Raw genomic sequence first — 111,919 nt, forward strand, 5'->3', positions numbered from 1 at the left:
TGTTGCGCGCCGCCCTCGGGCTGAAGAAGGGGCGCAAGGCCGACCGCGGCGTGGTCGAGGTCAAATGCCTCGGGGTATGCCCCAAGAATGCGGTCGTGATGATTGATGCGGCCAGGCCCGATCGGTGGATGCTGGTCCCCGCCGGCGCCGACGCTGGCGAGATCGTAACGACGCTGCGCGGGGGTGATGCCGCTCCGCCGTCCCCTTCCCGGGTGGAAGACGGCCTCAAGGCCGCCTAGCTGGCGTAGCGTTCGGCGGTCTCGCGGATCAACGCGATCATGTTCGGGATTCCCTGCGTCCGGTTCGAACTGAGTTGCTTGCCGAGATCGAACGGCGCCAGTTCCGCACCGATGTCGGTCGCGACGATCGCCGCCGGCGGTCGGTCCTGCACTGCTTGCAGGACGAGCGCGATGATACCCTTGGTGATCGCGGCGTTCGAGTCCGCGAGGAAATGGAGCCGGCCGTCGTCGGTCTTCATCGGATAGACCCACACGGATGCCGAGCAGCCGCGAACCAGCGTCGCATCCGTCTTCAGGGCATCGGGCATGGGTTCGAGATCGCGTCCGAGGTCGATCAGCAGGCGGTAGCGGTCGTCGGGTTCGAGGAAGTCATATTCCTCATGGATATCGGCTAGCTTGGGCATGGCGTCGCGGTACTCCCGCGTCATCTCGCCCGCAACCGCTGCGCGTGTCGCGGGACACGATTGCCGCGCTACAGGTCGACCCCGGCGGCGATCGCCTCCAGCTTCTTGATGCGTTCCTTCAGGTCGGCGATCTCGATGCGCGCACCGGTCGACACCGCAACGGGCAGGCCGGTGTCGTGCGCCTGGTCGAGCTCCAAGCGCCTGAGCGACAGCCATCCGCGCCAGCCGGCGAGTCCAGCGGTGACGATCATCGCCAGCGCCACCAAGCTGGTCAGTGCGAGCGTGATATAGACGTTCGGTTCGGTCATGTCCGCCTCCTCCTAGCGGTCGCGGAGCCGCTCGATCTCTCGGTCGAGATCGACGCTCTTGTGGTTGTCGGTGATGACGCGTTCGAGCACCTGGATGCGCTCCTTCATCTGGCGCACCTTGTCGCGCAGTCGCAGCGTGTCGGCGGTATCCGCCGGGGCGGAGAGCAATCCTTGCGCATGGCATCGCGCCCGGAGCACGCGGGAGACCGCCACGATCAAAACGATACAGACGACCATCGTGAAGGGATTCATCGGTCAGCTCCTGAATACGGATTAGTTTAAGGGGCGCTCGTCGCGGAGCAGGTCGATCTCGTCCGCCAGGCCGATCCCGCGGTCGGTGACGATCCGTTCCAGTACCCTCACACGCTGTTCGAGACGTTCATTCTGTGCCGCATATTGTGCGGACTTTTCGGCGACGAGTTGGGCATCGATTTCCATCCGGCGCTGCCGATAGGCGAACCAGGGCTTCACGAAGACGCCACCGAAGATCGCGAGCAGGCCGCAGGATATGCCGAGAATGGGGATGAGCAGGGGGCTGATCATGGCGGCGTCCTCTATCTTGGCTGGAGGCGGAGAGCCTCGATCTCGCGGGCGGTACGCTCCGCGGGATCGGTGGCAATGCGCTCAAGAACGGCGATTCGCTCTTCGAGACGGGAGACCTGGCCAGTCAGGCGCTCGTTTTCGCCGGAAAGCAGTTCCAACTTGCGGGCGTCGTTCGGGTCGACCCGGTGCGTCTTTCCGCTCCACTCATCCTCCAGCGCATAGCCGTGCTTTGCGCGGATCCAGTTGTTGATCACCCATCCCATCGTCGTGATCGCGATGATCGCGACGACGAAACCCGGTCCACCCCAATTCATCGTCATTCTCCCCGTCTACGCCGCGTCTCAGCGCAGGCTGTCGATCTCTGCCGCGAGGCTGCTGCTGCTCCGGCTGGTATAATGCGTCTCGATGTCGGCGAGACGACGGTCGATATCGCGGAACTTGCTGCGGACCTCTGCGGTCGAACGCTTCGGGTTCGAGCGGACGCCCTGCCAGAACTTCGCGTCGTCGGGTGTTTCGTACAGACCGAACGGCTTTGGCTGTCCCATCCACGCGACCAGCCAATAGGCGATCAGCGTCCAGGGAAAGCCCCCGGCCAGCGTCAGCAGGACGACCGAGACGCGGACGATGAGTACATCGATCCCGGTATAGTCGGCGATCCCCGCGCAGACGCCCTTCCATTTGGCATTCTGCTTGTCGAGGTAGAATTGAGTGCGGCTGGCGGACATTTCAGTTCCTCCGATCCATGTTGCGTTCAAAGCGGGTGTCGATCGGGCGGTCAGCCTGGCGATCGGACAGATAGGACGACTGGCTGGTGCCGAGGCCGGGCTTCCAGTCGGGATTGTCGGCGGCGATGATCCGCTCGACCGTCAGCACCCGGTCCTCGAGTCGGCGGGCGAGAAGCTGCATCTCGTCGAGCAGTCGTTCGTCCTCATCGGTGATCTTGGGTGCGGTCTTCCACTTGGTGACATAATGCAGGATCAGCCAAGGCAGCCCGACGAGCGCGCCGAGAATGGCGACGAGTCCTTCGAAATCCATTTCAGTCGTCCTTCTTCAGGCGGGCCTTGAGCGCGGCGAGCTGGGCATCGACCTTGTCGTTGCTGCGCAGCTCGGCGATCTCTTCCTCGAGCGTCTTGACGACGCCGAGCCCCATTGCGTCGGCGCGACCCTCCGCCTCGTCGACGCGGCGGTCGAGAATGTCGAAGCGGCTGAACGCCTCGTGCGTCTTCGGGCCGTTATACATCTCGCGAAGCCGGGTGCGGTTGTTCGCGCTTTCCAGCCGCGTCTGCACCGCATTCTGCTTGGTCCGCGCCTCGCGCAGCTTGGTCTGCAGCTTGGCGATGTCCGCCTCGGAGGCGCTGAGCGCGTCGTCGAGGACGCCGACTTCCGCCTTGAGCTGCTCGGCCATGTCGGATGCCTTCTGGCGCTCGACCAAGGCTGCCTTGGCAAGATCCTCACGGTCCTTGCTCAGCGCGAGCTCGGCCTTCTCGGTCCAGTTTTCCTGGAGCTGTTCCAGCTTCGCGATATGGCGGCGCATCTCCTTCTGGTCCGCGATGGTGCGCGCGGCGGAGGCGCGAACCTCGACCAGCGTTTCCTCCATCTCCAGGATGATCATCCGGATCATCTTGGCCGGATCCTCCGCCTTCTCAATGAGGTCGGCGAAGTTGGCGGCGACGATGTCGCGGGTGCGGGAAAAAATGCCCATGTAAATTCTACTCCAGGGTCTTCGTGCGGCGGACGAACCTTATGCCACGATTGCGGTGTGTCGCGTAGCGGGCGCCTGATGCGCGGGCGCCACGGCCGCGAGAATGAAGGTGGCGCTGACCACGAAGGTGCAGGCGAGCGTGGCGACGGTGCGGACGATGTCGGTCTTGATCATGATGTGTCCCCTTTGAGGCGATGGTTGGTTCCGCCGTTGGGCGGGTTGTCCAAAGCTTTGCATCAGTCGTGCCAGTTTTAGAAAAGCCCGGAAATCATGCGGTTGTGCCGGCTGAGCGTCGAGCGCGCAGATTGTTCCTTGCTATGCGTTGGGAATTTCCGCCACACTTTGGCAATGGAGAGAACAACGCAGGTCATCGGCCAGTCCGGCGCGTTCATGGGAGCGCTGGAACGTGCGTCGCGCGCGGCGGCGCTCGACCGACCGGTGCTCGTGATTGGGGAACGCGGTACGGGCAAGGAACTGGTCGCCGAGCGACTCCACCGGCTGAGCCCGCGCTGGGACCAGCCACTCGTTATCATGAACTGCGCCGCGCTGCCCGAGACGCTGATCGAGGCCGAATTGTTCGGACATGAGGCCGGCGCGTTCACCGGTGCGACCAAGGCACGGGTCGGGCGGTTCGAGGAGGCAGATGGTGGAACCCTGTTCCTTGACGAGCTGGGTACGCTGTCGATGGCGGCGCAGGACCGATTGCTGCGTGCCGTCGAATATGGCGAGATCACCCGGATCGGCTCATCGCGGCCGATGCGCGTTGACGTCCGGATCGTGGCTGCGACGAACGAGCATCTGCCCGACAAGGTGATGCGGCATGAATTTCGCGCCGACCTTCTCGATCGGTTGTCATTCGAGGTCGTCACGCTGCCCCCGCTGCGTGCGCGCGCCGGCGACGTGATGGTGCTGGCGGACCATTTCGGTCGACGGATGGCGTCCGAGCTCGGACGCGAGCGGTGGGAGGGGTTCGGACCCTCCGCACGCGCTGCGCTGGCGGACTATGACTGGCCGGGCAATGTCCGTGAGCTGCGTAACGTCGTCGAACGCGCGGTCTATCGCTGGGAGCATGAGGGGCCGATCGATGCGATCGAGATCGATCCGTTCCAGTCGCCGCACAGGCCAGGCGCTGCGGATCGCAAGCCAATCCAGCCGCCGGCCGCGGTGGCGCCGTCTGCCGGCGGGACTGGTAACGCGGCAGAGGATGACGCCGACGATCCGGTCGTCGCGTGCGAGGACGGGCCGTCGGATTTCAAGTCGCGCGTGTCCCGGTTCGAGCGCGACCTGCTGTCGCGTGCGCTGGCCGAGCATCGGTTCAACCAGCGCGCCACCGCCGAGGCGCTCGGCCTCAGCTATGACCAGCTGCGGCATGCCCTCAAGCGCCACGAGCTGTTGCACGCCGGCGGCTGATCGACGTCCGATCCGCTTGTGTAACGACCGTCCGGGGACCATTTGGGGGCCGCGGGCGTTTGACGTCCGACCCCATTCACCCATTGTCTTTAAGGAGACTCCTGATGGCTTTCGAACTTCCCCCGCTGCCTTACGCCTATGACGCGCTCGAGCCCGTGATCGATCAGGAAACGATGAAGTTTCATCATGACAAGCATCATGCGGCTTACACAGCCAAGCTGAACGAGGGCGTCGAGAAGGACTCCGCGCTTGCGGGCAAGTCGATCGAGGACATTCTCGGCATGATCTCGTCGCAGCCGCCGCTCGTGCGCAACAATGGCGGCGGTTTCTGGAACCACGACTTCTTCTGGAAGACGATGGCAGCCAAGACGGGGCAGGCGCCGTCGGGCAAGCTCGCCGAAGCGATCGATCGCGACTTCGGTAGCCTCGACAAGCTCAAGGACGAGTTCAACACCAAGGGTGCGGGGCAGTTCGGATCGGGCTGGGCATGGCTGATCGCCGATGACAGCGGCAAGCTGAAGGTCACGAGCACGCCGAATCAGGACAACCCGTTGATGGACGATGCCAAGGAGCCCGGTACGCCGCTGCTCGGCAACGACGTCTGGGAGCACGCCTATTACCTGACGTACAAGAATGATCGTCCGGGCTATCTGAAGGCGTGGTGGGATATCGTGAACTGGGACGTCGTCGGCGAGCGCTACGCGAAGGTCGCTGGCTGAGCCGATCCCGTTACCGTCATCCCGGCCTTACCGGGATGACGGTTTATAATTACCCTTCGGGCGGCAGGTCGGTGACGGCCTTGTCGCCCGTTTGCAATCCATGCTTCAGCAGCATCGGAATGTTGGCAAAGGCGAAGATCAACGTCATCGGGATCGCGCCCCAGAGCTTGAAGCCGACCCAGAAATCCCACGTGGTGTTCCGCCAGACGACTTCGTTCAACACTGCCATGAACACGAAGAACACCATCCAGTTGCGCGTGAGCTTGCGCCAGCCCTCGGCGGTCAGTCCTGGATAGGCGGTGCCGAGCAGCGACTGAAGCAGCGGGCGTCCGGTCACCAGCCCGAAGGTCAGGATGGCAGCGAACATCGCGTAGATGATCGTGGGCTTCATCTGGATAAAGCGCTGGTCATGGAAATAGATCGTCAGGCCGCCGAACACGACGATCAGCGCACCCGACATCCACAGCATCGGCGAGATATGTCCCGCCTTTACCTTCGAAACGATCATCGCGACGATCGTCGCGACGATGAACGCGGTCGTCGCGGTGACGACTCGCGCGATCGGTGCGCCGGGGGTGAGGAAGTTCACCGCGAAGAAGATCGCCAGCGGACCATAATCGATCGCCATGCGCAGGCCGGGAGACAGGGGGGGCTTGGTCACTATTGTATCCAGGAATTGCGGTAAGACCAAAGAGCGGGGCGGCGTGTTATTTTCGGACGCTTTCGACGCCCGCGATGATCCGGCTGACCTCGTTTGCGTCGAACGGGCGCAGGTCCGTCATGCCTTCGCCGATACCGATCGCGTGGATCGGCAGGCCGTATTTCTCCGCCGCTGCGACCAGCACGCCGCCGCGCGCGGTGCCGTCGAGCTTGGTCATCACGACCCCGGTCACGCCCGCCACTTCCTTGAAGACCTCGATCTGCTGGAGCGCATTCTGCCCGGTCGTCGCATCGAGGACGAGGACGATGTCGTGCGGGCTCTCGGGATTGATACGGCCGAGCACGCGACGGATCTTGGCGAGCTCGTCCATCAGTTCGCGCTTGTTCTGCAGGCGGCCCGCGGTGTCGACGATCAGCACGTCGATCCCCGTCTCGGTCGCCTTCTTTACCGCATCCCAGACGACGCCTGCTGCGTCGCCGCCTTCCGGTCCGGTGACGATCGGCACGCCAACGCGCTCGGCCCAGGTGCGCAACTGGCCGATCGCAGCGGCGCGGAACGTGTCGCCTGCCGCCAGCATGACGCCGTAATCCTGTTCCATCAGCAGATGCGCGAGCTTGGCGATGGTGGTGGTCTTGCCCGACCCGTTGACGCCAATCACCAGGATAACCTGCGGGCGTGGGAAGGCGTCGATCTCGAGCGGCTTGGCGACCTTGGCGAGGACCTTTTCGACCTCTTCCGCGACAATGACGCGGATGCCGAGCTCTTCCATGTTGCGCTCGAAACTGCCCTCGGCAAGACGATGGCGGATGCGGCCGGCGGTTTCGGGACCGAGGTCCGATGCAATCAGCGCCTCCTCGATCTCGTCGAGCGTCGCATCGTCGAGCCGCGCGCCGCTAAGGCCCGCAAGATTGCCGACGAGCCGGTCAGAGGTACGCTTGAAGCCGCCGATGAGTTTGTCGTGCCAGCTTGGGGTGGTGCTCATAGGGATTCCCGTGTTGCGCTCAGGCGCTCGCCCAGAACGCCGGTGATCGTGATTCGAAGGATGTCGCCTGGTGCCGCAGGCGCGTCCAGCAGGACTTCCGCGAAATTTCCGACATGGCCGCGGTCGCCCGGACGTTCGACCAGCAGGTGCTGCGTCGTCCCAACCAGCTTCTGCAACCATGCCGCGCGAACAGCCTGGCCCGTCTCGCGGAGGATCGCGGCGCGTCGGCGGCGGATCTCGGGCTCGACCTGCGGCATCCGGGCGGCGGGTGTGCCGGCCCGCGGTGAATAGGGGAAGATGTGCGAATGGACGATGTCGCAGTCAGCGATCAGCGCATGCGTGTTCTGGAACATCGCCTCGTCCTCGGTCGGAAACCCGGCGATCAGGTCCGCGCCGATCGCGATGTCGGGACGGGCGGTCTTGAGCCGCTGGACGAGCGCCACGCTCTGGGCGCGCGAATGACGTCGCTTCATCCGCTTCAACACCATGTCGTCGCCCGCCTGGAGCGAGAGGTGGACATGCGGCATGATCCGGGGCTCGGTCGTGAGCAGCGCGAAGAGCCTGTCGTCGATCTCGATGCCGTCGAGCGACGACAGACGGAGCCGCTCGAGCCGCGGCACCGCGTGCAGAATGCGCTCGACAAGCTGGCCGAGCGTGGGGGCGCCGGGAAGATCGGGGCCATAGCTGGTCAGGTCGACGCCGGTCAGAACGATCTCGCGGTGTCCTGCATCGACCAGCCCGGCAATCCGGTCGACGACTGCGCCTGCGGGGACCGAGCGGCTTGGCCCCCGTCCGAACGGGATCGCGCAGAAGGTGCAGCGATGATCGCAGCCGTTCTGGACCTCGACAAAGGCGCGGGCATGCGACGAAAAGCTAGCAACCAGATGCGGCGCGGTTTCGCGAACCTGCATGATGTCGCTGACGACCACCGGTGCGAGCGTGGCCCATGCGGCTGGGGAGAGCTTGTCGGCATTGCCGATCACGCGATCGACCTCGGGCATCGCCGCGAAGGCACCCGGGTCGATCTGCGCTGCGCATCCGGTGACGACGATCTGCGCATCCGGGCGATCGCGCCGGGCCCGGCGGATCGCAACCCGCGTCGCCTTCACTGCCGCATTGGTGACGGCGCAGCTGTTGACCACGACCATGTCCCGCCCGGCGACGAGCGCGCGGATGGTCTCGCTTTCGGCGATGTTGAGACGGCAGCCGAGGCTGACGACCTCTGGCAGCGGGGCAGATGGCATGATGCGCGATCTAGGAGGGGCGGGGGGCAAAGTCCACGGCTTGCAGCGCCGGGCTAGAGTAAGGATGGAGGCTCGGCAGTCGGCACGTCCGTGGTCAGGCTGCGGCGGGGCCGCGGTCAGCCTGCGAGTCGTGGCGCTATGCCGCGGACCGGGGGGAAGTCGCCATCGGGCTGGTGTGCGAGCAGGCGCTGTTCGGCGAGCAGCCGGCGCAGCTGCGCGGCGTTCATGGGGCGGCCGTAGAGATAGCCCTGTCCCTTGGCGCAGCCGAGCGCGCGCAGCCGCTCCTCGACCGCGGCGTCCTCGATGCCCTCGGCGGTGACCGGCAGGTTCAGGCTGTCGCCAAGCCGGACGATCGTGTTGACGATCGCCATGCTCTCCGCATTGTCGAGGATCGACGCGACGAAGCTGTGGTCGATCTTGATACGGTCGAACGGCAGCGCGCGCAGATGCGCAAGGCTGGAAAAGCCGGTGCCGAAATCGTCGAGCGCCAGGCGGATGCCCTGATTCTTCAAGCTGCCGACGATCGACTGGGCAAGCGCCAGATTGTCGAACAGCGCGCTTTCGGTGACCTCGATCTCGAGCCGGCTGGCGGGAAAGCCCGTCTCGACCAGCGTCTTGATGATCTTTTGCGCCAGCCATGCGTCGCGCAGCTGGACCGGGGAAATGTTGATCGACAGCGTCAGCGCCGAATCCCAGTCGCGTGCCGCAGTACAGGCTTGGCGCATGAGCGACAGCGACAGGTCGCCGATGACGCCGATCTCCTCGGCGATCGGGATGAAGACGTCCGGGGGGATCATCCCGCGTGTTGGATGGTCCCAGCGCGCCAGAACCTCGAACCCGGTGGTAAGCCCCGTGGCGAGATCCACCTGCTGTTCGAAATAAGGAATGATGTCCTGCGCGGCGACCGCGAGGCGAAGTCCGGACTCGAGCTCGCCACGCACCTGTAGCGATTGCTCCATCGCGGTGTTGAACCAGACGTGGCGGTTGCGTCCCGCCGTCTTGGCCGCGTGGAGGGCGATGTCCGCGTTGCGCAATAGCGCGTCGATCGAGGCACAGTCCGCGTCAGAGCGCGCGACACCGATCGACACGGTGGCGTGAATGTCGACGCCGTTCGCACGGAAGGGCCGCGCGAAGCCGGTGACGAGACGCTCCGCGATCCGATCTGCCACCCCTTGATGCGCCGGATCGAAGACGAAGGCGCAGGCGAACTCGTCCGCGCCCAGGCGTGCCAGAAGGCTTGTTGTGGGGGCGATGGCCGCGATCGTCTCCGCGACATGGACGAGCACTTGGTCGCCGACGGCATAGCCGTGCATGTCGTTGACGCTCTTGAAGAAGTCGACGTCGATCGTGAGCATCGCCACCACCTTGCCCCGGCGTCTCGCGCTGCCGAACAGGGTCGCCCCATCTTCGGACAGACTGCGGCGATTAAGGAATCCGGTCAGCGAATCCCGCTGTGCCAGAACGCGGGCGCGATGACCCGCATCGGTCGCCTCGTTGAGCTCGGCAGTGAGCGCGCGATAGCGCAGGCAGCCGAACAGCAACAGCGCGACGTTGAGCAGCACGGCGACAACCAGACCTTGGTCGATACCCGAACTGCGTCCCGTTAGACGGGCAAAGATGCCGACCAGAACGGCGCCGCCGGTACCGACGAGCATCAACGCTGCAGCCCCGGTGACGGCGCCGGTGACGAATTCCCGGTTGATGGTGCGGGGCGAACGGGTCGCCGCCGGCGGTGCGGTCATGGGCTGGATCGCCTGTGAGGTCGGGGCGGACACACATATGACATAGCATAAGTGTAGGACCGGTTAAGAGCGTCGATCCGTCCAATATGGCGGGGAGGCGGCAGGGGCTGTGCCACCCTACCTCGTTGCAACATATCGATGGACGGGGTCGCTTGCGTCGGCGGCCCGGGTCGCGTAAGCAGTGCGCCACGTTCCGTTACGGGGCACATGTGACGAGCATACAAGGATGCACGCTGGCCGGCGAGGTTTCGCCCGCCGGCGCTTTTGCGTTGGGCGTCGTCATGTGTCCGGTAATGGTGATTGGGAGTGTCTCGATGTTCGAAAGCTTGAGCGATCGTCTTGGCGGCGTCTTCGACCGCCTTCGCGGCCGGGGTGCGCTGACCGAAGCGGACGTGCGCGCGGCGATGCGCGAGGTGCGCGTTGCGTTGCTCGAAGCCGACGTCGCGCTGCCCGTCGCGCGCGAGTTCGTCGAGAAGGCGACCGAGAAGGCGATCGGCCAGAACGTCCTGCGCTCGGTCACGCCGGGGCAGCAGGTCGTCAAGATCGTCAGCGATGCGCTGGTCGAGATGCTGGGCGCGGATGCGTCTGAGCTCGATCTGGGCGTCACGCCGCCCGCGATCATCATGATGGTTGGGCTTCAGGGCTCGGGTAAGACGACCACCACCGCCAAGATCGCCAAGCGGCTGTCGGCAGGGCCGGGTGGGCGCGATCGCAAGAAGGTGCTGATGGCGTCGCTCGACGTCAATCGCCCGAACGCGCAGGAACAGCTCGCGACGCTCGGCACGCAGATTTCGGTCGCGACACTGCCGATCGTGGCCGGCCAGCAGCCGGTCGATATCGCCCGGCGCGCGATGCAGGCCGCCAAGCTTCAGGGCTTCGACGTCCTGATGCTCGACACCGCGGGTCGACTCCACGTCGATCAGGCGCTGATGGACGAGATGAAGGCGGTCGCCGACGTCGCGAACCCGGCCGAGATCCTTCTCGTCGTCGACTCGCTGACCGGCCAGGACGCGGTCAACGTCGCGCAGAACTTTTCCGACCAGGTGCCGCTGACGGGTATCGTGCTGACCCGGATGGACGGCGATGCGCGCGGCGGCGCTGCGCTGTCGATGCGTGCGGTCACCGGCAAGCCGATCAAGTTTGCGGGTACCGGCGAGAAGCTCGATGCGCTCGAGACGTTCCATCCCGAGCGGGTCGCCGGGCGGATCCTCGGCATGGGCGACGTCGTCAGCCTCGTCGAGCGCGCCGCGGAGTCGATCCAGGCCGAAGACGCCGAGCGGATGGCGGCCAAGATGGCCAAGGGTCAGTTCGACATGAACGACCTGCGTGCTCAGCTGGCGCAGATGCAGCGGATGGGCGGGCTCGGCGCGTTGGCGGGGATGATCCCCGGCATGAAGAAGGCGCAGGGCGCGGTCGCTTCGGTCGGCGGTGAGAAAGTTCTCGTCCACATGGATGCGATGATCGGTTCGATGACGATCAAGGAGCGCGCCAAGCCCGAGCTGATCAACGCCAAGCGCAAGATCCGTATCGCCAAGGGCTCCGGCACCACGGTGCAGGAGGTCAACAAGCTGCTCAAGATGCACCTCGAAATGTCGACCGCCATGAAGAAGATCAAGAAGATGGGCGGCATGAAGGGCATGATGGCGATGCTCGGCAAGGGCGGCATGGGCGGCGGTCTCGGCGGAATCGGTAACGCGATCGGCGGGCCGCAGATGGGCGATATGCTCAACAAGGCCGGCGCAGGTGGGCTCCCTGGGGGCAATTCCGGGGGTGGCCTACCGGGCCTGGGCGGGAAGATGCCGCAGCTGCCTGCGGGCTTCGACGATTTTCTGAAGAAGAAATAACCTCTTACTCAACCCCATTACCCCGGCGTTTGCCGGGCGAAATAATAGAAAACGAAGGAAAATATCATGGCAATCAACATTCGTCTCGCACGTGGCGGCTCCAAGAAGCGTCCTTATTACAAGATCGTCGTTGCCGATGCGCGCAGCCCGCGTGACGGCCGCTTCATCGAGAAGATCGGCAACTACAACCCGCTCCTTGCCAAGGACAACGAGCAGCGCGTGCAGCTCGACGCCGATCGCGCGAAGCATTGGCTGAGCGTCGGCGCACAGCCGACGGACCGCGTCGCCCGCTTCCTCGACGCAGCAGGCGTTCTCGAGCGTTCGGCACGCAACAACCCGAACAAGGGCAAGCCCGGCGAGAAGGCCACCGAGCGCGCTGAAGAGCGTGCGACCAAGGCGGCCGAAGCTGCCGAGGCAGAAGCGGCTGCAAAGGCGGCACCTGCTGCCGACGCGGATGCTCCTGCTGAGACCGAAGAAGCCGCTTCGTAAGATCGTCTTCCCCGTCATCCCAACGAAGGCTGGGATCCAGAGCCAGAGACGACAGCGTCCTTGGCTCTGGATCCTGGGTCTAGCGCAGGATGACGGTTTGGAGTGGGCCACGCCCGCACCCGAATGGCGGTTCATGCGTTCTTTGTCGGTCCATCACCCACAAGGAGCGCATGATGACCCCCGATCCAGATCCCAGAACAGCCCCCGCACCCGAGGACATCGAAGATGCCAGCAATGAAGGCGTCTCCGCCGACGACCCCGCAGAAGGCGCCGACGACACCCCTGGACCCGACACCGGCTCCGCGCAGGGATAAGGTCACGCTCGCCGTCGTGATCGGCGCGCACGGCATCGGCGGCGAGGTGCGGCTGAAGGTCTTTGCCGAGACCATGTCGGGCTATAAGAGTTTCAACGACGGTACGCTGACGCTCAAGTCGGCGCGCCCTGGCAACAACGGCACGATTGCCCGCTTTGCCGAAGTCGCCGATCGGAACGCTGCGGAGGCGATGCGCGGGACCGAATTGACGGTGCCGCGATCGTCGTTGCCGCCGCTCGAGGATGGCGAATATTACCACACCGACCTGATCGGGCTCCCCGTCGTCTCGACAGATGGCGAGGCGATCGGGCGCGTTGTCGCGATCGATAATTTCGGTGCGGGCGACGTTATCGAGATCGAACGGCCGACGGCCAAGCGGTTCATGGTGCCGATGCGCGTCGAGGCGGTTCCAGAGTGGGACGCGGAACGACTCGTAGTCGATGCGTCCTTCGCTACCGAATAGTTCCTTCGAGCTTAGCTCTTTCACGAACGCGGGGGCCACGCCTTCGCGGTGAGGCATCCGAAGTCAGCGCCGGATCGGGCGCTGTTCCGACAGCATGTTGCGGATGGTCGTGGCGGCCACCCCGGCTTCGCCCATCGCGTGGCTGATCTGGTCGAGCCCCTTCACGACATCGCCCGCCGCGAACAGCCCGGGGATCGAGGTGCGCTGATGGTCGTCGACCTCTAGGCAGCCTTCGTCCGTCGCGCGCGCGCCGGCGGCGACGGCGAGTTCCGAGCGGATCACCGAGCCTAACGCCGGATAGACGCTGTCGAACGACAGCCGCCCGTCGACCGTGTCGAGCGAGAACCGGTTGTCTTCGATCGCGTAGTTGCCGCAAGGGCCGCCGACGCGGACGATGCCGGCGTCGTCCAACGCGGCCTCGCACGTCGCGTCGAGATCATGGCCGCCGTCCGGGGCGATCAGCGTCACGTCGGCGGTGTAGCCGCGCAGGAACAGCGCTTCGCGCATGCCGTGGTCGCCGGTGCCGATCACGCCGACGCGCTTGTCGGTGACCTCATAGCCGTCGCAGATCGGGCAATAGCGGAGCAGCCCGGCCTCCAGGGCTTCGTCATGGAGCGCGTCGGGCATGGCGGGGCGGTTGTTGACGACGCCCGTCGCGAGCAGGACGCTCCGCGCGCGGGCGCGGCGATCACCGAGGCGGACGGTGAAGCCGTCGTCGTCCACCTCGATCGCATCGACCCGCGCGGCCTCGCGTACTGCTCCATAGGTCTCCGCCTGTGCAAGCATTCGTGCGAGGAGGTCGGTGCCGCGGATGCCTTCGGGGTAGCCGGCGTGGTTGTGCGTGCAGGGGATCAGCGCGGCGCGGCTGCTGCCGCAGTCGAACAGCCGGATCGAGAGGTGGAACCGCGCGAGATAGATCGCGGCGGTAAGGCCTGCGGGGCCGGCGCCGATGATGATGCAATCGTCCATCCCGCTATAAGCGCGGCGCGGCGAATCCGTTCCGGTCGCGAAACGCTCGATCGCTATCGCAAGCCGGGCGCGGGAGTGATAGCGGCGTGGGGGATGAGCTATTGTCGTTGGTCGGAAGGCGATCTCCACGCCTATGCGTCGCACACCGCGGACGGGGTGCGCCGGTATGTCGCGCAGGTCGCCGAGCCTGCGATCGAACGGTGCGGGGTGGAGGCGGAGTATGTCGAGGACAGCGCCGACGCGTTCCTTGCACGCCTGAAATGGCTGAAAGCGCGGGGGTGTGAATTTCCCGCCGACGTCGTCCCCCAAATCCTCGCCGCGGCGCAGGAGGAGGCGCGGCTGGCGCGGCTGGCGGCGGGCGAGCTGCCCTGGGCGGCGACGATCGTGACGCTGTACCCCGAGATGTTCCCCGGGCCGCTCGGCACGTCGCTAGCCGGGCGGGCGCTGGGGGAGGGGCGGTGGTCATGCGAGCCCGTCCAGCTGCGCGACTTCGCGACCGACAAGCATCGCTCGGTCGACGACACGCCGGCGGGTGGCGGCGCGGGGATGGTGCTGCGCGCGGACGTGGTCGCCGCGGCGATCGACAGCGTCGCGGACGGGCGGCCGGTGCTGGCGATGACGCCGCGCGGCAGGCCGCTGACGCAGGAGCGCGTCCGTGAGCTCGCAGCAGGCCCCGGCGTCACCGTGCTGTGCGGGCGGTTCGAGGGGTTCGACGAGCGCCTGTTCGAGGCACGCGCCATCGAGGAGGTGTCGATCGGCGACTATATCCTGTCGGGCGGCGAGATGGGCGCGCTGGTGCTGCTCGATGCTTGCATTCGGCTGCTGCCCGGCGTAATGGGCGCGGCTTCTAGTGGGGATGACGAGAGCTTCGAAACGGGGCTTCTCGAATATCCGCACTATACCCGACCTCAGATATGGGAAGGGCGCACGATCCCGCAGGTGCTGCGATCGGGGGATCATGCGAAGATCGACGCATGGCGCAAACGCCGCGCGGAGATCGATACACGGTCACGGCGACCGGACCTTTGGGAGCGCCATGAGGGCGCTCGGGTCCAGTCGCCCTCTGGCGCGCGGCGACACGAGGACTGACTATGAACCTGTTGCAGACGATCGAAGCCGAGAACATCGCGAAGTTCCTGGCCAACAAGATGATCCCCGATTTCCGCCCCGGCGATACGCTGAAGGTCGGCGTGAAGGTCGTCGAAGGCGAGCGCACCCGTATTCAGAACTATGAGGGCGTGTGCATCGCGCGCTCGAACAAGGGCATGGGCAGCAACTTCACCGTGCGCAAGATGAGCTTCGGCGAGGGCGTCGAGCGCGTCTTCCCGCTCTACTCGCCGAACGTCGATTCGATCGAAGTCGTCCGCAAGGGCGCCGTGCGTCGCGCCAAGCTGTATTACCTGCGTGGCCGCACCGGCAAGGCAGCGCGTATCGCCGAGCGTCGCGACATGCGCCCCGCCAAGGGCACCGCAGCCGCCGAGTAATCGGGTCCTGCGAGACGCGATCAAGGGCGCGGGGGCGATGGTCCCCGCGCCCTTTTTCGTGCGCGCCGTCCGGCGTCCGGCAGAGGTGGCGGCGGGGGCGGGGGCCGCGAATGTTGCGAATGTTGAGACGATAGCGCGTTTTTTCGCGCGGGGGTGACGACCCCCTGTCGGGCATGACCCGACGGCCGCGGAGGCGGGGGCGCGAGTCGAGGCTGGATCAGACCAGGCCATGCGGGCAGGCTGCGCCTTTTGCGGCATTTTGGCCAGCAGCGTTCCTTACAGCGGGCCGGGCGGTGACGAGCGCCATGGAGGGCAGCTCTCGTGACCCTGGATCCTGACTTTCGTCAGGATGACGGCGTGGGAAGGGCGGCAGCGCTTGTGGCCCTGGGTCCTGACGTTCGTCAGGATGACGGTGTGGGTGGGGTGGTGGCCTGTGTGGATCGTGGGCCGTGGTGTTGAGGCGGGCGACGCAGGGCCGGGTCAGGCGTCGCGCCAGCGGCCGGGGGCGAGATCCGCCAGGGTCCAGTCGCCGATGCTCCAGCGGACGAGGCGCAGCGTCGGGTGGCCGATCGCGGCGGTCATCCGGCGGACCTGGCGGTTGCGGCCTTCGCGGATCGTGATCCTCAGCCAGCAATCGGGGATGCTCGCGCGCACGCGGATCGGCGGCACGCGCGGCCAGAGATCGGGTGCGTCGATCCGTTCGACCTCGGCGGGGCGGGTGGGGCCGTCCTTCAGCACGACGCCTTGGCGCAACCGGTCGAGGGCGGCCTCGTCGGCCTCGCCCTCGACCTGCACGAGATAGGTCTTGGCCAGCTTGAACTTCGGATCCGCGATCCGCGCCTGGAGGCGACCGTCGTCGGTCAGCAGCAACAGCCCCTCGCTGTCCCGATCGAGCCGCCCCGCCGGATAGACGCCGGGCACCTCGACGAATTGCGACAGCGTCGCGCGCGGGGTCGGCGACTTCGCGTCGGTGAACTGGCTGAGGACGTCGTAGGGTTTGTTGAAGAGGATCAGGCGGGGCATCGTGAGGGCTTTATCGGTATCAGGGGATGGTTTCGACCGCAGTTGCCGCTTCGCAACGCTGCATTAGTAGAGACGAGGGGAAGCCCCGGCAAATCCGCTAACCACTGATAAACAAAGGCTTTTTATTTCAGCGCCGGGACCATTGTGTTAGCCCTTTGTACCAGCGGGGGCAAGATCTTAGAGCGTGACGAACCCGCTCTCGGCAACGTCAGGAGGAGACGATAAGGACAGTTGCTTTCGTTCTTCCTGTTTTTGCGAGCCTAGCGCCGTGATCGCTTGTAGTCGTTCATTCCGTTTATGCCGAGCTATATACCATTCATCGAATAGCATTTCGACTAGCTCGATAAGCATCTGGGCCTCGTTGGAATCAACATCAACAATTACGTTGATATCCTTCTCCATATGAGCACCAATGTTTCCGATTGAACGGACGTGGTCTATTGCATCCACTGTCTCGCTCGCAACACCCTTAGGCGCAGTATCTCCATCCACTGCTTCCCGAAGCGCCCTTATCTCTTTGGCTAGCGTATCCTTTGTGATTCCACAAAAGTCTCTTATCATCCCTTGTAGGCATCGACGAACAAGAGTTGCGGATGCTTTAGGGCTTAGGTCCTTAATTGCGCAGGCTTCTTCATAATCTATCACAAGAACCTGTGGGACGTAAGATGGCTGAGGCTTGCTAGAGCCCTTGGGTAAGAACCTACTGCCTGCTAATGGGGGGCCATTCTTGCTATAGCGATCAGGGCCATTGATACCGAAATGCTTGGTGACAGCATACGCATAGCAGGACAGCGTTAGCTTCTTGCAGCTCGGATTTGCGCAGCCGATTGCATGATAATCAACGCTAACGTACTCTTCTGCTAGGCCGGTGATGCTAAGAACCTTGCTGTAGCGATCAATTTTCTCGTCCGCTATTAGCTGGGCTACATTACAGTGTGGGCAAATCCACGTCGGAGGACCGGGGTTTTTAGCGACCATAGAGAGAGTTCTAGCATCATTAACCGACCCGCCTAGGGCCAAATTTTGCCAGAGATTTGCGAGAGGGCAATTCTGACAAGAGTGAGCGGGTTTTACCCCGTATGCCCGGTCTGCCCCCTCAGGCGATTATGACACGCCTAGCGCGACCTGCATTATCGCGCGTGGTTCTCCATCCCTGCATGACGTGTCACTATCGCCAAACGATCCACCATCGGCTCTGTCCAGAATGGCCAAACGAGGTTGTGAGAAGTGCCGGCGGACCAAGGCTGGCGTTAAGTTCGCGCAAGCTAGTGTGCACGTTTTCGGCGGCTATCCCTTTCGGACACGTAAGACGTGTTTCCCCGCGAAGGCGGGGATCCAGACTGGGCTCCCGCCTTCGCGGGCGAACAGGAGAGGGCACGGTGTCTTACGACCGCCGGCTCGTCGTTGTTCGGGGGATATGGGAACCAATGCTTTCTCGCATTGACCCCGGTCCGATAACAAAAAAGGCCGCGGTGTTTCCACCGCGGCCCGTTCGTTCTGCCGAAATTCCGCAACCCTTACTGGTCGAGGAAGCTCCGCATCTTCCGGCTACGGCTCGGATGCTTCAGCTTGCGCAGCGCCTTCGCCTCGATCTGGCGGATGCGCTCGCGGGTCACGCTGAACTGCTGGCCGACTTCCTCGAGCGTGTGATCGGTGTTCATGCCGATGCCGAAGCGCATGCGCAGCACGCGTTCCTCACGCGGGGTGAGGCTCGCCAGCACGCGCGTGACGGTTTCCTTGAGGTTGGCCTGGATCGCGGCATCGACGGGGATGATCGCGTTCTTGTCCTCGATGAAGTCGCCGAGATGCGAATCCTCTTCGTCGCCGATCGGCGTTTCGAGGCTGATCGGCTCCTTGGCGATCTTCATCACCTTGCGGACCTTCTCGAGCGGCATGGAGAGGCGCTCGGCCATCTCCTCGGGCGTGGGCTCGCGGCCCTGCTCGTGGAGGAACTGGCGGCTGGTGCGGACCAGCTTGTTGATCGTCTCGATCATGTGGACCGGGATGCGGATCGTGCGGGCCTGGTCGGCGATCGAGCGGGTGATCGCCTGGCGGATCCACCAGGTCGCATAGGTGCTGAACTTGTAGCCGCGGCGATACTCGAACTTGTCGACCGCCTTCATCAGGCCGATATTGCCCTCCTGGATGAGATCCAGGAACTGAAGCCCGCGGTTCGTGTATTTCTTGGCGATCGAGATCACGAGCCGCAGGTTCGCCTCGACCATTTCCTTCTTGGCGATACGCGCCTCGCGCTCGCCCTTCTGGACCATGTTGACGATCCGGCGGAACTCGGTGAGCGCCATGCCGGTCTGCTGCGTGATGTCGGCGATCTCGGCGCGGATGCGCTCGACCGCCTCGCTTTCGTTGGCGACGAACGCGGTCCACTTCTTGTCGACCTTGTTGACCGTCGCCAGCCAGTTCTCGTCGATCTCGTGACCGATATAGCGATCGAGGAAGTCCTTGCGCGGCACCTTGTGGCGCTCGGCGAGGCGCAGCATCTGGCCGCCCAGCGCGGTCAGGCGGCGATTATAGGCATAGAGCTGATCGACGAGATATTCGATCTTGGCGTTGTGGAACTGGACGCTCTCGACCTCGGCCGTCAGCTCCTCGCGCAGCTTCTGATACTTGCGCTCGTCGGCCGCGGAGAAATCGCCGCCGATGCCCATCGCGTCGACGCGGCTCTGCTGGATCTTGCTGAACTTCTTGTAGAGCGCGGTGATGTTGGCGAAGCGCTCGAGCGCGATCGGCTTGAGCTGTTCCTCCATCTGCGCGAGGCTGAGGGTGTTGTCCTCCTCCTCGTCGTCCGACGCGCGCGGGGCGCGACGCTCGCCGTCCTCGTCCTCGTCGGCGGACGGCTCTTCGGGCTCGGCCTCTTCCTTGAACGAGGGGCCGGCGTTCTTCTCGCTGATCTCGCCGTCGTCGGCCTCGCCGTCCTCGGCCATCGCCTCGGGCGCGGGGTCCTTCGAAAGCATCGCGTCGAGATCCATGATCTCGCGCAGCTGCATCGTGCCCTCGTTGAGCGCGGTCGACCAGTCGATGATCGCGTTGAAGGTGATCGGCGATTCGCACAGACCCAGGATCATCGTGTCGCGACCCGCCTCGATCCGCTTGGCGATGGCGATCTCGCCCTCGCGGCTGAGCAGCTCGACCGCGCCCATCTCGCGAAGATACATGCGGACCGGATCGTCGGTGCGATCGACGGTCTCCTTCTTCTTCTCGATCGCGGGGCCTGTGTCGGCTTCGGCGTCGGCGGCCTCGGGCTCGTCGTCGTCGTCCTTGGCGGGCTCGGCCTCGCCTTCCTCGCCGGCTTCGTCATTGTCGACGATGTTGATGCCCATCTCGCTCAGCGCGGCGCTGATGTCCTCGATCTGGTCTGACGACATCTCGCCCTGCGGCAAGGCCTCGTTGAGCTGATCATAGGTGATGTAGCCACGCTTCTTGGCGCGCGCGATGACCTTCTTGATCGACGCATCGTTCATGTCGATCAGTGGCGCATCGCCGGTGTCGTTCGTCTCGGCGGGTTCCGCCATGTTCGCCTTAGCCATCAATCGCCCTCGGTACCCAACGCTCGGGCGTCTTCGTTCGACTGTACAAGATTTGCAAGTCGGACTTCCAACGCCTGTTTCTCTCTTACCATTGCCACTTGTCGTTCGAACGCATCTTCGGTGAAGTGCGTCTGCATCGCCGCGGTCGCCTGTTTGAGCGCCGCATCGACCTCGGGACGCGCGACCATGATCGCGATCGCCTCGTCTAGGTCGGCGCGGACGCGGGCGGGATCGGCCGTGGTCTGCGTGAACGAGTAGGGCATCGTATCGGCTCGCAACAGGTCACTCGCGACTGAATTGAAACCGGACCTCGCCAATATGGTGAGCAAGCGGCCGCTATCAAGCTTCTGGTCCTCAAGTGCAACATCGACGACCGCCTCGAACAGCCGGCCGAGTGCGCCGTCGATGAGCTGGAGCGGCCCCAGCACCTCCATGTGGCGGGCGATCTCGACCGGATGGCGGATCAGCCCGGCGAGCACCGCCTTCGCGAGCACGCGGTCAATTCCGGTGGCGAGGAAGGCCTTTGCGTCCTCGGTGACCGGCGCGGAAGGCGGCTTCCACCCGCCCTTGGGACGTTCGCCGCGGGGGACGAACGGCGCGCGGACGGGTTTGAAATGCTTGTAGAAGCGGTCCTTGAACTCGGACTGGTATTCCTGCTTCACCGAGGCGTCGCCGATGCCCTCCGCAAGCTCGTGGAGGCGGCGCTTGAGGCCGGCGCGCTGTTCGGGGGTGTCGAGCGCCTCGGCGGCGACTTCGGACGCCCAGAGGCGGTCGACGAGCGGTTCGGGGGTTTTCAGCAGCGCCTCGAACGCGCCGGGGCCGCCCGAGCGGACGAGATCGTCGGGGTCCTGGCCTTGCGGAAGCGTGACAAAGGCGAGGCTGCGGCCGGGGGCGAGCAGGGGGAGCGCGCGGTGGGCGGCGCGCAGGGCTGCCTTCTGGCCTGCGCTGTCGCCGTCGAAGCAGAGGAGGGGGACGTCGACCATCCGCCACAGCCGTTCGAGCTGTGCCTCGGTCAGCGCGGTGCCGAGCGGGGCGACCGCTTCGCCGAACCCGGCCTGGGCGAGCGCAATGACGTCCATATAGCCCTCGACCACCAGGACGCGGCCCGATTTCCGCGAGGCGGGGGCGGCGCGGTCGAGATTGTAGAGCGTGCGGCCCTTGTCGAAGAGCGGGGTGTCGGGGGAGTTAAGATATTTGGGCTCCCCGCCGTCGAGCACGCGCCCGCCGAACGCGATCGTCCGGCCGCGCGGATCGCGGATCGGGATCATCAGCCGGCCGCGGAACCGGTCATAGGGATCCTTGCCCTCGACGTTGATCAGCATGCCCGATTCGACCAGCATCGGGTCGCCATAGGTCTTGAGTGCGGCCTTCAGCTTGCCGCGGCTGTCGGGGGCGAACCCCATGCCGAAGGCGCGGGCGGTCTCGGGCGTGATGCCGCGGCCGTCGAGGAGGGCGCGCGCGTCGTTGCCCGCCAGGCCGTTCAATTGCTCGACGAACCAGTCGGCGGCGTCGGACATGACCTCGTGCAGGCCCTTGGCGCGTTCGGCCTTGGCGGCGGACTGGCGGTCCATCGCGGGCATGTCGAGCCCGGCGGCCTGGGCGAGTTCCTTGACCGCGTCCATAAACGGCAGGCCGCGCTGGTCGGTCATCCACTTGATCGCGTCGCCATGCGCGGAACAGCCGAAACAGTGGTAGAAGCCCTTGTCGTCGTTAACGTAGAAGCTGGGCGTCTTCTCGTTATGGAACGGGCAGCAGCCCTTGTGCTCGCGCCCGGCCTTGGTGAGCTTGGTGGTCTTGCCGATCAGCGCCGACAGCGACGTACGGCCGCGCAGCTCGTCCAGAAATTGCGGGGTCAGGGCCATGCGCGCGAGTATAGCTCGGTATCACTATTGGAGTGATACCTGCAATCCGAAGAGGAGAAGAAGCAGGGATTGTTCGCGCGGAGGCGCGGAGGCGCGGAGGGGGTGCGTTCGCCGGGAGCGGGTGCGCACCACTATCGCCGCGCAGCGGCAGATAAGAGCAATATTTGCGCTGACGCGCAGCAGAAGCCCCGAGCGCAACCCCCTCCGCGCCTCCGCGCCTCCGCGCGAAAAAATCTTCTTAAGACAGCGCCGCCTTCACCAGGCCACTCGCCTTGCTCATGTCCAGCTCGCTCGCGTGGCGCGCCTTCAGTTCGGCCATGACGCGGCCCATGTCCTTCATGCCGGTCGCGCCGAGTTCGTCCTTGATCTTGAGGATCGCGGCCGTCGTTTCCGCCTCGTTCATCTGGGCGGGGAGGAAGCGTTCGATCACCGCGACCTCGGCGGCCTCGGCGTCGGCGAGCTCCTGGCGGCCGCCGTTCGAAAACATTTCGATCGACTCGCGGCGCTGCTTGACCATCTTCTGGAGCACTTCGATCACCAGCGCGTCGTCGCTTTCGGGTGCCTTGCCGGTCCGCGCCTCGATGTCGCGGTTCTTGATTGCGGCCTGGATCAACGAGATGGCGTTGCGGCTCTCCTTGTCGCCGGCCTTCATCGCGGTGAGCTGCGCGGCCTTGATGTCGTCGCGAATCATATACGGGTCTTTCAGGCGGTTCGGGATAGCCGGACGTGATAGCGCGTCGAGCCAAGGTTTAACAGATTGACGCTGCGGCACGCCGGCCTTAGCGGACACCACTTAGCGACATCGTCAACGTAAAGAGAGTGCCCAGCCTGATGGCCGACGCCCAGCCTACACCCATGTCTTCGGCAAAGCCCGCCGGCGCGACCGGCGTGCTCGTGCTTGCCAATGGCGACGTGATCTGGGGGCGCGGGTTCGGCGCCGAGGGCGAGGCGGTCGGCGAGGTGTGCTTCCACACCGCGATGACCGGGTACCAGGAGGTGCTGACCGATCCGTCCTTCGCCGGGCAGATGATCTGCTTCACCTTCCCGCATATCGGCAATGTCGGTGCGAACCCCGACGATATCGAGGCGGACGACCCGCACGCGCTGGGCATCATCGTCCGCGAGGACGTGACGAGCCCCTCGAGCTTCCGCGCGGTCGAGGGCCTCGATGGCTGGATGAAGCGGCATGCGCGGATCGGCCTGTCGGGGATCGACACGCGCGCGCTGACGCGGCGGATCCGCGTCGGCGGCGCGCCCAACGGCGTGATCGCGCATTCGGCGAGCGGCGAGTTCGACGTCGCCGCGTTGCTGGCGATGGCGCGGGGCTGGCCGGGGCTCGAGGGCATGGACCTCGCCAAGGGTGTGTCGACCGAGATGCATTATGGCTGGGGCGATCAGGCGCCGGGCGGCACGTGGCGGCTTGGGTTCGGCTATGGGGAGAGCGGTGCTTCGACTGCGCTCAGCACGAACGGGGAAGGGGATGCGTCGCCCCAATCGTCCGGGTCGAGCGAAGGCGATGCCCCCGTCGCGAGCGCGGCCCGCCCGCATGTCGTCGCGATCGATTACGGCTCGAAGCGCAACATCTTCCGCAACCTCGTCGCCGCCGGCGCGAAGGTGTCCGTCGTGCCCGCCACCGCGACCTATGACGAGGTTATGGCGCTCGCCCCCGACGGCATCTTCCTGTCGAACGGCCCCGGCGATCCCGCCGCGACGGCCGAATACGCCGTGCCGGTGATCCGCCAGCTGCTCGAGACGGGCAAGCCGCTGTTCGGCATTTGCCTCGGCCATCAGTTGCTCGGTCTCGCGGTCGGCGCGACCACGACCAAGATGTTCCAGGGCCACCGCGGCGCCAACCATCCGGTCAAGCGCCTGTCCGACGGCGCGGTCGAGATCACCAGCATGAACCACGGCTTCTCGGTCGAGCGCGACAGCCTGCCGGCGAACGTCCGCGAGACGCATGTGTCGCTCTTCGACGGATCGAATGCGGGGCTCGAGCTGACCGACAAGCCGGCCTTCTCGGTGCAGTATCACCCCGAGGCGAGCCCGGGGCCGCAGGATAGCCTGTATCTGTTCGAGCAGTTTGTTGGATCGCTGGTCAAGGCGGTATGATGCAAGCGATGCCACCGCCGGCCGCTTACCACTGCGTCAAACCGGACGCTCCGGAAGCTGCCAAAGCGAAAATGGCAGTTACCGTCAGTGGTGATGTTGCGACGATGGCAGCATTCATGACCGAGGCGAAAAAATGGCCTGACTTCAAAGTTGAGGCTGATGCCCTATCAAACGGCATTCGCTTCGTCCGCATGACCGGTTCAAGTTCGACGCCGTACCGAGATGTTGGTGCTCTGATCTACACCGCTCAGGTTCGGCAACTGACCGTCAAAATGAATTCTGAGCCGCCAATCTGCGGGATGGAAGAAAACTAATGCCAAAACGCACCGACATCACCTCGATCCTCGTCATCGGCGCAGGACCCATCGTTATCGGCCAGGCATGCGAGTTCGATTATTCGGGCACGCAGGCGATCAAGGCGTTGAAGGAGGAGGGTTATCGCATCGTCCTCGTCAATTCGAACCCCGCGACGATCATGACCGATCCCGAGCTGGCCGACGCGACCTATGTCGAGCCGATCACGCCCGCGATCGTCGCCAAGATCATCGAGAAGGAGCGGCCTGACGCGATCCTGCCGACGATGGGCGGGCAGACCGCGCTCAACACCGCGCTCGCGCTGTTCCATGATGGTACGCTCGAGAAGTTCGGCGTGACGATGATCGGCGCGGATGCCGATGCGATCGACATGGCGGAGGACCGGCTGAAGTTCCGCGACGCGATGGACCGGATCGGGCTGGAAAGCGCGCGCTCGGCGATCGCACATACTGTCGAGGAAGCGCTGGAAGGGCTTGAAAAGACGGGGCTTCCGTCGATCATCCGGCCGAGCTTCACGATGGGCGGATCGGGCGGCGGCATCGCGTATAATCGCGAGGAGTTCATCGCGATCGTCCGCAACGGGCTCGACCTGTCGCCGACCACCGAGGTGCTGATCGAGGAATCGCTGCTCGGCTGGAAAGAGTATGAGATGGAGGTGGTGCGCGACCGCAAGGACAACGCGATCATCATCTGCTCGATCGAGAATGTCGATCCGATGGGCGTCCATACCGGCGACTCGATCACGGTCGCGCCGGCGCTGACGCTGACCGACAAGGAATACCAGATCATGCGCAACGCATCGATCGCGGTGCTGCGGGAAATCGGTGTCGAAACAGGCGGTTCGAACGTTCAGTTCGCAGTCAATCCGAAGGATGGCCGGCTGGTCGTCATCGAGATGAACCCGCGCGTGTCGCGCTCGTCGGCGCTGGCGTCGAAGGCGACGGGCTTCCCGATCGCCAAGGTCGCGGCCAAGCTCGCGGTCGGCTACACGCTCGACGAGATCGAGAACGACATCACCGGCGCGACGCCCGCGAGCTTCGAGCCGACGATCGACTATGTCGTAACCAAGATCCCGCGCTTCGCGTTCGAAAAGTTCAAGGGTGCGTCGAGCACGCTCGGCACCGCGATGAAGTCGGTCGGCGAGGTGATGGCGATCGGCCGCAACATCCATGAATCGATGCAGAAGGCGTTGCGCGGGCTCGAGACCGGGCTGTCGGGCTTCAACCAGGTCGACCATCTGGTCGGCGCGCCGCGCGCGGAGATCGAGGCGGCGCTGGCCGTCGCGACCCCCGACCGGCTGCTGGTCGCCGCGCAGGCGTTGCGCGAGGGCTTCACCGTCGCCGAGGTGCATGCGATCGCCAAATATGATCCGTGGTTCCTCGAGCGGATTGCCGAGATCATCGCGGCCGAGGCCGAGGTGATGAAGGACGGGCTGCCGATCGACGCGGCGGGGATGCGGCGTCTGAAGAGCATGGGGTTCAGCGACAAAAGGCTCGCCTGGCTCGCGCTGCAATCCGCCAATCTGCGCGGGATGAACCGCGGGATCGCGCGCGGGTCGGGGCTGATCCACGAGGTCGTCAAGGCGATGACCGGCGGCGTGACCGAGGAGGAGGTGCGTCAGCATCGCCTGAAGCTCGGCGTGCGGCCGGTGTTCAAGCGGATCGATACCTGCGCGGCGGAATTCGACGCCAAGACGCCGTACATGTACTCGACCTATGAGGCGCCGAGCTTCGGCGAGCCCGAGAACGAATCCGCGCCGACCGACCGGAAAAAGATCGTCATCCTCGGCGGCGGGCCGAACCGGATCGGGCAGGGGATCGAGTTCGATTATTGCTGCTGCCATGCATGCTTCGCGCTCGCCGATGCGGGCTATGAGACGATCATGGTCAACTGCAACCCGGAGACCGTGTCGACCGATTACGACACCAGCGACCGGCTGTATTTCGAGCCGCTGACCGCCGAGGACGTGCTCGAGATCCTGCATGTCGAGGCGTCGAAGGGCGAACTGGTCGGCGTGATCGTGCAATTCGGCGGGCAGACCCCGCTGAACCTCGCGCGCGCGCTGGAAGCCGCCGGGATCCCGATCCTGGGGACGACGCCCGACGCGATCGATCTGGCGGAGGACCGCGAGCGGTTCGCGGCGCTGATCACCAAGCTGGGGCTTCGCCAGCCCGCCAATGGCCTTGCGCGCAGCCGCGACGAGGCGGTCGCGGCGGCCGAGCGGATCGGCTATCCGGTGCTGATGCGACCGAGCTATGTGCTTGGCGGGCGGGCGATGGAGATCGTCGACACGCTGGGGCAGCTCGAACACTATATCGCGACCGCGGTGCAGGTTTCGGGCGACTCGCCGGTGCTGATCGACCAGTATCTGCGCGATGCGATCGAGGTCGATGTCGACGCGATCTGCGACGGGACCGATGTCGTCGTCGCGGGCGTGCTGCAGCATATCGAGGAGGCGGGCGTCCATTCGGGCGACAGCGCCTGCTCGATCCCGCCTTATTCGCTGTCGGCGGAGATCGTCGCCGAGATCGAGCGGCAGACGGTCGCGCTCGCGCATGCGCTGTCTGTCGTGGGCCTCATGAACATCCAGTTCGCGGTCAAGGACGGGCTGGTCTACCTCATCGAGGTCAATCCGCGCGCGTCGCGAACCGTGCCGTTCGTCGCCAAGGCGATCGGTGCGCCGATCGCCAAGATCGCCGCGCGCGTGATGGCGGGCGAGCAGCTGAAGGACCTGCCCAAGATCGACCGGCATATCGATTATTATGCGGTGAAGGAGGCGGTGTTCCCCTTCAACAAGTTCCCGGGCGTCGATCCCGTGCTGTCACCCGAAATGAAGTCGACCGGCGAAGTCATGGGGATCGATCCCGATTTCACGATCGCGTTTGCGAAAGCACAGCTGGGGGCGGGGACGATCCTGCCGACGAAGGGCAGCGTGTTCGTCAGCGTGAAGGACAGCGACAAGGCGATGATCGTCGAGGCGGTCAGGGCGCTGGTCGAGACCGGCTTCTCGATCGTCGCGACCGGCGGCACCGCAGAACATCTCGCCCGCGCCGGCCTGCCGGTGGAAACGGTCAACAAGGTCGCGCAGGGACGGCCGCATATCGTCGACCGGATCAAGGACGGCGACATCGCGCTGATCTTCAACACGACCGAGGGGTGGCAGAGCCTGAAGGACTCGCAGCCGATCCGCGCGTCCGCGCTCGGCCAGCGGATTCCCTACTTCACGACCGCCCCCGCGTCGCTCGAGGCGGCCAAGGCGATCGCGAAGCTTTCGACGCACAGCCTTGAAGTACGGCCCTTGCAATCCTATTATTCGCAGTCGCACAACTGATCCCGACATGAGAGCGTGATGTGTGAGCGGGCCGCGTAACGGCTTGCGTTGGGTAATGAATTGGGGACGAGATATGGCGACCGTCGAAAAGATGCCAATGCTGCAAGAGGGTTATGAGACGCTGTCGGCGGATCTGAAGCGCCTCAAGGCCGAACGCCCGACGATCGTCGATGCGATCGAGGAAGCGCGGGCGCATGGCGACCTGTCGGAAAACGCCGAATATCACGCCGCCAAGGAGCGTCAGGGTCAGGTCGAGGCCTCGATCTCGGACATCGAGGACAAGCTGAGCCGTGCGCAGATCATCGACCCCAAGGAGCTTTCGGGCGACAAGGTCGTGTTCGGCGCGACCGTCACTTTGCTCGACGAGAACGACAAGCCGGTGAAGTACCAGATCGTCGGCCAGACCGAGGCGAACGCCAAGACCGGCCGGATCTCGTACAACTCGCCGCTGGGCCGCGGGCTGATCGGGCGCAAGCTCGACGAAGAGGTCGAGGTCACGGTGCCCGCCGGCGAGCGCTATTACGTCGTCTCCAAGATCGAGTTCATCTAGGCATCATGGCATTTTTCGAGACGCGGGCGACGGCGATCATCACGATCGTGACGGTCGTGATCTCGGGGCTTTTGCTGGTGACCGGCGCGCTGCCCTATTGGGTGGTGAATGCGGGCTTCATCCCGCTCCGGCTGACTGAGCTGGGCATGGCGGGCGGTCACGACTTTGCGATCCCCGCCTGGGCGACGCCGCTGACCGCGGCGCTGCTCCATGGCGGCTGGGCGCATCTCGCGCTCAACCTCGTCATGCTGGTCTATTGCGGACAGTTCGTCGAGCGCGCGATCGGTACCGCACAGATCGTCGTCCTCTACATCGTCGGCGCGTATTTCGCGGCCGCCGGGCAATGGGTGCTCGATCCGCGATCGATCGCACCGATGGTCGGCGCCAGCGGCGCGATCTCGGCGGTCGTGGGCGCCTATGCGCTGCTCTATGGTGAGCGACGGGCGCGCGCGATCGGGCCGGTGCCGGCGGGGGTTGTACACGTGCTGTGGCTGGCCGCGGCGTGGATCGGCATCCAGCTGATGATGGGGGTCGCGGGGTTCGGCGCTTCGGTCGGGGCCAATGGCTCGATCGCGGTCGGCGCGCATATCGGCGGGTTTCTGGCGGGGCTGATGCTCGCGCGGCCGTTGTTGCTGTGGCGGTACCGCACGGCCTGATTGCCGGGTGCGGGTTTAGCGGTCCCAAATTCTTCCGTCATCCTGACGAAAGTCAGGACCCAGAGTTACGGAACGTGTCGCCTGTGGCTCTGGGTCCCGACTTTCGTCGGGATGACGGGAGGGGGATGGACGTCTTGCGCCAGCCATAGCGGGTTGAGGCGGTGGGCGGTCGGGCACTGGGTGCTGACCGCGGTCCAGGCCGCCTCGTCGCCGCGCGGCGTGTTACGCCGTCGGGTTCGTCGTCAGGTTCGGTTCGAGCATGCGGTGGAGATGCACGACGACGAACTTCATCTCGGCATCGTCGACCGTACGCTGCGCTGCAGCACGCCAGGCCTTTTCGGCGCTGGCATAGTCGGGGAACACGCCGACGAACTCGATCTTGCTGAGGTCGTTGAAATCCAGGGTGCGCGGGTCGCTGACGCGGCCGCCGAATACGAGATGAAGCTTGCTCATGCGCTGCTGTCCTTGGAATGGGGGTTGCAGACGCCCTAGCGTGTTCGACCCGCGCTTTGAACCCTTTGCGGACCGGTCCTTTAGCCGGGGGTCTTTTGCGAAACGGCCTTCGCACCTGCGGTACCCGCGGTGGTCAGCGCCTTGACGATTCCCTCGACGAGACCCTTGGCCTGGCCACGGGCATTGTCCTTGGTCAGGCCGAGTTCGCCGAGCTCCGACTGGCCGGCAGCCTTTGCGGCGGCGGTGGCGGCGATCGCGGTCTCGCCGAGACGCTTGCCGAGCGGCGCGAGCAACGACTTCTCACGCGCCGAGCGCGGGATCAGCACACCCGCGAGCGCACCAACGACCAGACCGCCGACGAGAATGCCGAGCGGGTTGGATTCGAGGCTGTTGACGGTGCGACGTGCGGTTTCCTTTGAAGCGTCGAGCGCCTCGGCGGCCTTGTCGCCGGCGTCGTGATAGACCTTTGCGGCGGTGTCGCGGACGGTGTCGAGACCCTCGCGCAGACGATGTTCGGCGTTTTCGATCTTGGTGTGGGCGTCGGTCATGGGACGGTCCTTCTGATTTCCGGCGGCGCCATCGGGACGCGGCCGGGACAATATGGTTGGGGCGCGATCAGCGCCCGCGGCGAAACAGTCCGACGATACGGTGACGGGCGAGAAACAGTCCCGCTACCGCCGCGGCACCCGCGGCGGGACCGGGGTTGCGGCGTACCGTCTCGACACTGGCATTGAGCGCGGCGGTGCCGACATCGGCGACGTCGCGGCTGGCGTTGAGCGCCAGCCGACGCGGATTGAGGCGGTCCTGCAACTGCCCGATCGTCATCATGACGCGCTGGCGGGCGAGGGCCGCTTCGATCTCTGCGGCGGCGACTTTGGCGGATGTCATGTGGCGGGCTCGCTTTCGGGCTTAAGCTTCGACTTGCCGACCATCGCGAGCGCGCCGGCAATCGCCAGCACGACAAGGACGACGATGGCCGTCGCCCATCCTGGCCCCACCAGCGTCGCCAGCGTCAAGATCGCACCGACCAGAAGTGCGATCAACGCGGCCAGCGCCAACACCCCGGCAATGGCGAAGAACATCGCCGCCGATTTGTACGCCGTCGCCGTCTCGCCGAACTTTGCCTTGTACACCGCGATTTCCGCGGTCGCGAGCGCGCGCGTCTCGCCGGCCAGACGGCCGACGACCGCGGTCAGGCTTTCCTCACCATCGAGCGCAAAGGGGATGGGATCCGCCAAGACCTCAGTCCTTCGGGTTTGCATCGATGCCCGACTGGACCAGCCGTGCCACGACGAAGCCGAGGGCCGCGGCCGCACCGACCGCAACGGCGGGCGACTTGCGGACGAGCGCGGTGACGTCGTCGACCAGTGCGTCGATATCCTTGGCGCGGACCTGCTCGGCGAAGCCCGAGACGCTGTCCGCGGCGCTGCGGGCATAGCCGCCATATTGCGCGCCGAGCTTGTCATCGACCTGCGCCGCGGCGTCGGTCAGCAACTGTGCGACCTGCTCGAGCGCGGTGCCGGCGCGGGCCTTGCCGTCCTCGGCGAACAGACGCGCCTTGTCGGCGGCCTGCTGGCCATATTTGCTCGCATTGTCCTTGATCACCTGCTTGGCCTCGGTCGCCTTGGTGCCGGTGGTGTCAGCGGCGTCGTCGAGCCGCGTGACGCCGCCCTTCAGCGGCTCTGCGATGGTGGCAGTGCCGGCGGCGGCGACATCGCCTGTGGTCATCGGCTGTGCGTCGGTATCGGCCATGGTCGTCCCTTTCGAAATGCTACGCCCTCAACACCGGTGCGCAGGCACGGTTCCCCTAGTCGGCCCGATTGCCCGATATGACGCGAGGCGGTAGAGGCAGCGCGAACGTCCCGGGCGATCGACCAGCTTGGGGATTTGTAGGAGCATCGTTACGTGACCGCAATCATCGACATTCACGCCCGCCAGATCCTCGATAGCCGGGGCAATCCGACGATCGAGGTCGACGTCCTGCTCGAGGATGGCAGCTTCGGCCGCGCCGCGGTGCCGTCGGGCGCCTCGACCGGTGCGCACGAGGCGGTCGAGAAGCGTGACGGCGACGCCACGCGCTGGGGCGGCAAGGGCGTCGACAGCGCGGTCGATGCGGTCAATGACGAGATCACCGACACGGTGCTGGGCATGGACGCGGAGGACCAGTCGGACCTCGACCGCGCGATGATCGAGCTCGACGGGACCGAGAACAAGGCACGGCTGGGTGCGAACGCGATCCTGGGCGTCAGCCTGGCCGCGGCCAAGGCGGCCGCCGAAGCGCGCGGCCTGCCGCTGTACCGCTATGTCGGCGGCGTCCAGGCGCACCTGCTGCCGGTGCCGATGATGAACATCATCAATGGCGGCGAGCATGCCGACAACCCGATCGATTTCCAGGAATTCATGATCGTGCCGGTCGGCGCATCGAACATCCTCGAGGCGGTGCGTTGCGGCTCGGAGATCTTCCACACGCTGAAGAAGGGCCTGAGCGCGAAGGGCCTGTCGACCAGCGTCGGCGACGAGGGCGGTTTCGCGCCGAACATCGGCAGCACGACCGAGGCGCTCGACTTTATCATGTCGAGCATCGAGAAGGCCGGCTACAAGCCCGGCGAGGACGTGATGCTCGCGCTCGATTGCGCCGCGACCGAGTTCTACAAGAACGGCAAGTACGACATTTCGGGCGAGGGGAAGATCCTCGAGAGCGCCGAGATGGCCGAGTATCTGGCCGACCTGACGCGCCGCTATCCGATCTTCTCGATCGAGGACGGCATGGGCGAGGACGACTGGGAGGGCTGGAAGACGCTCACCGACCTGATCGGCGACAAGGTCCAGCTGGTCGGCGACGATCTGTTCGTCACCAACCCGAAGCGGCTGAAGCGCGGGATCGAGGGCGGCTATGCCAATTCGCTGCTGGTGAAGGTCAACCAGATCGGCACGCTGACCGAGACGCTGGAAGCCGTGTCGATGGCACAGCGCGCCAAGTACACCGCCGTCATGTCGCATCGCTCGGGCGAGACCGAGGATTCGACGATCGCCGATCTCGCCGTCGCGACCAATTGCGGGCAGATCAAGACGGGCAGCCTTGCGCGGTCGGACCGGCTCGCCAAGTACAACCAGCTGATCCGGATCGAGGAAGAGCTGGGCGACGCGGCGCGCTATGCGGGTCGCGACATCCTGATCGGCGGCTGATAGGCTAAGACCCGGAGGACCCCATGGCGCGCACGACCAGCACGACGAAGAGCACCAAGTTGCGGCGGACGATGCGCAAGGCCGCCTGGCCTGCGCTGGGGCTGACGCTGATGGCGTTCTTCGGCGCCTATGCCGTGCTCGGGCCGAACGGGATGTTCGCGTATGGCGATTACAAGCGGCAGCTGGCGAAGCGGGAGCGCGACTATGCCGTGCTCGACCGCAAGCGCGAGGTGCTCAAGAACCGGGTGGCGCTGCTCAACCCGGATCATGCCAATCCGGACATGGTCGACGAGATGGTCCGCAAGGAGCTGAACGTCGCGCACCCGGACGAGGTGATCGTACCGCTGGGGAACTGACTTACGATCCTCCCCCTTGCGGGGGAGGATTGATAGGCGGGGTTACCGGCCGAGGAAGCGCAGCAGGTCCTGCGTGAAGCGGTCGCTTTCGGTGAGCGTCAGCCCGTGCGGCGCGCCGTCATATTCGACCAACTGCGAACCCGCGATGCCCTTGGCCGCGGCGCGGCCGGTGGCGTCGATCGGGACGGTCTTGTCGGCGGTGCCGTGGACGATCAGCGTCGGCACGCGGAACGCGGCAAGGTCGGCGCGGAAGTCGGTATGGCCGAACGACTCGGCGCAGGCGAGCGTCGGGCGCAGCCCCGCCGGCATCGCCAGACCCCAGACCCAGTCGACCATCTCGTCGCTGACCGGCGAGGTGATGAACCCGACGCCGAGGAACTGCTGCAGAAAGGTGCGGAAGAAGGCGGGGCGATCCTCCTTGATCCCGGCGCCGATGCCGGCGAGCGTCGCTTCGGGGACACCGTGCGGATTGTCGTCGGTCTTGAGCATATAGGGCACGACCGAGGCGATCAGCCCGGCGGCGATCACGCCCTTGCCGTCGTGGCGGCTCATGTAGCGGGCGACCTCGCCGCCGCCCATCGAGAAGCCGACGAGCGTCGCGTCCTCGGTCGCGCCGGTCGCGGCCATGACATCGGCGAGATCGTCGGTCAGCGTATCATAGTCATAGCCCGACCAGGGCTGGCCCGACCGTCCGAAGCCGCGGCGGTCATAGGCGATCGCGCGGAACCCCGCCTCCGCGAGCGCCATCGCCTGCGCATCCCAGCTGTCGGCATTTAATGGCCAGCCATGCGTCAGGATCACGGGCCGCCCGCTGCCCCAGTCCTTGACGTAAATGTCTGTGCCGTCTCGGGTTTTAATGAAGGGCATGTCAATCTCCGGGGTTGTCGCCAAGGTCCTTACCTCAACGGTCCGGGCTATTGGCCGTTCCAACTCTGGCGTCCGCGCGATTCCGCTGGCAGCATTGCGGGCACGCTACGGCGTGAGGGGGGAGATTGATGCGGACGAGGTTCCCGGCGAGGACGGCGGCGCTGCTGCTTGCGCTGGGCAGCTGTACGCCCGACGATCCGCCGACGCGGGACCGCGTCGCCGCCACGCCCGTCACCGCCCCCGTCGTTGCGATCGCGCCCGATGCGTGGACTGCGTTTCGCGACCGGTTCTTCGCGACGTGGTTCGCGCTCGACCCGGCCTTTGCGGTCTATCAGGGGCGGCATGAGCATGATGGCGGGCTGCCCGACTGGAGCGCGCAAGGGCTGGGTCGGCAGGCGGCGTTCCTGCACCGGTCGATCGCGGCGGCGGGACGGTTCGAGGCGGCGGCCCTCAGCCCCGAGCAGCGGTTCGAGCGCGATTATCTGGTGATGGTCGCGCGCGACAAGCTGTTCTGGCTCGAGGCCGCCGACGCGCCGCATCGCAACCCGGCCTGGTATGTCGCGGGCGGGCTCGACCCCAATGTCTATGTCGTGCGCGCCTATGCCGACCCGGTCCGGCGGATGCGCGCGCTGATCGCGTTGTTGCGCCGGATCCCGGCGGCGACGCTGCAGATTCAGCAGAACCTCGCGACGCCGATGCCGATCAGCCATGTCGACTATGCCGCCAATGCGTTCCGCGGCTTTGCGTCCTATTACATGGACGATTCGGTCAAGGCGTTCGCAGGCGTCGCGGACGAGGGGCTGCAGCGCGAGCTCGCCGATGCGGCGATGACCGCGTCGGAGGCGATGCGCGACCTGGCGCTCTGGGTCGAGGCGCAGCGCCCGAGCGCGACACGGTCGTTCGCGCTGGGCCCCGCGCTGTTCTCGCAGATGCTGCGCGAGACCGAGGGGGTCGACACGCCGATCGCGACGCTTGAGGCGGCGGGGCGGGCCGATCTGGCGCGCAACCAGCGCGCGCTGGCCGCGGCCTGTGCCCGGTTCGCGTTCGGCCTGACGGTCCGCGACTGTCTGGCGCAGGTGAATGCGGACAAGCCGGTCGACGGACCGGTCGCCGAGGCGCGCCGCCAGATCCCGATGCTGCGCGCGTTCATCGTCCGGCGCGACCTGCTGACGCTCGCCGGCAGCGAAGAGGCGCTGGTCGAGGAGAGCCCACCCTATAGCCGGCAGAATCTCGCCTATATCGATCCGCCGGGCCCGTTCGACCGCGGCGTGCCGTCGGTCTATTACATCTCGCCGCCCGATCCGCGCTGGACGCAGGCGGTGCGGGACGCGTTCGTGCCGGGCAAGTCGGACCTGCTCTTCACCTCGATCCACGAGGCGATGCCCGGGCATTTCGTCCATTTCCTCCACGCCAATCGCGTGCCGTCGCTGATCGGGCGGGTGTTCGTCGGCTATGGCTATGCCGAGGGCTGGGCGCATTATGCCGAGGAGATGATGTGGGAGGCGGGGCTGGGCGGCGGCCGCGCGGACATCCATATCGGCCAGCTGTCGAACGCGCTGCTGCGCGACTGCCGGCTCCTCGCCGCGATCGGGATGCATGCGCGCGGCATGACCCAGGCGGAGGCGTTCACCCTGTTCGTCGACCAATGTTACCAGGACGAGGGCAATGCGCGGCAACAGGCGCTGCGCGGGACCTACGATCCGGCCTATCTCAACTACACGATGGGCAAGCTGATGATCCGCCGGTTGCGCGAGGACTGGACCGCGGGGCGGGGCGGGCGGCGCGCGTGGAAGGCGTTCCACGACCGACTGCTGCGCTATGGCGGGCCGCCGATCCCGCTGGTCCGGCAAGCGATGCTGGGCGAGCCCCGGCCGATCGCGGCGTTCTGAGCGAGCCGGCGGCTAGCGCGCCTGCGCGGCCGGCTGGACGTCGCGCGTCTCGTCGATCGGTGGGTTGCGGATCGAGGGGCGCAGGCGCGACACGCCGCACAGGCCAGCGACCAGCGCCATGCCCGCGGCGACCAGCGGCGGCGTCGTGCCCGCGCCGACCCCGATGGCGAGCAGCGCGGCGACGACGGTGGCGCCGGTCGTCTGCCCGACCAGCCGGACCGTCGAGATCAGACCCCCGGCGGCGGCGGCCCGCTCGCGCGGGGCCGAGCCGATGATCAGGCGCGCGTTCGGCGCCATGAACATCCCGAACCCCGAGCCGCAGAGCGCCATCCGCCAGGCGATCGCGAAATAGCTCGGATCGGCGGGCATGAACGCGAGCAGCAACAGCGCGGCGATCGAGACGGCCATGCCGATGCCGCCGAGCAGCCCGGCGGGATAGCGATCCGACAGCCATCCCGACAGCGGCGCCACGACCATGTTGGCGAGCGGCCATGGCGCGATCGCCGCGCCGACCTCGGCGGCGGAAAAGCCGTAAGCCTGGGTCAGCCGGAACGGCGTCGACAGGAGCAGCGTCATCTGCGCGATGAACGCGGTAAAAGCACCGATAGCGGACAGCGCGAGGACGGGGCGGGCGAGCAGGTCGATCGGCAGGATCGGCTTGGTCTCCCCGCGCTCGCGCCGGACGAAGATCCAGCCGATCGCCACCCCGGTCAGCACGATCGCCGCCGAGACGACCGGGCTGTCGCCGTGCACCGCGGTCTCCGATCCGCCGATGACGAGCCCGATCATCGCCGCGCACATCACCGCGCCGAGTACGTCGAACGGTTCGCTCCGCGGGCTGGGATCGGGCAAGGCGCGTCCGAGGAACAGGCTGAGGATCGCGAACGGTACCGCGCTGGCGAAGACCCAGGGCCAGGGCGCGACCGCGAGGACCAGCCCGCCCAGCGTCGGCGCGAGCGCGGCCGAACTCGAGACGACGACCGAATTGATGCCGAGCCCGCGGCCGAGCTGCTGCGACGGGTAGATCGATCGGATTAGCGCGGACGACACGCTGAGCGCGGCCGCCGCGCCGAGCGCCTGGGCGGCGCGGACGACGAGCAGGAAGGGCAGGCTCTTGGCGAAGAAGCAGAGCAGCGTCGCGACGGTGAAGACGAGCTGGCCATATTGATACATGCGCTTCAGCCCGATCCGGTCGCCGAGCCCCGAAAAGGGGAGCAGCGCCATCGCCAGGATCAGCTGATAGACGGTGACGACGGTCACCACCGCGCTGCTGTCGACGCCCAGGTCGCGTGCGATCGTCGGCAGCGCGACATTGGCGACGCCGCCGTCGATGATGGTCAGCGCGGTGCCCGCCGAGATCGCGGCGATCGCGAGGAAGCGGCGGGGCTTGGGAAGGCCATCCAGGGCCGTTGTCTGGTCGGACTGCATTGCGGACCGCGATAGACACCGTCATGAATGACGCCAAGCTATTCGGGGAAATGGACGATGCGGGTTCTTACGGCTGCGCTTGCGGCGACGATATTGACGGGCGGCGCCGGCCTTGCGGCGGGCAGTGCGCTCGCCCAAGTCGCACCGATGACGAACACAAAGCCTGCTCCGACCCCGACCCCGGCCGCGGACACCGCCGCCGACCCCTATATCTGGCTCGAGGACAAGGATGGCGCCAAGCCGCTCGCCTGGGTCGAGGCGGAGAATGCCAAGACGCTTCCCCGGTTGCAGAACGATCCGCGCTACAAGAGCTTCTATGCCGAGGCGCTGGCGATCGCGGCAGCGAAGGACCGGATCCCGATGCCCGACCAGCGCTTCGGCCGGATCTATAATTTCTGGCGCGATGCCGAGCATCCGCAGGGGATCTGGCGGTGGACGAGCGAGGCGGGCTACGCGCAGGCCGATCCGGTCTGGACGACCGCGCTCGATCTCGATGCACTGAGCAAGGCCGAGGGCAAGAAATGGGTGTGGAAGGGTGCGTCCTGCCTCCAGCCCGACGAGCGGCTGTGCCTCGTCTCGCTGTCCGAGGGCGGCGAGGATGCGGTGTCCTACCGCGAATTCGATCTGCAGACCGGGCAGTTCGTCGCGAACGGCTTTGCGCTGTCGACGTCGAAGCAGGGCGCGAGCTGGGTCGACAAGGACACGCTGCTGGTCGCGCGCGACTGGGGTGCGGGGTCGATGACCGCGTCGGGCTATCCGTTCGTCGTCAAGGAGGTGAAGCGCGGCCAGCCGCTGAGCGCCGCGCGCGAGATCTTCCGCGGCGAGGCGTCGGACCAGCTCGGCACCTATGCCAGCGTGATGACCGACGGGCAGGGCAACCGCGTGACGATGATCCAGCGGCGCCCGACCTTTTTCGGCGGCGAGAAGCATGTCGTCACGCCGGCCGGGCTGGTGAAGCTCGACCTTCCCGACCGCGTCTTTCCGTCGGGGATGGTCGACGGGCAGGTGATCTTCTCGACCAGCGAGGCTTGGGGGCAGATCCCCGCCGGCGCGATCGCCTCGGCGCCGCTCGCCGAGGTGCGCAAGGGCAAGTTCACGCCGACTTTGGTCTTCGCGCCGACCGATCGCCAGTCGGTCGACGGCGTGTCGGTGACGCGCGATCACGTGGTCGCCAGCGTCTATGACAATGTCCGCGGCCGGGCGATGGTGTTCACGCATGGCAAGGCGGGCTGGACGTCGCGCGCGGTCGCGCTGCCCGACAATGCCTCGGTCGATGTCGCGAGCACGACCGATCGCAGCAATGCGACGTTCGTGCAGGTGACGGGATTCCTCGCGCCGACGACCTTGTGGACGCTCGATGCGGGGCCTGGCGGCGTGCCCAGGCAGATCAAGGCGCTGCCGGCGAAGTTCGATGCGTCGCGCGACGTCGTCGAGCAGTTCGAGGCGGTCTCGACCGACGGGACGAAGATCCCCTATTTCATTGTCCACCGGAAGGACGTGCCGCTCGACGGCACCACGCCGACGATCATGACCGCCTATGGCGGGTTCGAATCGTCGATGACGCCTTATTATTCCGGGGTGATGGGCAAGCTGTGGCTCGAGCGCGGGGGCAGCTTCGTGCTCGCCAATATCCGCGGCGGCGGCGAATTCGGGCCGAAATGGCATGATGCGGGGCGCAAGACCAAGCGGCAGATCATCTATGACGATTTCGCCGCGGTCGGGCAGGACCTGATCGCGCGCAAGCTGACCAGCCCGGCGACGCTCGGCATCTATGGCGGGTCGAATGGCGGGTTGCTGATGGGGGTCGAGTTTAACCAGCATCCCGATCTGTGGAAGGCGGTGACGATCCAGGTGCCGCTGCTCGACATGATCCGCTACGAACAGATCGCCGCGGGCGCGTCATGGGTCGATGAATATGGGTCGGTAAAGATCCCCGCCGAGAAGGCGTTTCTCGAGACGATCTCGCCCTATCAGAACATCAAGCGCGGCGGGGCTTACCCTGAGCCCTATATCTGGACGACGACCAAGGATGACCGGGTCGGGCCGCAGCATGCGCGCAAGTTCGCGGCGCGGCTGAAGGAATATGGCCTGCCCTATTTGTTCTACGAGGATACCGCGGGCGGGCATTCGGGCGATGCGGACATCGAGCAGGGGGCGCGGATGCAGGCGCTGCAGATGACGTATTTCGCGCAGAAGCTGATGGGGCCGGCGAAGTAGCAGCCCGTCATCCTGGACGTGATCCAGGATCCAGAGCCGGAGGCGGTATCGCTCGTGGCTCTGGATCCTGACTTTCGTCAGGATGACGGGGTTTCGGGGGAGGGGGCGCGAACGGCGGCGGGCGTGATGGACGCCCGGTCGCCGCACGCGATCAGCGGCAGCGGATCTGGCTGTTGTTCTGCTCGACCGCGCGGCCGGCGAGGCCACCCGCGGCCGCGCCGAGCAGCGAGCCGACGATCCGCGAGCGGCCGCCGTCGATCACGTTGCCGAGGATGCCGCCACCTGCCGCGCCGATGATCAGCCCGGTCGTGCCGTCGTTGCGCTTGCAGTAATAGCGGCCGTCCTGCCCAGCATAGACGCGGTCATTGGCGGACAGGGTGCGCTCCTGATAATTCGGGCCGACGCGATAGTCGCGGGCCGGGTCGTAATTGCCCTCGTCGCGCTCGTCGGGATAGCCGCCCTCATACCGGTCGGGTGCCTGGCGATAGCCGCCCTGCGGCGCCGGCGGAACATAGCTGCCGCCACGATTGCCGCGCAGCGACTGGTAGCGATCGAATTCCTCGCGGAAGATCTGCAACTCGCTGTCGAGGCGCGCCTGGGCGGCGGCGAAACGGGCGTTGTCGGCACTGGTCTGCGCGACGGCGGGGGCGGCGGCGGACAGGCAGGTCGCGGCGATCATCGTCGCGAGGCCGAGAGAACGCTTCATGATCGAAATCCTTTCACGGTAGGGTGTCCCAGTAACGGGTGGCGACATCGCGCCGCCACCCGCCTTTCGTCAACGACAGATCTGGACGCGACGATGGTTGCGCCATTCGGTGCGGCAGCGGCGATTGTTGTTCCAGTTGCGGCGGTCATTGTCGCGGCCGCGGAAGCGGCGGCCGTCGTGGCGGCCGCGATGGTCGTTGCGGCGATAGTCGCGACGATCGGCACGGTGGTCGCCGCGGTGATGGTTGTCGCGATACTGCTGGCTATGGCCCCGATCGCGCTGGGCTTCGGCGGGCGCGGCCACGCCGAGGCCGAGCGTGGCGAAGGCGAGCCCGGCGGCGATGATATGCGTGAACTTCATGAGGTGTCCTCTTGCCCGAGATCGGGCTGGAAGGACGATACGATCCTGGTTCGGCATCGTTCCTGAACGGGGTTGTCGGCTCCCGTACAGGTTGGCGCCGACCGGTCGTCCTACGGCGCGATCGTCACGAAGCTGTCCATGACGCGTTTGCGGCCGGCCTGTTCGAAGTCGATCTCGAGCTTGTTGCCCTCGATCTCGGCGATCGCGCCATAGCCGAACTTCTGGTGGAACACCCGCTGGCCGAGCGACAGGTCGTCGCGACCCTTGTTGCCGAGGCTGATCGCGCTTGACCGGCTTTCGACGACGCGGGCGGGTTTGGTCGAGAAGCCGCCGCCGGGCGTGGCCGCGCGCTGCCAGCCGGGGCCGCGGCCGGTGCCGCGTGCGACGTCGGCGAACGGATCGGCGCGGTCGGACCAGTTCGCTTGCCAGAGGCTCGCGCCGCCCGACATCGTCGTCTCGGTGTCGGTATGCTCGTCGGGCAGTTCGGCGACGAAGCGCGAGGGGATCGACGAATTCCACTGGCCGTAGATGCGACGATTGGCGGCGTGGAGGATCACCGCGAGCCGCCGTGCGCGGGTGATCGCGACATAGGCGAGGCGACGTTCCTCCTCGAGACTCTTGACGCCGCCCTCGTCGAGCGAGCGCTGCGAGGGGAACAGCCCTTCCTCCCAGCCGACGCAGAAGACGGTGTCGTATTCGAGGCCCTTGGCGGCGTGGATCGTCATGATCGTGACCTGCGGATCCTGCGCGCCGCCCTCATTGTCCATGACCAGCGAGACATGTTCGAGGAACGCGCCGAGCGAGTCATATTCCTCCATCGCGCGGACGAGTTCGCTGAGATTCTCCAGCCGGCCGGTCGCCTCGACCGATTTCTCGGCCTGGTACATCGCGGTGTAGCCGCTCTCGTCGAGCAATTGGCGGGCGAGTTCGGCGTGGGGCAGGCTGGTCGCCATGTCGCGCCAGCGTGCGATGTCGCCGACGAGGCGGCCGAGCGACTTCTTGGCGGCCCCGGTGAGTTCGTCGGTGTCGAGGATGCGCGCGGCGGCCGTCGTGAGCGGGGTGCCGGTGGCGCGCGCGAGCTGGTGGATGCGCGCGACCGCCTTGTCGCCGAGCCCGCGCTTGGGGACGTTGACGATGCGTTCGAAGGCGAGGTCGTCCGCCGGCTGATTGACGACGCGGAGATAGGCGAGCGCGTCGCGGATCTCGGCGCGTTCGTAGAAGCGGAAGCCGCCGACGATCTTGTACGGCATGCCGATCGCGATGAAGCGGTCCTCGAACTCGCGCGTCTGGTGCTGCGCGCGGACGAGGATCGCAACCTCGTCGAGGCTCTTGCCCGTGCGACGGACGCTCTCGATTTCCTCGCCGACGCGGCGCGCTTCCTCGGGGCCGTCCCAGACGCCGATGACCTTCACCTTCTCGCCGACGTCGAGCTCGGTCCAGAGCTGCTTGCCGAGGCGGCCGCCATTGTTGGCGATCACGCCCGAGGCGGCGCCGAGGATATGCGGCGTGCTGCGGTAATTCTGTTCGAGGCGGATGACCTTCGCGCCCGGAAAATCGCGTTCGAACTTCAGGATGTTCTCGACCTGCGCGCCGCGCCACGAATAGATCGACTGGTCGTCGTCGCCGACACAGGCGATGTTCTTGCGCTCCTGTGCGAGCAACCGCAGCCAGAGATATTGCGACGAGTTGGTGTCCTGATACTCGTCGACCATGATGTATTTGAAGCGCTGCTGATACTGCGCGAGCACGTCGCGGTGCGTCTTCAGGATGACGAGCATGTGGAGCAGCAGGTCGCCGAAATCGCACGCGTTGAGCGCGCGCAGTCGGGTCTGATATTGCTCGTACAGCTCACCGCCGCGGCCGTTGGCGTAGCGCTCGCTCTCGCCCGCATCGATATCGGCGGGGACGAGGCCCTTGTTCTTCCACTGGTCGATCAGCCCGGCGAGGCTGCGCGTTGGGAACCGCTTCTCGTCGATATCGGCGGCGAGAATGAGCTGCTTGAGCAACCGCAGCTGGTCGTCGGTGTCGAGGATCGTGAAGTTCGACTGGAGCCCGACGAGTTCGGCATGGCGGCGCAGCATCTTGGCGGCGATCGCGTGGAAGGTGCCGAGCCACGGCATCCCCTCGACCGCGTCGCCGACGAGGCGCCCGACGCGCTCGCGCATCTCGCGTGCGGCCTTGTTGGTGAAGGTGACGCTGAGGATTTCCGACGGCCACGCCTTCTTGGTGAAGATCAGATGCGCGAGTCGCGCGGTCAGCGCCGCGGTCTTGCCGGTGCCCGCGCCGGCGATGATCAGGACGGGGCCGTCGGTGGTCAGCACCGCCTCGCGCTGGGGATCGTTGAGGCCGCGGAGATAGGGCGGCTGGCGGTTTGCGTCGGACGGATGGGCGATCTGGTTCACCGGTGAACAGGTAGGGAACGGGGCGCGATCGGGCAAGCGGCTAAGGCTTGCACGGCGCAGCGATGTGTGGAACAAATCGAGAATATCAACAGGAGGCGTGCATGTTGTCGGGACGATGCCACTGCGGAGCGATCCACTATGTCGCGACGGGCGAGGCGGCGCATCACGCGCTGTGCCACTGTGAGGATTGCCGCCGCAGCGCAGGCGCGCCGATGGTCGGCTGGATCGCGTTCGCGACCGAGCAGGTGACGATCTCGGGCGATCCGGTGACCTATGCGTCGTCCGAGCACGGGCGGCGGCAGTTTTGCGGGACGTGCGGGACGGGGCTGTTCTACACCAACCCGGTCGCGCTGCCGGGGATCATCGACATCCAGTCGTGCACGCTCGACGATCCCGAGTCGGTCACACCGGGCGCGCAAATCCAGGTCGCGGAGCGGCTGGCGTGGATGGCGGACCTGGCGAGCCTGCCCGAATTCGCGCGCTATCCGGGGATGTGAACGGGCGTTCGGTCGTCGTCCGGGTGCGAGGTGATCGAAATCGCGGGGCGACCGACGAACCGTCGCCAAACCGTCGCGGGCGCGTAACGATCGGGGCGTAGGGCGTGCGCAGCGACGAGGGTCTTCGTCGGAGAGGCCGCGCAGAGACGGTCCTCCCGACGGTCAGCCATAGTCGCGCGCAGGCCGGCGTGCCTGCGGAACGCAGGACCAGCAAAGGACGTCATCATGAAGATCCTCCACAGCGTCGCTTCGGCGGCGATCGCTTCCGCGTGCCTTTTTGCGACCGGCGCTGCCGCCGATCCGGTGCGCGACCCCGTCACGATCCGTGTCTCGCATGCCGGGCTCGACCTGGCCAGCGACGCCGGCCGGCGCGTGCTTGCGCGTCGCGTGCAGTCGGCGGTCAACCGGACCTGCGCCCCGCGGACCGCCGGGCTGAATGCCTTTGCCGAGTCGCGCCGGTGCCGCGCGGAAATGATGCAGGACGCCACGGTCCAGACCGCCGCGTTGCTGACGCGCAACGGGACTCAGCTGGCAAGCCTCGCGGGGCGGTGACGGGGTAGCGTCTTCGCGCTCGATCCGATGCGCGATTGAAGGAGGACCGCTCTGTCAAAGGCGCGGCGGTCCTCCCCCGCCGTCAGGCTGTGCCTGCCCCCCGGCGGGGGAGGATCATGGGCGGTCGCGCGCTGCGCGGGGTTCGTCACTGTGTCATTCTGGTATCGCCGCGCGGCGATGCATCGCGTTGTCATAAAGTTGTAATCGTTAGGGCCGACTGCGCGATCATGGCTACTTCCCCATTAACGGTCGACGCGATCGACCGCGCACCGCGCAGCGGACCGCGGCTCGATCATGATCTGCATCCGGCCGGGCGCTGGATCTTTCTGGCAATATTGCTGGGGGGGCTGGCCTATGCGGGGTTCAGCATCGCCACCGATACCGCGCAGGTCGGCGAGACGCTCGCGGTCGGTGCGTTCGCGTTCCTCGGGCTCGCGCTGCTGATCGCGCTCGGGTTCGAATTCGTCAACGGCTTCCACGACACCGCCAATGCGGTCGCGACGGTCATCTACACGCATTCGATGCCCGCGCCGCTCGCGGTCGTCTGGTCGGGATTCTTCAATTTCGTCGGTGTGATGACGTCGTCGGGCGCGGTGGCCTATTCGATCATCACGCTGCTGCCGGTCGACCTGATCCTCAACGTCGGCAGCGCGGGCGGTTTCGCGATGATCTTCGCACTGCTGCTCGCGGCGATCCTGTGGAACCTCGCAACTTGGGCGGTCGGGCTGCCCAATTCGTCGAGCCATGCGCTGATCGGCTCGATCCTCGGCGTCGGGCTCGCCAACCAGCTGATCAACGGCGGCGCGGACGGTACGTCGGGCGTCGACATGGCGCAGGTGACCAAGGTGCTCTCCGCGCTCGCGTTCAGCCCGGTGGTCGGCTTTGTCGGTGCGCTGCTGATGCTGCTGGTGATGAAGCGCTTCCTGCGCGATCGCAAGCTGTACGAGGCGCCCGAGAGCGATACGCCGCCGCCGCGCGGGATCCGTGCGCTGCTGATCGGCACCTGCACCGCGGTCAGCTTCGCGCATGGCAGCAATGACGGCCAGAAGGGGATGGGGCTGATCATGCTCATCCTGATCGGCTGCGCGCCGACCGCCTATGCGCTGAACCGGACGATGCCCGAAAGCGCGACGCCGGCATTCGTCCAGAGCGCCCGCGCGGCGTCGTCGGCCTATGCCGCACATGCCGACGGCACGCCTTCGACGGTCGAGGCCGCCCGCGCGCGCGTCACCACCGCGCTGAAATCCAAGCAGGTCGCCGAGCCCGTCGTCTATGGCGCGCTCGCCACGCTGTCGAACGACGTCACCCGCCGGATCGAGGGCTATGGCTCGCTCGGCAAGGTGCCCGCTGCGGCGACATCGAACCTGCGCAACGACATGTACCTCGTGCTCGACACCACCAAGCTGGTCGCGGCGGACAAGACCGCGCAGGCGCGCTTTACCGCGCAGGAGATCACGGAGCTTAAAACCTATGGCGGCGGGCTGGAGCAGGGGACGCGCTACATCCCGATCTGGGTGAAGGTCACGGTCGCGCTCGCGCTCGGGCTCGGCACGATGGTCGGGTGGAAGCGGATCGTCGTCACCGTCGGCGAACGGATCGGCAAGTCGCATCTGACCTATGGCATGGGTGCGTCGGCGGAGCTGGTCGCGGCGGCGACGATCCTGATGGCGGACCGGTTCGGCCTGCCCGTGTCGACGACGCATATCCTGTCGTCGGGCGTTGCGGGCGCGAGCGTCGCCAATGGCGGCGGGCTGCAGCGGCGGACGCTGGTGAACATGGGGCTGGCGTGGATCATGACGCTGCCGGTCGCGATGCTGTTGTCGGGCGGGCTGTACTGGATGCTGCTCGGGGTGGCGCACGCCTTGGGGCGCTAAAGCCGAGCGCACGATTGACGGGGCGGCGGCGGGCGGCGATGCACGCGGCATGAGCACGCTTAGGTCCAGCCGCCGCATCCTCGCCGCCAGCCTGGTCGGCACCGCGGTCGAATTCTACGACTTCTACATCTACGCGACCGCGGCGGCGCTCGTGTTCGGGCCGCTGTTCTTCGCGGGCCAGTCGGCGTCGGCGCAGCTGCTGCTGAGCTATGCGACGTTCGGGCTGGCGTTCGTCGCACGACCGGTGGGCGCGGTGCTGTTCGGGCATTTCGGCGACCGGGTCGGGCGCAAGTCGACCCTGGTCGCGTCGCTGCTGCTGATGGGCGGATCGACCGTCGCGATCGCGTTCCTGCCGACCTATGCGCAGGTCGGCTGGTGGGCGCCGGCGCTGCTCTGCCTGATGCGGCTGGGGCAGGGGCTGGGGCTGGGCGGCGAATGGGGTGGCGCCGCGCTGCTCGCGGTCGAGAATGCGCCGCCGCACCGCCGCAACACGTTCGGGATGTTCCCGCCGCTCGGCGCGCCGGTCGGGTTTCTCGCCGCCAACGGGCTGTTCCTGATCATCGGTCTGGTCCTCGACGAGGCGCAGTTCCTCGCCTGGGGCTGGCGGATCCCGTTCCTGGTCAGCGCGGTGCTGGTCGGGCTGGGGCTGTGGGTGCGGCTGAAGCTGACCGAGACGCCCGCGTTTCTGGAAGCGGAGAAGACCGAGGCGATCCCGCGCGTGCCGATCGCCGAGTTGCTGACGCGGCATTTGCGCGCGACGCTGGCGGGGACGTTCGGGGTGATCGCGTGTTTCGCGCTCTTCTATCTCGCGACCGCGTTCGCGCTCGGCTACGGCACCAAGACGCTCGGCTATTCGCGCGAGGCGTTCCTCGGCGTCGAGCTGGTCGCGATCTGGTTCCTCGCGGCGGGGGTGATCCTCGCGAGCGTGCTGGCGGATCGCTATTCGGCGGCGCGGATGCTCGGCATCGGGTTTGCGGGCTGCATCGTCGTCGGGGCGCTGATGGGGCCGATGCTGGGGTCGGGATCGCTGGTCACGGTGTCGCTCTGGCTGTCGGGCGCGCTGTTCGTGATGGGGTTCGCCTATGGCCCGCTCGGCGGGTGGCTGCCGAGCCTGTTTCCGGCGGGCGTGCGCTATACCGGCGTGTCGATGACGTTCAACCTTGGCGGCGTGCTCGGCGGGGCGCTCGCGCCGATCGTGGCGGAGGCGCTGGCGCCGCGCGGGCTGGGGCTGGTCGGGGTGTATCTGATGGCCGCGGGGGTGCTGAGCCTTGGCGGGCTGCTGATCGTCGGGCGCCGCGCCGCCGCCTAGGACGGGGTCTCCCGCTTGCGCGGGAGACCGTTACGTCAGGCGGGGCGCAGCAGCGTCAGCCGCGCCTTGCCGTGGACGCGCGTGGCGTCGATCTCGAAGCCCGGCAGTTGGACGACCTCCGCCTTCGCGGTCTCGAGGCTGATCCACGTCGCCGGGCTGGTCCAGCCGAGCCGGGCAAGCTTGTCGAGCGCGACGAGGCCTGCCCCGGTGTCATAGGGCGGATCCATCAGGATGATGTCGAGCGGCGCGGGCGCGGGGCCCATCGCCATCACCGAGGTCGCGCGGACGTCGCCGCGAATGCCGAGCTTGGCGAGATTGGCCTTCAGCGCATCGAGCGCGGGCTTGTCCTGCTCGACGAACAGGCACGACCCCGCGCCGCGCGACAAGGCCTCGATCCCGAGCGCGCCCGAGCCTGCGAAGAGATCGGCGACCGCGAGCCCTTCGAAACTGCCGACCCGGCTGGTCAGCATCGAGAACAGCGCCTCGCGCATGCGATCGGCGGTCGGGCGGGTCGCGTCACCCTTGGGCGCGACGATCTGGCGGCCGCGATACTGGCCTGCGATGATCCGCATCAGCGTTTACCTCCGCGTGGTGCGCGGGGCGGATGACCGCGCCCCCCTGATGGTCCCTTGCCGGGCGCGGGCGGACGGCTGCCGCGTTCGGGGCGCGGTGCGGCGTCGCGTGGCGGGCGGGGATCCGCGCCGGGGCGACCGGCGGCACTGCGCGCGGCGCGCTTGTCGAGACCGGTCCGCATCCGGGAATCGTCCGCCTGGGGGCGGAAGCCGCGTTGCTGGTCCTGGCGCTGGTCCTGGCGCTGGGGCGAGTCGGGACGGCGTGGAGCTGTCGTGGCCCCGCTACCACCGCCGCCGACGCGGGTCGGGGCGGCGCGGTCGCGGGGCGGCTTGGCGGCGCGGAAATGCTTGATCTTGGGGCTGGTGCTCAGCTCCTCGCCGCGGTCCGCGCGCTCCTGGCGATAGGTCGGGCGACCGGTGCCGGCGCCGGTCGGCTGGGCGTGATGCGTCGCGGCCGCGCGATTGCCGCCGCGCGCATCGGGCTTGGCCCAGGGATCGGTGACGTCGCCGCGGACCATCGCCGCGGTCGGGCGGATCCGCTCGGGCCGGGCCGGGCGGGCGGGCCGTGCAGCACGATCGACCGGTGGTGCGCCGCTCGAGAAGCCGGAGCTTGCCGGTGCCGCATAGGGGTTGCGCGCGGGCTGGCGCGGTGCTGCGGTCGCGGGCCGAGCCGAGGGGGCCGGGCGGGGCGCGTTGGCGCCGCGCTGGGGCGACTTGGCGCCGATCCCCGCACCCGCGCCGGCACTGGCGCTGATGCCGATGTTCGGACGCGCGCCGGGGCCCTCGGGCTTGCCGCGCGCTAGCTCCTTCTGGAAGGCGACGACGTCGTGCTGGAGCACTTCGCCGATCTGGCCGGGGGCGAGATCGCCGAGCACGAACGGACCGTAGCGGGTGCGGATCAGGCGCGAGACCTGGAGACCCAGATGTTCGAGCACGCGGCGGACTTCGCGGTTCTTGCCCTCGGTCAGGATCATCTCGATCCAGACGTTCGCGCCGGTGCGGCGCTCGATATTGGCGTTGATCGAGCCGTAGCGGACGCCCTCGATCTCGATCCCCTCGATCAGCTCCTCGAGCTGCGGCTGGGTGATGTTGCCATAGGCGCGCGCGCGATAGGCGCGCTCGACGCCGGTCGCGGGGAGTTCGAGCTGGCGCTTGAGGCCACCGTCGGTGGTCATCAGCAACAGCCCCTCGGTGTTGAGATCGAGCCGGCCGACGGGGACGAGTCGCGGCAGTTCGCGCGGCAGGCGGTCGTAGATCGTCGTCCGGCCCGCCGGATCGCGCTCGGTGACGAGCAGACCGGTCGGCTTGTGGTAGAGGAACAGCCGCGCCGCGCTGGGCGCCTCGACCGGATCGCCGTCGACGGTGACGCCGGCAAGGTTGCGCAGGATCGTCGCGGGTGTGTCGAGCGTGCTGCCGTTGAGCGCGACGCGCCCCTCGGCGATCATCCGTTCGATGTCGCGGCGCGATGCGACGCCCGCGCGGGCGAGCAGCTTGGCGATGCGGTCGCCCTTGATGGGGGCTGCAGGAGCTGTTGCGGGCGCGTCGTTCGACGGGCTGGCAGTCGGGTTATCGTCTTTTGAAGTCGTCATGGCGCGGCTGATACTATGGATCGGGGTGCAGCGCGAAAATATTTGCGTCCCTTCGTGGTGCGGTGCGTTATGTCGCATGGGCGTAACGACCATTCGTTGCGCGAAGGGGCGTGATGTCGATGCTGTTCGGAAAGAAGAAGCGGCTGATCATCCGCTTGCTGGTCGTCGAGGACGAACCGCTGGTCGCGTTCGACACCGAATATTTCCTGACCGAATCGAAATTCACCGTGGTCGCGACGGTCGACCGGGTCAGCGATGCATTGGCGGTGATCGAAAGCGAGTCCGCGATCGACCTGATCCTCGCCGATGTCAGCCTGAGCGACGGATCGGGGCTCGACGTGGCGCGGGCTGCGCTGGAGCGCGGTGTGCCGGTGCTGTTCGTCACGGGCAATTGCCCGGTCGAGGCGACGACGCTGGCCGCGGGCTGTCTCTCCAAACCCTATTCGCAGCGCGACCTGCTCGCCGCGATCGCGGCGATCGAGGCACGGATGGCGGGGAGCGAGCCGAAGAAGCTGCCTTCGGGCCTGCGACTGTTCAGCGCGCCCGTCTGACGGCACGCGTTTAGCTTCGTCGCGACCAAGGCGAAGCGGCGACGTCTTCCGCCTTCCCTCGCGTCGACAGCCCGCTATGGTCGCGCCATGTCCAGCACAGCCGTTCCGCGTCGATCCCTGCTCGCCACCATGGCCCCCTATCTGCGGCCCCGGCCGATCGCGGCGCTGCTGCTGGGGATATCGAGCGGCTTTCCGCTCGCGCTGTTGCTGGGGACGATGGGCTATTGGCTGTCGAAGGTCGGGATCGACAAGAAGACGATCGGCTTCGCGATCGGCCTGACGACCCCGTACACGCTGAAATTCCTCTGGGCGCCGTTCATCGACCGGTTCCAGATCCCGGTGCTGACGGCCTGGGTCGGGCAGCGTCGCGCCTGGCTGTTCTTCGTCCAGGCGCTGCTGTTCGGCTCGGTCTGGATGCTGGGGTTCAGCGCGCCGCAGGAGCATCTCGGGGTGTTCGCCTTCTGGGCGATCGTGACCGCGTTCCTCGGCGCGACGCAGGATATCGTGATCGACGCCTACCGGATCGAGATCCTGCCCGAGGACGAATTGCCGCACGGGACGGCGAACAACCAGTTCGGCTATCGGCTCGGCAATCTGGCGGCAGGGGTCGGCACGATCGCGATCGCCTCGTCCGAAGGGCTCGGGCTCGGCTGGGCTATGGGCTATGGGCTGACCGCGTTCTGCGTCATTCCCGGCGCACTCGCGGCGCTCTGGGCGGGGCGCGGACTGCATGACCGGGTGCTGGCATCGCAGGATCAGGCGTCGCGCGGGCGCTGGCTCGAGGATACGATCATCGGGCCGTTCCGCGAATTCTTCCAGCGTCGCGGCGCGGTGCTGATCCTGCTGTTCGTGCTGATCTACAAGCTGGGCGATGCGATGGGGCAGGGCATGCTGAACCCGATGATCGTCGAGCTGGGGTTCAGCGACACCGAATTCATCGCGATCAACAAGCTGGTCGGGTTCTGGGGGCTGATCGTCGGGACCGCGCTGGGCGCACCGTTCATGGCGTGGCTCGGCCTCGGACGCGCGCTGTTCGTGTCCGGCATGCTGATGATGCTCAGCAACTTCATGTTCGTCATCCTCGCCTGGCACGGCCATTCGAACACCTGGCTGACGATCGCGGTCGCGACCGAGCAGGTGACGAGCGGGATCGGGCTGACGGTGTTCGTCACCTATCTCTCAGGCCTGTCCAACCTCGCCTATACCGCGACGCAGTTCGCGCTGCTGTCGTCGTTCGCGGCGGTCGGGCGGACGTGGCTGGCGGCACCCGCAGGCTATGCCGCCAACGCGCTGGGCTGGCCCGGCTTCTGGATGCTGACGATGGTCGTCGCGGTGCCGGGGCTCGTGCTGCTGTGGATCCTGTGGCGTCAGGGGTTCGTCGTCGAAAGCGTGCGGCGCGACCCGGCGATCGCGGCCGGGGCGGACTGACCCCGGCGCGTGACCCGGCTCAGCCGGTAACCGGGCGCCCCTCGTCCGCGAAGGCGGCGGCGACTGCGGCGGCGCTGGTGAGGACGCCGTCGACGCGGCGGACGCCGAGCAGGTCGGTCATCAGCAGCCGCGCGGTGTCGGGCGCGGTCTCGACCCGCGCGAGGATCGACAGCAACGCCGCCTCCGCGGGCGTCATCCGCGCGCAGCAGCAGGGCGCGATCGCGATCGTCCCCGCCGCGCTTCCCGCAAGATCTGCCATCAGCGCGCGCATCAGGATCAGCGGCCGGCGAAACCCCTGCCCGAACGCGGTGAACAGCGTGTGCGCGGCGCGCGCGTCGCCAAGCCCGTTCGCGCCCATCCGCCGCATCGCGAACAGCGCGATCCGCGCATTCTCGCAGGGCGGCAGCGGATGCGGCAGCACCGTCGTCATGCTGGCGAGCGTCGTGCCGGCAAAGCGGTTGGCATCGGTCATATACGCGACTCCGTGGTTACAAGACCAAGGTCGCGCGTTCGTTATTGATAGTCAATAGCAATAAGGGGTCAGTGCGGCAGCTCGCCGTTGCCTGCGAGCACTTCGCCCGCGAGATAGAGCGAACCGGCGATCAGCACGAACTGCGGCGCGTCACCCTGCGCGGCGATGCGGTCCAGTGCCTCGGCGGGGGTCGCGGCGGTCTCTGCGCTGCACCCGGCGCGGCGGGCGATCGCCGCCAGCGCGTCGGGGGCGTGGTGCGCATGACCCGGGACGGGGAGCGCGACGACGTGGCCGACCTGCGGGCCGAGAATGTCGAGCACCGCGTCGGCATCCTTATTCGCGAGCATGCCGAGCACGAGCGTCGCGGGACGGCCTGCCGCCAGCGTCCGCAGCACGCGCGCGACCGGCTGTGCGGCATTGGGATTGTGCGCGCCGTCGAGCCACAGGTCGCTGCCCGCGGGCAGCCGCGCATGGAGCGGGCCGTCGGACAGGCGCTGCATCCGCGCGGGCCAGTGCGCGGCGTCCGCGGCGGCGCGCATCGCCGCGTCAGGGATGGCGAGCGCCGACTGATGCCGCAGCATCGCGATCGCAAGCGCGAGGTTGCGCGACTGATGCAGGCCGACCAGCCGCGGGCGGTTGGTGACGAGCGTGCCGTCCGCATCGGTGTAGCGCATCGTGGTGCGCGTCGTCTCGCTCGTCCAGGCGGTGCCGCGCGCGAGGACGGGGGCACCCGCTGCCTCGGCGATTCCGGCGATCCGCGCGCGCAGCGGTCGGGCATAATCCATCGTCACGAGCGGCACGCCGCGCTTGGCGATGCCCGCCTTCTCGCCCGCGATCGCGAGCAGCGTGTCGCCGAGAAACGCCTGATGGTCGATCCCGAGCGCGGCGATGCCGGTAGCGACGGGGTTCGGGATGACGTTGGTCGCATCGAGCCGGCCGCCCAGCCCGACCTCGACGATCGTCGCCGCGGCGGGCGTCCGCGCGAAGGCGAGGAAGGCGGCGGCGGTGGTGACCTCGAAGAAGCTCGCCTGCAGGTCCGCGGCGTGGTCGAGCACCTCGGACAGCAGCGCGGCGAGCGCGTCGTCGTCGATCAGCCGGCCGGCGAGGCGGATGCGTTCGTTGAAGCGGACGAGGTGCGGGCTCGAATAGACATGGACGTCGAGCCCCGCCGCCTCGATCGCGGCGCGCAGGAACGCGCAGGTCGATCCCTTGCCGTTGGTGCCCGCGACATGGAACACGGGCGGCAGCGACCGATGCGGGTCGCCGAGCCGCGCCAGCAGCGCGGTGATGCGCTCGAGGCCGAGAATGTCCGCGCCGGGGGACAGCGCCGTCAGCCGGTCGAGTTGCGCCTGTACCGCAGGCGATAAGGACGTCGCGTGGTCGGGCATTCTGTTTCCTTCTCCCTCTCCCCTGCGGGGTGAGGGGCAGCCAAGCAGTGCTGCGTCTGGAACTGCCCCTCACCCCAGCCCTCTCCCCGCAGGGGAGAGGGGGCAGAGGTTACGCCGCTTCGCGGGCGCTCAGATAGCCGATGACGGTGCCGAGCTGTTCGCGCAGGTCTTTCCGGTGAACGACCATGTCGATCATCCCGTGTTCGAGATAATATTCCGACGTCTGGAAATCCTCGGGCAGCTTCTCGCGGATCGTGCTCTCGATCACGCGGCGGCCGGTGAAGGCCAAAGTCGCCTTGGGCTCGGCGATCTGGACGTCGCCGAGCATCGCATAGGCCGCCATCACGCCGCCCGATGTCGGATCGGTCAGCACGACGATATAGGGCAGCCCGGCATCGTGAAGCATCTGGATCGCGACGGTGCTGCGCGGCATCTGCATCAGGCTGAGAATGCCCTCCTGCATGCGCGCGCCGCCGCTGGCGGTGAAGATCACATAGGGCACCCGGTCCTCGATCGCCGCCTCGACGCCGCGGACGAACGCTTCGCCGACCGCGAGGCCCATCGACCCGCCCATGAACCCGAAATCCTGCACGCCGACGACGACGCGGTGGCCGTCGATCGAGCCGCGGGCATTGACGAGCGCGTCACGCTCGCTGTTGTCGGTCCGTGCGGCCTTGAGGCGATCGGTATAGCGCTTCTGGTCGCGGAACTTGAGCGGATCCTCGGGCACTGGCGGCGCGGGCAGCTCGCTGCAGCTGCCTTCGTCGAACAGCTGTGCGAAGCGGATCTTCGGCCCGATGCGGTCGTGATGGTCGCATTTCGGGCAGACGTGAAGATTTTCCTCCAGCTCCTTGGTGAAGACCATCTGCCCGCAGCCCTTGCACTTGTGCCAGAGATTTTCGGGCGTCTCGCGCTTGGCGACGAACGGCAGGACGTTGCGGACGCTGTTGAGCCAGCTCATGCCCCGATCTCCATGCGAATTTCCTTTCGGGCCGACGCGACGGCATCGGCGAGAGACGTGATATAGGCGCGGACGGGCCCCGCCGCAGCGGTGCCGTGCTGGGCGACCAGCTCGACGATCGCCGAGCCGACGACGACGCCGTCGGCGACGCGCGCGACGTTCGCCGCCTGTTCGGGGGTGCGGATGCCGAAGCCGACCGCGACCGGGATGTCGGTCTGCGATTTCAACCGCGCGACCGCGTCCTCGATCGAGGATTGCTGCGCCTGTTGCAGCCCGGTGATGCCCGCGACCGAGACGTAATAGAGGAACCCGCTCGCGCCATCGAGCACGGTCGGCAGCCGGGCCGCGTCGGTGGTCGGGGTGGCGAGGCGGATCAGGTCGATCCCGGCGGCGCGCAGCTGGGGCCCGAGCGCATCATCCTCCTCGGGCGGTACGTCGACGCAGATCACGCCGTCTACGCCCGCAGCCGCGGCGGCCTGCGCGAACCAGTCGGCGCCGCGCCGCAGCATCGGGTTGCCGTATCCCATCAGCACCAGCGGGGTGTCGGGATGCCGCTCACGGAAGGCGGTGGCGATCGCGAGGATGTCCGCAGTGCGCGTCCCCTGCGCGAGGCTGCGGATGTTGGCGGCCTGGATCGCGGGGCCATCGGCCATCGGGTCGGTGAACGGCATGCCGAGCTCGATCGCATCCGCGCCGCCCGCGACGAGCGCGTCGAGGATCGCCGGCGTCGCGGCAGTCGAGGGATCGCCCGCGGTGACGAACGCGACGAGCGCGGCGCGGTTCTCGGCCGCGGTACGCGCGAAGGTGGCGGCGAGGCGGCTCAAATCGCCACCCCGAGCGCTTCGGCGACGGTGAAGATGTCCTTGTCGCCGCGGCCGCACAGGTTCGCCAGGATGATCTGGTCCTGCCGCATCGTGCGCGCCTTCTTGGTCACTGTGGCGATGGCATGCGATGGTTCGAGCGCGGGGATGATGCCCTCGGTCCGGCAGAGCAGCTGGAACGCGTCGAGCGCTTCCTGATCGGTCGCGCTGTCATAGTCGACGCGGCCGATGTCGCGCAGCCAGGCATGCTCGGGGCCGATGCCCGGATAGTCGAGCCCCGCCGAGATCGAATGCGCCTCGGTGATCTGGCCGTCCTCGTCCTGCAGCAGATAGGTCTTGTTGCCGTGGAGCACGCCGGGGAAGCCGCCCGCGAGGCTCGCCGCATGCTGCTTGTCGAGCCCGTGGCCCGCCGCCTCGACGCCGAGCATCGCGACATCGGCATCGTCGAGGAACGGGTGGAACAGCCCGATCGCGTTCGATCCGCCACCGATCGCGGCGACGAGCAGGTCGGGCAGGCGGCCGACGCGGTCAAGCATCTGCGCGCGCGCCTCGGTGCCGATCACGCTCTGGAAATCGCGGACCATCTCCGGATAGGGATGCGGGCCGGCCGCGGTGCCGATGATGTAGAAGGTGTCGTGGACGTTGGCGACCCAGTCACGCATCCCCTCGTTCATCGCGTCCTTCAGCGTGTGCGCGCCGCTGGTGACGGGGCGGACCTCGGCGCCGAGCAGCTTCATGCGGAACACGTTGGGCGCCTGACGCTCGACGTCCTTGGCGCCCATGTAGATCACGCAAGGCAGGCCGAAGCGCGCGCAGACGGTCGCGGTCGCGACGCCGTGCTGGCCCGCGCCGGTCTCCGCGATGATCCGCGTCTTGCCCATCCGGATGGCGAGCAGGATCTGGCCAATGCAGTTGTTGATCTTGTGCGCGCCGGTGTGGTTCAGCTCGTCGCGCTTGAACCAGATCTGCGCACCCATGCCGGGTTCTGCGGATTCGCGCAGCGCCTCGGTCAGGCGTTCGGCGTAATAGAGCGGGCTCGGACGGCCGACATAATGTTCGAGCAGGTCGTCGAACTGCGCCTTGAACGCAGGGTCGGCCTTGGCGGCGCGGTACGCCTCGTCGAGTTCGAGGACGAGCGGCATCAGCGTCTCGGCGACGTAACGGCCGCCGAAATCGCCGAAATGGCCGCGTTCGTCGGGCTGGGCGCGGTAGGAATTGGGAGCGTTCATACGGAGCGCTTTAGCATTTCGGAAAACGCTGTCACCCCTAGCGTTTCCGATACGCACCACCCCGGCGAAGGCCGGGGTCCAGTCGGGAAGGTCGTGGTGACGGGCAGGACCCGGCAATGCACCGTCCCCAGCTGGGCCCCGGCCTTCGCCGGGGTGGTGCTAGAGCGCAGCCACCGCCTTCAGAAACGCCGCGATCCTGGCTTCGTCCTTCGTGCCGGGTTCGCTCTCCACCCCCGACGACACGTCGACCAGCTCTGCACCGGTGCGTCGGATCGCCTCGGCGACATTCGCCGGGTCGAGCCCGCCCGACAGCGCCCAGCGCAACGGATGCCGGAACCCGTCGAGCAGGTCCCAGTCGAAGCGCAGCCCCATCCCGCCGGGCAGCGCGGCCGAATCGGGGGTTTTCGCGTCGTAGAGGATGCGATCGGCGACACCGACGAACGCGTCCGCAGCGTCGAGATCGCCGCGCGTGCGCACCGCGACGGCGACCCATAGCTCGATCCCGAACCGCGCGCGGATCGCGGCGGCACGTGCGGGCGTGACCTTGTGGAGCTGCAGCACGTCGAGCGCCGCGGATGCGATCGCCTGTTCGAGCATCTCGTCCTCGGGATCGACGAACACGCCGACCTTGGCGACATGGCCCGGCACGCGCGCGGCGAGTTCGGCGGCCTTGTCGAAGGTCACGTGGCGCGGCGAGGCGGGGAAGAAGACGAAGCCGACATGGCTCGCCCCGTGCCGGATCGCGGCGTCGAGCGTGGCGGGGGTCGAAAGGCCGCAGATCTTGGCGGTAGTCATGGTGTTCCTTAGATCCCGGCGGCCTGTGCATTCCCACATTCTCCGTCATCCTGACGAAAGTCAGGATCCAGAGCCATGGCCGCCAGCGTATTTTACTCTGGGTCCTGACTTTCGTCAGGATGACGGGGGTAGAGCGTCAGAATGACGGTAGACGATCGTTAGGATGACCGTGGACGGCGCGCGATCAGAGCGTCGCGGCGATCGCGCGGGCGGCGGTGTCGGGGTCTTCGGCCTGGGTGATCGGGCGACCGACGACGAGGATCGAGGCGCCGGCGTCGAGCGCCGCGCGCGGGGTGACGACGCGCTTCTGGTCGCCGACATGGCCGTCGGGCAGGCGGACACCGGGCACGACGAAGAACCCCTTGGGCCAGATCGCCTTGGCCGCGGCGACTTCGGCGCCCGAGCAGACGATGCCGTCGACCCCGGAGTCGCGCGCCAGTTCGGTCAGCCGTGCGACATGGTCGTGCGCGCTGCCGGTGATCCCGGTGGCGGTGAGATCGGACGCATCGAGGCTGGTGAGCATCGTCACCGCGATGACCTTGGTCCCGACCGGCGCGGCGGCCTTCGCATCCTCGAGCATCGCGCGGCCGCCGCTGGCATGGACGGTCAGGATCGCCGGGGCGAGCCCGCCGAGCGCCTGCACCGCCTTGGCGACGGTATTGGGAATGTCGTGGAGCTTGAGGTCGAGGAAGATCGGCAGCTCGAACTCGGCCATCGCATGCACGCCCGGCTGGCCGTGTGCGCAGAAGAATTCGAGGCCGAGCTTGATCCCGCCGACATGGTGCCGGACGCGCCCGGCGATCGCCTTGGCGCGGGCCAGATCGGGAGTGTCGATCGCGACATAGATCGGGCTGCTCATCACGCGACTCCCGGCGGGACCGCGGTCGGCGCGGCGGCGGGCGGGATGGCGGACGCGATGGCCGGTTCCTCGGGGTAGGACGGGGTCGGATAGGACGGCGTCGGATAGGCCACCGGCGGCACGGCTTGCGCGGCACGCAGGTCGAGGATCGTCCGCTCCGCGGTCGCGAGCCGCTGACGCAGGCGCCAGCGCATCGCGAGATTGTAGAGCAAGGTCGGCAGGAACCCGATCAGGAACGTGACCAGCAACAGCATCGGCAGATTCACGTCGGCGATCAGGCCGCCCCAGAGCCGGATCGGCACGGTCGCCCAGTTGGCGATGGTGAAGACTGCGGCGATGAACGCCAGCAGGCACCAGAACAGGATCTTCAGGAACTGCATGACTTATCCCCTTGCATCCGCCCGGGGGTAAAGCCGCCGTCCGCTTTTGGCCAGCCTTGCGCCAACTTAACCCTGTTCCGGACCGGGCCGGCGGTCACGGACGGTGCGTTTCAGCCGATCTCGCGCCGGAGATCCGCGAACAGGCCGGGCACTGCGGTCAGCCGTTCCTCCTCCTCGTCGAGGATGGCGAGGAACGCGGCGCGCTTGATCGCAGCGACGCGGCCGGGCTTCATCCGCACCGACGGGGGCAGCGTCGAGACGGTGATGTCGATCATCCGCTCGGCGCCATGCAGCCGGCCCCAGAGATAGTCGTTCTCGCGGTAGGCGCGGCTGAAGAACGCGCCGAAGCTGTTGAACTGGATCCCTTTCAGCGTCGCCTCCGCGCCGCCCGAGCGAATCGCGACCGCGTCGTCGGGGGCGATCCGGTCGACCTTGATGGGATCGAATTCGTCGAGCCCCTCGCCCTGCAACAGCGGCAGCGTCGCGGTGTCGAAATAGGGGAAGCCGAGATAGGCAAGCAGCATCGAGCGGCGCACCGGCCGGTCGAGCGCGACGAACGCCTCCGCGAGCCGTACATCGGTCTCGGCGTCGCGGCGGTTGAGGTCGAGCGAGGCGGCCAGCGCGTCGAGCAGCGGCATCGCGTCGTCGCGCAGCGTGCGGACCTCGCGGCGCAGCGCGGCATGCGCGTCGGTCCGCTGGCATTCGAGATAGTCCGACAGCGACGCGTAGATCGCGTCGCGGATCGGCGCGAGCGCGACCTCCTCGACCTCGGCTTCGAGCACCGTCAGGCGGCGTGCCATCAGGCGCAATCGGCGGATCCGGAAGCCGAGATCGAAGCGTCGCAGGAACGCGATCGTCGCGGGGCTCGCGCCGCCGCCATGCGCCGCGCCGATCTCCTCGGCGCCGCTCGCCGTCACCGCGGTCGCGATCGCCGCGCGGATCCGGTCCCAGCGCTGCGGCCCGGGTTCGCCGCCGGCGTGGAATAGCAGCGAGGTCAGCGTCTCGACCACGCCTGCGACCTTCAGATGGCCATAGGCGGCATAGCCATAGCCCGCGCTGGCCGCCGCCGCCTTCTGCGCACGCGCGCGCCAGTTGGCGAGCCGCGCCGCGGTCGGGCTGTTGAGGAACAGCGTATGCCCGAACAGCTGTTCGACCTCCGCCTCGACATCGGGGCGGATCGCATCGATGATCGCGCGCATGCGGTCGATCTGCGCCGAGCGCGCGGCGATCGCGTCGAGATTGTCGCGGATCGGCTGCTGGCGCGGCAATTCGCTGATCGCGCCGATGATCGTCTGGAAGAAGCCGGGCGTGCCATTCTGTGGCGGGAGGCGGAACTTCATCCCCGGCGACGGATCGATATAGACGAAACGGCGGTCGATCTGGCGGCGCGCGGGGCGTTCCTTCAGCGCGTCGATCGCCGGGCGGAACGGCGCGTTGGCGAGCACCGACCCGTCGATCAGCACGACCTGATCCGCGCCGTTGGTCGCCGACTGGCGGGGCAGGATGCGCTTGAGGAAGGCATCGCGCGACGCCCAGGCCGTCTTGCGATCGGCGAGCACGCCATCGAGCTCGGCGACCATGAATGGCGGGAACGCACCCGGAAAGCTCGACGTCGCGCGTGCGGCAAAGGCGAGTTCGGGGATGTCCGCCAGGCTGTCGGTCGCCGCGCCATGATCGGAAAAGTCGACGACGACGCGGTGCTCGGTCTCGACCACCTCGGGCGGCGAATTGAGTTTGAGCCGTTCGGGATGGCCGGTGAAATCGGTGACCGTCACGAACAGGTCGAGCGGCTGGCCCGGCGGCAACAGGCGGGGCCCGCGCTCGCTGGCGGCCATCGCGTCGAACGCGTCGAGCAGCAGCCCGGTAAAGGTCGCGCCGCCGAACGGGGGCTCGAACCAGCGCGAGCGGACGAAATGCGACAGCTTGGCCTTCACCTCCTCGCGCGTCGTGTCGTCGAGCGTCTGGACCTTGTCCGCGCTGCGCCCCGCCGCCATCCAGGCGAGTGGCAGCGCCCAGGCCTTCGAGAAGCGCGAATGCGGCGCGGCATGGGGATCGATCAACGCCTCGACATCGGCCGAGCTCAGCCAGAGATCGGTGAGCGGATCGAGGCTCTGCCCGGTCGCGATCGCCTGGGCGAGGAAGATGCCGTTGATCCCGCCCGCGCTGGCGCCGGCGATGATGTCGGCGAGCACGCGGACCTTGAGCGCGCCCTGTTCCTCGATCTCGTCGAGCAGGTCGCGATAGACCGCCTGGCTGCCGGTCCCGCGGTCGCCACCGGCATGATGGCCGTGGCTGGCGCGGACGAGATGCCAGATCTCCTTGGTGATGCCGTGCATGTAGACGGCCAGGCTGATCCCGCCATAGCAGACCAGGGCGAGGCGGAGTTCCTTCTCGCGCACTCGCTCAGCCCCCGACCGGGCAGCGAAGTTTGCGTACACGGGGGCTAACGGCGCCGGTCCGGATCATGCGGGTTCCAGCGTCGCCCAGATCGGCAGATGATCCGACGCCTTGCGCGCGGCGGCGCTGCTGTGCACGCCGCAGGTGGCGATGCGCAGGTCGCGCGACGCCATGATCCGGTCGAGCCGGGCGATCGCGCGGCGCGAATGGAAGCTCGCGCCGGTATCGGCAAAGGCGAAATCGCGGCCGAAGTCGCGCAGGCAGCCCGAACCCGCGCTCCATTCGTTGAGATCGCCCATCAGCACGGTAGGGTGGCGGGTCGCGCAGGCGTCGACATGCGCGAGCACCGCCGCCGCCTGACGCCGTCGCCACAGCCCCGACAGATCGAGATGCATGCCGACGACGCGGATCATCCCGCCTGCGGTCCGCACGTCGGCCATCACTGCGCCGCGCGGCTCGAGCGAGGGCAGGTGGATCGCCTCGCTGTCGACGATCACCGCGGACTTGCGCACCAGCACAACATTGCCGTGCCACCCCATGCTGAGCGCACTGAGGCTGACGGGAATCGGCTTCCAGTCGCTATGCTCCTCGAGCAGGTGATAGGGCAGCACGCAGGCGCGGGTGCCGAACCGGCGATCCGCCTCCTGCAGCGCGATCACGTCGGCGTCGATCTCGCGCAGCACCTCGACCACGCGTTCGGGGTTCCGGCGGCGGTCGAGACCGATGCCCTTGTGGATATTATAGCTGGCGACCTTGATCATGTGCGCGGGCTTAACGCGGGATGGCGGGTGCGGGTTGCCGCGGGCTCTGCCGATTGCCCCGGCCTGCGCCGTGCATGATGGACGGACCGGTACCGCACGGCGGCGGAGCAATGGATTGGAATACCGCAATCTCCTTGGGCGTAACAATAGCACCGGGATGCGCGCGAAACAGGACAAAAACTGCTTGCGCGATCGATTCAATTGGGGTGTCATGCGGTCATAACAAAACGCAGGGACGAACGATAACGAGCTGGTGCGGGCAACGCGCCGGTCGCCGGGGGAGTGTGCCGCGGATCCGAGCCAACAGGACGGACGACGCGAAGGTGAGCGACTTTCCAGGGGACGCGCGGTCGAGGCCGCGCAAACGGGGCGGACTCACAGATGATCACGCGGCGATCGATCCTACAGCATATCGGCATGGCGGGCGGCGCGGCCGCGACCTTCGGCGCGATGGAGGCGCTGGGTATCGCGGGCAATGTCGCGGCGGCGGCGCCGATGCCCGATCTGCCCGCCGGCTTTGGCAAGGGGCGGTCGGTGATCGTGCTGGGGGCGGGCATCGCCGGGCTGGTTGCCGCCTATGAACTGCAGCAGGCGGGGTTCGACGTCACCGTGCTCGAGGCGCGCGACCGGGTCGGCGGGCGCAACTGGACGGTGCGCGACGGCGACCGGATCGTGATGGACGGCGAGGCGGACCAGGTCGCGCGCTTCTCCGACGGCGCCTATTTCAATGCGGGGCCGGCGCGGTTGCCGAGCTTCCACCACCGCATCCTCGGCTATTGCGGCAAGCTCGGCGTCCCGCTCGAGGTCGAGATCAATTCGAGCCGCAGCGCCTTCCTGATGGGGCAGAAGGGCGACAAGGTGCGGATGCGCACCGCGATCAACGACACGCGCGGGCATGTTGCCGAACTGCTGATGAAGGCGGTCAACCAGGGCGCGCTCGACCAGAGTCTCAGCGCGGCGGACAAGCAGGCGTTGCTGCCGTTCCTCAAGACGTACGGCGATCTCGACGCGACGGGGCATTTCGCAGGGACGTTGCGATCGGGGTTCCAGGCGTTTCCCGATGCGGGCGTCGGCGTCTTCGCGCGACCGCCCGCGCCGATGCCGCTCGACCGGCTTCTCGCCAACGAACAGCTGCCGGCGATGCTGTTCGAGGACAATGTCTACATGCAGGCGACGATGTTCCAGCCGGTCGGCGGGATGGACCGGATCCCGGCGGGGTTCGAGCGCGCGCTGACCCGCAAGGTGGTGCGCGGCGCCGACGTGACGCGGATCCGCAACCGCCCCGATGGCGTCGAGATCGCCTGGCGCGATACGAAGACGGGCGCCGGCCGGATCGCGCGCGCCGATTTCTCGGTCTGCACGATCCCCTTTCCGGTGCTCGCCAAGGTCGATTGCGATTTCGCCAAGCCCGTCGCGCAGGCGATTGCGGGCGTGGTGTACGACCATTCGAACAAGGTCGCGTTCGATTCGCCGCGCTTCTGGGAACAGGACCAGATCTATGGCGGCATCTCGTTCGTCGGTGGCGAGACGTCGCTGATCTGGTATCCGAGCGCAGGGCTGTTCAGTCCGCGCGGGATGCTGCTGGCCTGCTATACCTCGGGGGAGCGGGCGGAGGGCTTTGCGAAGCTGCCGATCGCCGACCAGGTCGAGCGGGCGCGCGCGGCGGTCGAGCGGCTGCACCCGGGGCATGGCAAGGACCTGATCAACGGCGTCGCGGTCAACTGGAACAAGATCCCGTACAGCCTGGGGCCGTGGCCGAACTGGTTCGTCGGGATGGCGGGACATCAGGAGGGTGATATCGATACCGAAGGCTATCGACTGTTGTGCCAGCCCGCGGGCCGCACCGTCTTTGCCAGCGCCGCGCTGAGCCAGACGCCGGGATGGCAGGAGGGCGCGGTCCAGTCGGCGCATCACGCGATCGCCGCGATCGCGGGGCTGCAACGGGCCGATATGGGTGCGCGGCCGGACCGGGTGGCGGCGTGATCGGCATGGTGATGAGCACGGCGACGACGGGCGGGGTGACGATCCGGGCGGCCCGGCGCGAGGACATCCCCGCGCTGGAGCAGATGATCGCGACGTCGGCGGCGACGTTGGGGCAGGGCTTCTACGCCCCCGACGCGCTGGCGAGTGCGATCCGGACGATCTTCGGCGTCGACACCGATCTGGTCGACGACGGCAGCTATCTGGTCGCGGAGATCGACGGCGCGCTGGCGGGGTGCGGGGGGTGGAGCCGCTTCGCCACACTGTTCGGTGGCGATCGCTATGCCGACCGATCCGCCGCGCTGCTGGTACCGGGGCAGGATGCGGCGCGGATCCGTGCGATGTTCACCGCCCCCGGCTTTGCGCGGCGCGGGGTGGGATCGGCGATCATGGCGGCGAGCGAGGCGGCCGCGCGGGAGGCGGGGTTCGACAAGCTCGCGCTGATGGCGACGCTGTCGGGGGTCCCCTTTTACGAAAGCCACGGCTTCGTCGCGGAGCCCGGGATCACCGTCGACGCGGACGGGATCGCGGTTCCGTTCGTACCGATGACCAAGGCGCTTCACACGCCCGACGCGTCCTGACGCGCGGGACCACCGAATTTTTGGGAGAGACGACCATGCCAGTGCGACCGATCGTGAACCGCGTCTCGCGTACATTGACCCGTGCCGGTCTGGGGGTGAGCATCGCCGCGGCGACGATGCTTGCGACTTCGGCCTCCGCGCAGATCGTCCGCCACGCCAATCCGGGGCCGGGGCCGTCGCTGATCCTGCAGAGCGTGACCATCCCCGCGGGCGCGGAGACGCTGGTGCTGTCGGGGCAGCTCGCCGCGCCGATCGATCCGTCGAAACCGGTCACCGGCGTCGAGTCGTTCGGCGACACCAGGACGCAGACGGTCAGCGTCTTCACGAAGATCAAGGCGATCCTGGCCGAGCATGGCTATACGATGGCCGATGTCTACAAGCTGACGGTGTTCGTTACCGCCGATCCGAAGCTCGGCGACGGCAAGATGGACTTTGCCGGCATGAACGACGGCTTCAAGCAGTTCTTCGGGAGCGCGGACAACCCCAATACGGTCGCGCGGTCGACGGTGCAGGTCGCGGCGCTCGCAGGCCCCAATTACCTCGTCGAGATCGAGGCGACCGCGGCGCGGATGCCGCGTCGCTGAGGCGGCGGGGCGGCGGTCAGCTGTCGCCCCCCGCCCCCGACGGCAGCATCCGGTTGCCGATACGGTCGACGAACTGATGCTTCAACGCGGCGCCGACATGCAGGACGAGCAGCGCGCAGGTCAGCCAGACGAGCAGGCCGTGCGCCTCTTCAAACCCCTCATGCGCACCGCGCGGCAGGCCGGGGATGAACGGCCAGCTCAAGCCGCCGATGAGCGAGGTGGTGCTGCTGGTCAGCGCGGGCTTGCCCGTCGACAGATACATCCACCCGGTCGCGGGCAGGCCGATCAGGATGATGTAGAACAGCGCGTGGTTGGCGCGGGCGAGCACGCGTTCCCAGGTCTGGAGTGCAGCGGGGAAGGGCGGCGGCGGATTGGCGATCCGCCAGATCAGCCGGGCGATGCTGAGCAGCAGGATCGTGAAGCCGAGCGTCTTGTGCCAGTCGAACCAGCCGGTGCGCAGGTCGCCGCGCGGCATGTCGGCAAAGGTCCAGCCGACATAGAGCTGGATGAAGACCAGCGCTGCGATGATCCAGTGGAACGCGATCGCGCCCAAATTGTAGCGCCGTGCGCCATCGCGTCGTGCCGTCATCTGCTGTCTCCCCGGTCGCCCGGTTCTACGCCGCGCCGCCATCGGCGTACAGTGTTCATCCCGCTTGCACCGGGCCGGTCTAGGTAGATACCCGCATGGGAAACCGCAGGCCGCCGCCCTACGCTCGGCCGATGAACCTCTTCGTCCAGCTCGCGGTGGCGACGGGCATGGTGCTGGCCACCATCCTGGTCCATCTTGCCGGGCTCGCCGGGCTGTTGCTGGTGATCCGGCGGCAGGGGCACAGGACCGGGGTGCGGCGGCGCTGGCATGACGTGATCGGGATCGTCGGCGCCGCGACCGCGCTGTTCGTCGTCCACGGGATCGAGATCTGGGCCTATGCGCTGCTGTACAGCGGGACCGGCGCGCTCGCCGATTTCGGCACCGCGCTGTATTTCTCGACCGCGACCTATACGACGATCGGGTATGGCGACGTGCTGCTCGGGGAATCGTGGCGGATCGTCGGCGCGATCGAGGGCGCCAATGGCGTGATCCTGCTCGGCTGGTCGACCGCCTTCTTCGTCGCCATGGTCGCGCGGATCACGATCGTCGAGCGCGAATTCACCGAGCGGCCAGCGACCCCGCGCCCCGCGGCGGATCCGTATAAACCGCAATAACGCGTGCGCGCCGGGCAGCCTAGCAATAGCGCTGTATCCAACCCGAAAGGCGTCCGTTGAAAAACATTCTGGTGCTGGCGCATGACGACGAGGGCCAGGAGGCCCGGCTCCAGGCCGCGCTCGATCTCGGGCGTGCGCTGACGGGGCATATCACCTGTCTCGACGTGACCTATATCCCGCCGATCCTGGGCAACGACTATAGCGAGGCCGGCTATGCGATGGCGGCGGTGCTGGCCGACGAAACGACGCGCGAGCGCGCCAACAAGGTGACGCTCGAGGCGCGGTTCGCGCGCGAGGATGTCGCGTGGAACTGGGTCGATGCGACCGGGGAGGCGGCGGCGTGCATCGTCCGTGCCGCGGCACTCGCCGACGTCATCGTCCTCAACCGCCGGCTCGACAACCCGTCGGTGATCGACATGCGCCGCACCGCGAGCGAACTGATCGTCAAGTCGGGCAAGCCGGTGCTCGCGGTGCCGGGCGAGTCCCGTGGGATCGACCTTGCGACTGCACTGGTCGCGTGGGACGGGTCGCCCTGCGCCGCGGCGGCGCTGCGCGCGGCGGTGCCGATGCTCAGGCTCGCGGACCAGGTCACGCTGTTCTCGGTCGACGACGGGGCGATGGCGTCGCCGATCGAGGACGCCGCCACCTATCTGTCGCGCTACGACATCCACCCCGTCATCCGCCGGATCGAGGTCCAGCCCGGCGGCGCGCCCAAACAGCTGCTCGCCGCCGCCGCGAGCGGGCAGTACGGCTATGTCGTGATGGGCGGGTTCGGGCATCTGCGCTTTACCGAAGCGCTGTTCGGCGGGGTGACGCGGACCATGCTGACCAGCAGCCCGATCCCCGTCTTTCTGGCGCATTGATTGAACGGGGTCAGAGCGCCCCGGTCAGCAGCAGCTTGCGGACGTCGTCCTGTACCTGGTTGGCGGCGCCCAGCCGCTCGATCAGCTGCGCGGGACGGCTGCCGCGGAGGCCCGCGACGGTCAGTTCGCCGTCACGGACATAGGTGTAGACGCCGCTGACCGCGAACGCCGCGACATGGCCGATATGTGCCTTCTGTCCGTCGATCGTGGCGGTGAAGCGGTCCGAGGCGAAGAAGCGGCGGCGGGTCATCGGTGTCTCGAAAGCGAATTCGAGGATCGCGACCTGTTCACGCTCGGGGGGCACGGTGTGCGCGACGTCGGGCGCGGGCGGCGCGGGGTCCGCATTGTCGTAGCGCTCGGGCAGATGCAGCCGCAGCTTCAGCACCGCGGGGTCGGCGGCGAGCGTCTGCGCGAACTGCGTCATGAAGTCCGCAAACCCGGCGGCATCGGTGTCGCCGATCCCGAAATGGACGTGGAGCCGGTCGATGCTCTCCCCGCCATTGGGCACCGGGTTGGCGATCCGGTCGACCAGCGTCCGCGACCCCTGCGGCAGCGCATAGGCGACGGTTGCGGCGAACATGTTCTGTTCGTCGGCGAACAGGATCGGACAGGCGGCGTTGAAAATTTCCTGATCCGCGGCGCTGGCAAAGCCGATCTCGACCCCGCCATCGAGCACATAGTCGTCGAACGGCGCGATCCCGTCGATCGCCGGCCAGAGATGCGCATCCTGCGCGCGATCGAGATGCATCTGGACGTACCAGCCGAGCCCGGGAATGCGCGAGCAGAGCGGTCCGTGCACGTCGCGCCAATAGGTCGCGAAGACCTCGTGCGGGACCTGCGGTCGGCGCAGCACCGTCGTGAAGGTGTTGATCGCGATCCGCGAATCGCGCGCGGAATAGTCGGTCGTGACGCTGGGGTCTGACATGGAAGAATCTTTGTTCTGGAGAAATTGGAGGGCGCAGCGTCAGCGCTCGCGGAGATCGGGGACGCTGTAGACAGAGGGTTCGTCGTCGGCGGTGCCGCGCGCGAAGACGGCGATGTCGCCCGGCATCACCTCCTGACGGGCCCACCGGTCCCATCCGATATGGATGAAATCCGGCGGGCCGAAGATGCGCAGCGCGGCGCTGTATTCGTCGCCGCGAAACCCGACAAAGTGCAGCGCGGGGCGGGCGCTCACAGCATCGGCATGCCGCCCGTCACCGGGAGCAGCGCGCCCGACATGTAGCTGCCCTCGTCGGAGGCGAGCAGGACATAGGCCGGGGCGAGCTCGCCCGGCTGGCCCGCGCGGCCGAGCGGCGTGTTCTGGCCGAGCGTCTCGAGCTCGTCGCCGCCCTTGGCGATCGGCTGGATCGGCGTCCAGACGGGGCCGGGCGCGACGCAGTTGACGCGGATGCCCTTGGGGGCAAGCAGGTTGGACAGCCCGATCGTCAGGCTCGCGATCGCGCCCTTGGTGGTCGAATAGACGATCATGTTCTCGGTCGCGATTTTCGCTTGCACGCTGGTCGAATTCACGATCGCGGCGCCCGGCTTCATGTGCGGCACCGCGGCCTTGGCCAGGCGGATCATCGCGAAGACATTGGCGGAAAACGCATCCTGCATCTCGTCGTCGTCGATCCCGTCGAGCCCTTCGTTGGTCGTCTGCGCGGCGGCGTTGTTGACGAGGATGTCGAGCTTGCCGAGATCGGCGACGGTGCGCTCGACCAAAGCCGCGCAGTGATCGCGGTCGCGAATGTCGCCGGGCAGCAGAATGCAGCGGCGGCCGGCCTTCTCGACCCAGGCCTTGGTCTCGTCCGCATCGGCCTGTTCCTCGGCGAGATAGGAGATCGCGACGTCGGCGCCTTCGCGCGCATAGGCGATCGCGACCGCGCGACCGATCCCCGAATCGCCGCCGGTGATCAGCGCGACGCGGTCTTTCAGCAGCCCCTTGCCGACATAGCTGTCCTCGCCATGATCGGGCTTGTTGCGCATCGCGACCTCGAGACCGGGGCTCGGCTGCTGCGGCTCGTTCGGAAAGGACGTGGGGGCGCTGCTGCGGGGATCGCTCATAGTCTCGTGTCCTGGATACAGTTTAGGGGGAATATGCGGGTCGAACGAACCAGCACGCGCATCGCTCCGCCGCGGGAGGCCGATCACGCAGTTGCTGGGCGATGCGGGCAGGCGTAGGTGTCGCGCATGGCCTTTGTCAGCATCACCCGGCTTCGGTTGCGCGCGCTGCGGTTCGTGCCGCTGTTCGCGCTCGATGCGCTGAGGACCACCGCGCAGGTGCGGCGTGCCGAAGGGTATCTCACCGGGGCCATCCTGCGCGACCGTGCGCTGACCTTCTGGACGATGACGGTCTGGCGCGATGCCGCGGCCATGAAGCGCTATATTACTGATGGCTCGCATCTGAAGGCGATGCCGAAGCTGATGCACTGGTGTGACGAGGCCAGCATCACCCACTGGACTACCGAGACCGCCGACCTGCCCGGCTGGGACGAGGCGGATCGGCGGATGCGCGGCGAGGGGCGGCCGTCTAAGGTCCGGTATCCGAGCACGGGTCATGCCGCGCTCAATTACCGCCCGCCGCGGCTGACCGGCGCGGCAGCGATCCCGCCGCGCCGGGGGTAATTACCCGGTCGCTGCGCTTACCATTCGATGCCGATCTTGCCGAAATGCGCGCCGCTCTGCTGGAGGGCGAACGCCTCGGCAAGCTGGTCGAGCGGGAAGCGGCGGTCGACCACCGGCTTGATCCCGGTCGCGTCGATCGCGCGGACGAAGTCCTGCTGTTCCTGACGGCTGCCGACGATCAGGCCTTGGAGCCGCGCCTGCTTGCCCATCAGAGCGGCGGTCGGAACCTCGCCGCTATTACCGGTCAGCACGCCGATCAGCGAAATGTGCCCGCCGACACGGACCGCGGTGATCGACTGCGCCAGCGTGCCCGGGCCGCCGACCTCGACGACATGATCGACGCCGCGCCCGCCGGTCCAGTCGACGACCTTGCGCCCCCAGTCGGACTCGTCGCGATAGTTGAGCGTGAAGTCGGCACCGAGCGCGCGCGCACGGTCGAGCTTCTCATCCGATGACGAGGTGATCGCGACCCGCGCGCCCATCGCCTTGGCGATCTGCAACGCCCAGATCGAGACGCCGCCGGTGCCGAGCAGCAGCACGGTGTCGCCCGCCTTCAGCTTGCCGTCGACGACGAGCGCGCGCCACGCGGTCAGCCCGGCGGTGGTGATCGTCGCCGCCTCGACCGCGTCATAGCCCTTGGGCGTATGCGTGAAGGCGGTCGCGGGCAGGACGACATGGTGCTGAGCAAAGCCGTCGATGCCGTCGCCGGGCGTCCGCGAGAAATCGCCGATCGTCGGCGTGCCCGTCTGCCAGTCGGGGAAGAAACACGACACGACCTGATCGCCGACCGCGAATTCGGTCACGCCGTCGCCGATGCTCTCGACCACGCCTGCGCCGTCGGACAGCGGGATGCGGCCGTCCTCGGTCGGCATCCGGCCGGTGACGACGCCCAGATCATGGTAGTTGAGCGAACTGCCGTGCAGCGCGACACGGATCATTCCCGCGCCCGGCACGCCCGGATCCGCACGGTCTTCGCTCTGCAGCGTGTCGAGCCCCGCGGGCGATCGCAGCGTCATGGCCTTCATCGTCAAACTCCTGATGTTCGCGGCCCCAACGGCCGAGCCGGGCAAACAGCCGCATGCGATGTCGGAAGCTTTACCCGATCCCCGGCACGTCCCGACGTCAGACCCGGTGGAGCAGTGCGTCCAGGTCGGCCTCGCCCAGGGTCCGGATCGCGCCACCGTCGCGGCGATAGGCGTCCGCCTTCAGCCGGGCGGGATGCGTGCGCAGCGCGCGCGCCTGCGGGTCGGGGCCGGCGACGAGCAGGATCGTCGTGGTCGCGCCGACCGAGGTCATCACCCGCGCGCCGAGCGCGGCGACACGGTGCGCGAGCGGCCCGTCGCGCGGCTGGCCGAGCAGCGCGATCCGTTCGCCGCGCAAGGGCCCGTCGAGCGCCGCGGCGGGGGCGGGGCCGGCGACGCGCGGCGGGGCGAGCCAGTCGGCGAGCGTCAGCCCGGTATGGTCGATCGCCTTGACGATCACCCAGCCCGCGGCGCGCGCATCGCTCAGCGCGTCGTGGTGGCGATGCTCGATCCCCAGATAGCGCGCGAGCTGCCCGAGCTTGTGGTTCGCCAGATCGGGCCAGGCGCGCTTGGCGACGCGCACGCTGTCGAGCCAGGTCGTCTCGATCGCCGGGCGATTGTGCACGCGGCACGCGGCGGCGAGTGCGCCCTTGTCGAAATAGGAATGCGCGACCGTGGTCCGCCCCGAAAGATGCGCGGTCACCGTCGCATGGATGTCGGCAAAGCTCGGCTGGCCGACGACATGATGCGCGGCGATGCCGTGGATCCGCGTGTTGAACGCATGGAACTCGTCGCGCGGATCGACCAGCGTCTCATAGGCGAAGACCTCGGCACCGTTCCGGAAGCCGACGATCCCGACCTGGCAGATGCTGCTGACGCGCGCGCAGGCGGTCTCGACGTCGATCACGACGAAATCGGGCGCGGTCTCGTCAAGGTCATGGGCCAGCGGTTGCAGCGCGGTCGTCGTCAGCATGGCGTCACCCCTAGCGCCGACCTGAGCGGCACGCGATCCCCCGTCACCATCCGCATCAGCGAAGCTGGCTGTCCTTGCTGCCGCGGCGGTTGAACAGCGAGGCCGCGGGCCGATCGCGACCGCTCTGGCAGGCGATGCATGTCCGTACGCCCGGCACGGCCTGGCGCCGCCCTTCCGGAATGTCGTCGCCGCAGGCGATGCACTGTTCCTCGCTTTCGCCGACCGGCATCCGCGCACGCGCCGCCATCACCGCATCCATCACGGTATCGTCGATCTGATCCTGCACCGCGCCATCGCGCGTCCAGCCGCCTGCCATGCTTCGTCTCCGTTCGTGCCCCGATCGTGTCAGGTGCCTGACCTATATGGGAAAGCATCGTCGGCATTGCACGTCGGCGGGTCCGGCGGCGGCGCCAGCTAGCGTCCTGCGCTATCCGGATCGCCGAGCGCGCGGCGCAGCGCGGTGACCTCGGCGTTGAGTGCGCGCAGCCGGTCGGGCGTCATCCCGCTGCGGTCGACGATCATCGGCCCGAGGCACCCCGTACCCGCCCAGCAGGTCCGGCCCGCCGGGGTGAGGCGGACATGCATCTGCCGCTCGTCCGCCGGATTACGCAGCCGCGTGACCAGCCCCGCGGCCTCCAGCCGTTTGGCGAGCGGCGTGATCGTGCTCGGTTCGAGCGCGAGCCGTTCGGCGATCGCGCCGATCGTCCGGCCATCCTCCGCCTCGTGCAGCGTCTGGAGCACGAGGAACTGCGGATAGGTGATGCCGAGCTGGTCGAGCATCGGCTTGTACGCGCGGTTGATCGCGATCGTCGCGGCGTAGAGCGAAAAGCAGAGCTGCTCGTCGAGCGGGAGCGGCGGGGGGACGGTATCGGACGATGGCGGCTGATCGGGCACGATAGGGGCTCCTGGCTGAGCCGCCGACCTACCATGCCGATGCTTATCGTGGCAAACGACGCGGCGGACCGAAGCCCGCCGCGTCGCTTCATGCCGCGATCAGTCCTTCGCGCTGCCGGGTTCGGCCATCTTGCGATGCTGCTCGGCAAGGACCGAGCCGGGGACGACATTGGCGATCACGCCCTGCAGCTTGGTCATCCAGCCCGAGAAGACCGAGCCCTTGCCCGCCATCAGTGCGTCCCAGCCATCGCGCGCGACGTCGGCAGGCGAGCGCTTGTTGGGATCGGTGCCGACATCGGTGTCGTTCATGTCGGCGCGGTCGAAGAATTCGGTGTCGACCGGCCCCGGCATCAGCGTGGTCAGCGTGACGCCGTCCGCATCCTTGATCTCGTTGCGGAGCGCTTCGGTGAAGCTGTCGATGAACGCCTTCGACCCGTTATAGACCGCCTGGAACGCGCCGGGGATATAGCCCGCGACCGACCCGGTCACGAGCAGCTTGCCGTCGTTGCGTGCGACCATCGCGGGCAGCACCTTCTGTACCAGATACAGCGTGCCCATGATGTTGGTGTCGATCACCGCGCGCCAGTCGGCGACGCTCTGGTCGAGGAAACCGTGTCCCAGACCGCGACCGGCATTGGCGCACAATATGTCGATCTGGCGCCCGTTGGTCGCGGCGAGCAGCGCGTCGACGCCGTCGGTGGTCGACAGGTCAGCCTCGAGCGCCGTTACCGTGGTCCCGAACTGGCGGAAGTCGGCCGCCGCCGCCTCGATCAGCGCCTCGTCCGCGACGACGAGGATGTCATAGCCGTCCTGCGCCGCGATCGTCGCGAGTTCGAAACCGATGCCCGTCGAGGCGCCGGTGATGACGGCGAATTTGCCGTGTGGTGATGCTGTAGCCATGGGTCGATATCCTCTCAGTTGAAGCCGGGCTTGAGCACGACCTTGGTCACTTCGTTCTGATCGTCGTGGAACATCTTGTAGCCCTGCGGCGCCTCCTCGAGATCCATCCGGTGCGAGATGAGGAAGGTCGTGTCGATCTTCTCTTCGAGGATCGCGTTGAGCAGCGCGGGCATGTAATGCTGAACGTGCGTCTGGCCGGTCTTGAGCGTCAGCCCCTTCTCCATGAACGCGCCGAGCGGAAACTTGTCGACGAGCCCGCCATAGACCGCGGGCATCGAGACGCGGCCGCCCTTGCGGCACGCGATGATCGCCTGGCGGATCGCGTGTGCGCGGTCGGTGCCGAGGAAGGTCGACTTCTTGATCTGGTCGATGACGTTGTCGACGAAGAAGCCGTGCGCCTCCAGCCCGACGCTGTCGATCACCGCATCGGGACCGATCCCGCCGGTCATCGCCATCAGCGCCTCATAGACCGCGCTTTCCTCGAAATTGATCGTCTCCGCGCCGAACCGCTTGGCGAGCGCGAGGCGCTTGGGGAAATGGTCGATCGCGATGACACGCTCGGCGCCCATCAGGAACGCCGACTGAACCGCGAACAGCCCCACCGGGCCGCAGCCCCAGACCGCGACCGTGTCGCCGGGCTCGATCTGCGCATTTTCCGCCGCCTGCCAGCCGGTCGGCAGGATGTCGGACAGGAACAGCACCTTGTCGTCCTCGATCCCGTCGGGGATGACGATCGGGCCGACATCGCTGAACGGCACGCGGACATATTCCGCCTGGCCGCCCGCATAGCCGCCGGTCATGTGGCTATAGCCGAACAGCCCGCTCATCGGCTGGCCGTACAGCTCCTGCGCGATGTCCTGATTGTCCGCGGGCAGGCCGTTGTCGCACGCGGAATATTGATGCTTGCCGCAGTGATAGCAGCTGCCGCACGCGATCGTGAACGGCACGACGACGCGCTGGCCCTTCTTCAGCGTCGATTTGGGACCGATCTCGACGACCTCGCCCATGAATTCATGGCCGAGAATGTCGCCCGCCTGCATCGTCGGGATATAGCCGTCATAGAGATGCAGGTCGGAGCCGCAGATCGCGGTCGACGTCACCTTGATGATGCAGTCGCGCGGGTTGAGGATCTCGGGGTCGTCGACCGTGTCGACGCGGACGTCGTGGCGGCCATGCCATGCCAATGCGCGCATCAGGCGAACTCCTCGTCATGCTGTTTGCGGGTGAAGGAGCCGGTCGCGATCTCGCCGGTCTCCATCAGTTGCTTGAACCGGCGCAGGTCGCGGCGCGCTTGAATCGCGGGTTCGCGCTGGAACATCTTGGCGACGATCTTGCCGACGATGCCGGCGGGCGGATCATAGACGATCGTCGCGGTGACGACGGTGCCGCGCGCGCCCGCGTCGCGAAACTCGACCCGGCCGCTGTTCGCGACATCGGCGCTGGGTTCGGACGTCCAGGCGATCACCCGGTCGGGCGTCTCGTCGGTCACGACGGCGTCCCATTCGACCGTGCGGCCCGCGGGCGCCTTGACCACCCAATGCGACCGCGTGGCGTCGATCGGGGTGATCGACACGACGTTTTCCATGAAGCGCGGCAGGTTGGTGAAGTCGCGGAAATAGGCGAACAGCTCGGCCGCCGGGCGATTGATCGTCACCGTGCGGCCGACGATGCTGTCCCCGGTTGTGGTCGGCAGGCCCTCGGCGGCGATCGGATCGCCCTTCTTCCACGTCGTCGGGGGTGCGTCGTCGGTATGATCGGTAGGGGACTGCGACATGTCCGTTCTCCTGTCCAAAGATGCTTTCCCAACGCGTCAGTCTGGCGGGGAGCCGGTGGGCGCCGGGCGGTTCGTCGCAACACAGCGACGGCTCGTCGTCAGCCACCCGGGAAATTGATGTCGCTCAGTAGATTTCTCTCGGCGGGGCGGCGGGGAACCCCGACGCATAAAAAACTACCGACCGGTACAGAAGGCTGTTGACGTTCGGGTCGATCGGTTTGTATACCGCTCGGTATCGAAGGTTGCTCCGACGTCGGAACGACACTGTCACCACGACCGCACCCGCGCTGCCCCATGCCGTGCCGATGGACCCTCCATCGACGCAGATCCGGTGCTGCCCGATCCGAAAGGGGATATTCATGGCCTATCTCGACCTCGACACGCATTTCGCCGCACCCTGTGGCACGCGCAAAGCCGCGCGGGCTGCAGCCGCCGCGCCAGTAAATCCGGCCGCGAACCTCGCCGCGGATCTGGCCGCCGATCTGGTGGTCGATCTCGCAGGTGACGCCGCCGACGAGACGGCGGGGTTTTCCGCGCTCGAATGGAGCGTCATCGCGCTCGCCAGGCGCGACACGCTGCGCAGTCTTGCCAGCCCCGGCGCGGTGTCGCGCGCGATGGGCGGACTGTTCGGGCTGGGCAGCCGGTCGCAGCTCGCCGATCCGCGGCTCGAGGCGTTGCGGCGGATGGCGGTCTATGCGTGGCGGCGCGGCTTCGCGCTGCCGATGACCGAGATCCGCGCCTTCCTCGCCGCGGGGTTCGTCGAGGCGCAGATCGAGACGCTGGTCGTCAGCGTCACCGGGATGCGCGTCGGTGCGACGACCCGCGCGCAGCTCGCCGGCTGAGGCCCCGCGCAACACGGCTTGACGTCGCAATGTGACAGATCCACGACGGTGCCAGAGCAGGGGGCAACGACCCCTTGCCGCACAGGAGAGGATCTATGAAAACGACGTCCGCCGTCGCGGCGCTGCTGGGCACGACCCTGGCGATCGCATCCCCCGCGCAGGCCCAGACCGCGAGCGGTGCGACCGCCGCCGCCGCACCGGTCAACCGCATGGTCGTGTTCGGCGACAGCCTCGCCGACGGGGGCTATTATCTGACGCTCGACCCGCGGCTGCCGCGCGACGCGGGCAGCTTCACGACCAACCCCGATCCGGTCGCCCCCGAAGTGGTCGCGGCGCGGCTCGGGCTGCCGCTGACCCCGGTCTATGGCCAGGGCGGGACCAACTATGCGGTCGGCGGCGCCCGCGTGACCGCGGCGAACGCGCTGTCGATCCCGATCACGACTCAGATCACCAACTTCCTCGGCGCGGGCGGCACGTTCGGGCCGCGCGACCTCGTCTATGTGCAGGGCGGCGGCAACGACTATTTCGCGTTCCTGGCCGGGGGCGGCGCGAACCCGGAGATCCTGACCACCGCCGCGACGCAGCTCGCCACGCAGGTCAGCCGGCTGCAGGGCGCAGGTGCGCAGCGGATCGTGACGCTCGCGGTGCAGACCGGCGGTGCGGCGGGGCTCGCCTTGTTCAACCGGACCTATGCCGCGGCGCTCGCGGCGGCGAACGTCAACGCGCTGTATTTCGATACCGACCGGTTGTTCAACGAACTCGTGACGAGCCCGGCGACCTATGGCTACACCAACATCACCGGGGTCGCCTGCACCGTGCCCTCGTCGCTCGCCTGTACCCGCGCAACCCTGGTCACGCCTAATGCGAACGAGACCTATATCCTCGCCGACAGCGTTCACCCCGCGGGCATCACGCAGCGGATCCAGGGGCAGGCGATCGCCAGCCTCGTCCAGGCGCCCGAGCAGATCGCCGGGCTCGGCTATGCCGCGCAGGCGATGTTCCGCGCGCAACGCGACCTGCTCGAAGGCCCCGAACGCGGCGGGTCGCAGCGTGACGGTCGTGCGCTGTCGGTGTTTGGCGGTGCGGCCTATCATTATTACGCGAGTGGCAATTCGGCGCAGCGCGTCGGCATCACCGAGCGGGGCTTCAGCGGGACGCTGGGTGCGGACCTCGCGATCGGCGCGGCCTCGGGCGTCGGGATCGCCGGCGCCTATTCGGACGGGACGGGCGATTTCCAGAACGGCGCGGGACGCTACAAGCCGCGCGCCTGGTCCGCGAGCGGCTATGCGCGCGGCGAGCTGGGGCCGGTCCGGCTGCTGGCGGACGGCAGCTATGGCGAGATCGACTATCGCCAGATCCAGCGCAGCGTGCAGCTCGGGCCGACGATCCGCACGCATGACGGCGAGACCGACGGCAATTACGTCGCGGGCCGGATCACGGGCGCGCTCGACCTGGTCCGCACCGGCGGTCTCGCCTTCGGGCCCGATCTGGCGGTGCAATATGACCGCGTCCGGCTGGCGGGCTATGCCGAGGCGGGCGGGCTGTCGACCGCGGCGGCGTTCGGTCGCCAGCAGATCGAGAGCCTGACCGGTCGGTTCGGCGCGGTCGTGCGGTCGCTGCCGGGCGAGCCGGTCCGCGTGTTCGTGCGGGCGGGCTATGAGCGCGAGTTCGACGACGATGCCCGCACGCTGACGATGACCCCGACCGGCGCGCCGATCCGCTTCACCAGCAGCGTCGAACGCGCCGATCGCAATTACATGAGCTATGCAATGGGGGTCGACGGACAGGTCGCCGGCGCATTGTCGCTGCGCGCGGGCGTCGCGGGCTATGCGCTGCGCGACGACCGCGACAGCGTGACCGCCTTCGCCGGGCTGTCTGCGGCGTTCTGAACGCGGGCGTGCCGGACCGGGGCGTCAGCGTCCCGATCCGGCCCGTGCGTCAGAACCCCTTCTTCAGCGACACGAACACCTGGCGCGGTGCACCGGCCAGCAGCGTCTGGTTGTCGCCGCTGGCGGTGAAGCCGTTCGAGCCGATCGTCGAGATATAGCCCTTGTCGGTCAGGTTGGTGACGCTGCCCTCGATCGACACGCCGTGAAGCGGACCGTCCCCCTCGAAGCGGTAGCCGATGCTGGCATCGACGAGCACGCGGCCCGGCACCGACTGGTCGTTCAGATAGGTGAAGTAGCGCTTGCTCATATAGTCCGCGCCGACGCGTGCGGTGACGCCCGACTGTTCGAACACCATCTCGCCCTTGACCATGTGCTCGGGGCTGTCGACCGCGGTCTTGCCGTCGGTCGCGACCAGCACGGCACCGCGCGCGTCGAGCACGTCGTCGGCATATTGCGAGTTGTTGTACGAATAGCTCGCGAACAGCGACAGCGGCGTGAACACGCGGTAGGTCAGCGCGACCTCCGCGCCATAGGTCCGGACGCTGCCGACATTGTTGAGCGTTGCCGGGTTGCCGATGATCCCTGCGCCATTGGCAAAGCCGAGCAGCCGGTTCGAGAAGTCGATATAATAGCCGACCGCCGAGGCCTGGACCGGGCCCTGGCGGAAGCGCAGCCCGCCTTCCGCGGTCTTCGACCGTTCGGGCTTCAGCCGGTCGCGGATCGCGTTGAACCCGGCCTGTGTGGTCGAGAACGGCCCGGTCGTCGCCGACGAGACATAGGCGCGGACGTTTTCCTTATAGTCCGCGAACAGCTCGGTTCCGGGCGCAAGCTTGAACAGCAGCCCGGCCTGGGGCTGGAACCAGTCCTTGGCGGAGATCCGCCCGACCGCGAGCGGCGAGGTCGTCGCGGGCAGCATGATCGCACGGTTGGTGACGGTGAAGCCCTTCCACCCGGCATTGAGCGTCAGCCGGTCGTCGGCGAGGCGGAGCGTGTCGCCAACATGATACTGGATCGTGTCGGTGGTGTATTTGCCGTCCCATTGCGTCGCATAGGGATTGTCCTGGAACTTCAGCACGTCGCGGTTCGGCGTCGCGGTATCGGTCATGCTGTAGAAGCGGCGCGCCTGGGTGAAGCTGTTGCTTTCATACCAGCCGCCGAGTTCGAGCGTGTTCGCGCCCGTTTCATAGGCGAGGTTGCTGAGCGCGCCGCCACGCTTGATCGCATATTCGGTGGTGCGGAAGCCGAGCGGGCTGGCGGCGGCGATCGGCGTGCCATCGGCATTGGCGGCGCCGGCCGGGGTCGGCGAATAGGGCGTGATCCACGATCCCTGGCCCTTGTTGTCGTGATAATAGCCGGTGGTCCTGAGCGTCAGCCCGGGGGTGAGGTTGGCGTCGAACGTGACCCCGCCCAGATAATCGCGACGGACGCCCGCGGCGTCGAAATAGACGTCGTCGACGGTGCCGATCCCGGCCGGAAACGCGGTGCCGACGCCCGCCCAGGGCTGCGCCGCGCCGGCCGCTGCTGCCGCCTGGTTCTGCGCGACCTTCGCGATCTGCAGCGCGAGCGGATAATTGTCGGCGATGTTGTCGTTGCCGAGCCCCCGGCGGCGGATGATGTCGTAGCTCAGATCCTGGTAATCCTGCTCGCGCCGGTCGGAGAAGTTGAGGAACGCCGACAGGCTGCCGAGGCTGCCAAGATCCTTGACGATCTTGCCGTTCGCCTGGTGCTGGCGCTGGACGCCCGCGCCCTTCCACTTGTCGGTGGTGAGAAAGCCGTAGCTCAGATAGCCCTTCAGCCCGCCGCCGAGATCGCCGCTGTCGATCCGCGCGAAGCCGCGATAGGTGTCGTTCGAGCCATAGGTGCCGCCGCCGGTGACGTTCAGCGTGTCGCGCGGTTTGTCGCTGAAGAATTCGATCGTACCGCCCAGATTGCTGGTCGAGGCGGTGCCGAGCGCGCCTGCGCCCTGCGCTACGTCGGTCCGCGCGACGTTTTCCGAAATGATCGCGCGGCTGATGTGCAGGCCGTTGACGTTGCCATAGCTCATGTCGCCGAGCGGCACGCCGTCGAGCGTGAAGCCGAGCTGGTTCTGGTTGAACCCGCGCAGCGAGATCCGGACCGCCCATTCATAGGCGCCGAACGGATCGGCCGCCTGGAAATTGACGCCCGGCAGCTTCTCGATCGCCTTTAACGGGCTCGACCCCGGCGTCAGCCGCGAGAGATCGGCGGCGGTCACGCTCTGCACCTGGCGGCTCTTGCCAAAGCCGAGCACGACGATCTCGTCACCCGGCGGCGCGTCGGCGGCGGGCGGCGCGACCGGCAGCGTCGCCGGGTCGCCCGCGGTCTGCGCGGCGGCGGGCGCCGTGACCGCGATCGCGACCGTGGCGACGCCCGTGAGCAAGGTGGAGAGATAGGTCATGAAGCGTCCCCTTGGCCGCGACCGCGCAGCCTCGGGGGGATCCATTAACCAGATCCGTGACGTGGGCGCGTCGTTACGGTGACGGTTCGATGTCGCCGCCGCGATGCGCCGTTGCAGCCCGCGCATCCAGTCGCGCATTCTTTTCACTTATCGCACAGTCGCTTGGGACCTATCGGGCCGGGTGAATGCGTTGTGCATCTTCGTGCACGCGAAAGATCGTCACAGAACGATCGCCAACAGGGACTTCGACATGACTGCCTATCGTACCGCGCTGGCGCTGGCCGCCTCGACCCTCGCCTTCGTGGCCGCGCAGGCCGACGCGCAGGTCGCGCCCGCGCCCGCGCCGGCCGAGGCCGCGCCCGCCGCCGCCGGCGCTGACGGCGCAACGCCGGTTGCGCAGGACGAGATCATCGTCACGGGGACGCGCGCGGTCGGCCGGTCGCGGCTCGACAGCGTGTCGCCGGTCGACGTGCTGAGCGGCGCGTCGCTCCAGCGCCAGGGCACGACCGAGCTCGGCGCCGCGCTGTCGGCGATCGCCCCGTCGATCGACTTCCCGCGGGCGTCCGCGGTCGACGGCACCGATGCGATCCGCCCGGCGACGCTGCGTGGCCTGTCGCCCGACCAGACGCTGGTGCTCATCAACGGCGTGCGCGGCCATACCGCGGCGCTGCTCAACATCGGCGGTTCGGTCGGCCGTGGCTCGGCGGCGGTCGATCTGAACACCATCCCGACCGTCGCGCTCGACCGGATCGAGGTGCTGCGCGACGGTGCATCCGCGCAATATGGCTCCGATGCGATCGCGGGCGTCGTCAACCTGCGGCTGCGCGAAGCCCGTTCGGGCGGCGGCGCGACGGTCAATTACGGCTTCTACAACACCGACATCGACACCGCGCGCGGCAGCCGCAGCACGACCGGCGAGCATGCCGTGACCGTCTCGGGCTGGCAGGGGCTGGGCTTTGGCGAGGACGGGTTCCTGACGCTGTCGGGCGAATATCTGAACCGCCAGGCGACCAACCGCGCCGATTTCGATCCGCGCGTCACTCCGACCCGCGTCACCGGACGCTTCGGCGATCCGCAGGTCGAGCAATATAGCGTCTTCGCCAATGCCGGCACGACGCTGACGGGCAGCTGGGGCCTCTATGGCTGGTTCGGCTATCAGGACCGCGACACGCGCAGCGCGGCCTTCCCGCGGCTGGCGAGCGCGACGACCGCGCTAGCGGGCTATCCCGATGGCTTCCTGCCGCTGATCAATACCAAGTCGCGCGACATCAATTCGGCGGTCGGGATCAAGGGCGAGGTCGCGGCCTGGAGCGTCGACCTGAACGTCAGCTATGGCCGCAACAAGATCGGCTTCCGCACGCTCAACTCCGCCAACTATGCCTATGGCGCCGCGACGCCGCAGGACTTTTCCGACGGCGCGCTGATCTATGGCCAGCTGGTCGCCGGGCTCGACGTCAGCCGCAAGCTCGACGTGCTGCAGGGCCTCAACGTCGCCTTCGGGCTCGAGGCGCGGCGCGAGAGCTTCGAGATCCAGGCGGGCGAACGCGCCTCCTACACCACGCCCGTGACGGGCGCCGTCGCGGGCGCGGCGGTGGGGGCGCAGGGGTTTGGCGGCTTCTCGCCCGACAATGTCGTCGACCGCAATCGCCGCAACTTCAGCGCCTATCTCGATCTTGAGGCGCAGGTGACCGACGCGCTGCTGATCGGTTTGGCGGGGCGCGGCGAGGATTATTCCGATTTCGGCTCGACCGGGACCGGCAAGATCTCCGCACGCTATGACATCGCGCCGTGGATCGCGGTGCGCGGAACGGCCTCGACCGGCTTCCGCGCGCCGGCGTTGCAGCAGCAATATTTCACGTCGATCTCGACCGTGATCCAGAATGGTGCGCCGATCCAGACGGGCACCTTCCCCTCGGTCAGCCCGGTCGCGGCGCGGCTCGGCGGGCTGCCGCTCGAGCCCGAGAAATCGACCAACCTGTCGCTCGGCACGGTGCTGCGGTTCGGCGGGTTCGACCTGACCGTCGACGCCTATCGCATCCATATCCGCAACCAGATCGGGCTGTCGGAGAACATCACCACCGCGGCGAGCCAGTCCCCCGAGGTCAATGCGCAGATCGCCACGCTGCTCGCCGGATCGGGCGCGACCGCGGCGCGGTTCTTCATCAACGGGCTCGCCTCGACCACCAAGGGCATCGACGCGGTCGCGCATTACCGCGTGCGGACCGTGGCGGCGGGCAATTTCGACCTGACGGTGGCGGGCAACATCAACGACGGAAAGGTGACCCGCGTCCCGACCTCGACCTCGACGCTCGACCCCGCGCCGACGCTGTTCGCGCGCAGCCGGATCCTGACGCTGGAGGACGGCACGCCGGGCGAGAAGGTCACCGGCTCGATCGACTGGTCGCTCGATCAGCTCGGCGCGCTTGCCCGCGTCACCTATTATGGTGACGTCAACCAGCCGGGGACGACGCCTGCCGCGGACGTGCACAGCGGCAAGCACGTCATCACCGATGTCGAACTGCGCTATCAGGCGACCAAGGGGGCGCAGCTCGGACTGGGCGTCAGCAACCTGTTCGACGTCTATCCCGATGCGACCATCACGCAGAACAACTCGACCGGCGTGATCGGCTTCCCCTATTACTCGCCGTTCGGCTTCAACGGCCGCTATCTCTACGCCCGCGCCGGGCTGAGCTGGTAGGTGATTCCAGGCCGCATCCTGCTGGGGGTCGCGCTCACGCTCGGCTTCGCAGGATGCGCTACATTGCCGCGGTTCCGGACGCTGCCCTGTGGCGGCGTCGACGCCGGAGATGGCGACGGGCCGCCTGCGACCCAGGTCTCGGCGTCGGGCGAACGCAGCACCACGATCGACGTGCTGACCTATAATATTGAGGGGCTGCAATGGCCCGCGCGGTCGGGGCGCGGGCGCGATCTCGCGGCGATCGGGCGGACCCTGCGCGATCTGCGCGCGGCCGGGACCGCCCCCGACGTGGTGCTGTTCCAGGAGGTCTTCTCGCGCGCGGCGGTGCGCGGGGTGGTCGCCACGGGCTATCCGTCGCTCGCGAGCGGACCGTCGCGGACCCGGCGCAGCGTCTATTCGCAGGACGACCGGCTGCCCGGGCGGGCCAAGCTGGCGAAGGGCGAGCTCGGCGTGCGGCTGATGAGCTCAGGACTGGTCATCGCCAGCCGCTTCGCGATCACCGGCGTCGCGCGCGATCCCTATTCGCGGCGGGCCTGTGCGGGGTTCGACTGTCTGTCGAACAAGGGCGTGGTGCTGGCGACGCTCGCGGTGCCCGGCGTTCCCGAAGGAATAGACATCGCCAACACGCACATGAATGCGCGCAAGGCGTCGAGGGTCGCCCCCGCGCGGCACCGTGCCGCGCACCGTGCGCAGACCCGCGAGCTCGAGGCGTTTCTCGCCGCGCGCCGCACGCCGTCGCGGCCGATGATCCTGGGCGGCGATTTCAACATGCGCCGCTCGCCCGCCCGGTTCGACGATTTCCGGCTGCATCACCCGTTCGGGCTGGTGCACGAATATTGCCAGGCGCGCGCGGCGTGCTCGGTGTCGCTGTCCTGGGACGGCGACGCGCCGTGGCTCGACACGCAGGATCTCCAGTTCTTTGCGCAGGGTACGCGCATCCGCATCGTGCCGGTCGCGGTCCGCGCGATGTTCGACGGCGCGCCGGGCAGCCCGAAGCTGTCCGATCATGACGGGCTGCTCGTCCGCTACCGGCTCAGCTGGACCGGCGATGCGCCGCCCGGCGGCGGCTGCCCGCGGATCGCCGAGCTGCGCGGAGCGGGGCGTCCAGCGGCGGGACAGGCGGATGGCCCGACCCGCGCGACGACCGGCGACAGATCCGCGCCGACCCGCTAGGACGGGCGCGTGACACCGCTTCGCCGCCTGCTCCGCGATCATCCTGCGCTCGCCGCATGGCTGGTCGTGGTCGCGCTGGCGATGAAGATCCTCGTGCCGGGCGGGTTCATGCCGGTCGTGGCGAACGGCGTGCTCACGATCCAGTTATGTGCCGGGGCGGGGCCTTCCACCCTCGCGACGGCGACGTCGCAGACGACGCACGCGGCGATGCCGGGGATGACGCATGATCCCGACAAGACGCAGCATGCGGGCCGCGAGATGCCCTGCGCCTTTTCCGGCCTGACGACGGCGGGGCTGGCCGCGGCCGATCCGGTGCTGCTCGCGCTGGCGATCGCGTTCGTCATCGCCACCGCCTTCCGCGTCGCGCCCCCCGTCGTCGCCCGCGTCCCCGAGTTTCTGCGTCCCCCCTTGCGAGGTCCCCCGGTCCGCAGGTGAGCGGTTGCCGGCGCGATGTCCCGAACGGGCCGCGCAGTGACCCGATGCGATGCCGACCCTGTCCGCCAAAGCGCGGGCCGGTGGCGGCTGCCCGCGACCCTTACATGACCCGGTCCCGACGGGACCCGGCCGCGTCCGACCAGGAATTCCCATGTCCCGATGCCATCTCATGGCGGCGATCTCCGCGATCGCCTGTGCCGCGCCGATCGCGGCTGCGCCTCTACCTTCCACCCAGGATGCCGATATCGCAGCCCGGCGCGCGGCGCTGCTGCGCGATCGTGCCGCGATCGACGCCGAACTGCGCCGCCTCGACGAGCCGACGGGCCCGGCGGAGGCGCCGCGGCGTACCGCCGCCGTGGCGATCGACGGCGACGATATCATCGTCACCGGAAACGCATTGTCGCTGACGACGCGCGTGACCGGGCAGACCGTCACGACGATCGACGACGCCGCGTTCCGCAACACCCCCGCGACGACGATCGCCGACATCGTCAAGCTGTCGCCCGGCGTCGTCGTCATCCAGGGCAACGGCCCGCGCGACGTCGGCGTGTCGATCCGCGGCTCGAATGCGCGCAACAGCTTCGGCGCGCGCAACATCCAGGTGTTCGAGGATGACTTCCCGGTTACCCAGCCCGACGGGTTGGCGCGGTTCGACCTGACCGATCCGCATGCTTACGGCGCGGTCGACGTGGTCCGCGGGCCGTCCTCCGCACGCTATGGCAATTACGCGATCGGCGGCGCGGTCAATTTCCGCACCCGACGCGGCCGCGACATCGACGGGGCGGAGATCGGCATCGACACGGGCAGCGACGGCTATGCCAATGTCTATGCGACGATCGGCGATGCCGGCGCGGATTTCGATTATGCGCTGTTCGGCAGCTTCGTCCGCGCGAACGGGTCGACCGGGCATACGGGGTATGAGACCGGCACGATCAACGCGCTGGCGACCTATGCCATTTCGGACCGCGACCGGCTGACCGCGAAGGTCATCTACAATGAGGGCGAATTCGCGCTCTCGACGCGGCTCTCGCTCGACCAGTATCGCGCCAATCCCTATCAGCGCGGCTGCGCGACGCGGGTCGGCGCGGCGGCGGGTTGCGGCACGATCTCGGTGCTCGCCAACGGCGTCAACGGCGCGCGGATCGCGCAGACCGCGGCCGAGGCCGACCTCGCGCGCAACGATCGCCGGACGATCGTCGGCACCCGCTACGAGCATGACCTGAGCACGACCGCGACGTGGCGGACGCAGGCGACGTTCGACAGCCGCGTCGTCAACCAGCCGACCAGCGCGACGCCGTTCAAGGGGACGCTCGACAGCTACAACATCACCAGCGACGTCACGCATCGCGGCACGCTGTTGGGGATGGCGGCAACGAGCTTTTTCGGCGTGTTCTACAATTACCTCGATAACCAGAGCTACAGCTTCAACAAGACGCCCGCGGGCCGCGATGGCATCGGCGCGCCGACCCAGACGGTGTTCGGCGACGTCCGCAATCTGGGCGCCCGCGCGCGCGAGGAGCTGAGCCTGACGTCGCGGCTCCAGTTCATCGCCGGCATCGGCGCGGAGCGATCGATCATCGGCGTGACGCAGACCGGCTATGCCTATCCGCTCGGCGCGAACCCGGTGCTGAGCGTGATCCCCGCCGAGCGCCATTTCTGGAACGTCGCGCCCGAGGCCTCGCTCGTCTGGCAGGCGATCGACGCGGTCCGCCTGCATGCGCGCGTCGGCACCGGCTATGGCATCCCGCAGGCCGGCGCGCTGTTCGTGACCGCGGCGGGGGTGCCGGGCAATAACGTGACGCTGAAGACCCAGCGCAACACCGGGATCGACCTCGGCGCCGAAGTCGCGCTCGGGACCAATCTGAAGGCGGAGGTGACGGGCTATTACGAATGGTTCCGCAACGAACAGGTCAGCCAGTCGGCGGGCGTCAACCTGCTCGCCTATACCACCAACGCGCCACGCTCGGTCCACCGCGGCGTCGAGCTCGGGCTCAGCTGGACGCCGCTGCCCGCCGTCCTGCCGGGCGCGCGGATCGATGCGAGCTACAGCTATAACGACCACCATTATACCGAATTCGTCGAGCGGTTGACGTCGGGCGCGGCGTCGGCGACGTTCGACCGCGCGGGTAACCGCATCCCCGGGGTCATCCCGACCTTCGTCAACGTCCGGTTCGGCTATGACCAGCCGGGCGGCGCGGTGGCGGGGCTGGGCGGGTTCGTCGAGCTGACCCACCGCGATCGCTATGCGATCGACAATGGCAATTTGCTGAGCGTGCCGGGCTATACGCTCGCCAATCTCAACCTCCATTATGATCCACCAAGGGGGGAGGGGGTGTGGTCGCGGCTGCGGCTGTTCGCGTGGGTGCAGAACCTGTTCGACACGACCTATGTCGGGTCGGCCTCGGTGATCGCGAACAGTCTGAACGCGGCGACCGGGCAGCAGAATCCGGCGGCCGTGCTCAGCACCGCAACCGGGTCGATCTATGCCGGTGTCCCGCGCACCGTCTATGCCGGCGTGAAGGCGCGGTTCTGATGCGTGCGATTACTCCACATTCCGCCGCTTCCGCACGTTCGGGCGGACCCGGCCCCGGCCGTGGCTGGCCGGGCTATCCGACGATCTGGCGCTGGCATTTCTATGCCGGGCTGTTCTGCCTTCCGTTCGTGCTGTGGCTGTCGGTCACCGGCTCGATCTACCTGTTCCGCCCGCAGATCGAGGCGCTGATCGATCGGCCCTATACGCATCTCCAGCTGGACGGCGCGCGCGCCTCAGCGGCGCGACAGGCCGACGCGGCGGTGCGCACGGTGCCCGGATCGGTGCTCCACCGCTATCAGTTGCCCGAGCGGCCCGACGAGGCGGTGCAGGTGATCGTCGGCGCCGGCACCACCGAGACGCGCGTCTATGTCCATCCGAACACGCTCGCGATCCTCCACAGCGTCGACGAGGACAGCCGGCTGATGCGGATCATCTTCCGCCTTCACGGCGAATTGCTGATCGGCACGCCCGGATCCTATCTGGTCGAGCTCGCCGCCTCCTGGGCGATCGTCATGATCCTGTCGGGGCTGGTCCTGTGGTGGCCGCGCGGCAGCGGGCTGGCCGGGGTGGTCTATCCGCGGCTGCGCGCCGGCGGGCGGCGGTTCTGGCGCGACCTGCACGGCGTCACCGGGCTCTGGGTATCGGTCTTCGCGCTCGCATTGCTCATATCGGGGCTGCCCTGGGCCGCGAGCTGGGGGAGTTACCTGAAGGCGATCCGGACGGTCACCGAAGGGCGGGTGGTCAGGCAGGACTGGTCCGCAGGGCAGGCCGCGGAGCTTCGCGCGCGCGGTGCCGCCGATGCTGGCACCCGCGCGATGGTGGGCGCGCATGCCGAACATGGCGGGATGACGATGGCGCATCCCGCGGTTTCGGACGTGCCGCTCGACCGGCTGATCGCGACGCTGCGCCCGCTTGCGCTCGCGCCGCCGGTCCTGATCGCGCCGCCGGCGGGCGCAGGCCAGCCCTGGACCGCCAAGTCCGATGCCGCGAACCGGCCGCTGCGCACCGACCTGACGCTCGACGGCGCTACGGGCGCGATCCTGACGCGCAAGGATTTCGCGCAGCGCCGGCTGATCGACCGGATCGTCGGTTACGGCGTCGCCGCGCATGAGGGGCAGCTGTTCGGCTGGGCGAACCAGCTGCTCGGGCTGCTGACCGCGATCGGGCTGGTGCTGGTGTCGGTCAGCAGCGTCGTGCTGTGGTGGCGGCGTCGGCCCGCCGACACGCTCGGTGCACCGCCCGCGCGGCCGCGACCGCGCGTCGCGGCGGGGTTCGTGGCGCTGCTGATCGTTCTAGGGCTCGCGCTGCCGCTGTTCGGCGTGTCGATGCTGCTGGTGCTGGTCGTCGAGCGGCTGGTCCTGCGCGACTGGACGGCGGCGCGACGCTGGCTCGGTCTGCGGTGATCCGGCCCGCTCAGCCCGCGGGCACGTTCCGCGACAGCACCGCGCCGACTTCCGCCGCGAACCCCGCCAGCGCCGCGGCGGTCTCGCGCCCGCTCAGCTGGCGCGGGCGCGGATCGATCGCGCACAGCGTGCCGTAGAACGATCCGTCGGCAAGCGTGATCGGGAAGGAGACATAGCTCTTGAAGCCATAGAGCGACGGCGCGGGGTGCGTCAGCCAGCGGTCGTTCGTCGACACGTCGTCGATGACGACGGCCTTGCCCGACTGGCGGATGTCGTCGCAGATTGTCGTCGAGATCCGCAGCTCGTCGCCGGGCGACATGCCGAAATCGATCTGGTCGAGGACCTGGCAGGCGATCCAGCGCGTGTCGGTGACTCGCGCGACCGCGACGAACCCCATGCCGGTCAGCGCCGCGACCTTTTCGAGGATCGCCCGCACGTCGCCATTGTCGCTCTCGAGCATGACGCTCTCGGCCAGTTGATCGTACATCCGCCCCATTCCCCGTTCGGCACACGATCCCCCCGGAGATCGCGCTGCTTACGCTACGGCAGATGTGGGCGCAGCGTGAGAATGCAAGGGCAGGGGTCAGTCGCCCCGCTCGACCAGATGCGTCAGGAAATTGGTGAGTTCGAGCCGCCGACCCGCCTCCTGCGCGAAATCCTCGCCGACGCCGAGCAGCCAGAGCAGCGACCGGCGGTCGGGATCGTCGTGCAGCGCGTCGAGCTGCGCCGCGCGCTGTTCGACATCGGCCTCGCGCTCGGCGAGCCCCGCCTCAATCAGGCTGCCCGCCTGGCGGCGGAGCGCGATCGCGATTTCGCGCGGGGCCAGTTCGGGGTGATATTGCACGCCCCAGAAAATCCCGCCGTCATGCCGGATCTCGGCCGCCTGGATCGCGGTGACCGCGTTGCTCGCGAGCAATGTCGCATCGTCGGGCAGTCGCTCGACCTCGTCGCCGTGGATCGCGGGCGCATCCCAGCTGTCGGTGCGGCCGGCGAGCAGCGGGTGATCGCGCCCCGCCTGCGTCCGCGTGATCCGGCGCGCGATCCCGGCCTCCATCGTCCGTGGCATCTTGCGGACGGTACCCCCCGCTGCGGCAACCGCGAGCTGCAGTCCCGCGCACGAGCCGAACGACGGTGTCCCCGATGCGAACACCGCACGCATGAAGGCGAGCTGGCGCTGCACCTCGGGCGAGTCGTCATAGACGTGGAGCGGCGAGCCGGTGACGAACACCGCGTCGAAATCGCCGATCTCGCCTGTCGTAAGCACGCGCGCGTCGTCGTCGGCGGGTGCGACGATCGTGATCTGCGCATCGGGCCTGAGCTGTTCGAGCGTCGCCGCATAGGTCTCGCCCGAGCTCTTTCCCGCATGCTCGCGGCGGGCGTCGCGCTGTTCGGGTGTTTCGCTTTCGGCCACTAGAAACTTCAGCACTATCAGTCCTCTGACCGCAAATGGCCGACAGGATAACGCGCGCGCTGGCGGTTCGCCCAAGACCGCAGGCAGATAATCCGCGCGCGTCCGTAACGACCTTCCCCGCCGGCTCCGTCGCGCAGGGTGCAGTGCAACAAAACCGCGTCGCGCGGAGTTGCCAGCCTCATTCCATCCTTCCTGAACCACGGAGACTGTCATGTTCGGACTTACCAAGAAGGTGCGCTACGCCGTCGTCGGCGGCGGGCAGATTTCGCAGCAGGCGTTCATGCCGGGGATCGCGCGGACCAATAATTCGGAAATGACCGCACTGGTCACCGGCGACCCGGTCAAGGCGGACAAGCTGGCCAAGCTCTACAAGCTCAAGGCCTATTCCTACGCGCAATATGGCGAGCTGCTAGCCTCGGGCGAGATCGATGCGGTCTATATCGCGACGCCCAATTTCCTGCACATGCAATATGCCGTCCCCGCGCTCGAGGCGGGCATCCATGTGCTGCTCGAAAAGCCGATGGCGTCGAGCGTCGCGGAGGCCGAGCAGATCATCGCCGCCGAGAAGAAGGGCGGCGCCAAGCTGATGATCGCCTACCGGCTGCATCACGAACCCGGCACGGTCGAGATGATCACGCGCGCGCGGGCGGGCGAGTTCGGCGACCTGCGCGCCTTCTCGTCGACCTTCATGCAGAATGTCCGCGAGGAGAATTCGCGCGGGCATAACGGCTATTGGGGCGGGCCCGTCCCCGACATGGGCACCTATCCGCTGAACGCAGTGCGCAACCTGTTCGGGCAGGAGCCGATCGCGGTCCATGCGGTCGGGACGAAGACGCCGGGTCGCCGCTTCAACTTCCACGACACCGTCGCGGTGACGCTGAAATTCGCCGACGACCGCATCGCACAGTTCACCGTCAGCTATGCGACCGCCTCGTCCGAGGGGTTCGAGCTGGTCGGCACCAAGGCGAGCATCCACGCCGCGCCCGCCTTCATGTTCGGCCCGACGACGAGCATCACCTATGTCGAGCGCACCGCGGACGGCAAGGAGAAGACGCACGCCTTCGATCCGGTCGAGCAGTTCGGCAACGAGACGCAGTATTTCTCTGACTGCATCCTCAACGACCGTCATCCCGAAGCCGACGGGCAGGAGGGCCTGTTCGACATGCGCGTGCTGGCAGCGGTCGAGCGTTCGCTCGAGACGGGCGAGACCGTGACGCTCGAGCCCGCGACACGCACGCGGCACGTGACCGCGGATCAGGCGCTCAAGCTCAAGCCCGCCAAGGAGCCGAGCGAAGACGCGATGATCAGCATCATCCCGCAGTCCGCCTGACCACCGGCCGCGCCGCCCCTCGGGGCGGCGCGCGCTTTCTCAGGCGCCGACCCCGCGTTCATGCGCCCAGACCACTGCGGCGCTGCGCCGGTTGACGCCGATCTTGGCATAGAGCCGCGCGACATGGTTGCGCACGGTGTTGCGTGACAGTTCGAGCCGCTCGGCGATCGCGGCATCGTCGAGATCCTGGCAGATCAGCTCGAGCACCTCGCGCTCGCGCTTGCTGAGATCGAGCAGCGGCGCGTCCGAGGCGGCGCCGGGGCGCGGGTTCCGCAGCGTCGCCAGCTTGTCCATGATCGACCGGCCGAGCCAGTTGGCGTCCTTCATCACCGCCTCGATCGCCTCGACCAGCTCGAGCTCGCCGCGCCGCCGCGCGGTAATATCCTGATAGAGCCAGAGCACGCAGGCATCGCCGTCGATCCGCATGTTTTCGGCGGAGGCGAGACAGTCGAGCGCCTCGCCATTCTTGTGGAGCAGGCGGACGTCCTGTCCGCGGAACCCGCCCTGCGCGCGGATCTCGGTTTCCAGCTGTTCGCGCTGGCCCGCATCATTCCACAATTGCAGGTCGTCGGCGACCCGACCGATCACCGCGCGATCGTCATAGCCGGTCAGCGTCTTGAACGCCGCGTTCACCTGCAGAATGCGATTGTCGTCGGTCTGGGTCACGACCATCGCCACCGGCGCCATCTCGAACACCGCGGCGAAATGCCGCTCGCTCGCCTTCAGCGCATGCTCCGCGCGCCGACGCGGTTCGAGGTCGGCGAAGGTGAACAACAGGCAGTCGCGGTTGCCGACCTCGATCGGCTGCCCCGCCAGGATGACCAGCGTCGTGTCGCCGCCGGCGAGCGGCAGCTCGGCCTCGAGCTGTGGCACGACCTCGCCGCGCGCGACGCACGCCTTGACGAACGCCTTGCGCTCGACATCGGCGAGAAAGTCGAAATCGAACAGCGTCTTGCCGATGATCGCGTCGCGGTCATAGCCCGACAGGTCGAGAAACCCCTGATTGACCAGGACGAAACGCTGGTCGGCGATGCGGATGATCAGCGCGGGGGCGGGGTTGGCATGGAACATCGCCTCGAACCGGTCCTCCGCGTCGAACCGCTCGGACACGTCGCTGATCACCAGCGCGAGGCAGTCGGGCTCGCCGCCATCCTCGTCCATGACGATGTCACGGACCTGATGGACCCAGCATGGTTCGTCCGCATCGCGCGGCGTGACTTCGACGATCAGGTCGGGGAAGCTCTCGCCCGCGAGCAGCCGGAGCAGCGGATATTCGCGCCGCGGCACCTTGCGCCCGTCGCGGTAGCGCAGGGCGAACCGCGCGGCATAATCGTCCGCCGTCGCACCCAGCTCGCCGACGCCGCGGACGCCGTGCATCTTGAGCGCGGCGGGGTTGGCGCTCAGGATCACGCCGGTCGGGTCGATCAGGATCACCCCTTCGAGCAATCCGGCCATGAGCTGTTCGAGATGATGCAGGGTGGGCGCATGCAGCGGCTTGCCGGGGGTACTGGTCATGCCTCCTCAGCGCTGGAGCGCACGACCGGTTCCGTCACGGCCAACCCCGACCTACCAACCGGACTAGTGCCCCTATACCAATGTCACAAAGCACTATGCGCGGCCGAACTGAACGTTAGCAGCACCCGGTCCGTTGAGCAGCCTGTACCAGTATCAACAGGAGCCTCATCATGAACCTCATCATCCTTCTCGTCGTCGGCGGACTCATCGGCTGGGTCGCCAGCATGATCATGCGGACCGACGCACAGCAGGGCGTTTTCCTCAACATCGTCGTCGGCATTGTCGGCGCGTTGCTCGCAGGCTTCCTGATCACGCCGCTCATTGGTGGCGCCTCGATCATGGACGGCGCGCTCAACATCCAGTCGATCCTGATCTCGCTGGTCGGTGCGGTGATCCTGCTCGCGATCGTCAACATGGTGCGCCGCGGTTCGGTGCGCTGATGAGGGGAGGGGCGGCCGCATCACGCGGCCGCCCTTCGTCGCATATTGATCTCGATTATTCGTCACGCCAGCCCGGCGTTGCGGTGTCTTTGCGCGTAGCCTAGATATCAGCGACTTAGTGCAAAGGGCGAGTAGACGGTCTTGAACGATACACCCGACCGCGCCGACCCCGGCGCTCGTCCGTTGACGGCCGACGCCGAGCGAATCGCCGCCGAGCTGATCGGGCAGGACCTCGGCACCGACCCGTTCGTCGCCGCGGTGCGGGCGACGCGGATGCCGATGATCATCACCGATCCGCGCCTGCCCGACAATCCGATCGTGTTCACCAACGACGCGTTCTGCCGGCTCACCGGCTATCCGCGCGAGGACATCCTCGGGCGCAACTGCCGGTTCCTCCAGGGGCCGGAAACCGATCCCGCGACGATCGACCGGATCCGCGACGCGGTCCGCCGGGTCGAATCGATCGAGATCGAGATCCAGAACCACCGCAAGGACGGCGAGACGTTCTGGAACCGGCTGCTGATGGCGCCGGTCTTCGACACGCACGGCGTGCTCGCCTATTTCTTCGCCAGCCAGGTCGACGTGACGCTCGAGCGTGAGCGGCTGAAGGGACTCGAGAGCAGCAACGCCTCGCTGATGGCGGAACTGACCGACCGGTTGCGACAGCAGCAGGAGCATGAGCGCGAGCTCGCCTTCACGCTCAAGGCGGCGCGGTTCGGGACCTGGAGCCTCGAGATCGCGACGAAGCGGCTGACCGCATCGGATACCTGCAAGGAGATTTTCGGCCGGCCTACGGACGCGCCGTTTTCCTATGACGACCGGCTGGCTGCGATCCATCCCGACGATCGCGCGCTGAGCGTCGCCGAGGTCCGGCGCTGCGTCGAGGAGGGGACCGATTACGAGGTCGTCTACCGCATCTACCGCCAGGACGGCGAACTGCGGTGGATCGGATCGCGCGGACAGCCCTTCTATTCCGCCACGGGCGAGGCGCTGCGCATCGCCGGCGTGTCGACCGACATCACCGACCAGCGCCGCGGCGAGATGATGCGCGCGGCGCTGGTCGAGCTCGGCGACATGTTCCGCGACACCGACTGCCCTGACGACATCTCCTACCAGGCCGTCCAGATCATCGGCCGGACGATCGACCTCAGCCGGACCGGCTATGGCGAGATCGATCCGGACGCCGAGACCGTGACGGTGCACAGCGACTGGACCGCGCCAGGGGTCGACCAGCTTTCGGGCACGTTCAGGCTGCGCGACTTCGGCACCTATATCGACGACCTCAAGCGCGGCGAGGAGGTCTGCGTGACCGATGCGCGTGCCGACCCGCGGACCTACGCGACCAGCGCCGCGCTCGAAGCGGTGCAGGCCCGTGCGATCATCAACATGCCGATCACCGAAAACGGCCGGATCGTGGCGATGCTGTATCTCGCCAGCGGCTGGGCGCGGCACTGGCGCGCGGACGAGGTCGCGTTCGCGCGCGAGGTCGCGGATCGGACCCGCATCGCCACCGAACGCCGTCGTACCGAACAGGCGCTCGCCGCGCTCGCGGCGTCGCTCGAACAGCAGGTCATCGCGCGGACGAGCGAGTTGCAGACCGCCGAGGATGCGCTGCGCCAGTCGCAGAAGATGGAGGCGGTGGGCCAGCTGACCGGTGGTGTCGCGCACGACTTCAACAACCTGCTCACCGTGATCCGGTCGGCGACCGACCTGCTCAAGCGCCCCGACCTCCCGCCCGAACGGCGAGAGCGTTACATCGACGCGATCTCGGACACCGCCGATCGCGCCGCCAAGCTGACCGGGCAGTTGCTCGCCTTCGCGCGGCGGCAGGCGCTCCAGCCCGAGGTGATCGATGTCGGCCAGAGTCTCGGCAGCATCGCCGACATGCTCGGCACGCTGACCGGATCGCGGATCACAATCGCGATCGACGTGCCCGACACGCCCTGCTTCACCAATGTCGACCCGAGCCAGCTCGACACCGCCCTGGTCAACATGGCGGTCAATGCGCGCGACGCGATGGACGGCGCCGGGCGGATCGACATCGCGCTGCGGACCGCCACGATGATCCCGGCGGTGCGCTCGCACCCGGCGGTCGAGGGGCAGTTCGTCGCGATCTCGATGCGCGACACCGGGTCGGGCATCCCGCCCGAAAAGCTCGAGCGGATCTTCGAGCCGTTCTTCACCACCAAGGGGGTCGGGCAGGGCACCGGCCTCGGGCTCAGCCAGGTGTTCGGCTTTGCCAAACAGTCCGATGGCGACATCATCGTCGAGAGCGAAGTCGGCTGCGGCACGGTGTTCACGCTCTATCTGCCGCGCGCGGAGGAGCGCACCGCGAACCTGCCGGGGGCGGTCCCGGAGGGGCTGGCGGACGGCCATGGCACCTGCGTGCTGGTGGTCGAGGACAACAAGGACGTCGGCACGTTCACCACCCAGTCGCTTGCCGAGCTCGGTTATGTGACGGTCTGGGCGGCGGATGCGCAGGAGGCGCTGGCGGTGCTGGGCGAGGACGCGGCCCGCTTCGACATCGTGTTTTCGGATGTCGTGATGCCGGGGATGAACGGCATCGATCTGGCCAAGGCGATCCGTGCGTCGCATCCCGGACTGCCGGTGGTGCTGACGTCGGGCTACAGCAACGTGCTGGCGCAGGATGGTACCGACGGGTTCGAGCTGCTGCACAAGCCCTATTCGGTCGAGGACCTGTCGCGCATCCTGCGCAAGGCGGCAGGATAGCGCGCAGGAAAAGGGGCGACCGGCCGAAACCGGTCGCCCCTTTTGGATCAGGTGAGGCTGTGCTTGAGCGCGCTCATCTTGTCATGGCCTTCGCGGACCGAGGCATAGCCCTTGGTGACCGCGTCGAGCGATGCGGGCGACAGCTGGCCGTTCTTCATCGCGTCCTCATACTTGGCCTTGATGTGGTCCTCGCCACGCTCGACCTCAAGGATGATCGCCTTGTCGTCCTTGCCTGTCAGCGCCTGCTTCAGGTCCATGAAGGTGCGATGCGCTGCGGCGAGCATGCTCGAATCCATCTCGGGCTCGCTGCCGAGCGCGCGGACCTGCGCCTGCAGGTTCGTCGCGACCTGGGCGCGATCGCGTGCGAAGTCGGCGAACATCGTCGCATACTGCGTGCTCTCGGCGTCCTTGGCCGCGTCCTCATAGCCCTTCATGCTGTCGAGGGTCGTCTTGATCAGGCCGTTCAGGACGGACACGTCGGTGTCGTTGCTCATCATTCGTCTCCTTTGGGAATGGCGGCTCAACGATCGTCACGCGATTAAGTCGCACCCGGATTTCGCCCTCCGCACAGACAAGTATCGAGCATTGCGGCCGAATTCGGCGGTGAAACGGCTTTTGCGCCTGTACGGCTTGATCTATGTGATGGTCTGGCCACGGGGCCGGACCGCCGGTCCGCCACCGACGCGCCCGACAGTCTGGAGTGCCCATGGTCGCCGTTCCGTCCGCCGCATCGCCCTTATCCGCCACCGACCGACGCGACGGCCCGGTCGAAGCGCTCGCGCGCGCGGAGTCCGCGGCACAGGTCCGCGAGCAGATCCTGTGCTATCCCGGCGCGGTCCGGATCCCGGCACCCGGGATCGAGTTGTACATCGTCCGCGATTTCCTGCCGCTCGACGTGTGCGCGACGCTGATCGCGCTGATCGATGCCGATCGCGTGCCGTCGCCGGTCGTCGCCGACGATCCGCGTCCCGCCTACCGGACCAGCGAGACCTGTTACCTCTACGCCGGGCCCGACGCGGTGACAGCGGTCGAGACCCGGCTGGACGCGCTGACCGGGCTGGAACCGCGCTACGGCGAGGCACTGCAGGGCCAGCGTTATGCGGTCGGGCAGGAGTTCAAGCCGCACCACGACTTCTTCGATACCGGCCAGCTCTACTGGCAGGATCAGGTCGCGGTCGGCGGACAGCGGACCTGGTCGGCGATGACCTTCCTGAACGAACCGGAGGCGGGAGGCCGGACCAATTTTCCGACAGCGGACGTGATCATCGCGCCGAAGGCGGGCAATCTGGTGATCTGGAACAACATGGACGCCTATGGCGCGCCCAATCCGGGGTCGGTGCATCAGGGCATGCCGGTCGAGCAGGGGGTCAAGTACGTGCTGACCAAATGGTATCGCGAGCGCCCCTGGGGTCAGTGAGGCACGGCGTCCGGCGCTGAGGCCGTCATTGCAAACACGCTGCGCAACGGCCGGGTCTCGGGCAGGATATAGACGATCCCGACCGTGCCCGTGAACAACGGCTTGATCACCCCGTCGTAGAAGCGCGCGGGGACGTTGACGCAGCCATAGGAGATCCGGTTGTCGTCCGGCGTTGCCGAGGCCAGCCGGCCGGCGCGGTCGTCGATCCGGCGGCCGGCGATGACGCGGTGGAGCGACAGCGCGGCGGCATAGTCGATCCACAGGATATCCTGCTCGAAATCGGCGCCGATCGACGCCTGGAACCGGCCGGCGGGCGTGGTCCGCTCGGCCGGCGTGATCGTCGCGAGCTTGCGCTGGCCGATCCCCGGCACGCTGTCGTCGCCGCGGGCGAGCCCGAGCAGCGCGGGTGCCGTATCGCGCAGCACCCCCGCGCCATCGAACGCGAAGACCACCGCGTTCACCTTGTCGATCACGACGAACGGCAACGCCTGGTTGTCGCGCGACCGCATGACCCAGTCGACCGTGTCGCGGGCATCGCTGGAGACCGCGGCAGTCCCGAAGCGCGCCGTCGCCGGTGTGCTGGCCGCGACCGGCCGCGCGCCGGCGGCGGACGCGACCCCAGCCGCCAGGGCGACCGCGACCAGCACGCCGTACCGCGCTGCTCGCGACCCGAAGCCTGCCATATCAGTGGCGCGCCTGCTTGCGCGGATAGACCGGGACGACGGGGGTGCGTGGCACGGGTTGCGTCAGCTCCCCCAGCGACGATTGCGTCGGCGGCGTCACGGGGACCGGCGTCACGGGGGCCGGGGGGATCGGGAACGGTCCCGGACCCTCCGGCGGCACGCTCACGCCGCCATCGACCACCGTCCCGACCAGCACGTTCGGCCGCCGGACCTGGGCCGGTGGCACCTCGAGGAACGGCCGCGTCGCGGTCGGCAGGACGGTGACGATCACCGGCGTCGGCGTCGGTGTCGGCGTCGGCGTCAATATCGGCGTTGGCGAAGGCGAGGGTGCTGGCGACGGCGCGGGTGCGGGTGCTGGCGACGGGGCTGGCGAAGGCGCTGGCGAGGGGGCAGGCGACGGCGCCGGAGCAGGCGCGGGTGATGGCGACGGTGCGGGCGCTGGGGCCGGCGACGGGGCCGGCGCTGGCGACGGTGAAGGCGCAGGCGACGGGGCCGGCGAAGGCGACGGGGCCGGTGACGGTGCTGGCGAAGGCGCAGGCGCTGGCGCTGGCGCCGGAGCAGCCGTGATCGTCCCGGTGGTCCGGAAGCCCGCGGTGCAGCAGGATCCCGCCAGCGCATATTGGTCCGCATTCGCGCCGGTCAGCGTATAGCCGCTGTAACTGACGCCGATGCCCGCTCCGGCGTCCGTGCTGTCGAACGTCGCCGTGGCGTCCGTCCCCGCGACCAAGGCGACGCCGCTCGGCAGCCCCGACGCATCCGACGCGTTGAAGCCGCTCAGCACCGCCGCATTGGTGCCGTCCGCGACCTTCTGCGCGGACGGGAAGACCAGCATCCGCTGCGCGATCGCCGCACCCTCGGTCAGCACGAACTCGCTCGAGAAGTCGGTCGGCGTCGTATACGAAACCGGGTTGTAGTTGATCGACACCGGCGCTGCGGTCACCGTCGTCGGCGGCGACAGCGCGGAGAACACGATCGTGCCGCCATTGACGCCCGGCCCGGTGCCGTCCGCGCCTGCGATCAGCGTCAGCCCGACCGGGAGGCCTAGGCTCTGCGCCGGGATCGTCGTGCCGCGCGTCAGCGTGACGGCGGCGTCGATCATCACGTCATGCCCCGCGCACAGCGCGATGTTGCCGTCGGTCGTCGTGATCGCATGATAGACGTTCACGTTGCGTCCGGCGTTGAGCAGGATGCTGCCATTGACCGTCGTCAGGTCGGCGTTGACGTTCACGTCGCGGCCGCAGCAGGCGACGATGTTGCCGTTGGTCGCGCTGATCGGCGCGTTGATCACGACGTCGCGAAACGCGTTCAACGTCAGCGTCGTCGGCACGCCCGACGCGGTCCACGCGACCGCGTCGTTGACGAAGATGTCGCCATTGCCCGTCGTCGTGTCGCCCGCCGCGGGCAGCGTGCTGATCGTGATGCTGGTCGTCACGAGCTGCGCCGACAGCGTCGAGCCGGAGATGTTGCCGCCTGCACCAATCACATAATCCTGCGGATCGATCAGCCAGGTGCCGGTCATGCCCGACCGCGCCAGCGTCGAGACCCTGGCGCTGTCGGCGATGTTGACGGTCGCGGCCGACGTCTCGACGAAGCCGCCATTGCCGCCGACCGGCGCGCTCGCGTCAAGCGTGCCACTGAGATTGGTGGTGCCGGTCTGCATGTCGCCGAGCAGCAGGATGGTGCCGCTGCGGTTCTGCAGAGTCCGCGCCTCGATGATGCCGCTGTTGTTGACCGCGGTGTGGAGCAGGTCGCCCGCACCCTGCGCGGTCATCACGACCTTGCCGCCATCCGCGCGGATCAGCCCGCCATTGCGGACCAGCGCGCCCACCGCGCCCTTGTCGACCGCGACGTTGAGCAGCCCGTCGCCCGCGACGTCGAGCGTGATCGCCTCACCCGCCGCCAGCACGACCGTGCCGAAATTGGCGCGGATCACGCCGCTGTTGCCGACCTGCGCGCCGAGCAGCGCGACATAGCCGCCCTTGGCGGTGATCGTGCCGTCATTCTGCACGCCCGCGGTGCTGGTCCCGGCAAAGCGCGACTGGCCGGCCATGAAATCCGCATCGCTGATGTTCAGCGTCGATGCGACCAGCCCGCCGACGTTCACGCTGGCGGTCTTGCCGAACACGATGCCGTTGCCGTTGACCAGGAAGACCTTGCCGTTGGACGAGAGGTTGCCGAGGATCGACGACGGATCCGACCCGACCACGCGGTTTAGCGCGACCGAGCTCGTGCCCGGCTGGTCGAAGGTCACGCTGGCGCCCTTGCCGATCGAGAAGGACTGCCAGTTCAGCACCGCGCGATCGCTGGTCTGGGTGACCGTCATCGCCGGCCCGCGCGTCGCGATGCTCGCCTGGCCCGCGGCCACCTCGCCCCCGGTCGGCAGCGTCTGCGCTGCGGCGGGGCGCGCGGCGACCGTGCCGGCAAGGCTGATGCCGATCAGCCACGCGAACCGCGCGAGCCCGGTCGTGCCGAACAGCCCGCCGCGGCGCTGACGCGTCGGTGCGGTGGAGGGCGCGGCGGTGGAGGCGGCGGGGCGATGGCGGATCGATGCGGGGATCGGGGTCATGGGCGGTATCCTCGGGTTGCGGCGGATGGCCGCGAAATGTCGGTGCTGTTCGCTGGGGCGCGCGCAGGCGTCAGAAGCTCTTGGCGATCTGGAACCAGGCGCGGCCGGACCGGTCGGGGGCGGCGGTCGCGTCGGCGCTGCCCAGCTTGCGCGCATAGGTGGCGCGCAGCACGATGTCGTACGGCGCGGTCCAGGTCGCGCCGGCGCCATAGGCGCTGCGGACCGCATGGTTCGACCCGTCGAAATAGCGCCGCTTCACATAATCGACCTCGCCGACATCGACGAAGGCGAACAGCTGCAGCGCGCCCGGGATGACCCGCGGCAGCGCGAGCCGCGCCTCGGCGGTCGCGACATAGCCCTGATCGCCATAGGCCTCGCCCTCGGGATAGGCGCGCACCGCATAGGCGCCGCCCAGCTCCATCTTCTCGGAGATATCGAGATTGTTGAACGCGACCTGCCCGCGGACCGAGCCGAACACCGAGACCGGCCCGCTGATCGTCTGCAGCCGCGCCAGGCTGAACTGCATCTTGCCGTAGCGACCATCGGTGCGCGCGGTCAGTGCGTCGACCGACCGCTCATAGGCACCGCGAATGTCGAGCGTGCCGACCGAGACGCTCAGTGAATAGGCGTTCCAGCCGCCGCCGAGCAGCGTGTCGTGCGAGTCGCCGCTGAGGCCGCCCGTGACGACCTGCGCACGGCGATAGGTGACCGTGTCGACGATCCCGAACCGGTCGTCGAACCATTTCGCATCGCCCGCCACCGTCACGTACAGGTTGCTGCCGCGCGACCGGATCAGCGGGTAGCTGGCATAGACGCTGGCGATCTCGGCATTGCCGCTGCCGTCGAGGCTGTCGAATTCCTTGCCGAGCTCATAGTCGAGATGGGCATAGGCGACGCCGAGTGTGACCTTGCCGATCGGCGCCTGATAGGAGGCGCGGCCATAAGCGAGCCCCGAGAAGGACGTCAGCGCGCGCAAGCCGAGCACGTCGCCCGAGCCGGTCGGGTTGTTCCAGTTGACCGACCCGCCGACGCGGTAGGCGCCGGTATAGCGATTGCCCGCATTGTCGGCCTCGACGCTGCCCGTGATGCTGCGGCCCGGGGTGATGTCGACCAGCAGGTCCGACGTGCCGACCGCGGTGCCGGGGCTCAGCGTCGAGCGGACGCGCACGCCGGGCAGGTCGGACAGCATCAGCAGCCGGCGTTCGATCGGCGCGACCGCGACCGGATCACCGACCTCAAGCCCGTCGAGCATGCCGTTCGCGACGCTGTCGGCGAGGCGGGATTCGTTGCGCAGCCCGATCACGCCGAGACGGCCCTCGACGACCGCGATCGTCACCGTTCCGCTCTGCACGTCCTGCGCGGGCAGATAGGCCTGCGCGACGAAATAGCCGCGGCTGGTATAATAGTCGGTGATCCGCGCCGCGAGCGTCTTCAGACCCGCGAGATCGAGCGTCGCGCCAGGCGCGAACCCCGTCGCGGCGACCAGCGTCGCTTCGGGGAACAGCGTGGCGCCGGTGACGCGGATCGCATCCACGCGGGCCGAGGGTCCGCCCGCGGCCGGGATCGCGACCGGCGTCTTGCGCGTCAGGCCGAGCTCGGGATCGGGCGTATCGCTCAGCGGCAGGGGCGGGATCTGCTGCAGCTGGCCACCGGCGCCGACCGGTACCTGTGCCTGCGCGGCCCCGCCGCCTGCCACGAGCGCAGCCATACTCACCGCCGCACACGCGGCTACCCGAAGGATCGACGTCATTGGATATACCTCGAAAGTCACCGCGGATGGACGCTACGAACCTCCCATCCGCAGCAGCGGGAGTCGTAGTAGCAAGGCGTCGGAAGAGCCGCTGAATGCGGCAATGTCGGTGGCGAAGGTCTTGATGAGGAGAAGGTCGATCGTTGTATAAAACGAACGGCCGCTGTGGCTTAGTCCTTCGAATACAACTAAAATATACCTCGATTCCGTTACCTTTCTCTTAACGTTGATCTCTGTTCTTGATTTGAATCAAAAAAGAGGTCCGCGCGCGGGCTGATGCTGGGCGCCCGACCTGCCTTACCGGACGGCCGCAAACCCGATCACATGCCAAGCCGCGACAGCCTTATTGTCCTGACACGCAGAGGGCCGGGCGCGTCAGAGACTTGGCACCACGTGACTCGCTCTTCCAAAGACCGTCCAAAATCCAAGCCAAACTCAAAAATTAACTGGTCAGGCCAATTTCCAGGAATTAAGCTGCCAAAAAAAGATCAGGGAGAGGGTTATGCAGACCAGATATGTCGTGGCGGCCGTCATCGCCGTCATGACCGCGCCCGCTGCCGCACAGAGCGAGCGATCGGTCGTCCCGCTGGCGCAGGGCTGGGAGTTCCAGCGTGGCGGCGACGTCGATCCGGCGCAGGCCGCACAGGCCGCCGGCTCCTGGGAGCGGGTCAGCGTACCGCACACCTGGAACCGCGTCGGCTATTACATGCCCGACCCCCAGACCCATCTGAACCGTGCCAAATCGGTCGACAAATATCAGGGCGTCGGCTGGTACCGCATGACCTTCACCCCGCCCGCCATGGACGCGGGACAGCGCGCCTGGCTTCAGTTCGACGCGGCGAGCCGCACTGCCGAGGTCTGGCTCAACGGTCAGCGGATCGGCGGGCACAAGGGCGGGTTTTCACGCTTCCGGCTCGATGCCACGCGCGCGCTCCGCGCCGGGCAGGCGAACACGCTGCTGGTCAAGGTCGACAATACGCAACCGGCGCAGGGCTCCTCGACCGCCGACATCCTGCCGCTCGCGGGCGATTTCTTCGTGCATGGCGGGCTGTATCGACCGGTCAGCCTGATCGTCACGAACGCAGTCCATGTCGACATGCTCGATGCCGGTGGCAGCGGGATCTTCGCGACGACCAAGTCGATCGACGCGGCGATGGCGAATGTCGACGTCCGCGTGCGGATCCGGAATGACGGGACCAAGACCCAGGCGGTCAACGCGGTGGTCAGGCTGATCGACGCGGGCGGCAAGACGGTCGCGACCGGAACCCGCCGCATCCCCCTGCGTGCCGACACCGCGTCCGAAAGCGTCCAGTCGCTGTCGATCGCGACGCCGCATCTGTGGAACGGGGTCGCCGATCCGTATCTGCACCGGCTGGTGGTCGAGATCGCGACGCCGTCGGGCGCGGTGCTCGACCGGGTCGAGCAGGCATTCGGAATCCGCGAGATGCGCGCCGATCCGGCCCGCGGCTTCCTGCTCAACGGCAAGCCGCTGCGGCTCCACGGCGTCGGCTATCACCAGGATCGCGAGGGCAAGGGCTGGGCGACCGCGCCTGCGGATATCGAGCAGGATTTCGCGATCATGCGCGAAATGGGCGTGAACAGCATCCGGCTCACCCATTACCAGCACGGCCAGGCGATCCACAACCTCGCCGACCGGTACGGCATGGTGCTGTGGGACGAGATCCCGCTGGTGTCGCGCTGGACCTGGGGCGACGATGCGGTCGCGACTGCCGGGCTGCGCGACGATGCGCGCCAGCAGTTGCGCGAGCTGATCCGGCAGAACGGCAACCATGCGTCGGTGTTCAACTGGGGCATCGCGAACGAGGTCGATTTCGGCAAGTCGCTGCCGGCGTTCATCACCACCAGCAAGGATACGCCCGCGCCCGATCCGCTGCCGCTGCTGCGCGAACTGAACGCGCTGGCGAAGAGCGAGGATCCGCCCCGCGCGACCGCGCTGGCGACCTGTTGCGAAGGCCGGCTGCTCGGCTCCGCGGACATTCCGATCACCGCGGAGGCCGCCGATCTCGGCGGGGCCAACCGCTATTTCGGCTGGTATTACGGACAGCCCGGCGATCTCGGCAAGCATCTCGACTCGCTCCGCGCGCTGCGCCCGAACCAGCCGGTGTCGGTGACCGAATATGGCGCGGGCGGCGCGACGACGATCCACACCGACAACCCGCTCGGCGGCAAGGTCGACCAGCGCGGGCGCAACCAGCCCGAGGAATATGAGAGCTACATCCACGAAACCGCCTGGGCGACGCTGTCCGCCAAACCCTATCTGTGGGGGACGTGGCTGTGGAATTCGTTCGACTTCGCGACGACCGTCCGGCGCGAGGGCGATGCGATCGACATCAACACCAAGGGGCTGGTCACCTACGACCGGAAGATCCGCAAGGACGCCTATTATTTCTACAAGGCGAACTGGACCGCGACACCGACGGTGCACGTCGCCGGGCGGCGCTATGTCGACCGCGCCTATCCGGTCGCCGACGTCCGGGTGTACAGCAACGCGCCGCGCACCGACCTGCTGGTCAACGACCGCGTCGTCGGGACGCTGAGCGCCTGTCCGCAGATGATCTGCGCCTGGTCGAACGTCGCGCTGGCGGCGGGCGCAAACCGCGTCGTTGCGCGCGGCGTCTTCCCGACCGGTGCGGTCGACGACGCGATCGAATGGCGGGTGGCACCAGATGCCGCGCGGTCGGTCCGGATCGACAGCGGCGCGCTGGTCGCGCCGGAGATCGCGGGCAAGCGTTATGGCTCGGACGCGTTCTTCGACGGCGGCAGTTTCGGCGATATCAACGCCTATTCGGGCTATGGTCCGCGTCCCGAGAAGAAGGTCGTCGCGGGGACGCCCGAAGGCGCGGTCGCCGAAACCTACCGCGAAGGCCGGTTCGGCTACCGCGTGCCGCTCGCCAACGGGCGCTACACGGTCGAGCTGAGCTTCGTCGAACCCTCGCTCGCGGCGGGCGCACGACAGTTCGACGTCGTCGCCAACGGCAAGCGCGCGATCGCCGCGCTGGATATCGCCGCGGTCGCGGGCGCGCCGCTCACGCGCGTCACGCGGCGGATCGTCGTGGGCGTCACCGACGGCATGCTCGACCTGAAATTCGTGCCGATCAAGGGCGATGCCATCGTGTCCGGCATCGAGATCACGCGATGAGCGCGCCGGGCACCCCGCGGCGCGGCTGGCGCAGCGTGCCGCTGCGCTGGCGGCTGATCGGGCTGGTGACGCTGGGGACGATCCTCAACTATCTCGCGCGCTCGACGCTGTCGGTGGCCGCACCGCAGCTGAAGACCGAATTCGGCATGTCGACCGAGGATTACAGCTGGGTCGTACTGGCGTTCCAGGCCAGCTACACGGTGATGCAGACCGTCGCCGGCAGCGTGCTCGATCTGCTCGGCACGCGGCTCGGTTTCTTTCTGTTCGCGGTCGGCTGGGCGCTCGCCAACATGGCGCACGCGCTGGCGACCGGCTGGCCGAGCCTCGCGCTGTTCCGCGCACTGCTCGGCGCGAGCGAGGCGGCGGCGATCCCCGCGGGCGCCAAGACGGTATCCGAATGGTTCCCCCCGCGCGAGCGGTCGCTGGCGACCAGCGTGTTCCAGATGGGCACCAGCGTCGGCAACATGATCGCGCCGCCGCTCGTCGCCTTCTGTATCCTCGCCTGGAACTGGCAGGCGGCGTTCATCGTGACCGGCGGGCTCAGCCTCGTCTGGGCGTTCCTGTGGTATTGGGGTTATCGCAGCCCCGCCGACCATCCCGCGCTGAGCGAGGACGAGCGCGCCGCGATCATCGAGACCCGCGGCGAGGACGTCACCGCCAAGCCCGCGACGCGCGGCGACCTGTTGCGCAGCCGCAGCTTCTGGGGGATCGCGGTCCCGAAATTCCTGGCCGAACCGGCGTGGCAGACGTTCAACTTCTTCATCCCGCTCTATCTCGTCTCGGTATGGAAGCTCGATCTGAAGAGTATCGCCTTATGGGCGTGGATGCCGTTCCTCGCAGCCGATTTCGGCAGCCTGGCCGCGGGCGTGTTGCCGAGCTGGCTGATGAAGCGCGGCGTACCGCTGGTCGCGTCGCGCAAGATCACGATGACGATCGGCGCGATGTGCATGATCGGGCCGGCGTGCATCGGTCTTGCGGACTCGCCCGGTGTCGCGATCATCCTGTTCTGCATCGGTGGCTTCGCGCACCAGATGCTGAGCGGCGCGCTGGTGACGTTGTGTTCCGACATGTTCGACAGCCGGACGGTCGGCACCGCGACCGGGATGGCGGGGACGTCGGCCTGGGTCGGGGGGATGCTGTTCACGCTGCTGATCGGGCAGAGCGCGGATGCGTGGGGATATGACCCGCTGTTCGCGGCGTTGGCGGCGCTCGATCTGCTCGCGGCGGTCGTCTTGTGGAGTTTGCTGCGCGCTACGCCGCGCACGGGGTTGAGGGTTTAAGAGGATGACGAGTGTGTTGATGACGCAGACGATGCGCTGGTTCGGGCCGAACGATCCGGTGCGGCTGGACAGCATCCGGCAATCCGGCGCGACCGAGGTGGTGACCGCGCTGCACGAGGTTCCGAACGGCGAGGTCTGGACGCGCGAGGCGATCGCCGCGCGCAAGCAGATGGTGCGCGACGCCGGGCTCGACTGGACGGTGGTCGAAAGCCTGCCGGTCGACGAGGGCATCAAGACCCGCTCGGGCGAATGGGACCGGCTGATCGACGCCTATCGCGAGAGCCTGCGCAATCTCGCGGCGTGCGGCATTCGCGTCGTCACCTATAACTTCATGCCTCTGCTCGACTGGACGCGGACCGATCTCGCCTGGGAACTGCCCGACGGCTCGCGCGCGCTGCGGTATGAGGCGATCGTGGTCGCCGCCTATGACCTGTTCATGCTGCAGCGGCCGGGGGCCGAGCAGAGCTATGCGCCGGCGGTCCGTGACGCGGCGGCGGCGCGCTTTGCCGGCATGGACACAGCGGCGCGCGCGGATCTCGAACGGACGATCCTTGCGGGCCTGCCGGGCAGCGAGGAGGGCTTCACCTCGGCCGCGTTCCTCGAGGCGATCGGCCGCTACGACGCCATCGACGCCGCGCGGCTGCGCGACAATCACGTCGCGTTTCTCGAGGCGGTGTGCCCGCTCGCCGACGAGCTCGGTATTGCACTGGTCGTCCATCCCGACGATCCGCCTTTTCCGATCTTCGGCCTGCCGCGCGTCGTCAGCACCGAGGCCGACGTGACCGATCTGTTCACCCGCGTGCCCAACGTCTCGAACGGGCTGTGCCTGTGTACCGGGTCGTTCGGCGTGCGCGCCGACAACGACCTGCCCGGCATGGTCGACCGGCTCGGCTCGCGGATCGGCTTCCTGCACTTGCGTTCGGTCCAGCGCGAGGCCGATGGCGCGTTCCACGAAGCCGATCATCTGGAGGGCGACGCCGGGATGGCGGCGGTCATGGCGGCGGTCCACCGGCTGTCGGTCCGCGAAGGGCGCAGCATCCCGATGCGCCCCGATCATGGTCATCAGATGCTCGACGACCTGACGCGCACGACCAATCCGGGCTATTCGCTGCTCGGCCGGATGCGCGGGCTTGCCGAACTGCGCGGACTTGAACGCGGTATCGCCTTTGCGGCAGGAGCCCTTGCATGACCCGTCCTCTCGAACTTCATCCCGACCGGCTGTTCCCCGCCGATCCGACGACCCGCGCGATCGCCCGCACGCTCTATGCGGAGATCGCCGACCTGCCGATCGTCAGCCCGCACGGCCATACCGATCCGACCTGGTTCGCCGACAACGCCAACTGGACCGACGCGACGTCGCTGCTGCTCGCGCCCGACCATTATCTGTTCCGCATGCTCTACAGCCAGGGCGTCGATCTCGACGCGCTGACGATCGCGCGCCGCGATGGTACGGTGTCCGCCGATCCGCGCGCGGCGTGGCGGCTGCTCGCCGATCATTACGCGCTGTTCCGCGGCACGCCGTCGCGGATGTGGCTCGACCATGTCTTCGCCGAGGTGTTCGGGTTCGACGTCGCGTTCGAACCGGCGACCGCCGACCTGTATTTCGACACGATCGGCGAAAAGCTCGCGACCGCGGCGTTCCGCCCGCGCGCGCTGTTCGACCGGTTCCGGATCGATTTCCTTGCCACCACCGAAGGCGCGCACGACAGCCTCGACGCGCATCACCGGATCCGCGAGAGCGGCTGGAACGGCCGTGTCGTTACCACCTATCGCCCCGATGGCGTGATCGATGTCGAGCATGAGCAATTCGCCGGCGCGCTGCGCCGTTTCGGCGAACTGACCGGCGAGGACGTCTATGGCTGGCAGGGCTATCTGGCCGCGCACCGCAAGCGCCGCGCCGATTTCCGCGCGGCGGGCGCCACCGCGACCGATCACGGCCATCCGACCGCGGCGACCGCGAACCTGTCGACCCCCGAATGCGAGGCGCTGTTCGCGCGTATCACCGGCGACGACTGGACCGCCGCCGACGCCGAGCTCTTCCGCGCGCAGATGCTGACGGAGATGGCCGCGATGAGCGTCGAGGACGGCATGGTCATGCAGATCCATCCGGGCTCGGTCCGCAACCACAATGCCGGGCTGTTCGCCAGCCATGGCCGCGACAAGGGCGCGGACATTCCCGGGCGCACCGACTATGTCCACGCCCTCAAGCCGCTGCTCGACCGGTTCGGGACCTCGACCGCGCTGTCGATCATCCTCTTCACGCTCGACGAGACGGTCTATGCGCGCGAGCTGGCACCGCTGGCGGGGCATTATCCGTGCCTGAAGCTGGGGCCAGCCTGGTGGTTCCACGACAGTCCGGAGGGGATGTGGCGGTTCCGCGAGATGACCACCGAGACCGCGGGCTTCTACAACACCGTGGGCTTCAACGACGACACGCGCGCCTTCCTGTCGATCCCGGCGCGGCACGACGTCGCGCGCCGGATCGACTGCGGCTATCTCGCGCGGCTGGTCGCCGAGCACCGGCTGGAGGATTGGGAGGCAGCAGAGCTCGCACGCGAACTGACGAGCGATCTGGTCCGCAAGGCATACCGGCTGTGAGGCTGTCCAAGGCCACGCGCTCCGCGCTCGCCGCCAACGTAACGCAGCCCGCGTCCTCGGCGGTCACCGTCGGGCGGATCGTCCATCTCGGGATCGGCGCGTTCCACCGCGCGCATCAGGCGGTCTATACGCAGGATGCGTCGACGCCGGACGTAGGGTGGCGGATAACCGGCGTGTCGCTGCGCTCGCCGCAGGTGCGCGATACGCTCGCCCCGCAGGACGGGCTCTACACCGTGACCGAACGGTCGAACGGCGCCAGCGCGACCCGGCTGATCGACGTGATCGACACGCTGCTGGTCGCCGCGGAGGATCCCGACGCGGTGATCGCCGCGCTCGCCGACCCTGACACTCAGGTCGTGACGCTGACCGTCACCGAAAAGGGCTATTACCGGCATCCGGCGACCGGCGCACTGCTCGTCGACGATCCGGCGATCGCGCACGATCTGGGCGGCGGCGTGCCGCGGACGATCTTCGGCTTTCTGGCAGCGGCGCTCGATCGGCGGCGCAGTGCGGGGGCAGGCGGGCTGACGCTGGTGTCGTGCGACAATCTGTCGGGCAATGGCGCGCTGCTGATGCGCCTGCTGCTCGCGTTCGTCGAGCGTCGCGATGCGGATCTGGCCGGCTGGGTGCGTGCGCACGTGACCGCGCCCGATACGATGGTCGACCGGATCGTGCCCGCCTCGACCGAGGCCGACCGCGCGGGCGTCGCGACCGCGATCGGGGTCGACGACGCCGCCGCGCTGGTCACCGAACCGTTCCGCCAATGGGTGATCGAGGACCGCTTCGCCGGCCCGCGCCCGCGCTGGGAGGCGGCGGGGGCGCAGATCGTCGACGACGTCGCGCCGTTCGAACTCGCCAAGCTGCGGCTGTTGAACGCGAGCCATTCGACGCTCGCCTATGTCGGGCTGCAACGGGGCCACGCCTTTGTCCATGAGGCGATCGCCGACCCGGCGCTGCGCGCGTTCGTGATCGCGCAGATGCAGGAGGAGGCGGTGCCGAGCCTGACCACGGCGGCGGGGCTCGATCCGGCGGCGTATATCGACGCGATCCTCGACCGCTTCGCCAATGCCGATCTGCACCACCGTCTCGACCAGATCGCGATGGACGGATCGCAGAAGCTCCCGCAACGCTGGATCGCGACCGTCGCCGGGCGGCAGGCGCAGGGGCTCGACAGTCCGAAGCACCAGCTCAGCCTCGCCGCGTGGATCGCCTATACCGCCGACGCGCCGGCGATGGCCGATGATCCGCTGCGCGATCGCTACGCCGCGATCTGGGCGGACGCCGCGGGCGACGCGCGCCGGGTCGTCGCGCGGTTCGTCGGCGAACTCGGGATATTCCCCGCCGATTTCGACCACGCGGCGCTGGGCGATGCGGTGGTAACGTGGCAGGCGCAGGGGCCAGAGGCCGCGCTGCGCGGCGCCATCGGAGAGCCCGTCGCATGACCGGTACGATAGTGTGTTTCGGCGAGATGCTGTTGCGGCTCGCCGCGCCCGACCGCGGGCATCTGTTCCAGGACGCCCGGCTCGACGCGCATTTCGGCGGCGCGGAGGCGAACGTCGCGGTCGCGCTCGCGCGGATCGACGTGCCCGCCGCGGTCGTCACGACGCTGCCGCACGGCCTGATCGGCAATGCGGCGCTCGACTCGGTCCGCGCCGCCGGCGTCGACGTGTCGCGCGTGGTGCGCGCGGACGGTCGGCTGGGCCTGTATTTCCTCTCGCCGCCGAGCGGGTCGCGCGGCGCGCAGATCGTCTACGACCGCCTCGACAGCAGCTTCGCCGCGACCCCGTCGAGCGCCTATGACTGGCCCGCGATGCTGGACGGCGTCGGCTGGCTGCATCTGTCGGGGATCATTCCCGCCATCGGTCCGGGTGCCACGCAGCTGTCGCTCGATGCGATCGCGGCGGCGCGGGCGGCGGGGGTCAGGGTCTCGTTCGACGGCAATTTCCGCGCGAGCATGTGGGCGCGCTGGTGCGCCGATCCGCAAGGCGTGCTGGTCGATCACGTCGACGGTGCGGACCTGCTGTTCGGCAGTCACCGCGACATCTCGCTGCTGCTCGGCGAGGACCATGCCGGCGACACGCCGGACGCGCGGCGTCGCGCGTGCGAGGCCGCGTTCGCGCGGTTTCCGACGCTCGCCTGCATCGCCTCGACCGCACGCCGCGTGATCGATGCCGATACGCACGCCCTGTCCGCGCGCGTCGATCGCCGCGACGACGCGTTCGAGACCGAGACGATCCTCGTCACGCAGATCGTCGACCGGATCGGCACCGGCGACGCGTTCGCCGCGGGCGTGCTCTCCTGCCTCGACGACGGGTGCGAGGCGGCCGCGCGCCGCGGGCTCGCGCTCGCCGCGCTCAAGCACGGCACCGCGGGCGATCACAGCCGGACGACGCTGACCGATCTGGCCGACTTCACCGGGGCACCCGCCGACGTGCGGCGGTGACAGGGCTCAGCCGGGGTTGGGCGTTTCCGCGACGGGGGTGAGCGCGCGGCCGGTCTCGAACCACGCGCGCAGATTGTCGACGACCAGCCCGCCCATCGCCGCGCGCGTCCGCTTCGACGCCGAACCGATATGCGGCAGCAGCACCGTGTTCGGCAGCGCGCGCAGGCTGGCGGGGACATTGGGCTCGTCTTCATAGACGTCGAGCCCGGCGGCGAGGATCGTGCCCTGCTGCAACGCTGCGATCAGCGCGTCCTGATCGACGACGCTGCCGCGAGCGACGTTGATGAACACGCCCTGCGCGCCCAGCGCCTCGAGCACCGCGGCGTCGACCAGATGCTGCGTCCCCTGACCGCCGGGCACGATCGTGATCAGCACGTCGCACGCCGCGGCCAGCGCGACCGGCGTGTCGTGATAGTCATAGCCGATATCCGCCTGCCGCGACCGGCCATGATAGGCGATCGGCACGTCGAACGCCTCGAGCCGCCGCGCCACCGCCTTGCCGATCGCGCCGAGCCCCAGGATCCCGATCCGCCGTCCGCGCAGGCTCGGCGACAGCGGAAACGACTTTTCCGCCCAGGCGCCGTCGCGGACATGGCGGTCGGCCTGCGGAATCCCGCGC

At 67.7% G+C, this 111,919-nt stretch carries 107 protein-coding genes (2 of these 107 only partly in view); 46 read left to right on the plus strand and 61 right to left on the minus strand.

All coding sequences use genetic code 11. The features are described 5' to 3' along the window. A protein-coding gene (locus tag C8J24_RS11660; RefSeq protein WP_244180644.1) for a (2Fe-2S) ferredoxin domain-containing protein crosses the window boundary here: on the plus strand, positions 1–239 show its 3' portion. It extends 112 nt beyond the left edge of the window; only the last 239 of its 351 coding nucleotides appear in the window; its start codon lies beyond the left edge, outside the window; it ends in the stop codon at positions 237–239. Here the strand turns inward: C8J24_RS11660 and C8J24_RS11665 are convergent. From C8J24_RS11665 to C8J24_RS17985, 9 genes are all read right to left on the minus strand, one after another. After that, a complete protein-coding gene (locus tag C8J24_RS11665; RefSeq protein ID WP_107932859.1) occupies positions 236–643 on the minus strand; it encodes a SufE family protein in 408 nt (135 codons plus the stop codon). The genes C8J24_RS11660 and C8J24_RS11665 overlap by 4 nt on opposite strands. Positions 644–711: 68 nt before the next feature. Further along, positions 712–951: a hypothetical protein gene (locus tag C8J24_RS11670; protein WP_107932447.1), complete on the minus strand. Its 240-nt coding sequence runs from the start codon at positions 949–951 to the stop codon at positions 712–714. 12 nt (positions 952–963) lie between these two features. Next, complete coding sequence (locus C8J24_RS11675) at positions 964–1,203, minus strand: hypothetical protein (protein WP_107932449.1); 240 nt, start codon at positions 1,201–1,203, stop codon at positions 964–966. A 21-nt stretch (positions 1,204–1,224) separates the two neighbouring features. After that, positions 1,225–1,494 (minus strand): hypothetical protein, encoded by a 270-nt coding sequence (locus tag C8J24_RS11680; protein WP_031396338.1) that lies wholly within the window; start codon positions 1,492–1,494, stop codon positions 1,225–1,227. Between the two features lie 11 nt (positions 1,495–1,505). Beyond that, positions 1,506–1,808: a hypothetical protein gene (locus tag C8J24_RS11685; RefSeq protein ID WP_056680443.1), complete on the minus strand. Its 303-nt coding sequence runs from the start codon at positions 1,806–1,808 to the stop codon at positions 1,506–1,508. 27 nt (positions 1,809–1,835) lie between these two features. Beyond that, positions 1,836–2,219: an envelope stress response membrane protein PspC gene (gene pspC / locus C8J24_RS11690; RefSeq protein WP_031396336.1), complete on the minus strand. Its 384-nt coding sequence runs from the start codon at positions 2,217–2,219 to the stop codon at positions 1,836–1,838. A 1-nt stretch (position 2,220) separates the two neighbouring features. Next, complete coding sequence (gene pspB / locus C8J24_RS11695; protein ID WP_037528521.1) at positions 2,221–2,529, minus strand: envelope stress response membrane protein PspB; 309 nt, start codon at positions 2,527–2,529, stop codon at positions 2,221–2,223. Position 2,530: 1 nt separating this feature from the next. Beyond that, entirely contained in the window at positions 2,531–3,196 is a 666-nt protein-coding gene (gene pspA / locus C8J24_RS11700) for a phage shock protein PspA (RefSeq protein WP_031396334.1), read from the minus strand. A gap of 39 nt (positions 3,197–3,235) precedes the next feature. Then, entirely contained in the window at positions 3,236–3,370 is a 135-nt protein-coding gene (locus C8J24_RS17985; RefSeq protein WP_260171278.1) for a hypothetical protein, read from the minus strand. Between the two features lie 174 nt (positions 3,371–3,544). Between C8J24_RS17985 and pspF the strand changes: the two genes are divergently transcribed. Then, the gene (pspF, locus tag C8J24_RS11705) at positions 3,545–4,606 is read left to right on the plus strand and encodes a phage shock protein operon transcriptional activator (RefSeq protein ID WP_107932451.1); all 1,062 of its coding nucleotides are present in this window, start codon (positions 3,545–3,547) and stop codon (positions 4,604–4,606) included. A gap of 104 nt (positions 4,607–4,710) precedes the next feature. Further along, positions 4,711–5,325: a superoxide dismutase gene (locus C8J24_RS11710; RefSeq protein WP_031396332.1), complete on the plus strand. Its 615-nt coding sequence runs from the start codon at positions 4,711–4,713 to the stop codon at positions 5,323–5,325. A gap of 49 nt (positions 5,326–5,374) precedes the next feature. On the opposite strand, the gene C8J24_RS11715 is transcribed toward C8J24_RS11710, so the two are convergent. The 4 genes from C8J24_RS11715 to C8J24_RS11730 form a co-directional block, all read right to left on the minus strand. Next, on the minus strand, positions 5,375–5,986 hold the full coding sequence (locus C8J24_RS11715) for a septation protein A (protein ID WP_269082969.1): 612 nt from the start codon (positions 5,984–5,986) through the stop codon (positions 5,375–5,377). A 46-nt stretch (positions 5,987–6,032) separates the two neighbouring features. Further along, entirely contained in the window at positions 6,033–6,968 is a 936-nt protein-coding gene (ftsY, locus tag C8J24_RS11720; RefSeq protein WP_031396330.1) for a signal recognition particle-docking protein FtsY, read from the minus strand. Continuing rightward, a complete protein-coding gene (mtaB, locus tag C8J24_RS11725) occupies positions 6,965–8,212 on the minus strand; it encodes a tRNA (N(6)-L-threonylcarbamoyladenosine(37)-C(2))-methylthiotransferase MtaB (RefSeq protein WP_107932453.1) in 1,248 nt (415 codons plus the stop codon). Before mtaB ends, ftsY begins: the two co-directional genes overlap by 4 nt. Before the next feature lie 116 nt (positions 8,213–8,328). Beyond that, a complete protein-coding gene (locus C8J24_RS11730) occupies positions 8,329–9,954 on the minus strand; it encodes a putative bifunctional diguanylate cyclase/phosphodiesterase (protein WP_107932455.1) in 1,626 nt (541 codons plus the stop codon). A gap of 314 nt (positions 9,955–10,268) precedes the next feature. Between C8J24_RS11730 and ffh the strand changes: the two genes are divergently transcribed. From ffh to rimM, 3 genes are all read left to right on the plus strand, one after another. Then, positions 10,269–11,798, plus strand: coding sequence for a signal recognition particle protein (ffh, locus tag C8J24_RS11735; RefSeq protein ID WP_107932457.1), 1,530 nt, complete (start codon positions 10,269–10,271; stop codon positions 11,796–11,798). A gap of 66 nt (positions 11,799–11,864) precedes the next feature. Next, the gene (gene rpsP, locus C8J24_RS11740; protein ID WP_031439660.1) at positions 11,865–12,287 is read left to right on the plus strand and encodes a 30S ribosomal protein S16; all 423 of its coding nucleotides are present in this window, start codon (positions 11,865–11,867) and stop codon (positions 12,285–12,287) included. Positions 12,288–12,521: 234 nt separating this feature from the next. After that, positions 12,522–13,064, plus strand: coding sequence for a ribosome maturation factor RimM (gene rimM / locus C8J24_RS11745; RefSeq protein WP_107932459.1), 543 nt, complete (start codon positions 12,522–12,524; stop codon positions 13,062–13,064). A gap of 63 nt (positions 13,065–13,127) precedes the next feature. Here the strand turns inward: rimM and C8J24_RS11750 are convergent, their stop codons facing one another. Further along, positions 13,128–14,033 carry an NAD(P)/FAD-dependent oxidoreductase gene (locus C8J24_RS11750; protein ID WP_107932461.1) on the minus strand — a complete coding sequence of 302 codons (906 nt, stop codon included), beginning with the start codon at positions 14,031–14,033 and terminating at the stop codon, positions 13,128–13,130. Between the two features lie 363 nt (positions 14,034–14,396). On the opposite strand from C8J24_RS11750, the gene trmD reads away from it, so the two are divergent. Continuing rightward, entirely contained in the window at positions 14,397–15,122 is a 726-nt protein-coding gene (trmD, locus tag C8J24_RS11755; RefSeq protein WP_107045176.1) for a tRNA (guanosine(37)-N1)-methyltransferase TrmD, read from the plus strand. 2 nt (positions 15,123–15,124) lie between these two features. Then, positions 15,125–15,517, plus strand: coding sequence for a 50S ribosomal protein L19 (gene rplS / locus C8J24_RS11760; protein WP_107932463.1), 393 nt, complete (start codon positions 15,125–15,127; stop codon positions 15,515–15,517). Between the two features lie 480 nt (positions 15,518–15,997). Here rplS and C8J24_RS11765 read toward each other — a convergent pair whose 3' ends face one another. The 5 genes from C8J24_RS11765 to C8J24_RS11785 form a co-directional block, all read right to left on the minus strand. Continuing rightward, on the minus strand, positions 15,998–16,540 hold the full coding sequence (locus tag C8J24_RS11765; RefSeq protein WP_107932465.1) for a pseudouridine synthase: 543 nt from the start codon (positions 16,538–16,540) through the stop codon (positions 15,998–16,000). A gap of 177 nt (positions 16,541–16,717) precedes the next feature. Next, entirely contained in the window at positions 16,718–17,518 is an 801-nt protein-coding gene (locus C8J24_RS11770; RefSeq protein ID WP_107932467.1) for a DUF4145 domain-containing protein, read from the minus strand. A 539-nt stretch (positions 17,519–18,057) separates the two neighbouring features. After that, on the minus strand, positions 18,058–20,085 hold the full coding sequence (gene rpoD, locus C8J24_RS11775; protein WP_031440180.1) for an RNA polymerase sigma factor RpoD: 2,028 nt from the start codon (positions 20,083–20,085) through the stop codon (positions 18,058–18,060). Further along, positions 20,085–21,947 (minus strand): DNA primase, encoded by a 1,863-nt coding sequence (dnaG, locus tag C8J24_RS11780; protein WP_107932469.1) that lies wholly within the window; start codon positions 21,945–21,947, stop codon positions 20,085–20,087. Before dnaG ends, rpoD begins: the two co-directional genes overlap by 1 nt. Before the next feature lie 238 nt (positions 21,948–22,185). Continuing rightward, entirely contained in the window at positions 22,186–22,638 is a 453-nt protein-coding gene (locus tag C8J24_RS11785) for a GatB/YqeY domain-containing protein (protein ID WP_031440182.1), read from the minus strand. A 140-nt stretch (positions 22,639–22,778) separates the two neighbouring features. On the opposite strand from C8J24_RS11785, the gene carA reads away from it, so the two are divergent. From carA to C8J24_RS11810, 5 genes are all read left to right on the plus strand, one after another. Beyond that, positions 22,779–24,056 carry a glutamine-hydrolyzing carbamoyl-phosphate synthase small subunit gene (gene carA, locus C8J24_RS11790; protein ID WP_107932471.1) on the plus strand — a complete coding sequence of 426 codons (1,278 nt, stop codon included), beginning with the start codon at positions 22,779–22,781 and terminating at the stop codon, positions 24,054–24,056. Then, the gene (locus C8J24_RS11795; RefSeq protein ID WP_167396748.1) at positions 24,056–24,370 is read left to right on the plus strand and encodes a hypothetical protein; all 315 of its coding nucleotides are present in this window, start codon (positions 24,056–24,058) and stop codon (positions 24,368–24,370) included. The genes carA and C8J24_RS11795 overlap by 1 nt, the downstream gene beginning before the upstream one ends. Beyond that, the gene (gene carB, locus C8J24_RS11800; protein ID WP_107932475.1) at positions 24,370–27,702 is read left to right on the plus strand and encodes a carbamoyl-phosphate synthase large subunit; all 3,333 of its coding nucleotides are present in this window, start codon (positions 24,370–24,372) and stop codon (positions 27,700–27,702) included. The genes C8J24_RS11795 and carB overlap by 1 nt, the downstream gene beginning before the upstream one ends. Positions 27,703–27,775: 73 nt before the next feature. Next, on the plus strand, positions 27,776–28,252 hold the full coding sequence (gene greA, locus C8J24_RS11805; RefSeq protein ID WP_031394601.1) for a transcription elongation factor GreA: 477 nt from the start codon (positions 27,776–27,778) through the stop codon (positions 28,250–28,252). Positions 28,253–28,257: 5 nt separating this feature from the next. Continuing rightward, positions 28,258–28,908 carry a rhomboid family intramembrane serine protease gene (locus C8J24_RS11810; RefSeq protein ID WP_107932477.1) on the plus strand — a complete coding sequence of 217 codons (651 nt, stop codon included), beginning with the start codon at positions 28,258–28,260 and terminating at the stop codon, positions 28,906–28,908. 222 nt (positions 28,909–29,130) lie between these two features. Here the strand turns inward: C8J24_RS11810 and C8J24_RS11815 are convergent, their stop codons facing one another. The 5 genes from C8J24_RS11815 to C8J24_RS11835 form a co-directional block, all read right to left on the minus strand. Then, positions 29,131–29,361 (minus strand): DUF4170 domain-containing protein, encoded by a 231-nt coding sequence (locus tag C8J24_RS11815; protein WP_031440187.1) that lies wholly within the window; start codon positions 29,359–29,361, stop codon positions 29,131–29,133. Positions 29,362–29,441: 80 nt separating this feature from the next. Then, on the minus strand, positions 29,442–29,909 hold the full coding sequence (locus C8J24_RS11820; protein WP_042466851.1) for a hypothetical protein: 468 nt from the start codon (positions 29,907–29,909) through the stop codon (positions 29,442–29,444). A 67-nt stretch (positions 29,910–29,976) separates the two neighbouring features. Next, complete coding sequence (locus C8J24_RS11825; protein WP_052149343.1) at positions 29,977–30,249, minus strand: hypothetical protein; 273 nt, start codon at positions 30,247–30,249, stop codon at positions 29,977–29,979. After that, positions 30,246–30,599 carry a phage holin family protein gene (locus C8J24_RS11830; RefSeq protein WP_234387280.1) on the minus strand — a complete coding sequence of 118 codons (354 nt, stop codon included), beginning with the start codon at positions 30,597–30,599 and terminating at the stop codon, positions 30,246–30,248. The genes C8J24_RS11825 and C8J24_RS11830 overlap by 4 nt, the downstream gene beginning before the upstream one ends. 4 nt (positions 30,600–30,603) lie before the next feature. After that, complete coding sequence (locus C8J24_RS11835; RefSeq protein WP_107932479.1) at positions 30,604–31,113, minus strand: hypothetical protein; 510 nt, start codon at positions 31,111–31,113, stop codon at positions 30,604–30,606. Between the two features lie 153 nt (positions 31,114–31,266). Between C8J24_RS11835 and eno the strand changes: the two genes are divergently transcribed. Both eno and C8J24_RS11845 read left to right on the plus strand, forming a co-directional pair. Further along, entirely contained in the window at positions 31,267–32,547 is a 1,281-nt protein-coding gene (gene eno, locus C8J24_RS11840; protein ID WP_031393148.1) for a phosphopyruvate hydratase, read from the plus strand. 23 nt (positions 32,548–32,570) lie between these two features. Further along, entirely contained in the window at positions 32,571–32,903 is a 333-nt protein-coding gene (locus tag C8J24_RS11845) for an FtsB family cell division protein (protein WP_042466854.1), read from the plus strand. A 42-nt stretch (positions 32,904–32,945) separates the two neighbouring features. Here the strand turns inward: C8J24_RS11845 and C8J24_RS11850 are convergent, their stop codons facing one another. After that, complete coding sequence (locus tag C8J24_RS11850) at positions 32,946–33,770, minus strand: alpha/beta fold hydrolase (RefSeq protein ID WP_107932481.1); 825 nt, start codon at positions 33,768–33,770, stop codon at positions 32,946–32,948. Positions 33,771–33,898: 128 nt separating this feature from the next. On the opposite strand from C8J24_RS11850, the gene C8J24_RS11855 reads away from it, so the two are divergent. Beyond that, positions 33,899–35,659 carry a DUF885 domain-containing protein gene (locus C8J24_RS11855; protein WP_107932483.1) on the plus strand — a complete coding sequence of 587 codons (1,761 nt, stop codon included), beginning with the start codon at positions 33,899–33,901 and terminating at the stop codon, positions 35,657–35,659. Positions 35,660–35,671: 12 nt separating this feature from the next. Here the strand turns inward: C8J24_RS11855 and C8J24_RS11860 are convergent, their stop codons facing one another. Further along, positions 35,672–37,087: an MFS transporter gene (locus C8J24_RS11860; RefSeq protein ID WP_107932488.1), complete on the minus strand. Its 1,416-nt coding sequence runs from the start codon at positions 37,085–37,087 to the stop codon at positions 35,672–35,674. Between the two features lie 147 nt (positions 37,088–37,234). On the opposite strand from C8J24_RS11860, the gene C8J24_RS11865 reads away from it, so the two are divergent. Further along, positions 37,235–39,304 carry a prolyl oligopeptidase family serine peptidase gene (locus tag C8J24_RS11865; RefSeq protein ID WP_420894113.1) on the plus strand — a complete coding sequence of 690 codons (2,070 nt, stop codon included), beginning with the start codon at positions 37,235–37,237 and terminating at the stop codon, positions 39,302–39,304. Positions 39,305–39,455: 151 nt separating this feature from the next. Here the strand turns inward: C8J24_RS11865 and C8J24_RS11870 are convergent, their stop codons facing one another. From C8J24_RS11870 to C8J24_RS11880, 3 genes are all read right to left on the minus strand, one after another. Next, a complete protein-coding gene (locus C8J24_RS11870; RefSeq protein WP_031440853.1) occupies positions 39,456–40,010 on the minus strand; it encodes a glycine zipper 2TM domain-containing protein in 555 nt (184 codons plus the stop codon). 69 nt (positions 40,011–40,079) lie between these two features. Then, complete coding sequence (locus C8J24_RS11875; protein WP_107932490.1) at positions 40,080–40,370, minus strand: hypothetical protein; 291 nt, start codon at positions 40,368–40,370, stop codon at positions 40,080–40,082. A gap of 110 nt (positions 40,371–40,480) precedes the next feature. Further along, on the minus strand, positions 40,481–42,763 hold the full coding sequence (locus C8J24_RS11880) for an ATP-dependent helicase (protein ID WP_056680943.1): 2,283 nt from the start codon (positions 42,761–42,763) through the stop codon (positions 40,481–40,483). Positions 42,764–42,873: 110 nt separating this feature from the next. Here C8J24_RS11880 and C8J24_RS11885 point away from each other — a divergent pair, with 110 nt between their 5' ends. The 4 genes from C8J24_RS11885 (at position 42,874) to C8J24_RS11905 (ending at position 47,004) form a co-directional block, all read left to right on the plus strand. Further along, positions 42,874–43,269, plus strand: coding sequence for a GFA family protein (locus tag C8J24_RS11885; RefSeq protein WP_056680497.1), 396 nt, complete (start codon positions 42,874–42,876; stop codon positions 43,267–43,269). Positions 43,270–43,494: 225 nt separating this feature from the next. Continuing rightward, on the plus strand, positions 43,495–43,821 hold the full coding sequence (locus C8J24_RS11895) for a UrcA family protein (RefSeq protein WP_107932495.1): 327 nt from the start codon (positions 43,495–43,497) through the stop codon (positions 43,819–43,821). A gap of 227 nt (positions 43,822–44,048) precedes the next feature. After that, on the plus strand, positions 44,049–45,695 hold the full coding sequence (locus C8J24_RS11900; RefSeq protein ID WP_107932497.1) for an inorganic phosphate transporter: 1,647 nt from the start codon (positions 44,049–44,051) through the stop codon (positions 45,693–45,695). Between the two features lie 49 nt (positions 45,696–45,744). Further along, entirely contained in the window at positions 45,745–47,004 is a 1,260-nt protein-coding gene (locus tag C8J24_RS11905; protein WP_107045145.1) for an MFS transporter, read from the plus strand. Positions 47,005–47,039: 35 nt separating this feature from the next. Here C8J24_RS11905 and rsmD read toward each other — a convergent pair whose 3' ends face one another. Both rsmD and C8J24_RS17885 read right to left on the minus strand, forming a co-directional pair. Continuing rightward, complete coding sequence (rsmD, locus tag C8J24_RS11910; RefSeq protein ID WP_107932499.1) at positions 47,040–47,576, minus strand: 16S rRNA (guanine(966)-N(2))-methyltransferase RsmD; 537 nt, start codon at positions 47,574–47,576, stop codon at positions 47,040–47,042. Further along, positions 47,576–49,165: a pseudouridine synthase gene (locus C8J24_RS17885; RefSeq protein WP_244180647.1), complete on the minus strand. Its 1,590-nt coding sequence runs from the start codon at positions 49,163–49,165 to the stop codon at positions 47,576–47,578. The genes rsmD and C8J24_RS17885 overlap by 1 nt, the downstream gene beginning before the upstream one ends. A gap of 119 nt (positions 49,166–49,284) precedes the next feature. On the opposite strand from C8J24_RS17885, the gene C8J24_RS11920 reads away from it, so the two are divergent. Together C8J24_RS11920 and C8J24_RS11925 are read left to right on the plus strand one after the other, a co-directional pair. Further along, on the plus strand, positions 49,285–49,716 hold the full coding sequence (locus tag C8J24_RS11920) for a response regulator (RefSeq protein ID WP_107932863.1): 432 nt from the start codon (positions 49,285–49,287) through the stop codon (positions 49,714–49,716). Positions 49,717–49,803: 87 nt separating this feature from the next. Further along, on the plus strand, positions 49,804–51,144 hold the full coding sequence (locus C8J24_RS11925) for an AmpG family muropeptide MFS transporter (protein WP_107932501.1): 1,341 nt from the start codon (positions 49,804–49,806) through the stop codon (positions 51,142–51,144). Positions 51,145–51,163: 19 nt separating this feature from the next. On the opposite strand, the gene C8J24_RS11930 is transcribed toward C8J24_RS11925, so the two are convergent. The 10 genes from C8J24_RS11930 to C8J24_RS11975 form a co-directional block, all read right to left on the minus strand. Then, entirely contained in the window at positions 51,164–51,616 is a 453-nt protein-coding gene (locus tag C8J24_RS11930) for a DUF6628 family protein (protein ID WP_056680526.1), read from the minus strand. Between the two features lie 68 nt (positions 51,617–51,684). Then, on the minus strand, positions 51,685–53,004 hold the full coding sequence (locus tag C8J24_RS11935; RefSeq protein ID WP_107932503.1) for a bifunctional folylpolyglutamate synthase/dihydrofolate synthase: 1,320 nt from the start codon (positions 53,002–53,004) through the stop codon (positions 51,685–51,687). 109 nt (positions 53,005–53,113) lie between these two features. Continuing rightward, positions 53,114–53,965, minus strand: coding sequence for an acetyl-CoA carboxylase, carboxyltransferase subunit beta (accD, locus tag C8J24_RS11940; protein WP_107932505.1), 852 nt, complete (start codon positions 53,963–53,965; stop codon positions 53,114–53,116). Beyond that, positions 53,962–54,789 carry a tryptophan synthase subunit alpha gene (gene trpA, locus C8J24_RS11945; RefSeq protein WP_107932507.1) on the minus strand — a complete coding sequence of 276 codons (828 nt, stop codon included), beginning with the start codon at positions 54,787–54,789 and terminating at the stop codon, positions 53,962–53,964. Before trpA ends, accD begins: the two co-directional genes overlap by 4 nt. Then, positions 54,786–56,015, minus strand: coding sequence for a tryptophan synthase subunit beta (gene trpB / locus C8J24_RS11950; protein WP_031441224.1), 1,230 nt, complete (start codon positions 56,013–56,015; stop codon positions 54,786–54,788). The genes trpA and trpB overlap by 4 nt, the downstream gene beginning before the upstream one ends. A gap of 159 nt (positions 56,016–56,174) precedes the next feature. Continuing rightward, positions 56,175–56,810: a phosphoribosylanthranilate isomerase gene (locus C8J24_RS11955; protein WP_107932509.1), complete on the minus strand. Its 636-nt coding sequence runs from the start codon at positions 56,808–56,810 to the stop codon at positions 56,175–56,177. 184 nt (positions 56,811–56,994) lie between these two features. Continuing rightward, entirely contained in the window at positions 56,995–57,669 is a 675-nt protein-coding gene (gene pyrF, locus C8J24_RS11960) for an orotidine-5'-phosphate decarboxylase (protein WP_031441226.1), read from the minus strand. Continuing rightward, positions 57,669–58,049: a LapA family protein gene (locus tag C8J24_RS11965; protein ID WP_107932511.1), complete on the minus strand. Its 381-nt coding sequence runs from the start codon at positions 58,047–58,049 to the stop codon at positions 57,669–57,671. The genes pyrF and C8J24_RS11965 overlap by 1 nt, the downstream gene beginning before the upstream one ends. A gap of 110 nt (positions 58,050–58,159) precedes the next feature. After that, a complete protein-coding gene (locus C8J24_RS11970; protein WP_107932513.1) occupies positions 58,160–60,448 on the minus strand; it encodes a patatin-like protein in 2,289 nt (762 codons plus the stop codon). A gap of 63 nt (positions 60,449–60,511) precedes the next feature. After that, positions 60,512–61,207: an endonuclease/exonuclease/phosphatase family protein gene (locus C8J24_RS11975; RefSeq protein WP_107932515.1), complete on the minus strand. Its 696-nt coding sequence runs from the start codon at positions 61,205–61,207 to the stop codon at positions 60,512–60,514. A 381-nt stretch (positions 61,208–61,588) separates the two neighbouring features. Here C8J24_RS11975 and C8J24_RS11980 point away from each other — a divergent pair, with 381 nt between their 5' ends. The 3 genes from C8J24_RS11980 to C8J24_RS11990 are packed head-to-tail and all read left to right on the plus strand — an operon-like array spanning position 61,589 to position 64,352. Further along, positions 61,589–63,190 carry a flavin monoamine oxidase family protein gene (locus tag C8J24_RS11980; RefSeq protein ID WP_277352409.1) on the plus strand — a complete coding sequence of 534 codons (1,602 nt, stop codon included), beginning with the start codon at positions 61,589–61,591 and terminating at the stop codon, positions 63,188–63,190. Positions 63,191–63,195: 5 nt separating this feature from the next. Continuing rightward, positions 63,196–63,768, plus strand: a complete 573-nt coding sequence (locus tag C8J24_RS11985; RefSeq protein WP_244180648.1) for a GNAT family N-acetyltransferase — start codon at positions 63,196–63,198, stop codon at positions 63,766–63,768. A 35-nt stretch (positions 63,769–63,803) separates the two neighbouring features. After that, positions 63,804–64,352, plus strand: a complete 549-nt coding sequence (locus C8J24_RS11990; RefSeq protein WP_107932517.1) for a RidA family protein — start codon at positions 63,804–63,806, stop codon at positions 64,350–64,352. A 16-nt stretch (positions 64,353–64,368) separates the two neighbouring features. Here the strand turns inward: C8J24_RS11990 and C8J24_RS11995 are convergent, their stop codons facing one another. Beyond that, positions 64,369–64,941, minus strand: coding sequence for a cytochrome b (locus C8J24_RS11995; protein ID WP_167396749.1), 573 nt, complete (start codon positions 64,939–64,941; stop codon positions 64,369–64,371). A 131-nt stretch (positions 64,942–65,072) separates the two neighbouring features. On the opposite strand from C8J24_RS11995, the gene C8J24_RS12000 reads away from it, so the two are divergent. Both C8J24_RS12000 and C8J24_RS12005 read left to right on the plus strand, forming a co-directional pair. Further along, positions 65,073–65,555, plus strand: a complete 483-nt coding sequence (locus C8J24_RS12000) for a potassium channel family protein (protein WP_107932521.1) — start codon at positions 65,073–65,075, stop codon at positions 65,553–65,555. 56 nt (positions 65,556–65,611) lie between these two features. Further along, positions 65,612–66,418 (plus strand): universal stress protein, encoded by an 807-nt coding sequence (locus tag C8J24_RS12005; RefSeq protein WP_107932523.1) that lies wholly within the window; start codon positions 65,612–65,614, stop codon positions 66,416–66,418. Positions 66,419–66,428: 10 nt separating this feature from the next. On the opposite strand, the gene C8J24_RS12010 is transcribed toward C8J24_RS12005, so the two are convergent. The 3 genes from C8J24_RS12010 to C8J24_RS12020 are packed head-to-tail and all read right to left on the minus strand — an operon-like array spanning position 66,429 to position 68,464. After that, the gene (locus C8J24_RS12010; RefSeq protein WP_107932525.1) at positions 66,429–67,343 is read right to left on the minus strand and encodes an EthD domain-containing protein; all 915 of its coding nucleotides are present in this window, start codon (positions 67,341–67,343) and stop codon (positions 66,429–66,431) included. Positions 67,344–67,382: 39 nt separating this feature from the next. Next, positions 67,383–67,595 carry a hypothetical protein gene (locus C8J24_RS12015; protein WP_037529043.1) on the minus strand — a complete coding sequence of 71 codons (213 nt, stop codon included), beginning with the start codon at positions 67,593–67,595 and terminating at the stop codon, positions 67,383–67,385. After that, the gene (locus C8J24_RS12020; RefSeq protein ID WP_107932527.1) at positions 67,592–68,464 is read right to left on the minus strand and encodes an SDR family oxidoreductase; all 873 of its coding nucleotides are present in this window, start codon (positions 68,462–68,464) and stop codon (positions 67,592–67,594) included. The genes C8J24_RS12015 and C8J24_RS12020 overlap by 4 nt, the downstream gene beginning before the upstream one ends. A 126-nt stretch (positions 68,465–68,590) precedes the next feature. Here C8J24_RS12020 and C8J24_RS12025 point away from each other — a divergent pair, with 126 nt between their 5' ends. Beyond that, complete coding sequence (locus tag C8J24_RS12025) at positions 68,591–69,025, plus strand: DUF3291 domain-containing protein (RefSeq protein WP_107932529.1); 435 nt, start codon at positions 68,591–68,593, stop codon at positions 69,023–69,025. Between the two features lie 17 nt (positions 69,026–69,042). Here C8J24_RS12025 and C8J24_RS12030 read toward each other — a convergent pair whose 3' ends face one another. The 7 genes from C8J24_RS12030 to C8J24_RS12060 form a co-directional block, all read right to left on the minus strand. Next, positions 69,043–70,050, minus strand: coding sequence for a zinc-dependent alcohol dehydrogenase family protein (locus C8J24_RS12030; protein ID WP_107932532.1), 1,008 nt, complete (start codon positions 70,048–70,050; stop codon positions 69,043–69,045). 97 nt (positions 70,051–70,147) lie between these two features. Further along, a complete protein-coding gene (locus tag C8J24_RS12035) occupies positions 70,148–71,020 on the minus strand; it encodes an exonuclease domain-containing protein (RefSeq protein ID WP_107932534.1) in 873 nt (290 codons plus the stop codon). A 55-nt stretch (positions 71,021–71,075) separates the two neighbouring features. Beyond that, positions 71,076–71,336: a DksA/TraR family C4-type zinc finger protein gene (locus C8J24_RS12040; protein ID WP_031439716.1), complete on the minus strand. Its 261-nt coding sequence runs from the start codon at positions 71,334–71,336 to the stop codon at positions 71,076–71,078. Positions 71,337–71,434: 98 nt separating this feature from the next. Then, the gene (locus tag C8J24_RS12045) at positions 71,435–71,914 is read right to left on the minus strand and encodes a MarR family winged helix-turn-helix transcriptional regulator (protein WP_031439715.1); all 480 of its coding nucleotides are present in this window, start codon (positions 71,912–71,914) and stop codon (positions 71,435–71,437) included. A gap of 99 nt (positions 71,915–72,013) precedes the next feature. Further along, positions 72,014–72,814 (minus strand): SDR family NAD(P)-dependent oxidoreductase, encoded by an 801-nt coding sequence (locus C8J24_RS12050; protein ID WP_037530287.1) that lies wholly within the window; start codon positions 72,812–72,814, stop codon positions 72,014–72,016. 14 nt (positions 72,815–72,828) lie between these two features. Next, a complete protein-coding gene (locus C8J24_RS12055) occupies positions 72,829–74,007 on the minus strand; it encodes a zinc-dependent alcohol dehydrogenase (RefSeq protein WP_107932537.1) in 1,179 nt (392 codons plus the stop codon). After that, positions 74,007–74,588: an SRPBCC family protein gene (locus tag C8J24_RS12060; RefSeq protein ID WP_107932539.1), complete on the minus strand. Its 582-nt coding sequence runs from the start codon at positions 74,586–74,588 to the stop codon at positions 74,007–74,009. The genes C8J24_RS12055 and C8J24_RS12060 overlap by 1 nt, the downstream gene beginning before the upstream one ends. A 359-nt stretch (positions 74,589–74,947) precedes the next feature. Between C8J24_RS12060 and C8J24_RS12065 the strand changes: the two genes are divergently transcribed. Both C8J24_RS12065 and C8J24_RS12070 read left to right on the plus strand, forming a co-directional pair. Continuing rightward, positions 74,948–75,430 (plus strand): hypothetical protein, encoded by a 483-nt coding sequence (locus tag C8J24_RS12065; protein WP_107932542.1) that lies wholly within the window; start codon positions 74,948–74,950, stop codon positions 75,428–75,430. A 95-nt stretch (positions 75,431–75,525) separates the two neighbouring features. Beyond that, a complete protein-coding gene (locus tag C8J24_RS12070; RefSeq protein WP_107932544.1) occupies positions 75,526–77,319 on the plus strand; it encodes an autotransporter domain-containing protein in 1,794 nt (597 codons plus the stop codon). 49 nt (positions 77,320–77,368) lie between these two features. Here the strand turns inward: C8J24_RS12070 and C8J24_RS12075 are convergent, their stop codons facing one another. Continuing rightward, complete coding sequence (locus C8J24_RS12075; RefSeq protein WP_208620950.1) at positions 77,369–79,735, minus strand: TonB-dependent receptor; 2,367 nt, start codon at positions 79,733–79,735, stop codon at positions 77,369–77,371. Positions 79,736–79,985: 250 nt separating this feature from the next. On the opposite strand from C8J24_RS12075, the gene C8J24_RS12080 reads away from it, so the two are divergent. The 5 genes from C8J24_RS12080 (at position 79,986) to C8J24_RS12100 (ending at position 87,977) form a co-directional block, all read left to right on the plus strand. After that, the gene (locus tag C8J24_RS12080; protein ID WP_107932547.1) at positions 79,986–82,433 is read left to right on the plus strand and encodes a TonB-dependent receptor plug domain-containing protein; all 2,448 of its coding nucleotides are present in this window, start codon (positions 79,986–79,988) and stop codon (positions 82,431–82,433) included. Beyond that, positions 82,434–83,606, plus strand: coding sequence for an endonuclease/exonuclease/phosphatase family protein (locus tag C8J24_RS12085; RefSeq protein WP_107932549.1), 1,173 nt, complete (start codon positions 82,434–82,436; stop codon positions 83,604–83,606). It abuts the gene before it with no gap. 9 nt (positions 83,607–83,615) lie between these two features. Beyond that, complete coding sequence (locus tag C8J24_RS12090; RefSeq protein WP_244180650.1) at positions 83,616–84,041, plus strand: DUF2946 family protein; 426 nt, start codon at positions 83,616–83,618, stop codon at positions 84,039–84,041. Between the two features lie 151 nt (positions 84,042–84,192). Next, positions 84,193–86,574 carry a TonB-dependent receptor family protein gene (locus tag C8J24_RS12095; RefSeq protein ID WP_107932551.1) on the plus strand — a complete coding sequence of 794 codons (2,382 nt, stop codon included), beginning with the start codon at positions 84,193–84,195 and terminating at the stop codon, positions 86,572–86,574. Next, positions 86,574–87,977 (plus strand): PepSY-associated TM helix domain-containing protein, encoded by a 1,404-nt coding sequence (locus C8J24_RS12100; RefSeq protein WP_107932553.1) that lies wholly within the window; start codon positions 86,574–86,576, stop codon positions 87,975–87,977. Before C8J24_RS12095 ends, C8J24_RS12100 begins: the two co-directional genes overlap by 1 nt. 10 nt (positions 87,978–87,987) lie before the next feature. Here C8J24_RS12100 and C8J24_RS12105 read toward each other — a convergent pair whose 3' ends face one another. Both C8J24_RS12105 and C8J24_RS12110 read right to left on the minus strand, forming a co-directional pair. Beyond that, complete coding sequence (locus tag C8J24_RS12105; RefSeq protein ID WP_107045184.1) at positions 87,988–88,464, minus strand: GAF domain-containing protein; 477 nt, start codon at positions 88,462–88,464, stop codon at positions 87,988–87,990. Between the two features lie 96 nt (positions 88,465–88,560). Then, positions 88,561–89,403, minus strand: coding sequence for a type 1 glutamine amidotransferase (locus tag C8J24_RS12110; protein WP_107932555.1), 843 nt, complete (start codon positions 89,401–89,403; stop codon positions 88,561–88,563). Positions 89,404–89,599: 196 nt separating this feature from the next. Between C8J24_RS12110 and C8J24_RS12115 the strand changes: the two genes are divergently transcribed. Beyond that, on the plus strand, positions 89,600–90,718 hold the full coding sequence (locus C8J24_RS12115; RefSeq protein WP_107932557.1) for a Gfo/Idh/MocA family protein: 1,119 nt from the start codon (positions 89,600–89,602) through the stop codon (positions 90,716–90,718). Positions 90,719–90,757: 39 nt separating this feature from the next. Here the strand turns inward: C8J24_RS12115 and C8J24_RS12120 are convergent, their stop codons facing one another. Further along, positions 90,758–92,233 carry a helix-turn-helix transcriptional regulator gene (locus tag C8J24_RS12120; protein ID WP_056680612.1) on the minus strand — a complete coding sequence of 492 codons (1,476 nt, stop codon included), beginning with the start codon at positions 92,231–92,233 and terminating at the stop codon, positions 90,758–90,760. Between the two features lie 170 nt (positions 92,234–92,403). Between C8J24_RS12120 and C8J24_RS12125 the strand changes: the two genes are divergently transcribed. Further along, positions 92,404–92,673, plus strand: coding sequence for a GlsB/YeaQ/YmgE family stress response membrane protein (locus tag C8J24_RS12125; RefSeq protein WP_031393553.1), 270 nt, complete (start codon positions 92,404–92,406; stop codon positions 92,671–92,673). Between the two features lie 141 nt (positions 92,674–92,814). Next, positions 92,815–95,403, plus strand: coding sequence for a PAS domain-containing protein (locus tag C8J24_RS12130; RefSeq protein WP_244180652.1), 2,589 nt, complete (start codon positions 92,815–92,817; stop codon positions 95,401–95,403). Positions 95,404–95,450: 47 nt separating this feature from the next. Here the strand turns inward: C8J24_RS12130 and C8J24_RS12135 are convergent, their stop codons facing one another. Then, positions 95,451–95,897: a ferritin-like domain-containing protein gene (locus C8J24_RS12135; RefSeq protein WP_244180654.1), complete on the minus strand. Its 447-nt coding sequence runs from the start codon at positions 95,895–95,897 to the stop codon at positions 95,451–95,453. A gap of 212 nt (positions 95,898–96,109) precedes the next feature. Between C8J24_RS12135 and C8J24_RS12140 the strand changes: the two genes are divergently transcribed. Next, on the plus strand, positions 96,110–96,820 hold the full coding sequence (locus C8J24_RS12140; protein WP_107932561.1) for a prolyl hydroxylase family protein: 711 nt from the start codon (positions 96,110–96,112) through the stop codon (positions 96,818–96,820). On the opposite strand, the gene C8J24_RS12145 is transcribed toward C8J24_RS12140, so the two are convergent. The 3 genes from C8J24_RS12145 to C8J24_RS12155 form a co-directional block, all read right to left on the minus strand. Beyond that, positions 96,814–97,503, minus strand: coding sequence for a L,D-transpeptidase (locus C8J24_RS12145; protein WP_107932563.1), 690 nt, complete (start codon positions 97,501–97,503; stop codon positions 96,814–96,816). The two genes, C8J24_RS12140 and C8J24_RS12145, sit on opposite strands and share 7 nt — an antisense overlap. Position 97,504: 1 nt before the next feature. Next, positions 97,505–100,069, minus strand: a complete 2,565-nt coding sequence (locus tag C8J24_RS12150) for a two-partner secretion domain-containing protein (protein ID WP_107932565.1) — start codon at positions 100,067–100,069, stop codon at positions 97,505–97,507. A gap of 70 nt (positions 100,070–100,139) precedes the next feature. Then, positions 100,140–101,777: a ShlB/FhaC/HecB family hemolysin secretion/activation protein gene (locus C8J24_RS12155; RefSeq protein WP_244180655.1), complete on the minus strand. Its 1,638-nt coding sequence runs from the start codon at positions 101,775–101,777 to the stop codon at positions 100,140–100,142. A 544-nt stretch (positions 101,778–102,321) separates the two neighbouring features. On the opposite strand from C8J24_RS12155, the gene C8J24_RS12160 reads away from it, so the two are divergent. From C8J24_RS12160 to C8J24_RS12185, 6 genes are read left to right on the plus strand one after another with little or no spacing between them, the layout of a single operon-like run. Beyond that, positions 102,322–104,979 (plus strand): glycoside hydrolase family 2 TIM barrel-domain containing protein, encoded by a 2,658-nt coding sequence (locus tag C8J24_RS12160; RefSeq protein ID WP_107932569.1) that lies wholly within the window; start codon positions 102,322–102,324, stop codon positions 104,977–104,979. Continuing rightward, positions 104,976–106,259 carry an MFS transporter gene (locus tag C8J24_RS12165; protein WP_107932571.1) on the plus strand — a complete coding sequence of 428 codons (1,284 nt, stop codon included), beginning with the start codon at positions 104,976–104,978 and terminating at the stop codon, positions 106,257–106,259. Before C8J24_RS12160 ends, C8J24_RS12165 begins: the two co-directional genes overlap by 4 nt. Positions 106,260–106,278: 19 nt before the next feature. After that, positions 106,279–107,448 (plus strand): mannonate dehydratase, encoded by a 1,170-nt coding sequence (gene uxuA / locus C8J24_RS12170; protein WP_236559039.1) that lies wholly within the window; start codon positions 106,279–106,281, stop codon positions 107,446–107,448. Further along, on the plus strand, positions 107,445–108,857 hold the full coding sequence (gene uxaC / locus C8J24_RS12175) for a glucuronate isomerase (RefSeq protein ID WP_107932575.1): 1,413 nt from the start codon (positions 107,445–107,447) through the stop codon (positions 108,855–108,857). The genes uxuA and uxaC overlap by 4 nt, the downstream gene beginning before the upstream one ends. Then, positions 108,854–110,299, plus strand: coding sequence for a mannitol dehydrogenase family protein (locus C8J24_RS12180; RefSeq protein ID WP_244180663.1), 1,446 nt, complete (start codon positions 108,854–108,856; stop codon positions 110,297–110,299). Before uxaC ends, C8J24_RS12180 begins: the two co-directional genes overlap by 4 nt. Next, positions 110,296–111,300 (plus strand): sugar kinase, encoded by a 1,005-nt coding sequence (locus C8J24_RS12185; RefSeq protein ID WP_107932577.1) that lies wholly within the window; start codon positions 110,296–110,298, stop codon positions 111,298–111,300. The genes C8J24_RS12180 and C8J24_RS12185 overlap by 4 nt, the downstream gene beginning before the upstream one ends. 6 nt (positions 111,301–111,306) lie before the next feature. On the opposite strand, the gene C8J24_RS12190 is transcribed toward C8J24_RS12185, so the two are convergent. Then, positions 111,307–111,919 carry the 3' portion of a 2-hydroxyacid dehydrogenase gene (locus C8J24_RS12190; protein ID WP_107932579.1) on the minus strand. Its footprint extends 350 nt past the window's final position, so the window shows 613 of its 963 coding nt (coding positions 351–963); the start codon falls outside the window, past its right edge — the gene reads right to left on this strand; it ends in the stop codon at positions 111,307–111,309.

The sequence above is a fragment of the Sphingomonas aerolata genome (assembly GCF_003046295.1).
Lineage (GTDB): Bacteria > Pseudomonadota > Alphaproteobacteria > Sphingomonadales > Sphingomonadaceae > Sphingomonas > Sphingomonas aerolata.

Excerpts from the sequence above, each read along its gene's own strand:
- uxaC (WP_107932575.1), top strand. The coding sequence starts at position 107,445 with ATGACCCGTCCTCTCGAACTTCATCCCGACCGGCTGTTCCCCGCCGAT.
- C8J24_RS11990 (WP_107932517.1), top strand. The coding sequence starts at position 63,804 with ATGCCAGTGCGACCGATCGTGAACCGCGTCTCGCGTACATTGACCCGT.
- C8J24_RS11665 (WP_107932859.1), bottom strand. The coding sequence starts at position 643 with ATGCCCAAGCTAGCCGATATCCATGAGGAATATGACTTCCTCGAACCC.
- C8J24_RS11860 (WP_107932488.1), bottom strand. The coding sequence starts at position 37,087 with ATGCAGTCCGACCAGACAACGGCCCTGGATGGCCTTCCCAAGCCCCGC.
- carA (WP_107932471.1), top strand. The coding sequence starts at position 22,779 with ATGGCCGACGCCCAGCCTACACCCATGTCTTCGGCAAAGCCCGCCGGC.
- C8J24_RS12155 (WP_244180655.1), bottom strand. The coding sequence starts at position 101,777 with ATGGCTGCGCTCGTGGCAGGCGGCGGGGCCGCGCAGGCACAGGTACCG.
- C8J24_RS11870 (WP_031440853.1), bottom strand. The coding sequence starts at position 40,010 with ATGAAGCGTTCTCTCGGCCTCGCGACGATGATCGCCGCGACCTGCCTG.
- C8J24_RS11995 (WP_167396749.1), bottom strand. The coding sequence starts at position 64,941 with ATGACGGCACGACGCGATGGCGCACGGCGCTACAATTTGGGCGCGATC.
- C8J24_RS11905 (WP_107045145.1), top strand. The coding sequence starts at position 45,745 with ATGAGCACGCTTAGGTCCAGCCGCCGCATCCTCGCCGCCAGCCTGGTC.
- ffh (WP_107932457.1), top strand. The coding sequence starts at position 10,269 with ATGTTCGAAAGCTTGAGCGATCGTCTTGGCGGCGTCTTCGACCGCCTT.
- C8J24_RS12055 (WP_107932537.1), bottom strand. The coding sequence starts at position 74,007 with ATGCGCGCATTGGCATGGCATGGCCGCCACGACGTCCGCGTCGACACG.
- C8J24_RS17985 (WP_260171278.1), bottom strand. The coding sequence starts at position 3,370 with ATGATCAAGACCGACATCGTCCGCACCGTCGCCACGCTCGCCTGCACC.
- C8J24_RS12125 (WP_031393553.1), top strand. The coding sequence starts at position 92,404 with ATGAACCTCATCATCCTTCTCGTCGTCGGCGGACTCATCGGCTGGGTC.
- C8J24_RS12185 (WP_107932577.1), top strand. The coding sequence starts at position 110,296 with ATGACCGGTACGATAGTGTGTTTCGGCGAGATGCTGTTGCGGCTCGCC.
- pspC (WP_031396336.1), bottom strand. The coding sequence starts at position 2,219 with ATGTCCGCCAGCCGCACTCAATTCTACCTCGACAAGCAGAATGCCAAA.
- C8J24_RS12050 (WP_037530287.1), bottom strand. The coding sequence starts at position 72,814 with ATGGCTACAGCATCACCACACGGCAAATTCGCCGTCATCACCGGCGCC.
- C8J24_RS12030 (WP_107932532.1), bottom strand. The coding sequence starts at position 70,050 with ATGAAGGCCATGACGCTGCGATCGCCCGCGGGGCTCGACACGCTGCAG.
- C8J24_RS11685 (WP_056680443.1), bottom strand. The coding sequence starts at position 1,808 with ATGAATTGGGGTGGACCGGGTTTCGTCGTCGCGATCATCGCGATCACG.
- pyrF (WP_031441226.1), bottom strand. The coding sequence starts at position 57,669 with ATGAGCAGCCCGATCTATGTCGCGATCGACACTCCCGATCTGGCCCGC.
- C8J24_RS11680 (WP_031396338.1), bottom strand. The coding sequence starts at position 1,494 with ATGATCAGCCCCCTGCTCATCCCCATTCTCGGCATATCCTGCGGCCTG.
- C8J24_RS11955 (WP_107932509.1), bottom strand. The coding sequence starts at position 56,810 with ATGACTACCGCCAAGATCTGCGGCCTTTCGACCCCCGCCACGCTCGAC.
- C8J24_RS12010 (WP_107932525.1), bottom strand. The coding sequence starts at position 67,343 with ATGTCAGACCCCAGCGTCACGACCGACTATTCCGCGCGCGATTCGCGG.
- C8J24_RS12060 (WP_107932539.1), bottom strand. The coding sequence starts at position 74,588 with ATGTCGCAGTCCCCTACCGATCATACCGACGACGCACCCCCGACGACG.
- C8J24_RS11845 (WP_042466854.1), top strand. The coding sequence starts at position 32,571 with ATGGCGCGCACGACCAGCACGACGAAGAGCACCAAGTTGCGGCGGACG.
- C8J24_RS12135 (WP_244180654.1), bottom strand. The coding sequence starts at position 95,897 with ATGAGCAACGACACCGACGTGTCCGTCCTGAACGGCCTGATCAAGACG.
- C8J24_RS11920 (WP_107932863.1), top strand. The coding sequence starts at position 49,285 with ATGCTGTTCGGAAAGAAGAAGCGGCTGATCATCCGCTTGCTGGTCGTC.
- C8J24_RS11710 (WP_031396332.1), top strand. The coding sequence starts at position 4,711 with ATGGCTTTCGAACTTCCCCCGCTGCCTTACGCCTATGACGCGCTCGAG.
- pspA (WP_031396334.1), bottom strand. The coding sequence starts at position 3,196 with ATGGGCATTTTTTCCCGCACCCGCGACATCGTCGCCGCCAACTTCGCC.
- C8J24_RS11815 (WP_031440187.1), bottom strand. The coding sequence starts at position 29,361 with ATGAGCAAGCTTCATCTCGTATTCGGCGGCCGCGTCAGCGACCCGCGC.
- C8J24_RS11855 (WP_107932483.1), top strand. The coding sequence starts at position 33,899 with ATGCGGACGAGGTTCCCGGCGAGGACGGCGGCGCTGCTGCTTGCGCTG.
- C8J24_RS11965 (WP_107932511.1), bottom strand. The coding sequence starts at position 58,049 with ATGCAGTTCCTGAAGATCCTGTTCTGGTGCCTGCTGGCGTTCATCGCC.
- uxuA (WP_236559039.1), top strand. The coding sequence starts at position 106,279 with ATGACGCAGACGATGCGCTGGTTCGGGCCGAACGATCCGGTGCGGCTG.
- C8J24_RS11930 (WP_056680526.1), bottom strand. The coding sequence starts at position 51,616 with ATGACCGATGCCAACCGCTTTGCCGGCACGACGCTCGCCAGCATGACG.
- C8J24_RS11900 (WP_107932497.1), top strand. The coding sequence starts at position 44,049 with ATGGCTACTTCCCCATTAACGGTCGACGCGATCGACCGCGCACCGCGC.
- C8J24_RS11820 (WP_042466851.1), bottom strand. The coding sequence starts at position 29,909 with ATGACCGACGCCCACACCAAGATCGAAAACGCCGAACATCGTCTGCGC.
- C8J24_RS12020 (WP_107932527.1), bottom strand. The coding sequence starts at position 68,464 with ATGAGCGATCCCCGCAGCAGCGCCCCCACGTCCTTTCCGAACGAGCCG.
- C8J24_RS12070 (WP_107932544.1), top strand. The coding sequence starts at position 75,526 with ATGAAAACGACGTCCGCCGTCGCGGCGCTGCTGGGCACGACCCTGGCG.
- C8J24_RS12115 (WP_107932557.1), top strand. The coding sequence starts at position 89,600 with ATGTTCGGACTTACCAAGAAGGTGCGCTACGCCGTCGTCGGCGGCGGG.
- C8J24_RS17885 (WP_244180647.1), bottom strand. The coding sequence starts at position 49,165 with ATGACGACTTCAAAAGACGATAACCCGACTGCCAGCCCGTCGAACGAC.
- C8J24_RS11850 (WP_107932481.1), bottom strand. The coding sequence starts at position 33,770 with ATGCCCTTCATTAAAACCCGAGACGGCACAGACATTTACGTCAAGGAC.
- carB (WP_107932475.1), top strand. The coding sequence starts at position 24,370 with ATGCCAAAACGCACCGACATCACCTCGATCCTCGTCATCGGCGCAGGA.
- rpsP (WP_031439660.1), top strand. The coding sequence starts at position 11,865 with ATGGCAATCAACATTCGTCTCGCACGTGGCGGCTCCAAGAAGCGTCCT.
- C8J24_RS11810 (WP_107932477.1), top strand. The coding sequence starts at position 28,258 with ATGGCATTTTTCGAGACGCGGGCGACGGCGATCATCACGATCGTGACG.
- C8J24_RS12095 (WP_107932551.1), top strand. The coding sequence starts at position 84,193 with ATGTCCCGATGCCATCTCATGGCGGCGATCTCCGCGATCGCCTGTGCC.
- C8J24_RS11675 (WP_107932449.1), bottom strand. The coding sequence starts at position 1,203 with ATGAATCCCTTCACGATGGTCGTCTGTATCGTTTTGATCGTGGCGGTC.
- rpoD (WP_031440180.1), bottom strand. The coding sequence starts at position 20,085 with ATGGCTAAGGCGAACATGGCGGAACCCGCCGAGACGAACGACACCGGC.
- C8J24_RS11785 (WP_031440182.1), bottom strand. The coding sequence starts at position 22,638 with ATGATTCGCGACGACATCAAGGCCGCGCAGCTCACCGCGATGAAGGCC.
- rsmD (WP_107932499.1), bottom strand. The coding sequence starts at position 47,576 with ATGCGGATCATCGCAGGCCAGTATCGCGGCCGCCAGATCGTCGCGCCC.
- C8J24_RS11895 (WP_107932495.1), top strand. The coding sequence starts at position 43,495 with ATGAAGATCCTCCACAGCGTCGCTTCGGCGGCGATCGCTTCCGCGTGC.
- C8J24_RS12080 (WP_107932547.1), top strand. The coding sequence starts at position 79,986 with ATGACTGCCTATCGTACCGCGCTGGCGCTGGCCGCCTCGACCCTCGCC.
- C8J24_RS12075 (WP_208620950.1), bottom strand. The coding sequence starts at position 79,735 with ATGACCTATCTCTCCACCTTGCTCACGGGCGTCGCCACGGTCGCGATC.
- C8J24_RS11980 (WP_277352409.1), top strand. The coding sequence starts at position 61,589 with ATGATCACGCGGCGATCGATCCTACAGCATATCGGCATGGCGGGCGGC.
- C8J24_RS11730 (WP_107932455.1), bottom strand. The coding sequence starts at position 9,954 with ATGACCGCACCGCCGGCGGCGACCCGTTCGCCCCGCACCATCAACCGG.
- C8J24_RS11985 (WP_244180648.1), top strand. The coding sequence starts at position 63,196 with ATGGTGATGAGCACGGCGACGACGGGCGGGGTGACGATCCGGGCGGCC.
- C8J24_RS12040 (WP_031439716.1), bottom strand. The coding sequence starts at position 71,336 with ATGGCAGGCGGCTGGACGCGCGATGGCGCGGTGCAGGATCAGATCGAC.
- C8J24_RS11825 (WP_052149343.1), bottom strand. The coding sequence starts at position 30,249 with ATGACATCCGCCAAAGTCGCCGCCGCAGAGATCGAAGCGGCCCTCGCC.
- C8J24_RS11795 (WP_167396748.1), top strand. The coding sequence starts at position 24,056 with ATGCAAGCGATGCCACCGCCGGCCGCTTACCACTGCGTCAAACCGGAC.
- C8J24_RS12035 (WP_107932534.1), bottom strand. The coding sequence starts at position 71,020 with ATGCTGACGACGACCGCGCTGCAACCGCTGGCCCATGACCTTGACGAG.
- C8J24_RS11885 (WP_056680497.1), top strand. The coding sequence starts at position 42,874 with ATGTTGTCGGGACGATGCCACTGCGGAGCGATCCACTATGTCGCGACG.
- C8J24_RS11765 (WP_107932465.1), bottom strand. The coding sequence starts at position 16,540 with ATGCCCCGCCTGATCCTCTTCAACAAACCCTACGACGTCCTCAGCCAG.
- C8J24_RS11975 (WP_107932515.1), bottom strand. The coding sequence starts at position 61,207 with ATGATCAAGGTCGCCAGCTATAATATCCACAAGGGCATCGGTCTCGAC.
- rimM (WP_107932459.1), top strand. The coding sequence starts at position 12,522 with ATGAAGGCGTCTCCGCCGACGACCCCGCAGAAGGCGCCGACGACACCC.
- C8J24_RS12025 (WP_107932529.1), top strand. The coding sequence starts at position 68,591 with ATGGCCTTTGTCAGCATCACCCGGCTTCGGTTGCGCGCGCTGCGGTTC.
- C8J24_RS12150 (WP_107932565.1), bottom strand. The coding sequence starts at position 100,069 with ATGACCCCGATCCCCGCATCGATCCGCCATCGCCCCGCCGCCTCCACC.
- rplS (WP_107932463.1), top strand. The coding sequence starts at position 15,125 with ATGAACCTGTTGCAGACGATCGAAGCCGAGAACATCGCGAAGTTCCTG.
- C8J24_RS11750 (WP_107932461.1), bottom strand. The coding sequence starts at position 14,033 with ATGGACGATTGCATCATCATCGGCGCCGGCCCCGCAGGCCTTACCGCC.
- C8J24_RS12160 (WP_107932569.1), top strand. The coding sequence starts at position 102,322 with ATGCAGACCAGATATGTCGTGGCGGCCGTCATCGCCGTCATGACCGCG.
- C8J24_RS12140 (WP_107932561.1), top strand. The coding sequence starts at position 96,110 with ATGGTCGCCGTTCCGTCCGCCGCATCGCCCTTATCCGCCACCGACCGA.
- pspF (WP_107932451.1), top strand. The coding sequence starts at position 3,545 with ATGGAGAGAACAACGCAGGTCATCGGCCAGTCCGGCGCGTTCATGGGA.
- C8J24_RS11835 (WP_107932479.1), bottom strand. The coding sequence starts at position 31,113 with ATGGCCGATACCGACGCACAGCCGATGACCACAGGCGATGTCGCCGCC.
- C8J24_RS11875 (WP_107932490.1), bottom strand. The coding sequence starts at position 40,370 with ATGAAGTTCACGCATATCATCGCCGCCGGGCTCGCCTTCGCCACGCTC.
- C8J24_RS11670 (WP_107932447.1), bottom strand. The coding sequence starts at position 951 with ATGACCGAACCGAACGTCTATATCACGCTCGCACTGACCAGCTTGGTG.
- C8J24_RS12000 (WP_107932521.1), top strand. The coding sequence starts at position 65,073 with ATGAACCTCTTCGTCCAGCTCGCGGTGGCGACGGGCATGGTGCTGGCC.
- C8J24_RS11925 (WP_107932501.1), top strand. The coding sequence starts at position 49,804 with ATGTCCAGCACAGCCGTTCCGCGTCGATCCCTGCTCGCCACCATGGCC.
- C8J24_RS11770 (WP_107932467.1), bottom strand. The coding sequence starts at position 17,518 with ATGGTCGCTAAAAACCCCGGTCCTCCGACGTGGATTTGCCCACACTGT.
- trpB (WP_031441224.1), bottom strand. The coding sequence starts at position 56,015 with ATGAACGCTCCCAATTCCTACCGCGCCCAGCCCGACGAACGCGGCCAT.
- greA (WP_031394601.1), top strand. The coding sequence starts at position 27,776 with ATGGCGACCGTCGAAAAGATGCCAATGCTGCAAGAGGGTTATGAGACG.
- accD (WP_107932505.1), bottom strand. The coding sequence starts at position 53,965 with ATGAGCTGGCTCAACAGCGTCCGCAACGTCCTGCCGTTCGTCGCCAAG.
- C8J24_RS12100 (WP_107932553.1), top strand. The coding sequence starts at position 86,574 with ATGCGTGCGATTACTCCACATTCCGCCGCTTCCGCACGTTCGGGCGGA.
- ftsY (WP_031396330.1), bottom strand. The coding sequence starts at position 6,968 with ATGAGCACCACCCCAAGCTGGCACGACAAACTCATCGGCGGCTTCAAG.
- mtaB (WP_107932453.1), bottom strand. The coding sequence starts at position 8,212 with ATGCCATCTGCCCCGCTGCCAGAGGTCGTCAGCCTCGGCTGCCGTCTC.
- C8J24_RS11865 (WP_420894113.1), top strand. The coding sequence starts at position 37,235 with ATGACGAACACAAAGCCTGCTCCGACCCCGACCCCGGCCGCGGACACC.
- C8J24_RS12065 (WP_107932542.1), top strand. The coding sequence starts at position 74,948 with ATGGCCTATCTCGACCTCGACACGCATTTCGCCGCACCCTGTGGCACG.
- pspB (WP_037528521.1), bottom strand. The coding sequence starts at position 2,529 with ATGGATTTCGAAGGACTCGTCGCCATTCTCGGCGCGCTCGTCGGGCTG.
- C8J24_RS12105 (WP_107045184.1), bottom strand. The coding sequence starts at position 88,464 with ATGTACGATCAACTGGCCGAGAGCGTCATGCTCGAGAGCGACAATGGC.
- C8J24_RS12145 (WP_107932563.1), bottom strand. The coding sequence starts at position 97,503 with ATGGCAGGCTTCGGGTCGCGAGCAGCGCGGTACGGCGTGCTGGTCGCG.
- C8J24_RS11935 (WP_107932503.1), bottom strand. The coding sequence starts at position 53,004 with ATGCCCGACCACGCGACGTCCTTATCGCCTGCGGTACAGGCGCAACTC.
- C8J24_RS12165 (WP_107932571.1), top strand. The coding sequence starts at position 104,976 with ATGAGCGCGCCGGGCACCCCGCGGCGCGGCTGGCGCAGCGTGCCGCTG.
- dnaG (WP_107932469.1), bottom strand. The coding sequence starts at position 21,947 with ATGGCCCTGACCCCGCAATTTCTGGACGAGCTGCGCGGCCGTACGTCG.
- C8J24_RS12120 (WP_056680612.1), bottom strand. The coding sequence starts at position 92,233 with ATGACCAGTACCCCCGGCAAGCCGCTGCATGCGCCCACCCTGCATCAT.